Here is a 115343-nt window from a genome sequence, read left to right as displayed (position 1 = left end):
GTCCCAATTTCTCGCCCAGACATGGACCGCTGGGTGTCAGGCATTAGGCATCATGCATGAACACATTCCCGTGGCCACTCCCACTAAGAACGCGCACATCGAATCCTGGCACAGTCGGCGGGAAGCGGAATGTTTGCGGAATCAGGTCTTTCAGACCTTGGCTGAGGCGTATACGGTGACCGCGGAGTGGATCCGCTTTTATAATGAGCGCCGCATGCATGGACGGTTGCAGGATTGGGCTTCTGCCGTGTACTAGAGAATGCCCCATTTTTCGTAGAAATTGAAACTAGCGATCCTGATGGCTCTCTGGTTTACTAGAGAGGTCTGAACCCATCTTGAGGAGGAATCGCTAGTGACTACCAGTATAAAGAAAAAATCGCTTCCCGAACAGTCGGTGACGGTGCCGTGGGTGGACATCCTCCAGGATGCCGAAGACGGATTATTGGCGCTGTCGATCCGGGTCGGATTGCAGGTTTTGCAACAGATGATGGCGGCCGAGGTGGAGCAGTTGGCAGGACCTAAAGGCCGTCATGATCCGCAACGCCAAGCGGTCCGACACGGGACCGAAGTCGGCAGTGTCTTTTTGGGGGATCGCAAAATCTCCGTTCCACACCCCCGGGTGCGGGCCGCTGATGGCTCGGAGGAAATTCCGTTAGACACCTACCATCCATTTCAGGACCCGACGCTGGCGACACAAGCCGTACTGGAACGCATGCTGTATGGCTTAGCGAGCCGCCAACAGCGCCATGCCGATGCAGCCTTTGAAGCCGCGATGGAGCAGCCAGGCCCCAGCAAAAGCACGGTGAGCCGCCGCTTTATCCAAGCCACCCAACAGGCTCTCGACCGCTTCCTCCAGCGCCGATTGGATGACCGGACGTGGGTGGTGATGATCGATGGTTTGCGTGTAGCGGACCATCTGGTGGTAGGCGCCTTAGGGATTGATGCGGACGGTCACAAACGCGTCTTGGGATTGGTCGAAGGGGCGACAGAAAATCATACCGTGGTCATGGCCTTATTGCCAGATCTCATCACCCGCGGCCTGACGGCCGCGCAGGGATTACTCGTGGTTATCGATGGCGCCAAGGCCTTAGCCAAAGCCGTGCACGACGTCTAGGGAGACCAAGTCCTCATCCAACGCTGCCAAATTCACAAGCAACGGAATGTGCTCGACCACCTGCCGAAATCGGCCGAAAATCGGATCCGCCAGCGCTTACGGAAAGCGTATCAAGAACCGGATGCGGACACAGCCGCACAGGCATTAGAAGCACTCGCGAAAGAGCTGGAACGGGACCATCCCGGTGCCGCCGGAAGCCTTCGGGAAGGACTCAACGAAACCTTAACTGTCCATCGATTGGGCCTTCCGGGCCTCTTGCGCCAAACGTTGGCGAACACCAATGCCCTGGAATCCATCAACAGTCAATTGCGGACTCATGCGCAAAATGTCAAACATTGGACCAATGGGCAACAAGTCTTACGGTGGATGGCGTCGGCGAGCTTTTTTATCGAAGACACGTTGACGCGGATCCCCGGCTATCGCGAGATTCCCGTGTTGCAAACGGCCTTAAAAGCCACGTGTTCCAAAACGCCGGAACAAAAAACCGAGCAAATCGGATAAATCACGAGAAAGGATGCGCTAGCGAAATTCCACGAAGCTTGGGACAACCTCGTGTACTATGAACAGTGCCAAACGGGCACCGCGCCAACGATTCACCCGGTGGGGTATTAAGTAGGCAACCCGAGACGGGCCCGTCGCTTCGCTCTTGACCGCAGGTTTTGCATGGGGGCCGAGGGGTCCGAAGCGTTGCGGAGCAGCAGCCAGACGAACTCTGGCCGCCCGGCCATCCGGGCGGTATCCTCGAGGCGGCGTGAAGCGAGGAAGGTCCACCGAATGGATTGTCAATTTCCACCATAACATCGGTATGGTGCGAAATATCATGCGAACAGGACCATTGTCTAGATATTGGGGGTTAAACCGCGCAAGGACCAGTGCTTTAGGCCATTATGTATGAATTGTGGGGTGTTACGCCATGGCCAGTCATTTTTCTGGCAACCGATTCATTGAGGATAAGCGTAACACCGAGGCTGAATCCGCAGGGGGAATCGATCATCATTCGACGAGGTTCCGTTATTTATGGGTTGTCGTCTTGGAGGGGGCGTTGAGGTGAGGTGGGTCTCGCGTGCGTCCAGTGCCGCCGGAGTTTGCGCCGGGCGCGTTGCAACGCGTTGTCCACGGCCTTAACGGGTCGCCCACGGCGGCGGGCGATCTCACGATAGGATAACCCGTCAGCGATATCCCAAACGACCTGCCACTCCCACGCGGTCAACCGTTGCATGCTTGCGTACCAGTGATTCCGTTCCTCCATCTGATCTGCCCATTGCTGGGGATCAGCGAGCGCGTCGGCTGGCAATCGCTGGTGCCCCGTCACTTTCGCTGATTGGGTCTCCGTTTTCGTCCACGGACTATCCAGCCGCAGGGCGTGGCGGTAAAACACCTGTTTGTGCCGGGTGGCCTGGCGCACCGCATCGGCGAGCCGCCGCTGAATGACCCACCGCAGCCAGGCACGTACTGGCACCTGACGGTCTGGCTGATACTGCATCACCGCTTGCCACACGCCGATGCGCGCGATTTGCTTCCCATCCTCCGCGTCGGTGTCGAGACCCGGCCAATAATAAGCGCGCAGCATGCGGTGAACTAACTCATCGGTTGCCGCAAAAATCTGGTCCCACACGGCCTCTTCCCCTGCTTGCGCACGGGCTATCCACTGGTGCCATGTTCCCTCGTCCGGATCCTCTGGTGGTTGTGGCGACGGCCCACCATCCCACGCAGGGTCCAGCGCCGGGAATGACCGCGCCCTGTGGTCTCCCGAGACGTGATCGCTCATACCGACCTCCTCACTGCTCACGCCATTGCGCCCAGCGGGTTACTGCCCACCGCAATCGGAGCTCCCTCAACGTCTCGGGGTGCTGACACCATCGCGCCCCTCCGAATTCCTCGCGGGCGAAGGGGTCGTGCCGATCGCATAGCGGGTAGCCACAAATTCCCAGAGATACGCCACACTGGTCTCCACATCCCACTGATCCGTGGGAATGCGTAATTCGGGCTGTTTCGGTCGTTCGTACGGGGAGGCGAGGCCCGTCATCGCCGGCACCAACCCGGCACGAGCTTTTTGGTAGAGCAATTTGGGATCCCGGCGCTGGCACACCGCCAAGGGACAATCCACATGGACTTCCACAAATTGCCCGGGGGCAAAAAGCTCCCGCACCATGCGTCGGTCCCCTTCTAACGGGGTAATGAAGGCCGCCAGCACGATGAGCCCGGCATCGACGAGAATTTTCGCCACGTGGCCCGCCCGCCGGATATTTTCGTGGCGGTCCGCCACCGAAAAACCTAAATCTGCACACAATCCGGTGCGTAAGACGTCCCCATCTAACACCGTGTGAGCCAGCCCACGAGCCTGCAGTCGCTGCGAGAGCCCGTGCGCTAAGGTCGACTTGCCGCCGCCCGACAAGCCCGTAAACCATACCACAAAGGGACGCGGTGTAGTGGCGGTGAACATGCCATCCCCCCTTCGGTCTGAAAATCTGCGAACCGCGTCCGCGCGTTTCCTTGTATGATACCAAACGGGCCGCACACCGTCCACCATTTTTCGACACCGTTCGTGAACCGGGGGCCGTATGTTATACTGGAGACGTAACCTGTTCCCGGGCGACGACGCCATGGGTCGGTCCTCATGTCGATAGAGAGGGGAGAACGATGCGTCGACCGATTTTTCTGCATGCGGGCATGCGGTCCGGCAGTACTTATGTGTGGACCAAATTTCGGAACTTACCGGGTGTTATGGCGGGAACTTGGAACACACCTCTAAGTACAGTCACTTTCTAGGCGAGCCTTCCGGCCTCATCGGGAGGCTCTATCAGATGCAATAGATTCTTTTAATATTGAGCTTTTAATGAAGATGGCGCACGCATTCAAGGAATCTCGGCACGGTGTGCCACCCTGGATGAATGTTGTGCATAGCGATGGGATTGGTTTTTTTGTTAGACCCGTTCTCTTCCGGGTTTTCCTCCCACCTCGGTGGTTGAACTGGACGACATATCTTTTTGTTTGGCTGTGCTGAAAAACCCATATCCAACTCTGCGTGGAAAAATCATTCCGTGCGCGCAGTGAACTAGTTGCCATGGCGATCCTGTAACCAATCGTGGACCGCATGCACAACGCCTTCAGCAGATGCCGGTTCCCACAGATAATTAATGTGGATCGTGCTGTTTCCATCCGCCTTCAAATCAGTCCACTGCAACCACGCAGGGTCTGTCAACTTTCCCCAACGATTCCTGGTCAGCGGCACCACCCCAGCAACTTGCAGGACTGCAGGGGTCGCGTTGGGATGCGATCCCTCCACGGTCAGTTGCAGGCGATGGAGAACGCCCGTGCCTGGCGGCAGGATTAACCGGATTTGCCGTACCGGAAACATCGTCGTGTAACGTATCGCGGCAGACCACAGCCCGTCCTTGAAATGATGTGGTACCAACAAGGTCCTCGCCAGAAGTGCTGTGCCAGTGCTGCTGACTTCAAGATACGCCAGTGGCACCGTCGGCAGCTGGCGCCCCACGTGCTGGAGCCCGGCATAGACCCATCCGGCATCCGATTGCCATTGCACGCGAGCGGGGCGCAAGCGGTCCGCGAGGTGGCTATCGTTCTCGTACACCCGACTCGCCTGAACCAAAGTTGCATAAGTTGTCGCCACATAGGGTGGCACGTCCGGCGACGATGCCATGTCGGTCCACGATCGCTTGTCATGCCGAAGATTTTCATCGACAAACTCGTTACAATACGTTGATACTAGCCGTGGATCGGGCGGCCACGCCAGGTCTAGCATACGGGCAACGCGCTCCAATATTCCAATCGGATCGGCGAGCCAGTCATCGTAATCGACGATAACGCGACGCGCACCGTGCGTACTTTGCAAGCTGTCCATGACATACCGCATCCAGAGCTGTAATCCCTCTGCGAGCGTCATTCCGTCCCGTCGCTGGAGGGAGTATGCGACGCTTAAGGGATGGCGAATTACCACCACGTAATTAGGCACCACATCCAGGCGGGAAAAAATTCGTTCCCATAACGGGACGAAGAGACAGGTTCGGGGGTCCTTAAATCCCCAAAGGGTGTGTTCCCCGAATCGTTGCCGCACGAGAGCGGTCATGGTCTCTGCCACAGCCTGCACAGACGGTTGGTCGAGCCATTCTGGAGGGAGCGCTGCCCAGTCGTTCCAACGCCGTCCCAACACCGCCAACAGCACCTCATGCCAATAGACCACGTCCGCCCACTCAAAATGCCCTTTGGGATTGTCAGTCGCTAGAGGAAGGAATTCATCATCCCGGCCCCAGTCAACCCCCAACACCCTCAAACCTGCGGCAATGACACTCGTGCCGCTGCGATGCATGCCAAGCACGACGATTGCTCGGCGAATATTTGGAATCATACGCTGCCCACCCCTTTCGGTTGGTTGCTCATCGTGTCGGCCCGTGAAATGCGGCACCACGAACGCTGTCTGGACTTTCTAGACCGTCGCATGGGAATTTTCGACATCATGCCTAATTCGTGAATCCGTTCCAAGAATGTATCACAAATAAAGGACCGGGGTTCCCGACATTTGTCGCCACCGCATAATTTGCTGTTTCCATTCCTCAACGTTTCCAATTCCTGACTGGGGTACCCAAACAATTGAATCATGGGCCAGTAGATCCACATTGTGAAATACCCAACTCAGCATCTCTGGCGCCGAAGAAAATGTTGGGGAAGAGAACATCCGCACAATTGCAGGATTATTCCGCGCAATGTTTTCCATGAGTTCCCGTGTGCCATCCGTTGATCCTCCGTCGATTAGCACTAATCGGTCCTGTAAGGTCCATAGTCCCGCGATAGTCTGAATGGCCTGCCATGCTCGGGGACGATTTTGTTTGGCCCACACAATGTAATTAGTAGGTCGGTCACCGCCCGAGGGTTCACGCGGATCCGCTAATTTCAAGTTAAAAAAACCATTGCTGAGCCATTTTCGATAAAATATTCCTGAGGATACTGGATAACGATCCGAGGTTCGTCCTCGAGTCGCCGTTTCAATATGGATGATTTCGGCAGAGGCTTCATACCATATGCGTAATCCTTTCTGCGCGATCTTCAGACACAGGTCAGTGTCCTCTAAATCATTAGGATAGGTCTCGTCGAATCCGCTGACCGCGAAAAAATCGTCCCGGCGTACCAGAACGCATGCTCCCGTTACTGCTGGGACCGCACAGGATTGCATCAGTTCCGGTGCCTGCGGACTATTTCCCTGTCGTTCCAGAGCCGTTAAGGGACCCCATTCGGTTTGATGAAACCAAACCCCAGCATGCTGCACACTGCCGTTAAGGCGAATCAATTTGGCTCCTATAAGGCCGTTTTGGGGATCCTGAATGGCTCGTAGCATCGGGCCCAACCAGTCCTGCTGAGTAATGGTATCGTTATTCAAAAACACGAGATAGGTACCAGACGTGGCCGATGCGCCTCGGTTACATGCCGAGGCAAAGCCCAAATTAGGCTCGTATTCTACCACCCGCACAGTTTCCCCAAATACGGCTTTGATTTTCGTAGCGGATTCATCCTCAGACCCATCGTCGACGACGATAATTTCGTAATTATACCGAGATAAGAGTGTCTGTTGAAGAGATTGAATACATTGAATAGTGAGCTCGGCGTGGCCATATTGCGGAATCACAATGGAACACAACGGCTTCGCTCGGTGAGTTACCGCTTCTCCAAGATAAGTATAGAATCGTCGTATCCGAGAAGCCTCTTCGTCATTAGCGTGGACCCACGTTGCCACGATCGCGGGAATCTCCGGACCGACGGCCACAATTCCCAAACCGGAACTATGGGAAAACTGGAACGAGGGAAACTGCATTTTAATTTCTTCCCATAGTTTCCTGATACCACCATCCCCAGATTCAGCCGCAATGCCATGCAACAACACAACGCCGCGACCACTCATCTTTGGCATCCACGCGTCGAAATGATGTCGCGCCTCATCGTACGTGTCAGGTCCGTAAATATGTAATAGATCAATTTGGCCATTATCAAAGCACCCTAAGGCTTCATCAAATGTCATACGTAGTAGCGTAGAAAAGGAGCTATAATGCGCCTCGTTATACCATCGCACCTCATAGAAGACGTTATCCCCTCCCGTGTGGCCGTCGTCCGACCAGGTGTCAACCGCATAACAACGCGTAGAATCGTGAAATCGTTCAACTGCCTGACAAAACGCAAAATAAGAATCGCCCTTATTAGTTCCCAATTCCACGAATACGTGGGGTCGAAGCAAAGTACCCAGTGTAAACGCTAATGGAATATGTTCATGCCATGATGTGGAATTCGTGCGTCGCGCGGGCCACATCCATATTCCGTCATACGCGAGAGGGTTAAACGACATGGTATTCCTCCTGTGAAAAATAGTTTCTGACGATAGGCACCGCCGGTAGCATCAACTGGCCTGGAAAATCGGTTCTGCCGAGCCCCGATCTGTCAGGGGTTTCTAAGCGGCAGATTTCGTGACGGACAGCCGCGCGGGACCGCAGCCGATGGTCGTGCATCACCCGCGCCACCGTTTTTTGGCTGATGCATTCTCCCTCCCGCCGTAACACGGCGGGATTTTGGGGCTGCCAGACCGTTCGCTGGACGCGGCAAACACCGTCCGAATCCGTTCGCCCCGCCAAACCCGGGCTTGTGCCCGGATACGGAGGGAACGATGGTGCCACGCCTAAGACCCGCTTCGCGAACGGTGAGGATTTGGCGGTTTAACCCCCAATTTCTAGACACTAGTCCTGTTCGCATGATATTTCACGGGATATCGATGCTATGGTGAAAAATACCAATCCAGTCAGGGGACATTCCTCCGCTTCGCTCGCCGCGTCGAGGATACCGCCCGGCGGGCCGGACGTCCAGAGTCCGCGAGGCCGCTGCTCCGCAGCGCTCTGGACCCCCTCGGCCCCCGGGCAAAAACCGCGGTCAAGAGCGAAGCGACGAGCCCGTCTCGGGCTGGCTTCTTAACACCGCACCGGGTGAATCGTGGGCGCAGTGCCGGTTTGGCACTGCGCATAGTACACGGCAGGAGCCCAATCGTGCAAACTCCCATGCATGCGGCGTTCATTGTAAAAACGGATCCACTCGGCAGTCACCGTATACGCCTCTGCCAAAGTCTGAAAGACCTGATTCCGCCAACATTCTCCTTCGAGCAGACTGTGCCAGGATTCGATGTGGGCATTCTTGTTAGGAGTCGCCACCGGAATGCGTTCGTGAGTTATCCCTAAGACCTGACACCCTGTGGCCCATCGCTGAGCCACAAATTGGGGCCCGTTGTCGGTGCGAATCACCGGAACGTGGGGACCCCAGTCGGCTTGGCGAGCTCGCACGGCGCCTTCCAAGGCGCCTAAGGCTTGAACAGCGGGACCAGTGAGATCCGAGATGATACGCCAGAATGCATCGATCAAAGACATCGATGACACTGCAGAGATAAAAAAACCGATCTTCTCCCGCAATGTATCCGTATTTCAGATCCATTTCCCAGAGTTGATTGGGGCCCGTCACCACCCGATTGGCGGCCAGAACACGGGGCGGTCGGTTGCCGGAGGGCCGCAAGGGTTGTCCTTGTAAGAGATCGGCCGATCGCAAGAGACGATAGACCGTCTTTTTGTTGATGATCAATCCGTGTTCTCGTCGGAGCCATGTCGTCAACTTCCGATATCCATAAGCCTGACCGTCTCCCGCCATGATAAACTCGCTGAGCCATTCCAGGACCTGCCCTTCCGCCACTTTGGTGTCGTTTGCCGTCCACACATAGCCCCGCCGGGGTCGACCTCCCCCGCGTTTCGGCGTCCAGGACGCCGGACGCTGTCTTCGAGCGCGCCATGCGTAATACGTGGCCCGGGCCACTCCCGCCAACTGACAAACGCGGGTAGGCGGGTATCCCTGCTGGATCCACCGATGGGCTACTTCACATCGGTCAGAGAGGCCCGGGGGGCTTTTTTTAGGAGATCATGCAATATCGCAATCTCTAAATCTTTCTCCCCTAATAATTGTTTCAACTGATGATTTTCCGTGGTGGCTTGCTGTAAAGCTTTCTTTAAGGCACGCGCTTCTTCGGGTGTCCCGTGTTTTGTGGCCGTTTGCACCCATTTTTGTACGAGACGAACCGATAATCCATGCCGGCGGGCGACAGCCGCCGCATTCCGGATATCCAGCGCTTCTTGGATGCACTGGGCTTTCAATTCTGGGGTGATGGTTTTCGACTCTCCCATGGGGTTCACATCCTTTCATGATGAAAATGATGTCAGAATTTTCCGCAGCGATAACTGTATGGGATCGTATCGCTTTGCGTAGGAGATGTCTAGAAGCATTTGGGGGCTTAATAGTTGGCCCCTTTGCGTGTTCGAGAAGGGGAAGCGGTGTTCATCCATGAACTGAACGTTGACTTCCGACCATTGGTGACGAGGTGCATCGATTTTTTTCGAATCGCATTTGCCTCTACGAGATCCCTCAGGTGCCGCTGCACATCGCGCAGGGCTTGGTCTTCCGCTTTCCTATCCCCACTACCCACAAAGGGTTCCACCGGGTCGGCTTAATACGCGGCGACTCAGACATACAAGGTCTTACGGGGAATGCCCAGTTCACGCGCCACTTGCGCGCCACTTTTTTGTTGGGTCAACACGAGCTGAACCGCCGGTGCTTTCAATGCCCGATCATATCGATTGGCCATCGTTTTCACCTCGATGGAGAATTATTGGTCCCATTGTATCGAATCTTCTCAGCGCGTATCGGCAAACGCTTTGTCGTTACCGCGTCGAGTCGCTATCGGTCACCCGCTTGTTCCCGTTCATCGCGTCGGTCACTGCTTGAAACAGCTCCCAAAAACCTTGGGCCGTCTGATCCCAATTAAATTGTTGTGCATGCCGAATTGCCCGGGCTTGCAGCATCTCCCGCTGGGCGGGATCCTGATACAACGTCTCAAGAGCCGCATCCATCGCATCGAGATCCGGCAATGCAAAATCGACCATTCGCGCCGTGGTAAAATGCCGCTGGACGGGAACCAGAAGGCCCCCCGGCCCCACAACCTCCGTCGTCGCACTATAATCCTGCGCCACCACGGGCGTGCCACACGCTAACGCTTCGGCATCCGTGAGGCCGAAGCCCTCCGCCATGGACGTCGACACTTTCACATCCGCTGCATTATAAATGAGCGTCAACCACGCTTTGTCGGAACCCACAAACGTATCCCCCGGATTGTGAATCTGAGCATGGCGATCGGTCAGATCATACCGGTGCAGCAACACGGGTAAGTCGCCCCCCTCATCCCGCGGCATGGCATGAATCAGCAAAAACGCCTCCGGATGACGGCGGCGGAAGCGATCAAAGACCCGGACCGTGTCGTAAAAGTTTTTTCGAATGCTGTTGCGGTTCACGGCCGCGATCACAAAGCGGTTGGTCAGGCCCAATATCTCTTTACACGCCGCTTTCGACGTTAAGGCCCGTTTCGTCCCCGGTTGGTCCACATAGATAGGACGTTCAGGGGAGGCGGGATACACCACCTCGTGTTCGACTCCATGCCACAACACCGGCACCTTGAGTCCCGCCTCGTCCTTCAACACCCGGGCCCCATGGTGCGACATCGCCACCACCGCATGCGCCGCCCGCACCGCCTCGAGCCACTCGTGGGGCAAGTGCGTCCCATCCACCGGAGCATAAATCACTGTCGGGACCGGGAACTGTCCCTGCAACACCTTCAATCCCTCCGCCACGGTGTACAGATCCTGCAAAATAAATAACACGTCGGGTGTGAGCTTTTTCAGTAATTCGGGCAATCGGCGCACGCCAAACACGTCAGCGCGATCGTACTTGGTGGCGGGATACAACGCGATGGGCCCGGCCCACGGATCGCCCAAATAGTTGCTGGCTAACGCCGCCAATTGCGCGCCGTGACGTGTCCACCGTGCCGCCAAATTCGCCGTCACCGTTCCATAGCCCGTATTGGCCCCCGCATCCGACCAAATCAAAATCCGCACAAGTCTCACCTCAATCTGTTAATAAAAGAGGGAGGGGTTCCCCTCCCTCCTTCTTTAACGGTAGTCACGTTGCAGATCCAGCCGACGGCGCTTGGCTACCGCCTCATCACTGGGCACGCCTCCAAGGCCGGATCCGCCAGATCAATGGCTGCAGAGCCTTACGACCCCGCCCGACTGTATCCGTCATTCGTGTACGTGACCGGTTGCGCGGGTGCGGCCGTTGCATTCGAATCCGCTTCCCCGATGGAGAAGATGTACCCTTTGGTGGCAGAAAACGCCGTTGTGCCATTCTCGAAGGACGCACTAGCCGTTGCCGACCCTTGGGTGATAACGCTTCCTGATGTGTTATAAAGGGTGATGGTACTTCCGGACACGGTTAGAGACCCCACCGCCGTGCCTCCAGAGGGAATAGCCACTTGAACATCTGCGAGATCGGTCGTCCCGGGCTCATATTCCGCCACTTGGAAGTTGAAGTAATTCGTGGTGCCAGAGGTCGACGCAGGCTGTAGACCACTCCCAAACGCAAGGGTCGCCCCACTTGTCGCTGAGATGCTCCCGCTGCTTACGAGCGTGCCCGGTGCAAAGTTGGCCAGCGTCGTCACCGTCGTGGGTGTCGCCGCGGCTAACGCGCCACTCACGCCCGCGACGCTAAAGAGCGTGGTGCCCGAGGCCACGGAACCCGGCGTGCTTACCGTCCCGGTGGGAATGGCCCCCGAGGTACTCGTGTTTTCGACATACACGGTCCCGACACCCGATGAATTCACGGTAATCGTCGCGGTCGAACCGGGGGTGCCCCCTTCGGTACTCGCCACCTCGACCCCGGACGCGGCGTTCACGGTCACGGTGCCCCCCGCCACGGGAGTGCCGTTCGCATTCAGCGCGGTAAAGTCTACCGCGTGCAACGGCGATGTCGTGGCATTCGCAAATTCTCCATTTAACCAATACCCGACCGTCGTGCTATACCCAGCGGCTGAGGCTCCGGTGGGATCCAACGTAATGGTGCCCAGCCCGGACGGATCCACGCTGACATTCTCGGTCGTCGTCGACGCTAATCCACTCACGTCCGCTGTGCCGCCGCCCACCCGGACGGTTATCGGATACGTCCCGACCGAGGCCGGGGCCGTATACGTGAAGCTCGCTTGCCCCTGACTATTGGTGACGACTTGCGCAGCACTGAGGGTTCCCTCACTGGTCGGCACCGACAAGTACACCGTTTCATTGGGCAGTGCTTGCCCGCTACTGTTCACCGTCGTCACCGTGAAGACTGTGGAGGATCCGGTCCCCAACGTCGTGGTGCCCGTCACCTTCACCGAGGTGGTATCTGGGGCTCCCGTCACGGTCGCATTAGAGGGTCCCACAGTCACCGCACTGGCCGCACTATTGGCTGCCACCACGGTCGCACTCGTTTGTCCGGCCGCGATAGTGACGCTCGTAATGGGGATTCCGGCGGTGTTCTCCCAGGTGATGCCATTAATCGTGGGCAATGTGACCACGTACGCAGCATCGGCCGGGATAATATTGCCCCCGGCATCCACGGGTGACACGGTAAATGACATGGTCGAATCACTCGGAACCGACACCGCGGTTGCACCGCTTTGCGCGAGATCCGTTCCATTGCTGAACAACGCGAAGCCTTGGAGCGCTCCGGCCGTCACCGCCACGTTAGCCACGCCGGACGGTTGCGTCGGCGCACTCAGGTCTTGCACCTTAATCGTGTAATTCCCGACGGTTTGTGGGGTCGCGCCATAGAATGTGATCGGCTGCCCCGCCGTGGTGACATCATATTCGAGGTTGTTGCTACCCGCAACCGGGGTTGCCGTACCGCCGACGAAGTTACTCGCCACGTCTGCGCCGCCAAAGAGTCCTTGCGGCAGGGTCACGCGGAGCACATCGCCGTTAGCCAAATCGCCGTAATTATCCGTCGCCTTAATGGTGAACATCGGGGTGGTCGCATTCCCAGCCGCGGTCCCCGCCGGATACGCGGTGGTTTGACCCGGGGTCACGCTCACATTGGTCGTGGCCAATCCCACTTCCTTAATGGTCCCGGTGGTCTGCGAATGGCCGTTCCACATCGCGGTTACAGTGGCCGTATTGCCCACGCCCGTTGGCAGCGTCAAAGTCACCGACGCTTGCCCGTTTCCGTTGGTCGTCACCGCGAGCGGCGTCGACGCGGAGGTATAGGTCGTGCCGCCATTCAGTTGGCTTCCACTCGGTCCGGTCACATAAAAGTCGACGGTCTGTCCCGCTTGCGCGACATTGTTACCTTCCGCGTCCTGCAATTGAGCCGTCACCGTCGTCGTCGGATTCGACGCCAACACATCGGAGGTCGCCACCGAGGGCGTAATCGTCAGCGCGGCGGCTTGCCCCGGGACCACGATCACATTTTGCGAGGCACTCGCTAATCCCGACGCAGAGACCGTCACGGTGTAGGTGCCCGCCGTGCCAAACGTGGTCGTACTCCCGCCAAAGGGCACCACAAACGTTCCGTTCGTCACGGGAACCGTCCCGGTGGTCACCGTCGATCCACCCATGGTGATGGTGTACTTCACGCTACTTGGGGCGCTCTTCGTGGTGGTAAAGCCGTTAGCATCCTCAACCGTTCCGCTGAGATCCACGGTTTGACTCGTGTTATCCGCACTGATTTGGCCGTTGATGAGGTACGGATTGTTGCTCGGCAAGTTCACGGCTAACTTCGCCGCAGTACCCGGTTCGCCTACCGTCAAGGTAGTGGCCGCGCTATTTAAGGTCGCGCCGCCAGATATCGATCCCGACACCGACAGGGTCACCGGTCCGGAGGCGTAACTGGGCGCATCCAATGTAACAGACCCCTGCCCCCCCGCAAAGGTGAACGTTTGCGATTGCGTGTTTCCCGGGAAGTACGCGTCCCCCGTGACCGTCGCTGTCACCGTGTAGTCTTGGTTCAACGTGACAGGATTGCCCGCTTGGTCAAGAACTTGGATCGGGACGGTAATCGAGCCGCCCGCCGACAAAAGGCTCGATGGCGTGCTCAGCTTGAAGGCCTGGGCCTGAGCAGTACTGTAGTGTACAGTGGTGGAGGCGTTCTGGGTGCTGCCATTGGGGTCGGTCCAGTTCACTTGGATGCTGTCACTGGTTCCCGTTATACTCGTGGGCGCCACAACGGTCAAGGTCGCTTTGCCGTTGACCACATTAAAGGTCTCCACGTTCGTCGAGGTGTCGACGCTGCCACCCTCGATATAGGCGCCGCTTGACGTGGTCACGTAAGGGGTGTAGTTGTGGTTGGCGTCTTTACCATTTCCCGTTCCTTGGAAAGAAATGGTCCCGTTGTAGTTCGCGACCGGGTTCCCGTTCGCATCCACAACCGTCGCGGTGATGGTGTCGGTCGCTTGGCCGTCGGCCACGAGGCTGGACGAAGCTGCCGAGAGTTTCACCGCCGCCGCTTGACCGAAGGCGTCAAATGTGGCTTTGGAGAACTCTGAAAATTGAGCGTCTTGAGGCGCATTAAGGTCTTTAGCAAACAAAACAGCTTTGTAATCACCCGCAACATCTGCAGTTACGGAGAAGTCTGGTGAGGACTGGTAAGGACCGCTTGAGAACCATGTGCCGTCAGGTTTTTGAATCCAGAGCTGGTAAACCGGGTTGGTTAAGTTTTTAGAACTAGCTGTGAAGTTTAAGGTTGTTCCCGGAGCCACATTGGTAAGACTCGGGGCGGTTAAGGTAGCACTGGAGTCCACGTTCACGAACTGATTAGTGTTGGTGGCTTCAGAGTCGACCGGAACGCTTTGCCCTTTATCTTTGGCGTAGACAACAACCTCATAGCTTCCTTGCTCCAAAGGGGGTAACTGGAAGGTATTGTTAGTGCTCCAGTTGGTTCCATGCCAGTTGCCGTGAGGACCTTGATACCAGAACTGGTAAAGCGGAGTACCACTTCCAGTTTGTGTTGCAGTTGCAGTAAATGATACGGGATTGCCGACCGCCACGGTGCCTTGTTCGGAGCTTAAACTTACGCTTACCACAGCGGGAGCGCTAGCTGCAAAGGCACTCGCCGTTGGCAACATGGACAACAAAAACATAGACGAGCCAAGAGCGACTCCACTGGCTTTTTTCGCAATATTTTTAGCCAAGGTTGAAAAACCTCCTCAAAATGAGTCCTGCATTGAAATTCACTTGCATGAAAAGCTTTTTGTTGTTAAATTTCTGTGTCATCCTTCCGGATTACCCGGAGGTTCTTGCTTCGTTCCGGGCATAATCCCGGCCACGTTATCGAGATAATACTCCAGAGCCGCGTTGACTATAGCCACTTGGCTTTGTCCGGTCTCGTAAGACCGACGTAAAAGCCGTTCTTTAAGCTCAGGTGTAAGGCGGACTTGGAATGATACGTAGGCGCGGGACCGTCCATAAAAATTGGCCACAACGTACCACCTCTCACCTCCTGCAACTTTCAGGAATTCCCTGAATATGGTTGCTTTTTTAGACGCGAGGCTCGTCTTCTCCTGCCTACCCGAAAGGCGAACCATTCCATTCACCGATACATTGTGGGTGGTTTCAACCTTTCTACCAATCAATTCGTGGTCAGTTTGGAAAATCCTCTTTTCATTGGGAGATTTTTCTCGAAAAAAGGAGAAATATCCCGATGGAGGAATGATATTCCTGAACCATTCATAATGGTACTCATTACGATGAGTGAGGTCAATAGTGGTATCAACCATTATTCCAACGTTTCTATTGTCTAATTACCCAAAAAAGCGAAAGAAGGCGACAGGAATCGTCCCTTCTTTCGCCATATTTCGTATCAGTTTATGAACAGGTACCAGATATACCGTCGAAATTAATCGTATAAATGGTTCCTGCAGGGCCAGAAATTGGAACAGAAATTGTTTCGGTATTCGTTGTACTGGCACTTTGTACTTTGATACACAGCCCCTGGAATCCCGTTATTGATAGATGCTTGAGCGTTACTGGGAACCACGCTGACACTGAGTCCTTGTGGAATATTCCCTTGCCCATTGCCTAACACGATTGTGAGTGTACCTGATGATATAGATGCCGTGATCGAGGGACTTGATGGCGTTAAAAACGTAACCTCGTTATGAGCCGCTTGGTTTTGCTCGTCCATTACCGCAGATGTCACGCCATCACTTGTGACGGGCGCAACACTCACCTGATAGATTTGGTTATTGAAGTTTAACACGGGGTTTGAGGAATCCAGGGTTAAGGTGACGGTATTCCCCGAGGCGGTGGCATGGGCAATTTGATACATCTGACCCGTGCTCATATCCTCCAGTTGAAATTGCGAACCATTGGCCAAGACAGTATGAGGATTGACCTGACGGCTCATCGTCAACATCAGCGTATTGGGAGTGGTACTGCCACCGATTTCAGCATTCACCAGGGCCATTTGAGCCCCTGTGGAATTTTGCCATTGAATCAGAGTGGTTTGGGGACTTTGTCCAGCGAGGCTTGCCCCCACTTCATCCATTTCGCCCACACTGCCCCCACTTAAAAACACCTGTGCCAATCCTTGTGCATTGGTCACTCCTTGAGTACTACTTAATCCCGCCGTACCTCCAGATGACGGCCACAAGCTAAAGGAGACGGGCTGCCCAACAATGGGATTGCCAAATCTATCCGTCACGATGACATCAATGGGCACCACGGTGCCAATGGCTGACAGCGAAGAAGGAACGTGAAGCGATAAATTCCCGCCATTGGCTGTAAAGTTTACGGTTATGGCTGCTGGGGCAATCCCAGAAATCGGTCCCTGACCCACGTCCTGTTGACCGTCAATCATCAACTCGGGTTGGGTGACTGCAGGAGAAATCGAGAGATCTTGATTCCCTGCCTGATCCGAGGACAAGCGAATAATGCCGACCGGGGAATTCGCCGTATTAGACAGTATGCGTGCATTACCCACACCGCTTTGGGAAAGAGTGAAAGCCATGTTTGATAAGGGAACGGCGTGATTGGATGCGGTGAGCCCTTCAGCCATGATCCCAATCTCGTGCGTACTGCCGACAGCAAAAGACAAAGACGGAATCGCCATCTCATGCCAATGCCAGCTCACAAAGTGAATTTTCGCCGCCGTAAAGGGCACTTGATCGGGTAAATCACTTAAGGCAACTTGCTCGCCGGGACTGCTTGCCTCCACCACGGCCGTCTTCGCATCGGCAGCACTCAAAATGATGGTGGCGACACCTTGGCTGTTGGTCGTCGCCTCTTGTTGAATCACATTCACGCCGCCTTGTACCGACCAATTCACGGGCGCTGCCGGCACCACATTGCCAGCTTCATCTCGCACCGTTGCGCTCAGAACCACCTGTTGACCTGCCAAGGCATATTGCGAGACAAAATTATTGCCCGGAGTGCTAGGCACCCAGCCGACATATGAATAAAGCGTATCACTAGGCCTGGGATTTTGATCTGGGGTGACTTGCGCCACAATTTCGCTCTGACCGACTTGCTGCGAAGACAGGGTCCACGTGCTTTCATGGCTATTCGTGGTCAATAGGAGTGGGGTTAAAGACGCAGGGGAAATAGGCATGGCCACAGAACCTTGAGCAGGAGGACTTAATAACACGTTTTGGTTGGCGCCGTTATTTGTGGTCGGAATCCAGTAATAGGCTTGTGGTTGGCCATTGACCATTTCCTCCAACACGGCATTGCCCACTTCCGGAAATGCTGGCACTTTATACTGGTAACTGACATCCGAGGAAGAGGGCGCACTCTGTCCCAGATATAGGGCGGCCTCTTCGGGCGAAAGACTTTGCCAGGGTCCATAGCTCACCGGAACAGAAGACCACGTGACCGGCAAAGAGGCGGGCAACACTTCACTACCAGGATTTTGCCCAGCATCCACTACCACCGAACCGATACTAACACCTGTTGCCGTGGCCGGATTCACAACCGTTCCTGATTGCAAACGAAATGTCAATTGCCCGCCCACCGGGGATGCCGGAATTTGAATAATCCGGTCATTGAAGTGCACAGGCCCTGTTATGGTTTTAGTCCACTCAGGAGTACTATTGCCTACCTCCGTAAAATCCACCGTAAAAGACGAGCCCGAAGATAATCCCAGCTGCGTGAGTTCAATCTGTGCGGCGTTGAACCCCGGCGCAATGGGAATGACCGGAAATCCTTGGGCAGTGGACGTTTCGGTAACATCAGGGCCGTAAGCGCCCGACTCATAATTTACAGGAATGGTTACCACCCCATTTTGCGGCACCACGGGCAAAAGATATTGGCCACTCATTTGAAAATGGCTCGCTTGCCCAGCAGTCTGCCAGCGAAGATATGCGGTGTTTTGGACCAGAGTATTTCGGTAAATAGGCTCGGTCATAGAAGAATTCGTCCCCGAAACCGTCAAATTTGGCGGGATATAGGCTCCATAAGCAACCGTATTCGTCACTGGATCCACAAGAGGATCTTGCGGAAGGGAAACAGTATAACCCACAAGGGTTATCGCGGAGGCATCTTGGGCGAGCTGAGATGAAGACGGATCCGACGGATTACTCACATAGATATCGGCCAGGGCCTCCCCGTTTTGATTGGTGTAGGCTTCATCATTTAACCCTTGAGCAAAACTGACATGGTCATTGGGATTCGAATCATTGGTTGCCGTAAATAATAGGGGAACATCCGCCACTGGTTGCCCGTCGGCATTACGCACCGTGGCTTCTACCTGCGCGATGTGACCTAACAACAATGCGTTAGGTTGATGGAGTGCTAAAGTCGGATTGGCTAAAGCCGTACTCAGCTGGTAACCTTGCGGCACAACAGGCGCGACCGTTAAGGTTTGATCGGACCACACGGCATCTTGGGCGTCATTGGGAGCCATCAGATCTTTGGCATACACGACAATATGATACGTACCAGGACGTGATGGCGTATACGTCCACGCAGATGATGAACGGTAATTGCCACTGGCACGCCATTCTCCTTGCGGATTTTCGATCCAGTATTGATACACCGTTTGAACGAGATTTTGGGCCGTAGCCTTAAATGTCACCGCATTACCCACAGTGCCTGTGGGCGGTGATGAAAACAAGACGCTACTGTGATGGTTGATAATAAGCGTTTGCGCAAGAGCCCTCTGCCACTGTCCTGATTCTACAGCTGTTCTATCCACGGCATAGACCGTAACAACCTCACTGCTAGAGGACGAGGGTAATGTGAACGTATTCGTGGGTGAATAGTTTTGCACCATGGACCAACCTTGGTTATTCTCCACCCAAAATTGATATTCCACTATTCCGTCTGGATCCTCACCGTACGCAGATATCTTTGTAATCCCATTCAAAGAGGCTTTATGAACGGTTAAAGATTCCACTGTAGGAACAGTTGCCGCGCTCGCAACAGGCGCTAAAATCCCCTCCCCTTCGATCATCAGACTTACCACCACACCCATCAGTCCCCAAAAGCGTCTTGACACTCCCTATCCTCTCCTCATCCTATGAGCTCTCGTCAATCGATAGACCCGACTGACTTCGACACAATTCGACAATAGAGAGGAGAGTCCTCTTTGGAGACCTGATCCAATTTCAGACAAATTAGGAAATTCATCTGGAATTATCCATGTGTGCACAAGAGCCTCTTGAGAAAACACAAAACAAAACCCGGTCTCCTTCCCGTTGGGAAAAAGAGACCGGGGTCGAATCAAACCGTTTTGATGGGGTAATACCCTTTATTTCAACACATCGAGCGTGTTGGTGTTGTCGTCGGTGAAGAAGACGTTCAATTGGCCGTTGTTGTCCATTGCATAGACTCCAAAGAGCGCTGAACCGGCACCGGTTGTGGGGTTCACCGGGGTGTTATCAAGCACTTTTTGTCCCGCCACAAAGGCATTGCCGTTGTTCAAGTCGATTTCTACCAAGTTGTTGTTGCCTTGGTTCACCACCAGCAAGTCTCCGTTCAAGGGATCTAAGGTGATTCCCACCGGGGCATTTAAAGCGCCGCCTTGGTAGATAAGCTGCCCTTGTCCCTGGTTCGGGGTGTTGGGTCCATTCCAGTAGAACGCCCGAATGGAATTGTCCGCGGTATCTGTGACATAAACCATATGGGTGGTGGGATCATAGACCATGCCTTGCGGTCCTTGAACATTATTGGCGGTTGTTCCGGAGTGGGCTAAGCCGCTACCAATTTCAAGGAACTTGGTGTCGGTGTTGAAGTTCGGCGGTGCAAATCCGTACATGGCATCAATGGTACCGTTTAAGGCATTGGTCACCAAGAAGGCCGGATATGTCGCGTTTTGTACAAAAACTTGACCCCATGGTCCATCCAAATTCGAATTGGTTATAATGCTGCCACCATTTTTAAAGGTGGTGCCATTCGGTGCCAACACTTCATCATTGCCATTGGTACCATTGCTTCCGAAGTTTGCAATCCATAACGGCCCTTTGGGACTGACCGCCAAAGCAACTGGTCCATCTGCTGTGCTGGCGAAAGTCTTTACCGCACCCGTCGTGGGATTAATGGCTTCAATGGTGGTACCATCGCCGTTACTTCCCGCTTTATTGGAGAAGTTCGATACGAGTAAGTCGCCGTAATAGGGGTTAGGCGCCGTGGAAGATCCTTTGAAGCTATCGAACGTTAATCCATAGGGATTTTGGTCGCCGTTGGTACTGTCCACCGTACTGGCCACCGGGGCAATGGTATTGAGCTGGCTGATGTTCCCGCCGTAATCTCGCATCGTCACCCACGTTGGTTGATAAGTAACGGATTGAGCCGTTTCGCTACCAGTCGCGGCCGTTAATCCCGATGCCATCAATTGATCGGTGCCGGCTGTGCTCCCCGCCATGACTTGAACCTGACCCATGCCATTTTGAATAGGAACCGTGATGGAACTCACCGGTTTTCCTGACGCATTCATTAAGAGACCTTCGGTATCGGTAACGGTGACACTCCCATTGAAGTTCATTACCTGTTCGCCTTTAGCGTTAAGCACAGTGACCATCACGGGGTCAAGACCACCACTTGATGTGTGCAAGCTGCTAACAGCAGGCGAGAGCATCACCATAGCCGCGGGAGCGGAAACAGATATGGTTTTGGCACTACTCGCTAATGCACCGACGTAACTTGATACCGCGGCAGGCGGTTTCGCAAACGCGACGAATTGATAACTACCATTTTCTGTTAAAGGTAATGTGAAAGTATTCGAGGATTGATAGTTACCACTTGCATGCCAGTTTCCCGTTGGAGTTTTCCACCACAATTGATACACGGCATTTCCAATATTGACCGCGTTAACCGTGACCGTCGCGGTCACCGAGCCTGATGAGGAGGTTGTCGATGTCACATTAAGGGATACCGAAGCATTCACATATAAACTGTCTGGAGTAGTTGGCATCGCCATCGACCAGTCGCGAGCCTGCACCTCGCTTTGGTTGAGAGCATAGGCCACCACTTCATAGGTACCAGCTTTCACATTATTGAGGGTTAAGTGATTTGACGCAGAATAATTTTGTGAAACCATCCATTGTCCAGCAGGAGTCTCCACCCAAAATTGATACTCAGTTGATGCGGTAGCAGAGGGATCTTCGACCGTATAGGTTACTGATTGACCGGCACTGGCTAATTTCGTGCTTGCCATGAGTACTGGGGTACTCGATGCCGCAAATGCTGTCAGCGGAAACAATGCTAATGCTGCCGTTGCGGATGCTAACGCCAGCCCAGAACTTTTTTTCAATGTCATAAAAACGCCTCCCACAATCCATTGACCCATATCATGACGCCTTGAAGACAAAATCATATCTTCTATTAACAAATACGAAATATTTTCCAATACGGATGCACTATTGCTGCAGAAAAATAAAATAAATATTTAGACACTGGTTTTTTGCTCATTTTATCGTTTTTGCTTTTTTATCGCGGTGACCATGGTGAACTGCTATCGCGTCAAAAGAGGACTTTGCGTCATTGTGGCGAATATTTACGGATAACAATTGACGGTTCCTTCAGTGTGTTTCGTGGAATTTCAAGGAGGACATCTTCGTGCTTGCTCATTCGCTACTCATTCTCTTATCGACAGTTGCAGGTTCTCTCACGCCTTCCTCTTCGCCCCCGCTGCCAGTCGTTCACCTGAACAGTCTTAATGCCAAGATGGTCAAACAATTACCGAGAACCAATTTTTACCAAACATCATCGCTCGTGGCCGAAATGCACCACTTAAAAGATTTGTCCCGGCCCAAAACCCTGTTTGTTTTGATTGACAGTCCCAGTAAAATCAAGGCCCTTGAACAATATAGCCAAGCCGTCAGCCAAGTTGGAAGTCCCTTATACCATCATTTTTTGAGTCCTCGTGCGCTGATGAAGCGTTTTGGCCCGTCTCCTACACAGTGGCACGAGGCATTTAAAAGCCTTAAAGCCGCTGGTTGGCATATTCAGCGTGTGCAGGGATTTTTAGTCACGGTGAATGTGCCTGCCCATGTCAATAATCCAGCCATCCCGGTCTCCCCCAATATTTGGAGTGTGAATGGGCTTACGCCTATTCACATTGTCCATCAAATGACCTTGACCAAAGTGCACCTGTTGCCCCACTCCCGTCCCACGGTGACGGCCCATCCAGAAAGTTCAGGGCAAGCAGGATCCCTCAGTGCCTTTCAATTCAACGAGACGCCCACATATCTGCAACAATTTCCTTCGGGTTCCGGGGATCTCATTAGCTTGCTCAGCTGGAATCCAGATATCACCCATGCTATTCCCGCGGGTTTGCCTTTTAACATGTTTGTCGCAGCCCAAAATAGCCAGGGAACTCCGGTAAGCATTACCCATGTGAGTAACATTTCAGCATCCAGCAATGTCGCCATCTATGGCTCAGCAACCGCCTTACCCGCATCGAACGGCAGTCTTTGGCAAATTGAGCTATCAGGTTACACGGCCTCGTCTTCGTCTAGCAGCATTTCGATGACAGTGACATTAAGTGATGGGCAGACAGAAACCATTCAAGGTACCCTTCCACCATTTACCGGAAATGCTTCAGTATTAAACACTTTAACCGGTCCCGAATTGAATACCCTAACTGGCAACGCCGCGTTTAGCCGGGCACAAGGTACACCGTCTCCGGTTGCGCTATATGTTCAAGGACAAATTCCCAGCTTAACTGATCTCAACCAGCTGATGAACCAAGAAAATTTGCCGATGCCACCAGTCCATTTTTATTACGAAGATGGAGCCACTTCCGCCATGACCAGCACGCAAGACTTGCCCGAATCGAATATCGACATTCAAGCCGTGGCGTCCATTGATCCCGGTGCTCCTATTGATGAATATGTCTTTCCAGCCAACGACCCGACGGATCCTTTAGCGTCGTTTCTGAATGATTTAGCAGGGCAATCCACCGCCAAAATTGCCTCCATATCCTACGGCTTCTTTGGAATTGATCCCTCGAGTATTACCCCACTGGTTGATGCCTGTATTGCTGAAGGGATAACCATCGTCAACGCTAGTGGCGACCAAGGCGCTTGGGACAGTGGATCCGATCCAGGACCGGTCGGCATTGATCTGATGGATGCTCAAGCGGGCGTGCTATCTGTTGGAGGCTTAGATCTAGCCTCCCCTGCACAATTTGACCAGTCAGGCAATATGACGTCGGTCAGCCCCCCACCCCTTGCCAAGGCATGGGGAGGAAATTACCTGAATGGATTGCCCACGGCCATTGCTGAGGCCTATACCGCACCCAATGCCGCATCCAGCGGGGGATTCGGAACAAGTCCCATTCCTTCCTGGCAAGCCCCTTTCCTGCCAGCCACTGCCCCAGGCATTGGAGCGCCGGACATTGCCGCGTTAGCTGGCATCCCTGGATTTCTTGGAATTACTGGGGGTCAACAAGTCGCCATGGGTGGCACTAGTTTAGCCGCCCCCTTGACTGCAGGTTGGCTATCATTGCTGGAAAATTTTTCTGGCCAATCAGAAGGCCTCGGCAATATTAATCCATGGCTTTATCATATGGCAGGTACTCATCCCAGCGATTTTACCCAGGCTCAGTGGGGAAGCAACGGGGTGTACCAAGTGAGTTCTTCGCAAGATGGAACATGGAATCCCGTGACGGGGTTGGGACTCCCCAATTGGTACCAGCTCGCCTTATCGCTCTCAACCAATATCGCCACAAAGCTTGTCATTCAAGCGACTCCATCTCATGTCAATATCGGCCAGCCCGTAACCGTCAATGTCACGGCATTAAATGCCAAGGGAGCTGTCACCGGCAACCTTCCCGGTTCCATTGTGATTACCTCAACAGATACCCAGGCAACGCTACCTTCGACCCTCAACTTAAGCGGGGGAACGGGACAATTCTCCGCCGTGTTCAATACACCGGGTACCCAAAGCATCACCGTATCCATTGAAAACAATGGGCAAACCCTCTTTCAGGCGACCACCTCGGTCCAGGTCAGTGATATTAGTCTATCGGTGCCAAGTAATCCTCCAACGTTGAGCTCCGTTGAAATAAAAGCCCTTGGTGGTAGTAGCACCACGGAATACCAGTTCTGGATGCAAAACCCGGCCACATCCCAGTGGACGTCATCAGGTCCCTTTAGTTCGCAGCCTGACTGGATAGTGAAAGAAGTCGTCCCTGGGGTTTATCCGGTTCTTCTTTATGTCAAAACCTCCCAGGGCACCTTGTTGGCAGCAACAGGGCAGGTCCACTTTGTGAATCATAGCTCTACGCCCATGGTGTCGGGTTTGACTGTAAACAGCCCTAACACGCAGTTTGCACAAGGGGCGTCCACCACAATTACGGCAAGCGCTCAAGATCCAGGGGGCGTGGCAGAGTACCAATTTTGGATCCACGGACCCGCTAACCAGTGGAAAATGGTGCAAAATTATTCGCCCAACAATGTGTTGTCGTTAACGCAACTTGCCTCTGGGAGTTATGTCATTGCTGTCTATGCGCTTGACAAAACACAAGTCGCTCAAAGGCTATTCAATGAGGCATACCGGTCTTCCACTGTGATTGACGTGAATAGCCATGCCACACTCAATGCTCCCAACACGGGGGCGGTTCAAAATCCTCTCACCGTCACCGCCGCGTCCTTTGGGATTACTAATCCTGTTTACCAATTTTGGTATGAGACACCAAGCGGGCAATGGGTAGCCAGTGGCAACTACCAGAGTCAAGCCACCTTTACATTCACCCCATCTCAAAGCGGAACTTACCACGTCATCGTATACGCCAAAGATCCTTATGCACCAGCGACGGCAGCTTATGCCGTCACCGCTGAGAGCATGGTCACCATCTCGTAAGGTCATAAATCACGCAACCAAGAAAAGAAGGGCAAGACGGGAGAAAAGAGACAAGTCTATGGAAACACGGTAAATGGGGGAAGCATCGTAACGTGTGGGTAGGAAGAGACAATTACACTCCGCAGGGCTGAGGGTTCCCCACAAGCCTCTGCGGAGTCCATTAGGGCAAAAATATAGGCCGTGGATAATCTGCTCTCTTACCACCAGCTTGATGGCCCTTTCAAAAACCATGAAGCGTGATACTCAATGGATCAGGTGAACATGAGCGGTTTGAATCACATCAATAGTTATTTCCGCGCAGCCTCTTTCGCAAATCGATAGCGCCTGGGATGCTTTCGCTGAAGAAAAATCCCGCCTGCAGTTAATATCATGCCTACGGTAGCGATGGTCACCACACTTCCTAACAGCGGCAAGCCTTGGTCTAGTTCTGCAAAAACTGCAGGCGCCATCATTACCGAAATCATCGTCAGCGTCTTTCCTACGACTTGCCGTTTGCGGAGGGAAAATGACGAATCCGAAGAGCGATTGGATATGATGACAGAAGATGTTAACACCATGCCAAGAAGTGCTAACAGAAATCCATCGAGGATTTCCAAACTAGGCTCTTGATAACCAGTTAATAACAAGACCACGGTGAATACAAATGCCCCTAGCAAGGAAAATAGGGTGAGAGAGGGAAGACGAGAATACCACAGCCGCCCAATGGAAATGGGCGCTATGGATAAAAGCGGCAACACTTTACTAGTCCCCACTCCTAGAACCATAGCGCCCATTTCAGAACCTAAAATCCCAAACCACCATAAGACCAGTTGTCCAGGAATAAGGCGCATCATAAAGGCCAATCCCAGCACTCCAAAAACCACCGTCATCATCTGCCGCCGAAAGAAAATCATGTCCCACCACAGAAAGAGACGAACCAACCCTTGGGGGACGTCCGGGGACCGGTACGTTTTGTTCTGGTATGTCGCCCCTTTCTCTAATGTGGTCAGCGACCCAGCTAAACGTTGTCGTAGTGGCAACAAAGTCATACTGCCAAAAATCACGACCATGCCAAAAAGCCATGCAATGATATGGCTTAGAGGGATGTGCTCGGTGCTGATGCCAACAAGCCACCGCCCGGGCATAAACGCCACATGGGGATCGTGATGAGATAAATAGAGAAATCCCGGGATAATGCATACATAAATTAAGCCCAGTAGACCGCCACCGTTTTTGCGCTTTTTCTCGGGCAAATAGGCAATAACGGCACTGGCAAAACCACTTCCTAGACCGAGGAAAAGAAAAAATACGGTGATAAACAAGACCACAGCCACCAGCAGCCCACCCATAAAGCCGTAGCGTAATCCCAGTAAAATGCCGGTACCCCCCGCCAATATCCCCACATTCAGCCCCGCAACGATAAGCAAACTGACTAAAGCCATGATAACTTTGGCCTGGGGTATAACTGGGGCAATTCCTAAAAGACCTGATGAGCTGCTTAGCATCACTTGAACAAAAGAATTCGTGACTTGAATAATCCCAAATATTGTAAGATAAAGAACTATGGCCGTGATATAGGGAACAATAGGCTGCGAGGTATGTGTACTCAAAAGCACTATGAAAAGGATTTGTAAAGCGACTCCCATCAGCAGGGGAAATAGTCCTTGAAAGGTTAAGAGTTGCCGTTTCATGATAACGAGTTGCCAACGAAGAAGATATCGCGTCATGATCCGGTATCCTCTTCACGAGTTAATCGCAAGAAAAGTTCTTGCAAGGAATCCCCAGCATTGTCCACTAACGCTTGCGGCGAACCTTCGGCAATGAGACGACCTTTGGACAGAATCACCACGGTATCGCAGAGTTCCTGAGCCATGTTCAAAAGATGCGTGGAAATTAAAATCGCATGCCCCGCCTGACAAAATTCGCGAAAGATATGGGACATTTCTGCGGCACTGGCGGGATCTAAACCGACAGTCGGCTCATCCGCCAATAAGACTTGGGGTTCATGGACCAATTGGGCGACTAGTGCCAGTTTTTGCTGCATGCCATGCGAATAATGATCAGCCCGGCGGTGAATAGCCGGTATTAAGTGAAATCGTTCCAATAGGGGCCAGGCTTTTCGCTTAATCTCATCCGAAGAGAACCCATAAAGTCCACCCACAAACTGGACATATTCCCATCCGGTCAATAATGGAAAGATTAAGGGCTGGTCGGCCACATAGCCAAACAGGCGTTTGGCCTCGGTAGGATGCTCGGCTAATGACCACTCTTGATATCTAATGGTTCCCGATGAGGGCTCAAGCAAGCCGGCTAACATTCGGATCGTCGTGCTTTTGCCCGCTCCGTTGGGCCCTAACAGCCCGAGTAACTGTCCGGGTTCGAGGCTCAGATTGATATCATCTACGGCTGTCATCGTACCAAAAGTTCGTGACAAATGGCTAACCTGCAGCAGTGCCGGTGGCAAGGATTGGATAAACCCCTTTCACAATTCATGAAAAGAAAGCACGATCTATTTCATCTAATCGTCGCACAACTCTGTATGATTAATTATATGGGAAATGATTCCTGATAGAAAAATAAATACAGGAAAATCTACGGATACATCCAACCTTTCTACAGCAATGAACATCCCCATCGCCCCTGGGGCCAGCCAGGTGAGAGCTTGACCCTGTAATCAGGCAATTCGTATAATAAACACACAATGACTGTATACCCAAAAGCTAATGGGATATCACTAACACCACTTCTGGCCCGGGAAATCATCAGGGCTTGGTTTCGATTTTTTCCAAAGCGTGCTATAGCGTGGCTTTCGTCCCCCCAAGATGTCTTTGATAGAGAATATCTTGGCCAAATTCCCTATATTTCACCGTCTAACCGGGAATCCTGGGATGTCGTAATCAGCCTAAGCCGTGAGGTGCTCACCGAATTCTCGGAACACCATGCTGTTCCGGTGCGGTTTTTGCTGACCTCATCGCCCAAGGATTTCAACGCTGATGCCGTCATAAACATCACAATCCATTACTCATTTCATTTTGAAGACGTAGCCGATCTGGAAACACCTGGATATGACAGCCATCCCAAAAACCAATCGGTGGGATACCTGTTAGGATGGGGACCAAGGGATTTACTGGCTGAATATTTGCGTGTGCTTCATAGTGCTGAGCATAACATGGCTCGTATTCAGCAAGATCTCGAGATTTTGCTTGCTGAACGCCAGCCCCTGTTGAGCCACCTTGAGGATCAAAAACACACCATCACCCTGTTAACTGAGCAAAACCAGACTTTGCAGCAGGTTCAAAAACAACAGGATGTCCAAATAACTGGATTACAACAAGAAAACAGCATCCTCACGGGACGTCTTGAGGAGTGCCAGCAAGAAAAAGACCGGGCACTAGAAGAAAACCGTCAGTATTCCGATCAAGTCAAATCGCTTTACATGCAGATTGACCATCTACAAAATGATCTGAGGGCAATTCATAATTCTCCTTCGTGGAGACTCTTATCCAAGATTTGGCGGATCATGGCAGCCGTGAAAGGCAACCGGAGGTCCGTATGAATATTTGGATCCTTAGTCCGCGCTATGCCCAAGACATCACCGATGACACGGCCATTTTGACCTGGCAATTGGCCCGCACCCTACAGCAGCAAGGTCATAACGTGAGAGTATTAGCGATTTGCTGTGGCCCGACAGTGACTGGCATGCCAATTTGTGAAAGACCCCGGTTGTCTTCAACGCCATATTTACATAGCACATCCTATTGGTCATGGCATATGGCCCAGGCAATTCTTCATGCCCGGGAAATGGGAACGGGCCCTGACATCATTTATGTTTTGACGGATTGGGGCTTAGGTCATGTGCTGCTTCAACACATGTGGACATTGCATCCTCTCTTGAAAGATATCGAGGTCATCACGATACCGGCCAGGCCGCTACTATTGACGCTCAAGGACAACATTACCTCCCCCTACCGTCTTGATTATTGGTGGGCCACGGAAATGGAGCGTTTTACGCTCCAAGCTTCAAGCACGGTACTCTCCCTATCCTCTGTGATGAATGAGGCTTTAGGCTTATCCCAATCAAATGAGATAGACCCTTCTGACCTACTAGAGCCCGTTATCCCAAAGGATGTGCCGGACACCATTGACCGCCTATTAATCCTCGGACCTATTGAGCCCGCATCACGTTTAGAACTCTGGTTAAGTGCTTTGTTGCCTTTGTGGGAACAAGGCTTTCCCTATAGGTTAGAGGTCATGGGTTCACAACGCCTGTTTAGCCTGACCCAACGGCCTTACCAGGAGTGGCTCGAAAAGAAATTTCCGAAGGCCTTTGCCAACCACTGGGTTAAGATGGTTGAAATGGACGCCAAAAATCCGCTTAACGAGGAACTCTTGGTCTCTTCTTTGTTGTTATATGGAACCTCCTCGCCCGTATTGGCGTGGCCGCTGATATTAGCATCCCAGGCGAGGACGCCCGTTCTGGCCGTTGACTCGCCCCGGTCCCGGGAAATCGTAGGCGACGAGGATGCATTAGTTCCGTCTATTCCCGCCGTAATAAGAGACAGGATGCAAGAAAAAGTCACCCAAACATTTGCTCCCAAAAAACTGGCGCAGCCCACCAGCAAGGCCATTCTATCAGGCATAGCAGCCCCTAAAAGCGCTGTAAAAATGTTTCCTTTTGTACGAGTTAGTGAGCGCGCAAGTCATCAAATGGCGGAGATCACGAAAGATCATGATAATGGCACATTATCTGTCGTCATCCCCTATTATAATTTGGGATTTTTAATATTCGACGCCTTAGACAGCGTCTTTCAATCCCGGCTAATTCCTGATGAAGTCATCGTCGTAGATGACGGCAGCGATACACCAGAAAGTATTGAAGCTCTTCATGGGATTGCCCACCGCTATCCCGTGGTTCAAGTCATTCGCACTCCCAATCGCGGCATCGTTCATGCCCGCAACCTAGGGGTCAAAAAAGCCAGCGGAAACTTTGTGGCCTTACTAGATGCTGATGACCGGTACCACCCTAACTATTTAGCACGCTGCTGCGACATTCTAAAGACCTATCCGAATGTGGCGTTTGTCGGCTCATGGGTTCAGTATTTTGAAGACAGCGAGGGAATTTGGCCAGGATGGAATGCTGAGCCCCCCTATGTGCTATACCATAACACGGTTAACAGCAGTGGCATTGTCATTCGCCGCTGTGCCCTGATCGATGCGGGGTTAAGCCATCAAGACATGGCTTACGGACTTGAAGATTACGAAACGATTGTCCATTTGATTGCCAAGGGATACCGGGGTGTAGTCATTCCCGAGCCGCTGTTCTATTACCGGGTACGCGCGAATTCACGTTCCAAGACTCACCGTCATGATGCCCGCTGGATTTATTTATATGACATTATTCGTGAGCATCATGCTGGCATTTTTGCCCAGTACGCCGAAGACGTCATCGGACTGCTTAATGCCAACGGTCCCCAATACCGGATTAATTCACCATTATGTCCCCCCGAGGATTTTATTTCGGAGCAATTCGAACGAAAAGACATGGAGCCTATTGAGCCTATTGAACCTAATGATCAGTCAGAATTTAGCTGACGTAGGAAAAGATTGAGATCAAAATATTTAGATGATTGATGATTAGAGGAATGATTAGCGACCAGCCTAGAAAATGTCTGACTTGGGTTCGTTATTTCGCCATGTATGTGATGCAGATCCTTGTCCTTGTTCCATCCCCCCTATGTTTCATCCCTAAAAATGCTTGGATAATCTCGGAAACGTGATATGGACCAGACATGAGGCCGGTGAAAATGAACTGAACGGCTATTCATGCCAACCCAAATATCTGGGGACTGGATCGCGACGAAGGTTTTGCAAATCTGCAGCCAGTCTTGCCAATCCTTTATCACTGGTACGATAAAATACGTAATGACCATCCGCAATCCTCTCAACCAGTCCCACCGAATGCAAAAAAGTTAAGTGTCGCGATACCGTCCCAGCACTCAGACGCAGGGCATGACTGATTGCACTCGTCGTTCTCATCGAGCCCACAAGGTGCCGTATAATCAATAAGCGCGTGGGTTCACTGATGGCTTCCAGCAGTGTTTCCATCTGAGCGGGAACGGGCACTGGCATCGCCCAATTGCGCACCGCGAGTGATTGATACGTGATATTCACTTGATGTTCATCGCCATCAACCCATAGATGGGGCCAGCAAAAGACGCTAGGAAAAAACCGGACGATTGTATTGTGCTTAACCAATAACGTAGTTTTCCACGGGACATGCACTTTGACCGTGTCAAGATCACGCTCGAGGCGCAACCGTGGCGACATATTCTGCCACCACAACCCAGGGCTCCCCCGTGCTGAACCCAGGTTCTTGACATCATCTTCCAGGTAGGGATAATTTTCTTCCCAGACAGTCTGAAATTCTCGGTTCCAGAATTCGCGCATAAAATATCCCAGCTGATCGCGCAGCGCTTCAAGATTTCCACGCCATGGCGACCACCAGGATCCCTTCGTTAACAGGGCAACCCGAATCCATTCCGAGTTCCGTGCCATACGTTTGTCAAAATCTTCCGTCCAGCGATTACGGATTCTTTCATAAGTGGACTCGAGGTCCATCACACTAAGACCCATAAAGCGTTCCCATTCATCGTCAAAGTGTGGGGTCAGGTCATCCGCGGAAGGAATGGGAATCAAAGCTTGTAGCCATCCCTGAAAAATGAGGGCATGTTCTTCAAGTTGATCTGTCCAACTTGGGCCCATGCGTTGCCGTGCAGCCAAAATCCACCGTTGAAATATTCCGTGATCCGTGGGACGGGCCAGAACATGCAGTGCCCATGCCACTTCCCGCAAGGGAGAGAGCGCGAAATTCTTCCGTGTGCGTTCCAACACTGCCGCATGAGATTCTGCCATAAAGTGGATATCCACGCTGCAACGTCCTTCTAGTGGGTGCGTCGATTTTGTACTTCGACTATAGCGGTTACCACAAATCTTGACAAGTCGAGGTTTCTTGGTCCTCCTTTCTATCTAGTCAAAAGGTTTCTCTCAACGGAAAGATGGGAATAGGGAATAGAAATTTTTGTGATGGATTAACGCTTTTCCATCTAAAAACAATACCCACATCTTATAGTAACAAGATATTGAATCGTGTTGGTATATTGCGTTGAAGCGCAAACCCATGGCAACGCACCAAAAGCCGTACCTATCTCAAAAATGCGATCAGGATGGATATCCCCACTCACCACCTGGCAAACGTAACTTCACATAAACGACCGAGTCTCTAGGCAGTCCGTCAACACCTGGTTCCTCTTGACGCAAGACCGCTTCGAGATGAAATCCCGCACGCTCGGCAACTTTCCGACTCCTGAGATTGCGAGCATCGCAACGGATCTCAAGGCGCCGTGCAATGAACTCTCCCGCCACCTAACCCTATCGGGTTGAGGTGGGGGTTTCCCGGATCACTCCGCGAAGTTCCTGGTTCTGCGACCTGTGCATGTCCGTCTTTGACGGAGCACGTCTTATGTGAGTCTCCCCAGGCGTGACTTCGGACCGTTCCGGCCCTAGTGTCCGAAAAATCCGCGTCGTTTTACGCGATGTCGTAAGCGGTTCTCCGGACAGGAGTTTCTGAATCCCGCGTTTTTTGATCACGCGGGCGGCATTGTGGTCCGCATTGTCCCTGTGTCCGCAGCGTTGACAGACAAACGCAGCCTGGGAAGGCCGATTGTCCGGGGCAGTGAATGTACACTCAGCACATTCCTGCGAACTGTGTTGGGGCGGAACCGTGATGACGAGTTTGCCTCGGCGCCGTGCTTTATAGCGCGTGAACATGACCACCTGGCCCCATGCCGAGGCGAGAATAGCCCGGTTCAGGCCCGCTTTCGCGGCCCGCCCGTTGGGCAGAAAATGGCCTTGGGCGTCTTTTTTTGCTTTGGGCCGTTTGGTCATCTGCTGGATAGGCAGATTCTCAAAGACGTACAGGTCGTAGGCTGCGTGGACCACAAGCGCGTGACTGGTCTGATGCGCATACTCGTGTCGGACGTTCTTTTCGTACTGGGGGTAGTGAGCCACTTTTCGGTAGGCTTTCTTCTGATTTTGCGATCCTTTTTTTCTGCGGGCAGCCCGTCGTTGCCAGCGTCGGTGCTGCCGCCGCGCTTTCTGGATTCGGGTTTGCTGCACCGGTAGGAGATCAAACACGTGACCGTCGGAGGTCATGAGGGGCTTGGCAATCCCGCGATCTCCGCCGAGCGTGCGCTCGGCGAGTTGGTCAGCAGAGAGGTGCCGTAAATCCTCGGCGATGCGTTCGGTTGCCGCGTCTCCCTCCTTGCCGGGAATCGTGACGGTCAGATCCTCCGCCGCAAACGAGAGCCACCACTGCCCCCCTTCGATGGCAAGATATATCGAAGCCGGCACAGCGTGCGGCCGATGGGCCACATACGGGATGATCCCGACGGGAAATTTGTCGGTACCGACATGCAGGTGATACCCGCACACCGCGCCGGGGGTGTCATCGACTATCGGACGAAAGTCGAACAACTCCGAGGTCAGCCAGACACTTTGTCGCCCGGATTTCCGCTTCATCTTTGGGCGACCACTCAGTTTCTGAAAAAACCGTTGATAGGCTTGTCGCCAGCGCACCGCGCCATTGCGCAACACTGGGGAGGGCACTTGGCGGAGGAATGCGGTCTTTGCCGTAATGAAGCGGCTGTACTGTTGGTCGACAGGAATGTCTTCGCCCACAGTCCCGACCATCCGCCGCTGAAATCGGCGAAAATAGCGATCTTCTTGCACTTTGGCGTTGTAGATGAGGCGTTGACACCCGATCCACTGGAGCAAGATCGGCTCCTGCTCTGGACTCGGATACAGGCGAAACTTATACCCGTTCAGCATGCCCTCACCTCCTTGCGTTGATTCGGACGTCTATTATATCATTAAGCTACTATGAATGACACAGAAATGATGTCTGCCTCACATGCAGTGTACTCTCTTCGGCTACATATCGTCTTCGTGACCAAATATCGAAGGAAGACATTAACGTCAGAACTCCTCGCGGCCTTGCGAGAGGCGTTCGCAGAAATCCTGAACGACTGGCGCTGTACCCTGATTGAGTTCGGGGGGAAGCAGATCATGTCCATTTGCTGGTGGGTATCCATCCTGCGCTGAACCTGTCTACCTTGATTAACAATCTTAAATCCGCCAGTGCGCGGCGGATGCGCAATCGATTTGCCGATCATTTAGCGAAATTCTATTGGAAGCCATACTTCTGGCATCGCGCATATTATGTCGGGAGCGTCGGTGAAGCCTCGCTGGAGACGGTGAAACGTTACGTCGAAGCCCAAGGGACGCAAGAAAAACCCCGCAAGGCGGCCAAGAGGCCGCCGCCCGCTTGACCCCCTCTTGGCTATCGCCTAAGAAGGGAAATGCGCGGGCATTGTGTTCAAATATTCTGAAGCCCATCGTACAAGACCGTGCACAGCTTCTGTCGCCAAGCCCCGGCCAGATTCCGCAGTGCGAATCCAGTAACCGATCTCAAACCGTCTCACGTCCCAATTGATGCGGTGCAGTCCGGTGCTGCCCACAAAACGTCCAGATGCTTTGAGAAACAGATGAAGGCGCAAATCCTCACGGAGGATGAAGTTGACGTGCGCCCGGCGCACATTTTCTTCTACCTCTTCGACCACTGGCAGGTTAATGGCCCACGGCATCCATTTCCTCACTTCGGCGTGAGACTCCACCATGGCCTCATAGACCATGGTGCCATCACCAGGTAACGGACACCGGATGACCAACCGTTCTGTTTCGAATTCATGGGGAAAATCCAGAAGAATCGGATTCATGGCATGACTCCTTTTTACGGGCGATACACCCCTATATCGGGCGAATTCCCGGTAAAATCATCATCCCATTCAGATTACCATGTGGTGTCATCACATAGGCCACAAAGTCGGGATCGTTCGAAAGCAAAAAACTCCTCCGGCCATGTTCTTTCCCATATCGATTTAAGCGAGAAATCCTGCTGCTATGATGTTTGAGCTCGCCTCTTTTCCCGTGCGTATCCACCGAAACCTCTTTACTGGCGTCATCTCATCGCAAAGATTTCTCTTGAGACTTAGTCGCCCAACGTCGGCAAAGCTCCACTAATAGCGCCACCCCATAACCGGTCGCCCCTAAACCGGATTCACTTTCGTTATACGCAAGACCTGCGATATCGACATGGGCCCACGGCACGTTAGCGGCAAAATGACCAATAAACAACCCTGCAGAAATGGTTCCTCCTGCCCGGCCTCCGCTGTTTTTCAAATCGGCAATCCCGCTATGGTTCATCAGGGCATATTCCTGGTCATGTGGCATCTCCCAGACCGGTTCCTCCATATCCTGAGCGGATTCCATCACCACTTTTGCCAATGAGTCGTCATTGCCGATCAAAGTTGCACGGACCCCTCCTAAGGCCACAACATTGGAACCGGTCAACGTTGCCATATCCACAACTAAGGATGCACCGTCCCGGATTGCCATCGTCACCGCATCCGCCAAAACCAGGCGCCCTTCTGCATCTGTCGAAATAATCTCAACGCGTGTATTATCCAGCATCTTGATCACATCGCCAGGGCGATAGGCTGCACCATCTGGTAAATTTTCCGCTAACGGAGCCCATGCTGTAATGTTAACCGGCCACTGGTTCTCCGCAACAACCCGCAAGGCTGCCATGACGGCCGCCGATCCCGCCATGTCGCCTTTCATGCGTCCCATCCCCTCCCGCGCTTTCAACGAAATGCCTCCGCTATCAAACACAATGCCCTTTCCCACCAACGCAAGCCAAGGCCCATCGCCATTGCCTTGATAGTATCCTTTAAGGAGTACAGGAGGTCGTGTGCTCCCTGACCCGACAGCAAGAATTCCTCCGGCCCCTAAATCCTTCAAATCGTCTTGCGTATAAAGATGATAGGAAATGGTATCCGGTGCCCCCTTTTGATATTCCTCGGCTAAATGGTGCGGGGGCTTTTCGTTCGCCGGAGTGTTCACCCATTCCCTAACCCATGACTGCGCCCCGGCAATACGGGTTAAATACCGGATGCGGTCCATCACCTTGGCCTCTGCAACCACGCTCACCCGTTCTACCGTATCCTGTTGGCCTTGATAATGATAAAATCCTTGCTCAAGACCAAAAATCACAGAGGGTAATATCGTCTCATCGAGTCCTCTAATATAAACACCCACCACCGGGGCCCCTTGTTTTTCAGCCAAACGCGCAGCCTCACTATAGGCCCGGTAGCGCTTTTGCCGAACCGGAGGTGTATCAACTACGATGATAGCGCCCTGGGTCCCACAGGTGATCACAGGAGCTCCTTGCGGCAGCACGGGAAGGCTGTTGGCATTTAGACCAAAGAAGATTTGGGCACCGTCCCATAACTCCCGGGGCACAATCCATACGGGGGGTTTTTCAAGTAGATTATCTGTCACAATCCATGTTCTCATGACGATTCTCCTTTTCCAGGTTCAAATGGGTAATAAACGCTTTAGCATAGAGCTTGGCATGGTCACGGCATGCCCAATAAAAGGGAGTTAAATCCCCGGTTTTTTGTCATTGTGAGCGATCATCCTTGACAAGCGGCAATCGCCGCACGGGCCAAAATATCTGTGGCATTAAAAAGAGGGCCAGGAAAGCGGGGATGCGAAATACCGGCAAAGACAACAGAAGTTTCTGTGCAAGCTAACAGCATACCGTCCGTTTCCCGTGCCCACGCTTTTGCCATAGCCTCTTCGAGGCGTTCTCCCCACTGTGGACGGTTGCCCTCGGCTTTAACACCCCTAATCACCGCCATAATTTCGTCTTGAGTTTGTGAATCAGGATACACAGCGGTAATTCCCCGTTGTGCTAGAGCCTGGTCATAGAGTCCCAAGGTACATGTCGGCGTGGTCGCGATGATGCCTACCCGGCGAGAGGATGATCGAGCAATATCCCGGGCTACCAGTTCGATGAGATTTAACACGGAAACCGGTACACTCGTAGCAATCTCCTGGTAATAGGCATGCGTAGTAGTCGAGGGAATCGCCAGAATCTCAGCCCCTGCCGTGATTAACCGCTGTGCTGCCTCAATCAAGCTTGGCAGAGGCGAAGGACCCTGCCCGATCAAATGATCGAGGCGACTTGGAATCGAATTTTCCGCAATTAATACCACGGAAAGATGCTCATGATCGTTCACAGCGGGAGTCAATTCGATAACCCGGCGATAAAAATGAGCCCCTGCCAAAGGGCCAAGACCCGCTAAAATTCCCAACGTTTTTGTCATCCCGGTGTACTCCTTACAGCAATAAAGTTACAAGATGCGTCACCGGGGATGAACAGCCGACGTCTTGGGACACATCCCCGGTACGCATAGATTTTTGAAGAGACTAGTGATATTGAATCCGGGGATCAACCACCGCATACAGAATATCGGCCAAAAGGTTGCCTAATATGGTCAACACACCCACCATCATGACAATTCCTAACAAGATCGGATAGTCCCGCTGTTGGGCCGCGTTCCAGAATAATAAGCCCATACCGGGGTAATCAAAAATAATTTCAATAATCAACGCCCCACTAAAGAGGCTGGGTAAGGACATGCCCACAAGGGTAATGAGCGGCAGCAGGGAATTTTTTAAGGCGTGATGAACCAACACGGCCCGTTCGCTAAGACCCTTGGCTCGTGCGGTGCGAATATAGTCTTGGACGAGCGTCTCGGCCATGGTTGAGCGCATGTAACGACCCCATCCGGCGACCGAACCAATGATCAAGACCGTCGCAGGCAAGACCATATGATCTAGGTAGGAGCCCACGGTCGGATGCGTTAACAAGGGGTTGTAGAGTCCTCCCGAAGGAAACCATCCCAGCGTAATCGAAAAGGTGGACACCATCAGGACTCCCAGCCAAAATGTCGGCATCGCGTACAAGAAGTACAACAGCGCGGTTAAAATGTGGTCTATGACTTGATCGCGATGCACGGCCTGATAAATTCCGACAATCACGGCTAATACATGGGAAATGGCAATGGCTGTCACCACCAGAATGAGGGTACGGGGCAGGTTAGTAAGAATAAGGCTCACGACACTCTGGTGATAGGTGTACGCATAGCCGAGATGGCCTCGCAATAACTGCCCTAACCAAATCACATACTGCATCCACAACGGCTTATTCAGTCCCAATGATCGATTGATCTGGGCAATCAAGGCCGGGGTGGCCTTGTCGCCCAGCATCATCACGGCCGGGCCACCGGGAACCACGTGAATCAGCACAAAACTAATGATCGATAGCAGAAGTAACGTCGGTACAGCCTGCAAGACCCGTTCCAGACTGTATCGCATCATTCGGAACCACCTCCTCGCACTTTTGCATCCATTCGGGTATCCAAAGCCGCCCGAAATGCATCCCCGATAAAACTGATGGACAGTACCGTCCATAACACGGCCAGTCCGGGTGGATAAATCAACCACCAGGTGTGTTGGGGCAAATAGGTCATGGCATCCGCCAGCATAGCGCCCCAATTTGGTGTAGGCGGAGGCAAGCCCATGCCTAAAAAGCTCAAAGAGGCAATAACGAGCACTGAATCGGCCACCATAAATGTCGTCGCCACAATGACCGTGCCTAAAATGTTGGGGAACAAATGGCGCAGGGCAATGTGTCCGAGGCTCCCTCCCATAGCACGCGAGGCTTCGACATAGAGACGATGTTTTAAAGACAAGACTTCTGCCCGCACGAGGCGACTGACACCGTGCCACGAGGTCAGTGCAATCAATACCACCAAAAGCCCGGCACTTGGGGTGACCAAAGAATCCAGAAAGATCAGAAGGAAAAGACCCGGAATGGCACGCAGCAAATCCACCAGCCGCATCATGATCGCATCCAGCCAACCTCCCACATATCCGGCCACCATGCCATAGATAATCCCGATCCCCATGGCTGAAATCGCGGCGGCAAATCCCACTTCCAGGGACATCTGCCCTCCTAACATCAACCGCGCCAGCATGTTTCGTCCGAGATTGTTAGTGCCAAGAGGAAACTCGGCCGATGGCGGCTTTAAGATTGCGGTGAGATGCAGCGTATAAGGATTCGCCCGGTAAATCAAAGGGCCGACAAAGGAGAAGCCGACAAGAATCACGAGCCCGATAATGCCCATCCAGGCCAAGGGATGGTGCCAAAAAATGCGCCGAAACCGAGACGGTCCAGGATGCTCCCATTCCTCTTCTTGCGTTTCGATTGCAACTTCGGAATATGTCACAGACATTGTCAAATCCCTCCTTTCTGTGACGCTTTAAGACGCTTAAGCTTTGGAGCTGATTCCCGCTTACGGACTGATCCACCAATATTGCGGTGAGATAGAATCGGTAAAGTGGTTGGCCGATGACCGCACCCCATGCACATTCTTGGCCACTTCGGATAGTCCTTCTGGTACCGGCATCCAGAGATTAGGCAGGTGTTTTGCGGCAAAGAGTTCGTAGGCATCTAACGCCTTTTGCGATGCTGCAGCAGAGGGTTGCGGGGCATGTGTCGCCGCAATTAAAGTGTTCATCGTCGGGTTGGAATAGCCATAGAAGTTGTAGCCGCCATTTGTTTCATACATTCCTCCGCCTGTTGGGTAACTCCCTCCATAGCTCCACCCAAGACCCGTTTGGATTTCCCATTTGGTCGGTTGATGTTGATATTGCAACATGGTCGCAAAGGGCAAGGGGGTCAACGACACCTTTATGCCTTCCTTCGCCCAGTCTTGTTGCAGAATTTGTACCATAGCGAGCGTCGTACTACTGCCCGCATCATATTCCACGTTGAACTCCAGCTTTTGACCTTTGTTATTCGTCATCACACCATTGACCATATGCCACCCATTTTTCTCCAACAAGTGAATCGCGGCGGGAATGTTGTAGTTATACAGCGGGTGGATGAGCTGTGGCGCCAAGAATGTCTTGGGATGTAAGGGAACGGGACCTGTACCGGGAACGCCCATGCCATTATATAGGGCATCAATAATGGCCTGTTGGTCGATCCCCATTTGCATAGCCTGGCGAACGGGTAATTGCCGAAGGATACTGCCCACGGAAGGACTCCTAAAATTCAAGATGGTCCGCGCAATGCTGTAGCCATAAGACGGGACTAAGGTGTCGTTGGTTAACTCGTTTCTCTTGTCATACATGGACAGGGGAAGATAACCGACTTGGACGGTACCCGTTTGCAGGCCATTGACCTCGGACGTCTCTGAGGTTTCATAAGCCAAGACAAATTTGTTGATGTAAGGCTTATGTCCATCATAATGCGCATTCGGCGTGAAGGTCCAAGATACGTTCTGAATGGCGTTTGTCAAGCGAAATGGCCCGTCCACGACCTTAAAGAAATTGACATTGGTGCCGTTACTAGCTAAATAACTGAGTTCCTGGTCGACATTGTTGGGATAGCGGTTCCAGGCTTGTTCGGGAAGGGGCATAAAATCACTGAGCCCATCATACTCAAACCACATCTGGTTAACGGGCTGTGTCAAGGTAATTTGAAACTCGTGAGAATTTAAAACCCGAAAACTCTTAATCAACTGGGGTACACCGCCTGAGTCGGCTCCCGCATAGGGCCAAGGAGCTGGAGCATTCGGAGCACTGGCGGCCTGAATGAGCTTCCAGGTGAAGGCCACGTCATTGGCCGTAACGGGGGTTCCATCGGACCAGTGCCATTTCGGATTCATTTTCACCGTGTATACGGTGCCGGATTTATTCCAGGTGATCGAGCTCGCTATACTCCGAGAAAAATCAATTTTCCCATTGGGAGCGATGTGGAACAAGCCTTTATACATCAAACTGGCCGCCCACGCATCATATAAACTGTTATAGGCGACAGGCCTCAGCGGAAGATACCAGTTAATAGAGACCAAAGGACCAAGCGCCTGAATAATCGTTCCGCCCTTGACAGGTTTTAATGCTGTGGTCGTGGCCGAAGCCGCAGGGGGACTACTACTCGTTGAAGACGGTGATGACGACGCATTGGTGCTCGATGATCCGCACCCGGCTAACAGCAGTGGGGCAAGCGCCATTACCGTTCCTGCACCCCATAAAGACATGTGACGACGGTTATTTTTCATCCTCAAAAATTCCTCCTCTAGATCAGTTAGATTAATTAGTTTCCTTTTACCCTGATGGGTTCGTTGTCATGGATGCCGTCATGAAAAATGTTTTCTCACTAAGGCAAATTAGCTGGAAACGAAGAACTGTTCAGACGGGGGCCATGAAATTTAAAAGTTTTGGCGATTTGTGTCCCAATATTCTGACTGATCTTGTTATCGCCGGACTTGAATATCCACGGCATCAATCAAGACAGGAGGCAACAAACCCGGGGCCACCGTCATCATTCCTTGGGGAACCCAGTGGCTATCTTGGCCAATGTCTAATAATTGATGGCTTAATGCGTCCAGAGCATTGAGGCTGACCACGACATTTTTGGCACGGCCGGTGATCACGCCGTTTTCCATGACATAGAGCTCACTCGCATTGCCCGCGATATCGCCCCGAATAGGATTAGTTGGCCGCGCACCAATCCACCCCCCTAAAATCAGCAGAAAAGGAAAGCGTGCTCCCCACTCGGCTAATTCCCCCGTTCCTGGAGAGAGGACCAAATTGGCTGGCAGTGCCGCAGGTAGCGTACCTGGAGTTCGCCGAAAGCCCATCCCCTGAGGTTCCTGACCTCGTCGTCTCGCGCTGTCACGGTCGAGAATGAAGTGCTGTAAGATCCCTTTCTCAACTAATGGAGTGCGTTGGGTTACGGTTCCCTCATCATCCCACCGGCCCGTACGCGGGGCACCAGGAATCGTCGGATCGCTAATGAGGGTGAATAACGGCGAAAGAACGGGCTTTCCCGCTTGATCATCCCACGGCGAACTCCCAGCCAAAAGGCTCGGACCGGACAACCGTGTCAAGACGGGGGTTAAAAGATTCATCACCACCGGCGGCAGGAATACGACGGGATAGCGTCCAGGGGTTACAGAACGAATGGGTTGTCCCATCTTAAAACGTTCAACCACCATATCTCCTAACTCGGAAGCCTGGGACAATGCACTCGGCCCAAGGCGCGTCTCACTGATGGCGTGAAAATCTGTATCGGTAACCAGGCGGCCCCCAGCGGATATCGCCCAATATCCCCGGATAAAGGCCACGTGCCCTCCTAACGAATTGCTAAGGTGCGTTTCGATTTCCTCATAGGATATGGACACAGTGGGACGAAACCGCGGATCCACGTCTTCTAGCTTGTGGTATAACGTCTTGGCTGCAGCCATCATGGAGGGCATCAAAGAGGGATCCCATTGAGAACTCACAGGCTCAGATTCGTTTTCCTCCAACACAGGTTCATCCATATAAGTTTCTGGACCAAACGGGGTAGCTGCATAGGCTTCCTCTTTAAGTTGTGCCCAAGGTTGAGTTCTCGAGGTGGCGTACCCCAGCCGACCGTGGTCTATAACACGTACCGCACGAACCTGTTCTGTGCCATGCTGAACGAAAGGATTCTGTCCCCGCTTGATTTCGACAGTCCATGTCGACCGCTTTATTTTCGCGCCGTCTCCTACTTCCCCCGCATTCCACGATAAGGGACCGCCATGGTCTTCTTTCGCTGTCAGCTTGTCTATCATCGTCCCCGACCTCCTACCACACACCGTTCAATCCGCAGAGATGGCGCATGATGACTCACCGGCAACGGCATTTGCCCTGCCTTACCACATCCTCCCCCGCCTTCATAGCGGGTAAAATCATTGCCAATCGCGGTAATTTGCTGAAGTGTACTAAACACATTGCCGGTCAGCACGGCATTTCGGACAGGCCGTGTAATTTTCCCGTCCTCAATGAGATAGGCTTCTGCGGCTAAAAACGTGAAGAGTTCCCCATTGGTCTGTCCCCCATGGGTTCCTTTGGCATAGATGCCTCGCTTGATACCCTGAAAAAGATCCGCAAAGGCCGTATCTCCAGGAGCAATGACGGTATTGCGCATGCGCACAATAGGCGGAAAACGGTAATGCAAAGCCCGCGCATTTCCTGTTGGCCGTTCCCCCAAGTGGGCCGCTGTTTCTCGAGAATGCAACCGACCCACAAGAACTCCGTCTTTAATCAAATCAACATCTTGTGCCGGCACGCCCTCATCGTCAAAAGGCAGATAGCCCCGGCTTCCCATATCCTTGCCCGTGTCATAAATATGGAGATTGGGTGGTCCGAATTTTCGACCCAAGACCATCTGTTCCAACAGTCCTTCGTCTCCCACTTGGCCATCGGCTTCACTCAAGTGGCCAAATGCTTCATGCGCGAAGACCCCGGCAAGATACGGGTCGACCACAACGGTATATTCCCCGCCTTCCACTTCAGGCGCATCCAATAACGCCACCGCTGACCTGGCCGCGTCTTTAATTTGATCGTCCAAATTGCGTAATACCCCGAAATCGTTCGATGATCCAAAAGACACCCCGCGTTGTGCGGTCCCGTTTGAATTCCGCGCCATGACCACGATGTTACCGCCCAGATCCAGTTTCTCTTGCTCGATGGCACTGCCCCGGTTATCGGCAAACCACAAGTGGCGGTACCGGTCAAAATAACGCCCGGTGACAGATTTCACCAAAGGATGCGTTATATGGGCCAGTTCGGCATAACCTAATAAGAGATGAATTTTGTCTTCCAAAGGCACCTTAAGCGGGTTTTCTAAGGTCACCAATCGCTGAACCGAATAGACAGGATCGGCTGGGGCCGGCGAGTCTTGAGATCCCCAGGGGAAACTGGACGAATTTTCCCATTTGGCAAGCAGTTTCGCATCGTTGATATGGCGAGGCAAGTCATCCCATCCGTCAAAATGGACAAATCCTACTGCCCCTTGATGAAATACGCGAACATTGCCCCCTATTTCCACCACATGGGCTTGGTGGCGCACATGATCATTTAACGTCTCGAGATTTGTGGATTCGTTATATTCGAGACGTATTTCGATATAGTCAACATCTTCTTGAGATGCCACCAATGCACGCAGTGAACTCAAAATGCTCTCGTCAAGAGACTCTCGGTCCCACACCAGATGTTCACCCCTTTGATAGTAAGAGTCTTGATTTAATCAATATTAGCGCAAAATTCTCGCTTCGCAATGTCAATGTGTCCAAATTTATCAGGATTGCTTTTTTATCGAATTTTGTTTATGCCAAAGAAAGCTAGCGACAAATATTAGAGATATAGGGACATCTGGTGGCGGAAATGCGAATTAACTGAAACGGTCAGTTATTGCTTATCGTATCGTTGAATACTTGATACAGGATTGGGAGGTTGCCATAGCGCAAAGGGAGCTGACTACCGTATTCTAAGACTCTAGGATCGACAAGCCCTGACTCCATATGATCCCAAAGATTCGGAACAACATTCATAATAGGATGGTAATATTCGTGAGGTGAAGACTACGGACAATGACCGGGATTCGATGGTCGTATCGTTCATTGTTGCGCTGGGGACATGCCAAAAACATTTTGAGATGTTTTGTGCATTTTGGGCAAAGAGAGCTCTTTTGCTCATCAAAAACAGGGCACTCTGCTATTCGATAGAGCACCCTAGTAATTAGCCGAACAATGAAAGTTGATTTCATGGGACAGTGATATTTTCACCACGACAGAAGCTCCGAGACAGTCTGATGATGAGCTCAAAATGATCTGGAAATACTTTGCCAAGTGCTATGGTCCAAGCCCAGATCTTGACTCTCCTAAAATTCCTGTGCGAACCCTGTACGCAAAAATTTAGTCCTTTAAATGGGGCCGTGGCAAATCGCAATACAGGATGCCATGAATTGATCAGTCACCACGTACCGCAATAGGTTCTTTTGTGAATAAAAATTTCTTCATTTCTTTATCGAAATGAGGCATCGTCCGCCGCAACCATTCCATAAGCATGGCGGCATGTTCCATTTCGTCATTCATATTGTGAAGTAGAATTGCTTGAAGTTCCCCATCATCACACGCGGCAGCGCGCTGTGCGTACCAATCGATTGCCTCCAGTTCTTCCATTAAAGAGAGAATCGCCCGATGTTGGTTAAGCACTGCCGAACTGAGAACCTGAGGATCTTCGTGTAAGCCTTCGTGAGCCATAATACGCCTCCCATTTAATTAATATAGAGTCAACCACTCTCACATTGGAATATTTTGTTATTATATCACTAAAATAGTCATCCTATACGTTGTCAGAAGACCTATTAGCCTGGATTGTCAAAATAGTTATGCGAGGAAAACGAAGGGAGAACCCAGAACGAAACCTTTCCGCGATTTGATCCCAACGATCCATTTATGGGGCATTACCTTGCATCTTACAGGTGCACATTCGAGTATCTTGGCAATAGACATCAGTTTTATATTGCTTGGGCTCATTTTGTTTATCGGGATTTCGCAACTATTTGGTCCGCTTCGCTTTCTCCGAGCGCCATTGGTCTTTGTCTTGGCTTGTTTGTTGGCAGTTTGGTTGTGGCCCGCCGCGAGGCAGTTAGGAAGCCATACTCAGAGCAGTCAATTACTCAGTTCTCAAAATTCTTTGCTATGGGCCGATCATTTAAGCGCCATCGCCGCCCAAGGGGTAGACGCAGGACCCCTGAATTATGATCAAGCCAGCAGTTGGTTAGTAACAGCATCAAAAACTCAGCTGCTAGAGCAATGGCACAATACACATGGTGCTATCCCAGTTGCCAATCTAAAGTTTTATGCTTTAACTGATGGTGCGACCTTGATCCAGATTGTGCATCCGCAATATGCCTTGGCTGCCACGCAATGGATTGTGCATCTACCTTCCCAAGATGACCCTACCGTGCTCAACGCTAATACCGCCAACCGTTGGCTAAATCATGCCGTCGAGCACAGTTTATCCACCACCGAAGTGGATGCGTTAGGACTTGCAGCCCTATTACTGATGGCAATTTTGGGTTCCTTACCCCTCACGTTGTTGTCTTTAATTGGCGGGGCATTAGCGACACTATATGCATCCGCATTCATGGTGCTCTTCACTATTCATGGACATTTATCGGAATTCTCCGTAAACATTGTGGAACTCTTAACGTTGGGTTTGAGCATCGATTATAGTGTGTTTTTAAGTTTACGATTTCGTCGTGAGTATTTCATCGCAAACAAGCAAGGATTATCCCCATCAGAAGCTAAACAACAAGCCGACGCCAGAACCCGTCGCCGTGTGTTAGGAGCCATCTCCCTATCCGCTACCGTATTGATTGCGGTTTTGAGCGGTCTGTTATTTCTTCCGCATTCTTTGAGTATTTCTCTTGTAATGAGCGCATGGATTGCTGTGCTCGTCACATATCTGACTATCCGCTGGGTGACATATCCTTTATTAGCGTCATGGCCCGCGCTAATTTCCTGGGCATCATGGAAAACATCCCTTTCCGACGGACTCGATCATGCTTACGAGACTTTACAGGCCATTTTACAAAAAGCTCCTCAAGGGATCCTTCTCGCCTTAATGGCCATCACAATTTTCGCATTAGCCAAACCCTATCCGCCATTTACGCTCACGACGCCGGTCAATTCCCTCGAACTGTTGCCGCAACATAGTGCTCTATATCAAGCCCTAAAACTCACCTCCCCACCACCGAGGAAAAATGTTCAAGATGCTATTGTCATTCAACCCACCAGTTCGTTTAATGCCGTTAGTACTTGGCAGACGATAGCAAATATTACAACACTAGTTTCCCGCAAAGCTCCGCATGATCATTTCTCCAGCCCGACTTCGTTCGCGTCTCCACAAGTTTTGGCAAAAGAGGCTCATAACATTTCTCCAGGATCATCTCCTCTCGCGGGTCTCATAAACTCGAAGCAACATGTCATTCTCATTGCCATCAACGGCCCTTCCCCACTTCCCCGTTCCTCGCTAATTGACGTCTTAAAGGAGCACTTACCCACCCCATGGCAATTTGGCATCAGCGGCGGAAATCATGCCTATACCGCTACTGCCAATACGGGATTGGTCCACGGAATAATCGGCGTGTTGGCTCTGGGAATTTTGGGTACGGTGGTGGCGATGAAGTATCTGACCAAAGGCTGGCTGGCAGGTCTATTAGCCTCAGCGTTTGATTTGACCATTTTGCTAGCCGGTTTGCGTATTGCGCAGCACTGGGCCCTTTTATCACAATCCATTTTACTCTTTCCGATGATTATTGTTGTCGTCAGTCTTCTTATGGCCTTATCCCTCGATTATGAAATACTTCTTGTTCATGATATCGGATCGGAAATCACCAGGTTTTCTATCGGTAAAGCACTTCATGAGACGGGAGGCAGTATTACGGGAGCCGGCATCATTATCGCCACAACATTTTTCACACTGATGATGACGCCCGTACCCTTTTTGCAGTTAACGGGTTTAATTATTGGGGTGAGTCTCTTGGTCGATACACTCATTGTCCGCTCCTTGCTGATTCCCACCACATTGATGCTCATTTATGAACCTTGGCCATCCTTTTCCCCCGAATTTTTTCAGTGGAACAATATCAATCACCTCATTGCCAAGCTTGTGGTGTTTTCCACAGTCATCGTACTCGCGTCCTTATTAGTCGCCAGTATCAGGCACACCACGATTATCCCCCATCCAATTCCCAGTTGGTCTATTCCGCGCACCCATTAAAGATCTGTGAGAAGATTCCCCGCCCCGGTGACGGTTTCTATTTGAGGACCTGTCCAGGCAGTTCATGTCCCTCATTGCCTGTTAAGAAGTTCTCTAATCACGGCCTGATGCGAATGAATAAATGCCGATCCATACCGGTTAACAAATTTGTCCGTATTCAATATCACAGGATACTGCCACAAATATTGCGTTTCTTGAAGACCGCGCGCCGGCGCATTAACGAATCCTAATAATTTGACAAGGCGAGGGCCGAAGACCCAAAGAGGCAGCTTGCGGCCTAAAATCTCCTGGGCAATTTTTTGAAGGCCGAGGCCAGTAATGGGCTCATCTCCGGCCACATGCCAAATTTTTCGGTATGCATCCGGATCCATAACCAGACGATAAAGAGCTTGAGCCCCGTCCCGTGTCGAGATAAATTGATGGGGCAAATGCGGAGGACCAAACCAGCGGAGAAATCGCGGCAAAGGATCTGTGCTAATGTCGTAAAAATCAGGAAAGCGTACAATCATGATGGGTTGTCCTTGCGCCATTAAATCGCGAAGACGATTTTCAATGTCTAGGCGAATCTTCCCTTTAACACTAATGGGGTGACGGACAATGTCTTCTGCAACCCGAGACGATGAAGCGGGCCGTCCATATACATAGATGTTATCAATATATACATAATGGGCTTTTGTGGTTTCTAAGGCCGCCAATGTTGCATCAATCATGGCGGGATAACCACTCCAGTCATCATAGCGCTGATTGCGCGCATCAATGACAATGTCTGCATTTAGAAACAGGGCATGATGACCGGATACATCGTGGGGATCCAAAGACACCCACCGGATTTGGGAATGTACCGGTGATGATTGTTTCACAAAACGGCTGACCGCGGTAAGCACTGAGCTCTGATCATTAAATTCCTGAAGAATTGCTCGACCAATTCGTCCGCTTGCACCCAGCACAACAATATTCATTGGTCAGACTCATCCTTTTGTGACGTGATGACCCTTGCTCGAATCTTTATTGCGACGCTTTTTTGACCCAGCTATTTTTTGTCATCTTCAATAAGCGGGCCTTCACAGGCAGCTTCCGCAGTCTGTGCTTTCCACAATTCATCTTGCATCCGCTGGATTTTCTGCCATTCTTGATAGGAGAGCAAGACCGCAACGTAATGACCATCATCTTCGATGACTAACGGCTGCTTAGCTAACCGTTTAAGAAAATCTGGCCGACGATGCTGCAATTCTTCCACTAGACTCTTAATCGAAATCATAGATTCAAATCCTCCCAAACAATTTGTACTTCCCCTACCTCCATCATCTCACAAAATGTGTTGAGATTATTCTCATAATAGTGTAATGAGTTTTCGTGAACATGTCGTGATTTGGTATCAAAGTGCAAAACCATACCCAATTGGAACCGCACAGTGCGGACCGAGGATCCGATGAAATCTTCCGGAAAAACCGGCACTACGGGTTTGCAAACGATGCAAAAATACGTTCGAGTACCGAAACCCAATGAGAGTCTAATTGCGTTCCCGCCAGCGATTGAATCCGCTCCCATGTTGGTGTATGCCCGGTCACCAATGTCCCTTGGGCATATACATCCGCCACGGCATAAATCGCTGCCGCCGCAGGAATATCGGTGGCCGTGCGCCCCGTTGGAAACCCTTTTCCGTCGGGTTGTTCGTGGTGATAGGCAATCGTGTCCAGCACGTCTTGATTCAAGCCCAACGGTGCCAACAATTGACAACTAAGCCACGGGTGTTGTCGATATTGCTGCCAGGCGGCTGGCGACCGATGCGGGTTGTCCCGCGCGAGAGGATCGATTGCTGTCAGTCCAAAATCTGCAAGACGGCAGGCTGTCGCTAAAGCCCCTCGTTGGTCGGCAGACCACTGTTCATGCTCAGCCAAGGCTTGCGCTGCATGATTCCGAACTTCGGCGATGTAGCTCGCTTGTGGCCACACAATATCCAATGCGAACAAGGTTTCAATCCACTGCACAGCCCGCCGCAAATCCGCGACCAACGCCGTATGGTCGGAAGGAAGCACGACTTCCCGTGGAACAAACTCAACGCTATGGACTCGTCTCCAAGCTTGCCATCGTCCCAATTGCCCATAAAGCGTATGGGCTACATCTTCAAAACGCCGTGCCAGCATAGATTCTCCCAGCGTGTCCGCAGTACGCGCAAAGACGACGCTAAGTCGGGCTAATTCAGCAGGTTCGAGCGTTAGCCAGTGGTCCCACATGATCTGCAAGGCGCGCTGGGCATCAGCTATGCTGGCTAGGACATCCCCCCGGTAAAAAGCCGCCAATGCTCGCTCCACCCATACAGGTCCTTGACGATCGGTACTAGGTGCACACGCCAAAGCCGCCTCAAGATGACGGTTTGCGTCATCCCATTGACGCAAGGCCACATGGCAGACGCCCAAATTGGTATGCCAAAAATAGCCGTATCGATCCTGATCATCCGGCCTCCAGTGTTGCGCCACCGAATTCAGGGTGGCAATGGCCTGACTATAATAATCGTAATCAATTTGGACCGCCGCGAGGTTGAGTCCCAATAACGTGCGAAGGCGCGGGGACACTGTTGTCGCCTCATGCGTGAGACGCCATAATTGGCGATATGCGAGATCAGTTTGGCCAGTTTGCGTCCATATCAGAGCCTGGTGCATGGCAATCCGCAAGCGCCCTTCCGGGTAGCCACTGGGGAGTATTGCCAGCGCCCTTTGAAAAGCATCGGCGGCGTCCTCCCACCGGCCGCGGCGGGCCGCGACCTTGCCGAGATTATCCCAAGCCACGGCCTGTTGGACCGCACCGCTATCCATGGCCACAACCTGCTGCCAAAATTCGCTCGCTGCATCCATCCAGCCGTGGGCAAACCATTGCTCGCCACGGGCCAGGGCCTCATCAGCCGTCATAGCGTGGGACGCTCCCACCGCAAGCGGCAAACCGTGCCCGCCCCGGGGGAGGTTTCGAGCAGCCATGTGGCACCGACCAGTGCCGCACGTTGCGCCATCGTGCTCAGACCATAGTGTCCGGGGTGCATGGCGGAAGGATCAAAGCCCCGACCATTGTCCCGGAGCGTGATGATTAATGCCTCTGAAGTCAATTCGGCGGTCAAGGTTACCTGTGTGGCCTGGGCATGCTTGTGAATATTAGCCAACGCTTCTTGCAGAATTCGAAACACGCCAATCTTGTCATCCGCCGACAGCGGCCATAACGCCTCAGGAATCGTCCATGTCAGCGTACAGGCAATCCCCGTCTCCTCGGTCCATCGACGGACAAGCATGTCTACACCGCCGGCCAATCCGGCCTCATCCAGCACAATCGGCTGCAAATCGTACAACACTTGTCGCAATAAATTGATGGCTTCCCGGAGGCGCTCGTTCATCCGGGCCCATTCCTCGCTGGCTAACTCCGGATCTACAGTCAATAACCGGTTCATCATGCTTAGCCGCATACTTAAGTTGGTGAGTAATTGAACGGGTCCATCATGCAAGTCACGGGCCAAACGCTGTCGTTCATGTTCGATCAGCGTCAACGCGCTAGAGAAGGGGCGACGATCCCCGTTGCCCGTCGACGGGAATCGTCCTGCCCCATACGGGGTCATTCGTTAATCCCACACATACACTACACCGTCATGAGTAAATTTATTGTTCGTACCCGTTGATGACCGGTGGGTTTGACCTTGGGGACTCCCAGGATTTGATTGCGCGTACACTGGTTTTCCCGTCGTCGCTGACCCGCTTCGCACCACGTCGGCATACGTAGGAACAGTACTGCCGAAAATCATGGCGGCCATAATGACCCAACCCCAAATACGCATATGATCCTCTCCTTAACCAGGTATGATGATTGGTAAGTCCTCGCTACAGCATTTCGACCTGTTCCGGATCGCCGTCCACCACGACATGTTGTAAGACACTGCGAATGAAGTGGCGTTGCGTTCCAACCACAATAACCGTGCCGGGATAGAGGTGGTCGACTTCGACGACCCCCGTAGACTCCAGCGTTTGAACCACAGTTTCGGTTCCACGAGGATGACCAAGTTGTCGAGACTGCACGCGGTGGCGAATCCGACAAAATCCTCCGATGATACTGTCGCGAACGCGCAGAACATCTGCCCCGTCGATTTCGCAAGCCTCTGCGGCTGTCATAACGAGCGTTCCCGCTCCCCGCACAATACAATCGCGTAAACGACCCAATTCCGAGGTAGTCGCCTCATTCGGACACGGACCGGGGGTCCAAAGAGCCAATGCTTCGTCCATTCGGACCTGGCATGCCCTCAATTCCGTAAACTCCGTGTATTGCCGTAAGGCGGCTTCCGATGTCAGGCGGGTCAATGTCGCGAGGGTATCGCGGATCATCACGGGCACGTCAACCACCGCGAGCAGTCTATGGGCCAAATCCAATGCAGAGAGCAAATTGGGAAATTTGTCATGGAGTACCTGCACGAGGAGGGCACCATAATGGAGGCGCACCGTTACCGGGGCATGAGCCTGAAGCGCCTGCATCGTGCGGTCAAGACTTGCCACATCCTGAAGGATCTGTTCAATAAGCCCTCGTAAATGGTCCTCCAGGACCGTGGGGCCGATGAACACCTGGCTATGTGTCAGCCGGCCGGAGAGATCCACGCCCTCTTGAGCACGAATAACACAATGGTCGACCGGATCAGTGCTGCGCACCCGTCCTGTGGCCAGAATCGTAGCATGATGCCATGGACCCACAAGAGCAACATCTCCGGTAACCAGTAAAACACCAGGGGTATCCGTCGATTGCGTTAACACCGTTTCTGGGATAACGTCAAGAACGGTCTCGGTGCGGCGAACCCGGCCCGCATGCCGGGCAACGAGATCCCCGGTATCAGTATGCATCACTCCAGTTCCCCATGCATGCACCGGACGGGGTAGCTCTGGTGGAGCAATGGGCGTCCCAAAAACCGTACGCCCCATTTTCCCGGGTTGCGCAGGCAAAATGCGGCCTAGCACTGTGCCAGCAGCCACACGCAGAGGGGATTCGTCCGATGACCCCATTTCCACAGTCCAAGCCACTGGCGCCGGTTCACCCGGTTGCGGCGGAATACCGCGCGCCACCTGCAGGCGTCCGGATTGGCGTTGCTGCAAAAATGCTGCGAGCTCCCCCTCTGGCAGCCGGCCCTCCACAATATGACGCTGGTTCAGCGCGGTCTCAATAGCAGATACGGGAATGTCTTCCGGTTCCCACAGAATCTGTTCGGGGTGAAGCACCAGATGTGGGCAGGGCAAACACGGTTGCAAACGTGCACGCCAGCCGGACGCATAGTGCACAACCACATCGGCCGTTAATGCGTGCTCATCCACCTCCACCGTCCAGGCATGAACGGGACGTTGTTCATGCAGGGTGTACCGAATTTCATCCTGTTCTGTTACCACCTGTAATCCGTCAACGGTCTGTCCATTGACCATTACCGTAATAGGGGCATCTTCGGGAACCTCCAAAACTGCATAGGTTTTCCCTTGCGGTCCCGGGTTTCGCACGCGAATGACACCCTCCGCATCAATCCACACCATTCCCGGATCCCCGGATGGCGCAGGGAGAGCTGGCTCTTGGTAAGCCCCTGCTCGCGGCGCTTTTCGGGGGAGAGCCTTGAGCCATGTCCAGACCGTGCGCCACCCAGACAGGCTCATGGCGTCTCCTCGCTTTCAAAAGGTCGAACCCACGCTGCCCACTCATCCGGTGTGCCTCGCGCAGCAGTCGCTTTCACCGTCCGCAAAACGGTCCGGATTTCGTCCACCGTGACGGGTTTCCCGAGAAAGTGACGGACCCCGGCATCAAACGCTGCTTGGCGTGTCGCCGGATCCGCCATGACCGTAATCATGACAAGGGGAAGTAAGGGCCACTGGGTGTGCAAATGCTGAGCCGTGGTCAGGCCCGACCACCCAGCCATTTGATAATCCAAGAACACCAGATCAACAGGGGTCTGCTGGATCACCGCGGCCGCTTGGGATCCCGAATCAAGGGTCGCGACGACCGTGCCTCCAGCGATGGTTACCATGTGGCGTAAGATATCTCGTGTTTCAGGGGTATCATCCACGATGAGGACACGGGGAGCCCCCGTATCTGATCGGTCATTGTGATCCATTGCCGACTCCCTCCCTTTCGCGTGTGTTCGCCCATTGAAAGCAGCCCTGATCTCCGCGATCGCAACAGACACGCTTCTTTCCGGTCCGGTCAATGACTCGTCTCCACTATCCCGTGCGAATCGGTTGGCCTCATCATCTCGATGATGTGTGGGATATTCGGCATCATGATCGAAACTCCTTTTTTCCATCACCATTTTTTGTCGAACCTCGGCGTCGAAATGTCGATATTAAAAAAGGGTTTCTTCAGATTATCGCGAATGCCTATGATGACGATTCAAGGAAGATATCTCGTTCCAAGGAGGGAACAATGATGATCGAACACGTCAATTGGCGCACCGCTCTCGTCGCGGCCATTGAAGAGAGACAAATTCAGCCCGTTTTTCAACCCATTTGGACCGTCGATGGAACGTTCCTCGGATTTGAAGCGCTGACCCGATTTCCGAATGGTAGTCCGCCGGACCGTGTGTGGGCGTTGGCCGAGGAACAGGGGCTCGTCGAACAATTAGACGCAGTGGCGCTCACCGCCGCAATTCAAGATGCAGCGACACTTCCGGGAAAACTGTTTCTCAACATTGGAGCGCCATACTTGTCGTGGGTCATGCGGTGGAAGCATGGCATCGACCCTGCTCGCATCATCTGGGAAATTACGGAAACATATCCCTTGACAACCGACGCCGTCACCATCGTTGGGCGACTAAAAGACTGTGGCTATGCCTTTGCATTGGACGATGCGGGGACAGGTTATGCTACACCACACCAACTGTATGCTCTGCAACCCCAGGTGGTGAAGCTAAGCCTTAACATGGTGCATCAATGGCACCGCGGACATGTCCAATCGCTCCAATCTTGGGTTCGTGCTGCCCATTCTATTGGCGCGACGGTCGTAGCCGAAGGAGTGGAAGACCGGGCCTGGTTATCAACCTTAGCAGCTGAAGGGGTTGACGCAGTCCAAGGTTATGCCATGGGAAAACCTCAACCTGCCGCCACGTGGCAAGATGCTTCACTGATAGACGTATGAGTGGAATGTGTCTATTTCTGAGGGTCTATCCTGGTACACACCATAGAAGTCAGTAATCAAACGAGAAAATAGCAACTTAAACCATAGGTAACCAATGTGTCAGGCCTCATTCATAGCCATCGGCATCTTTAGGTTCTTTTGCTACATTTGAACAAATGTCTACCCAAAAGATTCGTGACGCGGACCTTACGTACCCGATAATTTTGTGAATCATGTAGGAGGAAAACGTTTAGATGATTCGTCGTATCGTAGAAATCAGCACCTTGGGAATAATCGTCACTAGCCTAGGATTGTTAAGGGAAAAATCAGTAACTGCCTTTGATACCCCAAAAATGCCATACGTGACCTTAACTCCGCAACGCAGTATCGTTCAATCAGGGGCGACTGTGACTTTTCGCGCCAGCGCACAGGACATGCCTGATCCCTTGTACCAATTTTGGGTTGAAAAACCGAACGGAACATGGATAGCAATGCAAAACTATAGTCAGCGTCCCACGTTCACGTTAGGCCCCGTTCAGCAAGGAAACTACCTAGTTCTGGCCGATGTTTTAAGCGCCAATGAAGTTCAAGCTCATCAATGGTCACTAGTACAATCTTCGTCAACTGCCAGTGTGTTTGTTGAAAGTGGTGTCAAGCTCTCGTCTTCGGCATTATCATCTTGGGTAGATCAGCCCATAACGATTCGCGCATCTTCGCAGCATATTTATCATCCGGTATATCAATTTTGGTATTGGAGTCCGAAAGGACAGTGGCGACTTGGGCAACATTACAGTACGGCGAATACATTTACCCTGGTACCGCGGGATGTTGGGACATACAAAATCATTGCGTATGCCAAGTCACCGGCGGCACCTGCCACAATGTACGGTGCCGTCTTCAGTTCACCGCTTAAGATTTCGGTCAGTCTCCCGCAAGGCCCCGCAGGACGAAATGGCACCTCAGTGTTAAGCGGAAGTACCCTTCCCCAAAATACGCTAGGTGTTGTGGGCGATTTTTATCTCGATACAGCTAACGAAACGCTCTATGGTCCTAAGACGGCTCATGGCTGGCCCACGCAAGGAACCAAATTAGTCGGCCCACCCGGCCCGCAAGGGCCCCAGGGACCCAGTGGGCCCGAAGGACCCCAGGGACCAACCGGTCCTCAAGGACCCGCAGGACCGCCAGGACCTACAGCAGGCGCAGCTACACTGTTAACCAACACGGTAGCACTCGGAACATCAGGCACAACGGTCATGTCGGTCACGATCACGCCACAGTTCTCGGGTACCCTCATGATGGAGAGTTCCTTAACAGATAGTGGAGCGGTCGGTGACGCGCTTCAAGGATGGTTTTTGGTCAACGGCCACGGTCTCCCAGCCGCAAAAGGCAGTACTCAACCCTTTCAAGAGTTTATTAATGATATCCCCATCAGTGGGGGATATACTAGTGTGACACCGGTAGGATCGTTTTCTGTCGTAAAAGGACAAACATATACGGTTTCTGTGCAAGCAGCAGGAACAGGAACTTTAACTGCCGGTTCATTGAATGCATGGGTAGTAGGAAACTAACCACGAACACCATCAGCGAAGGGCGTGTCGGGTTGTGGTTCGAGTTTTAAACTAAATGGAAGTTTTACTAAATATGAGGAACAGCACCATACACGCTCCTCGTTGTTCGCAATGTGTGCCGACATTCATACCCCCAACCACTTCACCGTAAGCTGATTCACACAATGGCACACCACCGAGTGATTATTGAAAGCCTGCACGGCGCTGAAGCGATCCCTGCAGCCAATCAAACGATGAGAACGTTAAAATGAGGCCCATCGCAATAACGTATGAGGACCCTTTTTCGCCCGGGTATTTTTTATTGGGATCACGCCCCGCACGGCGTGATCTGTTATTTTTTCGTGGCCATGCTTCCCCCAGTAGTCGAAGGATGAGAGGTAAAGTGGGGATAAACCCAATGATGGGCATGCTCAACCGCGTTTAACCACCATTTAGGCACAGGACCAAGAGGACGTTCAGGAAAACCGTTAGCACGCAGTTCCGCATTAGTCGCCGTTAAAGGATTAAATCCGGGCGACGGGGGTGTTGGGGTAACCACCAACGGACCCCACCGAAAAGACAAGGACGAGGCATTCATTTTAGAGACGGTCACCCATCCTCCTATAGCCAACACCAAACCAAGGCCCAAAAGTCCCGGAACCACCATACGCCGCACGATCCGTCGCCTTCTTTCGTTGCCTCCCAAAAACTTCTTATACACGTAACACGCTTGCCAAAGCTCAAAGGTTACCTGTTCCATCAATTTGGATTGGCAGATCAAAAGTTCCCGTCCCAACTCGTCGAAAATTTCCGGAGCGTCATTAAATAACCGTCACTAATTAAGAGTGGGGAAAATCCGGCCAAATACGACCTGTCCACAGGTTCCCATACTGCGTGATAATGCCAAGAGGGCTCAGAACCAAATCTGCTTGATAGCCACTATTTAACGATTCGTAACGGTAAGTATATGTCCCTATGCTGGTATAACGCTGTCTTAGAATTTCGATGTGCAAATCAGGAAATCGTATCCAAAGTACCGAAATATCTCGGCTTTGTTCCAGCGCTAAATCAAGGCGCCGAATGGCCAACATATTGGTTGAGGGAGTAATACCCAAGTCGACATCATCCAATCCATCACAGTCTGGCAGTAATTGGGAATTGGCAAACCATGGGCCATTTGGATAATGCGTTAAGTGAAGTGTATGTCCTTGACCTTCAGCACCTCGGGAAAAGACTTTCACGAGACGCGTCATACCGTTTTCAAAACATTCTACCTCATAGGAGACCCATAAGGGTTCGGGGTTATCTGCCGTACCCGAGCTGATAATTTGACCCCTTAGACCAAGGACCGGATCATCTTTCACCAGACAATATTCTTTTTGAGCACCATCAAATGACGACCATAATACTGTATACACGTTTTTGCCTTCCTTTGCACTGGCTCCTCAAGGTTCATTGATACTTGCAGGACAGCCCTTACACCCACACCAACGCCATACAAAAAGCTCATTTATCACCAATATTTCGGGCATTTTCCTCTATTATCACAAAAGAGCAACTTTTTGTTGATAGATGTTCGGATGATCCCGTACCATAGATCCAAAATCCCGACAGCGGAGGCCATAAACTGTGGAAGATACCAACAATCAAAAATCGTTTTTTGCCGTACAAGATTTTTACCCCGATGACTTTGCCTGGTGTTACGGCTGTGGCCGCTTAAATGACCATGGCCACCATTTTCGTACTCGGTGGAACAATGAAGAAACTCTCACCGAATATATCCCACTCCCACAACATATCGCGGTTCCCGGTTTTGTCTATGGAGGACTACTAGCCTCTTTAGTGGATTGTCATAGTACGGGATCGGCCGCCTTAGCCTTATACCGCCAAGACGGTCATGAATTAGGAGATGCCGCCCCTGTTCCCCGCTGCGTGACCGCGTCTTTAAAAATTGACTTTGTAAAACCGACCCCGCTCGGGCAACGACTCACGGTCCGCGGCCGCATTGTGGAAATCGGCCGACGTAAAGTCATTGTGCATAGTGATGTCTATGCTGGGGACACGTTGTGTGCCAAAAGCGAAGTGGTTGCGGTTTTGGCTCCGACAACAATGAGACCCCCCATCTAATTGCAGCATTCGGTAACAATATCCAAGACCAGCCCGTCACTCGGTAAGGAAAGGTCTTTTCCCATCATAGCTGATGGCCACGAGGGTTATGTTTTCACAGCAGCCAGAATAAGCCGGTATTTATAAAACTGTCCGTTCCTAAAAATCGTCGCGGGAGGATGATCCGCCAAAAACATCAAGGCCTGGTGCCCTTCGTGAGAATCCGGAGGAATAGGGGCGAGCCATTGTTCGGCCGTCATGATTTCGGCACTAACGTTAAGTGTCACCAGGTCCAAACCCGCTTCGGCAATAAGGTGAGCCCATTCATTAGCCGAACGGGCGGCCTCATGCGACCCATCCCGGTAGCGTTCCAATTGATTAAGCCACTCAATAGCATCTGATGGCGCCGTCATATCGGAAATGCCCAAGTGTCCCCCAGGCTTAAGAACCCGCTTAGCTTCGCGTAAAAAATGGGCCAGATCGGAAAAATGATGGGCGGCCCGTCGACACGTGATCGCATCGAAGGTATCAGGCTCCCATGGTAAATGGTGAACATTGCCTTGGACCCACTGGATAGACAGATGGCTTTGTTGAGCCAAGCTTTCTGCTTCCTCGAGCATTTCTCGAGTCACATCAAGCCCTATCACATGGTGTCCTTGCCGTGCGAGCTCTAAAGCTGTGTGACCGGTTCCACAAGCCGCATCAAGAACCAGACTTTTCGGCGCTAAATGCAATATCTCAATCAGGCGCGCTAAATCCTGTCCCCGGGCATGGGACTCACTGTTCCGGTAGGCCTCATGATATCTCCCAAAGTATTCCTGCACCGATTCATCTGAGGAATTCACCGTTCTCATCTCCCTCCCAATGCTTCATAACGATCAGGCATATCGCCATCGAAGGGGTTTTTTCGGCCATGATGAATGAGTTTTCTGAAATCCCCGCGTTCTTTCATCATACGCGAAATAACAAGACATCCCAATGAAATCTTTAAACCCAAAGTTCAATTCGGCAACCGTCATTCCCTGAACTATCCCCAGTTAAGAGCAAGGGCGCCAAACGCTAAATAAGATAAATGATCCGCTCCGCATTGGAAGTTGATGCGCTGGTCCAAAAGGCCATTCTACTCCCCAAAAAGAGTCAATAAAGTCAGTGGTCCCAGCAGAATAAAATTTGAGACGTTGTCGTAGCATGACATTTCCTTAAGGATAAGGTCTAATATATGCTAGAAGTTGTCAGGAAGAAATTGTTAGGCAGATGCTGGTAGAAAGATATTTTCAGAAAGAATTCATCATGGCTTCTACTTTAGGACTTCACGGGTATCATGATCGACTCTGTGGTCCATGGTTGGAAAGATGCCGTGGAGCCGTACAACGAGAGTATTGGTATAAGAAAGGCAGGGTCCCTTTATATGACCGAACACAAAGCATTACGCCTCATTGTCGTGGAAGATGAAGATTTACTCCGGGATTTGTTGGTCGTATCGCTCGAGAACATCTCCCCGGTGCGCGTCATCGGTGCCTACGCGGATGGGCAAACAGCCACCCAACACTTTTCTCAAGATCAACCCGATGTTGCCCTGCTCGACATTAACTTGGGACCTGGATGGACAGGAGTCGAGACCGCCATGCGCTTTCGTACCTTAAATCCCGATATCGGCATTGTCCTGTTGTCCAATTATGCCCGCCCCGAACTCTTAAGCAGCCTTCCAGAGTCCTCCTTACATGGTTGGTCTTACTTGCTCAAACGCTCAGTACGCGATCTTTCGACACTGACACGGGCCATTGAAGGAGCTGCCGCCGGCTTAATGGTCCTCGATCCCGAACTCGTGAAAATGGCACAAAGCCGCCGCAGTAGTCATTTAAAGGACCTCACACCAAGACAATCGCAAATTTTGGCCCTGGTGGCCCAAGGATACACCAATCTCGCTATCGCCAAAGCTCTGTTTCTCTCCGAAAAGTCCGTAGAAAATCACCTAACCACCATCTATTCCACCTTACATATCGAAAGCAGCAATCCCGAACAACATGCCCGTGTCAAAGCCGTTCTCTTGTTCTTGTCTTCAGATCATGACTCGCCAAGATGGGATTCATAAGATGCCGCGGCAGCATTATCAATGAGAAAACAGGCGGGTGGAATCGTTACACAAATGCTTGTCCCTTCTAACGGCTTCGAGACAATACTGAGAGAACCGCCCCAGTGTTTGGCCCGCATCTTCATCATGCGCATGCCCATCCCTTCTCCCTCATTTTTCCATATTACAAACCCATCGCCATCATCTTGAATCTTCATCCAAAGGCCTTGATCCGGATCATAGTCCAAGAAAATCACCACATGTTGCGCCTTGCCGTGACGAACCACATTATTGAGAGCTTCTTCAACAATGCGGTAAAGACCAAGACGCAAAGACGGGGAAATCCGGTTATCGACGAGCGAGTCGAGTTGCAAAAATCTTGGACTCATTGCCAAACGGACATCCAAGCACAACTCGTAGGAAGATTGCAAAACGCGTAAGGCGGGACCCAGACCCACCCGAATCAAATCCGGATGCAACCGGTGACTTAATTGGCGCACATCATCTTCCCGTAAACGTTGTAATTGTTCTTCGATCACAGCCAGTTCGCTCAAAGACTGTCCAAAGACTTGTTCATAGCGTCTTTTCACATCGGCCACTTGCTTCTCCAATATGAGCAAGCGGCTTTGGACCGGTCCATGCAAGATTTCAGCAATTTCTTGGCGGACGCGTTCCTCCGTGCGCCAAAAAGCCCAAGCATAACGGTTCACGGGCAACCGACCAAGGCGCACGGTATATCCTTTCGTCAATGCCTGTACCAGTTCGACAAAATGACCCGCTTTGTGTACTTGTCCTGCACTCACCGGATCCTTACTTTGATAGAAACTTAGTATGTAGTAAGAGGTCGCCTTTTTCCGGTATCTGATGGCGCAGGCATAAAGATATCCCCGGTGATCCGTAACCGGCCCGTGATACTGCCCCTCTTGCCATAATCCGGTGATGATAGGGTCATGCTGGCTTAACCTGACTTCCTGACCTTTCACCATCTTTTCGGAATGGTGACTTGAAGCCAGTAACCGCGCGAGTCCTTGATTCATATCGGCTTCCCAGAGGGATACGCGCTCAACGTGCACCGCATCGCGCGCGCTATGCACAAGGCTGTTCCAAACATTTGAGGTCATGTTTTCCGACCTCCTCTCTTAGACCGGATCGAGATACAAAATTGTCGCACCGTGGACCGCTAGAAAAATATGGTATCCAGATCCTTCTCGATCATTAATCGCCATTCCTGCCTCATTGCGGAAAAATTGTTCGACGAATTCTCTAGCATTGTGACGAAATCCAACGCCATTTTTGGTTATTTCAACCATTGCTTCCTATCCTATGACGGGATATGACTCATTCTGTCGTCAAAGAACTAAAATGGAAAAAAGGTATTTTGCTATCCCCTCACAAAGTCATAATGTTTGCCTGATGTTTGCGTAAATTTTCGACGAAAAATTCTTGGCGTCTATCGATCGTCTGTGACATAATGACCATATTCATGAGACGCAAAATGAGACTTGACTTTAATCGGTTCTAAAGAAAAGAGGAAAACTGTTGGCAATACCAGGTCTCGTCCTAATCGCAGAACCCCAATTGATGCTACACGATCTGTGGGCGTCTCAACTGAATGCGCTGGGACTGGCTTGGGAATTAGTGGACCCAGTCAAGACGCTCACCAATTCCCAAATCTCTGAAGCCCAGTGGTTATTACTGGATGCGTCTTTCGGGTTAGAACAGGTGCCCGCATGGCTCAGGGCCTATCCTTCACTTCACGTCATTGTGATGAGTTGGGACAAAGAAATCCAAGACTTTCTTCCGTCCCATGACCGCTTGAGCTTCTTAAACAAATCTTCTCTTAAAAATCGTGCCGCACTCACCCAAATCTTTTCTCATACCACCACTTCATCCCTGTAAAGGATGCCCTGAAACCTTTTTGAGCTACCTTGTCCGTTTTCCTCTTCACATTGCACAACCTCTTGGAAGGGAATCTCTTTAAGACACACGATAGATTGCGGATGATGCTTAAAGATTGCGCCGTCCTGTTGTGGTTGGGATGGCATGTTGATCTCTTTGTGACCTGAACCCCTTGATACCTGTTTTGTAGGTCTTAACCGCATGATCCAAAAGACTTGATAGAGTCACCGAAGAACTTCCAGAGACTATTTCGTGTGTGTATATGAAAAGCCGCTGGCAATAAGTTCTTTGTCTATCTCTTTCATTGTAAAAGGATTCACCCACCAGCAGGGAGGATGATTTCAGGGGTGAGAGCGCAGTTCACCTACAAAGGATGATGTGAGTCCCTTTCGCTTTTTTTACACTGGAATCATGTGTAGGAAAGGCGGAACGGCATGACCAGAAAACATTCCTCCACACTAGGGCGCCTCGGATGGTTATCCCTGAGCAAACTGCTTCAAAGCCTGATGAGTTTTGTCGCCATCTCCTATTTAGCTCGGGTCTTAGGTCCCACATCCTTTGGCATATTAGGATTTGCCACCTCCTTGGTATCCTATTTTGTGCTGTTGGGAAGTTTAGGTCTCCCTCTTTTAGCCATGCGCGAAAGCGCGTTAAGTCGGGAGCTGGGGGCGAGCATTGGACAAATGATTCCTGTGATGATGACATTAGCCGTTCTTAGTTATTTGCTTTTACTCGCCCTGCTCCCCGCGTTACATCTTCTGGGAACACAAGAAGTGGTGGTTAAGATTTTAGGATGGCAAATTATCATCAATGCCTTGAGCCTGTCGTGGGCTCTTTCTGCCGCGGGTCTCACCAATATTTCGGCGTGGGCCTATATTACGGGCACGAGTTTTCGTGTGGCCCTGATCATCTTATTCATTCATTCACAAAGAAATCTGACGATTGTACCCTTTCTCACCCTATTTGGTGCAGGCATAACCGTTTTGTGGCAATGGATTGGAGTAAGACAAAGAACCCAGATATTGTGGCAGATGTCTTGGCATAAGACATGGCGTATGATAAAACAAGCGCTACCCCTGAGCGCCTCAAGTGTTATGACCCAAATTTATAATAGCGTGGATACCATTTTGCTCGGTTATTGGATAAATATGCAAACCGTTGGCTATTATAACGCGGCTTACCGGATTCCCTTGTTTCTCGCCAGCTTTACTACGGTTTACAGCCAAATCTTGCTGCCTAGTGCGACCCGTTTGTATGAACAGCATCCTGAGGCTCTCACCAACCGTCTCAGTGAGAGCCTGAGTTATGCGGCCATAGTCGTCATTCCCACCGCGGTAGGCGGCAGTGTCTTGGCAGGTCCCATCATTGCGGCCATCTATCAACATCATTTTCAACCCGCGACCGTCCCCTTCGCGATTTTGCTATGGGCATGGGCCACGGTGTTTACCACCTTGCACTATGGCAATATTCTCATTGCTATCCGGCACGAAAAAGCCTTTGCCCATGGTGTCTTGTGGGGAGCTGTGATCAATCTCACGCTCAATGTGATATTGATTCCCATCTGGGGCCAGATCGGATCGGCCCTGGCGATTTTGTTCACAGAACTGTTTATTCTCGTGTATCTGATGACAAAAATTTTCCGAGTTCTCGGACCCTATTACCCCAATATCTCACGGCTTTTTCGTACCATATTGAGTGCTCTTTTCATGGGCGGGTTTTTGCGGTGGGTTAACCCCTACCGCTCCGTGTTTGTTAGCATCCCTTTGGCGATGATGGTATACGCGCTCATGTTGGTCATGACCAAAGCTCTCACCCGAAAGGATTGGTACACGTTATCTCAACTCGTGAGAAATCACACGCCAAGTCCTCCATCCTCTATGCCGTAATGGCTACGAACCATTAGCTTTTTTAGAAAAACTCAAGGATTCCGGTAGCCAATTGTTCCGCTGTTCCTATACAGCCCATGCCGCTACCATCACCCCTTAAAAAGACCATTGAAAATGGTAATATTGAGAATATCGTCATCGAAAAGGAGTGCTCCTGGTGGACTTGCCTCTATCTCTTGCCTTACTGGATCAGCGAGTCGCGGTGTGGCGCCACTTTAATCCGCTGCCTCCTGATACCCAGCAGTCGATCGACGAAGACATGCGGATTCGCATAACCTATGCCTCCAACGCGATTGAAGGCAATACCCTTACACTGGCCGAAACCCATCTCGTCTTACAAGGATTTACAGTCGGTGGCAAGCCCTTGCGGGATCATTTGGAAGCTATCGATCACGCCGAGGCGTGGGATGCCATGCAGACTTGGGCACGTGGAGATGACCCCATCACCCCATGGCTGTTAAGATCATTGCATGCCGTCGTGATGCGCCGTTCCCGTCCCGATATTGCTGGACAATTTCGTACGGTTCCCGTAGCAATTCACGGCAGCAACTTGGTCCCACCAGATCCCATTCGGGTACCCGAGCTCGTCGAATCTCTTTTTCATAAATGGGATCACACTAAAGGTCATCCCGTTTCAGTGGGCGCCATGATACACGCGCAGCTGATGGCAATCCATCCCTTTGTCGATGGGAACGGTCGAACGGGACGCCTCCTGCTGAATCTTTGGTTATTGCGGCATCACTATCCCCCGGCGTTATTAGAGCCTGATCAGCGTGGAGCCTATTACAGCGCCCTACAAGCAGCCGATATGGGAGATGACCTTCCCATTACGCAGGTCGTGATCCAAAGCATTGAGCGCACGATTGACCTCACGGAACGCATTTTGCACCCTCCAGCGGATCCTCCGTCCGGTTCTTCGTGATAAACAGGTCTTATAATATCTTGCCGGAGATTTCCAACAGTCTCGAGCCTCTTGTTTTTAATCGAGCGGCTGTGTGAGTCGCTCCAACACGGCCGCATAGGCTGCCTGGTTATCAGCAAAAACCACAACCGGCAATCCGAGTCTTTGTATCTCCTCCAAGAAAGGATAGAGAATCGTTTTGTCATAACGCCAGGTCATGCCAAGGCGAAAACGCAAGCTAGCCCAGGTTTCTTTTCCCCATTGGCCTTTGAACTGGCATCCCAATGTTTTTAAGAGGGCTCGAAACAGCACCCGCCAAATTCGCACGATCCTAGGCGTCGTCAAGACAATCGTGATATCCGCCGCTTGAATCCAGTCTCGTCCAATACTTTGGCTGACGGCTTCACAGATCCAACCTTTTTGTTGTTGTAATGCTTTACGGTAGGTGATGCGTTCTAAAAGAGGTAGGGCATCAATAGAGAATGCCCCATTTTTCGTGGAAATTGAAACTAGCGATCCTGATGGCTCTCTGGTTTACTAGAGAGGTCTGATCCATCATAAGGAGGAATCGCTAGTGAGTACCAGTATAAAGAAAAAATCGCTTCCCGAACAGCCGGTGACGGTGCCGTGGGTGGACATCCTCCAGGATGCCGAAGACGGGTTATTGGCGCTGTCGATCCGGGTCGGATTGCAGGTTTTGCAACAGATGATGGCGGCCGAGGTGGAGCAGTTAGCGGGACCTAAAGGCCGTCATGATCCGCAACGCCAAGCGGTCCGACACGGGACCGAAGTCGGGAGCGTCTTTTTGGGGGATCGCAAAATCTCCGTTCCGCACCCCCGGGTGCGGGCCGCTGATGGCTCGGAGGAAATTCCGTTAGACACCTACCATCAGTTTCAGGACCCGACGCTGGCGACACAAGCCGTACTGGAACGCATGCTGTATGGCTTAGCGAGCCGCCAACAGCGCCATGCCGATGCAGCCTTTGAAGCCGCGATGGAGCAGCCAGGCCCCAGCAAAAGCACGGTGAGCCGCCGCTTTATCCAAGCCACCCAACAGGCCCTTGACCGCTTTCTCCAGCGCCGGTTGGATGACCGGACGTGGGTGGTGGTGATGATCGATGGTTTGCGTGTAGCGGACCATCTGGTGGTGGGCGCCTTAGGGATTGATGCGGACGGTCACAAGCGTGTCTTGGGATTGGTCGAAGGGGCGACAGAAAATCATACCGTAGTCATGGCCTTATTGCAGGATCTCATCACTCGCGGCCTGACGGCCGCGCAGGGATTACTCGTGGTCATCGATGGGGCCAAGGCCTTAGCCAAAGCCGTGCACGACGTCTGGGGAGACCAAGTCCTCATCCAACGCTGCCAAATCCACAAGCAACGGAATGTGCTCGACCACCTGCCGAAATCGGCCGAAAATCGGGTCCGCCAGCGCTTACGGAAAGCGTATCAAGAACCGGATGCGGACAGGGCCGCGCAGGCATTAGAAGCGCTCGCGAAAGAGCTCGAACGGGATCATCCCGGCGCCGCTGGGAGTCTCCGGGAAGGACTGGCGGAAACGTTAACCGTCCATCGATTGGGCCTGCCGGGCCTCTTACGCCAAACGTTGGCGAACACCAATGCCATGGAATCCATCAACAGTCAATTTCGGACCCATGCGCAAAATGTCAAACATTGGACCAATGGGCAACAAGTCTTACGCTGGTTGGCGTCGGCGAGCTTTTTTATCGAAGACACGTTGACGCGGATCCCCGGCTATCGCGAGATTCCCGTGTTGCAAACGGCCTTAAAAGCCACGTGTTCCAAAACGCCGGAACAAAAAACCGAGCAAATCGGATAAATCACGAGAAAGGATGCGCTAGCGAAATTCCACGAAGCTTGGGACAACCTCCATCAATATCCTCCCCATCTAAATCATGCCAGGCAATATGAAGAGCATGGGATAGGCGCTCGGCTAAAAATGATTTGCCACTGCCTGGGGCACCAATGAGATAAATCCGGTAATCACTTCCTAGACCTAAAGGAGACGGCATTTTGTTCATGGGCTAATCTTCCTCCTTGTGACGTGTGTGACCGTCGCGTGGCCAGTAACTGGCCATAGGCGTGAAAATACCGGGCCAGCATCACCTCGTCGGCGTACTGGTCCCGGTAAACTTGGCGCCAGTCATAAAGGGGCCCCAGGTCTTGATTCAGCAAGGATACAAGGCCAAGGGCTGCTTGTGTCAGGTCGTTTCGGGGATAACAGAAAACCCAGGGTAAATGTCTGAATCCGGCCATGTCGGGGGCTAAGACCCATGTCAATGTCGTTAACGCTTCCAGCACCACCAAAGGAAAGCCCTCAAAATGTGAGGCAAAGAGGACCACTTGGGCCTGGGCTAAGTAGGGTCTTGGATCATCCACCGCTCCTAGCCAGTGAATCCAGGAATCCTGATAATGCGCCATCAACGCATCTTTTAACTGGCCATCACCGATCATGGTGAGCTCAAGAGGATAGCCTTGTTTTCGTGCGTGATCCACAATCTGAATCACTGCACCCGGATTTTTTTGCGGTTCCATGCGCCCGACAAAAACCACCGCTCCCGTCTTTTTGCGGGGGTAGCACCAAGACCAGGGAATCCCGTTGAGAATCACCTCATCCCCCACCTTGGCCACCTCAGAAGAACAGGCGAATTGATGACCGTCCCACCACTGGTACAAAAAATCAACGCCTTGCCCTAGGAGTTTGTGTCCTGGCCAGTGCACCGAATTATGCAAGGTCCGCACCAGTTGTGCTTCGGGCACCGCCATTTTGGCCGCAAGACTTAAAAGTTCGGGTAATTCCGTATGGGCATGAATCAAATCAGGACGGGTGAGAGCCGCAATGGATCGCATCACCCGCCACTTTGTTCTGAGTGATCCCCCGAGTTCAAACACCAACACCCCTTTCTCTCGCAATTGTTGGCGAAAAGCCGCGCGATTGCGGTGGTTTGTTGCGGCCACATAAACGGATTTTAAGCCTTGCTGACGTCCATATTGGGCGAGTGCCATAGCCACCCGTTCCGCCCCTCCGATCCCTAATGATCCCGCGATTTGCATGATAACCCTTGGCTTATCCATAGATCCCCCTCCAATCCCGGTATCCTTGAGGCACCCCGGATAAAATGAGGGCCTTATGATGAGCCGATTCTTTTTGCCCCAAGACCCTGACCACAGGGCGCTTCCACCTCATTTCCCACAGGTAGCTGCGAAGTGCCTGCTTCAGTCCAGGACCGAACGCCGTGGTTTCATACTTTCTTAATAACGCCCCCCGGCCGCGCGCTAACCCGAGCACCTTCTCATCAGATGGGTGCGGATTGGGCACATGACCATAACACAGCTCGGGATCAAAAAGGATCCGGCACCCTTGTGCCATCGCCCGTAACACCAAATCCGTATCTTCATCGCCGCCAAAATGGGTACCAACCCCCAAATGTTCGTCATAGGGGCCTACTTGATTCCAGACTCGGCGCGCGATCAGGATAAAGCCACTCACGGCCCACAAGTCCCTGGAATCTGTGATAAAGCGGGATGTTGTGGGATACTCCTTTTTGATAGGGTGCCCCTTGTGATCCACCATGCGCCCAAGCCACAGAATATCCTCATCACCCGGGATAATCTGTTGGGTAATCAAGCTGAAGACGCCTGGGATCATCCAGGCATCATCATCGACAAACAAGAGCCAGCGGCCCCTCGCTATCTCAGCAGCCACATTGCGTCCTTTTGATGCTCCTTGCTCATGGGGAGTCGATACGTAATCGACTTGGGGAAGGCGTTTTCTGTACGTTTCAGCAATCGGCTGAATCCGGCTATCGGCATTTTGATCGACAAAAATGATCTCCCAATCCTCAAATCCTAATGAGACCAGCTGGCTTAACGATTCACACAAACGAAGAACGTCGTGGTCACGGCCTTTGGTACTAATGCAGAATGACAAGTGTTTTGACGATGCCATATTAACTCCTCCTCGGAAATGGTTTGCCTGGCGCCATTCTATGGGGTCTTACAACCCGTAAGCCCTTGGGTGAGCGATAATTACGTGGGGGATATAAATTGTGATAAATGCGCTGCAGCTGGGACATCACCTGTTCGGGTAAATAGCCCTGCTCCACGATTTGGCGGTTGTTTTGCCCAATGTTCTGGGCCTTTTCTACCGTCATCTCCCTTAGGAGGTCAGCAAGCTTGTTCACATCCCCAGGTTTGTGCAAAAATGAGCGGGGCACCACCGACGAAATGGCCCCGACGTCGCTCGCAATCACCGCCAATCCGGCATACATGGCCTCTAAAATCACGATGGGAAGGCCCTCCGAATAGGAAGGAAGCACGAGGACATGACTGTGTTGGAACAAGCGCACTTTATCCTCACCTGTCACCACCCCGTGATAATGAATGCGCTCGGCCAAGTGATGGCGGTGAATGATCGCTTGGGCTTTATCCCAGCCCTTATTCATATCGCGGCCTGTCCACAACACATTGCGTTCCTCGTCCAAAATTTCACCAGCCAAGTTGAGTTCCCACTGCTCTTTTGACGGTAGCCGTGAAAGGGCCTCAATCAAATCGACAAGTCCCTTGGCTACCGAGAGGTGGCTCATAAACAAAATCACGAGAGTCCTAGATGACGGCCTTGGCACAGTGCGTAAAGAGGACCAGTGTTTCACCCACTTCATGGGCACAGGATTGACGAGTACTTGTAAGATTTCCCGTTTCACAAAAGGAAACTGTTTAAATAAAGACGAATCAAAAACCAATAAGCAATCGAGTTGGGCCAGGGCCCTGGCAATCAGTTTTTGAAATCGTGACGCCCAGTAAAACCGTAAAAAGTCACCGCCATGAAATTGCCCCACAACCAGGTAGCCAAAGCCCTTGGCCAGGCGAATAAACAATACATCACGCAGGGTACCGGTCGTGGATTGCGATAAAGGAAGATGTACAATGTGACTCTGTTTGCGCTGGGTCCATAGGACCCAGGCAAACAAGCTCGTCTGTCGCAAGACCCGCCATAATGCGGCGATACTCCAGTGGCCTTTCGTGGCATTACTGGGGGAGGAGATATTGACATGAATATACTGGCCAAGGGGTTTATCGGTTTCAAGCAAGGTTTGGGTGACCATTTCCGGTCCTGAATAGGGTGGAGGCAAAGGGCCCACCAAAATGACCTTCATGCTGCCCCCTCCTTTTTGTGAACAGAGTGCCACTGAGGAAAATACCAGGCCAAGCCCATCACACTCCAGACAATCGCCGACATATAGGGGCCTTCGAGCACCACTTCTACCCCGGTGACCACCGCCCAAATGGCTAAGAATGTGCTGATGAGGACCTGATTCGGTCCTAATGGGCGAACTTGGAACAGGCGCTTTAGGCTGTGATAGACAATCATTCCCACCGGGATGATGGCCCAAATGCCGTACCACTGCATCATTTGCAAATAGGAATTGGACAAGGCGACGGTATTTTGGGCAAAGCCTTGAGTGGCATTCCAACCCCCATAACCGAGACTCACCAATTTTTCTGGAATCCAAGGCTGCCCCACCCGAATGGCATAGGGATTGGACAGTATTTGTTTGGCCGCTTCTTCCCAAATGATGAGCCGCCAGCGGTTATTCGCAATTTGACTATAATGCCCATGAAACGTGGTTAAGCTTTTGAGATCTTGAAGGATATGGGCGAGTAAGGGTTGATCAACCAGCCACAGTACCCCAAGTAGCCATAAGCACACGCCGACACTGACCATGGTTTCAAGTTTTAGACGTGCGAGAAATTGACCTTTGACTTTTGGGGCAAGGATGAGGAGCACCATGACCGCAAAGCCAAACCCCACCCAAGGCCCCCTCGCGCCCCAGCGCATGAGACTGACCATATTAAGGATTAAAGCAGGCCATATCATGGCAGGGGGGACATCATGCCATTCCCAAATAAAGAGGGTCAAAATAAGCATGGCGGAAACACTCTCCGCCGTTGAAGGCAGCTGGATAGAAGCGGTGGCTAAATAGACCAAAGGCACCAACCATAAGGCTGTCGCCAAACCCCATTCTACGGTTCTGCGGCTTAACAGCGGCAGGGCTAAGCGGTAAAGGGAATAACTGAGGGGAACAAACCAAATATAGTACAGCTCGGCACTATCACGGATCACCGCCAGCCATCCAAAGCGGGGCCCATTAAATATGAGGCCAATCATCATCACTGCCCCGACCCAAAGAAGCCAGGGGCGCATGGCCCTTGGAATAACCAATTGCCCTTTATACCAGAGCATGACGGTGAGAAGTGCCATGGTCATCTCCGTGACGTAAAAGGGCGGTTTGGGTAAAGCCATATGGGAAAAAGAACGGTTAAATAAAATGGTTAAAGCCATAAACAGGAAAAAAATCAGCATGGGTACTTTCTCCCCATAATGGCTAAACAAAACCAGCACAATCAACAGTCCCAACACGCCAACACTGCCCCAGATAATGAGATGATTTCGACTCACGGCCAAAGCGGCCAAGATGAGGGCAAAGGTGGCCATTTTCAGAGTATTTCCCAGCAAATCCCACGGCTTGTCCATCGCATCTGTCCTCATAAGGCTTCTCCTAAAAGCACGCCACTGACAATATGGGAGACATCGGGAATGAGATATTCTGGAGGCGGTGTCCAGTTGCTCCGAGCGGGCGAAAGAGCCAGGCGCGCTGCCCGGAGAATACTCGAAGACTCGGTCCCCGCCAAAATGTTGCTGCCACATTCTAAGGTCTCAGGCCTTTCCGTGACGTGCCGCAAGGTAATATTGGGCACACGCAAGATCGCACACTCCTCCTGCACCGTACCGCTATCGGTCAGTACCATGCGCGCATCTTGTTCGAGTCGCACAAAATCCCCAAAACTTAAAGGGTCGGTCACGATAATGCCCTCGCGCTGCAATGACAACCCCAGCTCCTGAAGCCTAGCGCGAGTTCTCGGGTGCAAACTTAACACCAAGGGCAATTCCCAAGTATCCACCACTTGAAATAAAGCTGAAATGACCTGGCGTAAAAGCCTAGGATTATCCACGGTTTCGGCCCGGTGGAGAGTCGCCAAAAAATACTGAGAAGGATGTACCCCGAATTCATTTAAGGCATGAGAACCGACGATTAAGGCGTGATAGCACTGCATGACTTCATAGATGGGATTCCCCACCACCACAATTCGTTGCCGTTCGATTCCTTCCTTGACCAGATTCTCTTGACTGCGGTAGGTATAGGGCATGAGGACCCGGCTGACATGATCAATCACCCGGCGGTTCACTTCTTCGGGGACCCGAAGATCATAAGCACGGTTTCCCGCTTCCAAATGATAAACCGGAATCTGGTTGCGGGCTGCCATGAGCGCGGTGAGCCCACTATTGGTATCTCCTAAGATCAACACCCGATCGGGGTTCACGCGGGCCAACGTCTCGCCCATCTGTTCATACATCCTTGCGATTTGGGCATGGGCACTGACCGAACGAATCCCCCAGGATTCGTCGGGAGGGCGGAGTTTTAATTCATCGAAAAATGCACGGCCCAGACCCGGTTCAAAATTCTGCCCGGTAAACACTAAAATCTGGTCAGCATATTCATCGATCTGCCGAATGATACAGCTGAGTCGAATAATTTCGGGCCGCGTTCCCAGAACGGTGAGGATTTTCATGCCAACATGTCATCCAATTCTTTTTCACGCGCCACAAATTCCTGGAGCAAACGTGTTAATTCCTCGACATTCAGTGAGGTGTGTTCCGAGGAATAGGCCCGGGGTAATCCACAAGAACCTAGGTCATCTTCGGTTAATTCCGGCAGCATGGGCCGAATCACGTAATAGTTGCCTCGCTCAATAGTCCGGTATCGTTCTTCTTCTGATACCAAAATTTCATGGATTTTTTCTCCAGGCCGAATCCCGGTAAAGATCATGGGGATATCCTGATCGCCAATCAGCGCCTTGGCCACATCCACAATTTTGGCGGAGGGTACTCGGGGAATATAACACTCACCGGGACCTGCGTGATGGAGCGCTTCAAAGACCACATCTACGGCTTGATCCAGGCTCAGCAAAAAGCGCGTCATATCCGGCGTGGTAATAGTCACAGGACCTCCCCGCATAATCTGGGATTGCAATAACGGCACCACCGATCCCCGTGAGGCCACCACATTCCCGTACCGCACACTAATATAACGCGTGGAACCCGGCAGCAAGTTCGCCTCTGTTAAAATGCGCTCCATAATCCCTTTGGTCATCCCTAAGACATTAACGGGTTTACACGCCTTATCTGTGGAAATGCCCACGACCACTTTCACATCGTGGCCATGTTCATGAACCGCACGAACCAAATTTTTGGTGCCATCCACATTGGTGGCGACCGCTTCCGCAGGAAAATATTCACAAATCGGCACTTGTTTCATCGCAGCCGCATGAATAATGACGTCATGGCCTGGGACGGCCCGTGATAAGGCCCGGTAATCGCGCACATCACCAATGATAAATCGCAAGGGAGGGCGTTCTTCGTGCTGTTCATAAACAATGTCATCGGTGGCTTTAAGGCGCTTGGCATACCAAAGCCGCATATAATGCTGCTTGGCTTCATCCCGCGAAAATATGGTCACATACTGGGGCAGTCCCCAGTCTCCTGCCATGAGTCTGCGCACAATCGCGTGGCCTAATGATCCGGTTCCTCCGGTCACCAGAACCCGGGCTCCTGTTAAATCCTCCATGGTCTCTTCCTCCTTGTTTGTTGATACAGTTCCTCTGAATCAGGTTCATCCGGGCTTGTCAGTAAAACTCAAAAGCATCGCAGGATTTTTTCTGGCATCTGCTGTCAGCAAAACATCTTCGCTGTATGTCCTAAACGGTGAAATCTTGTCTTTGGCTCGGTGTTTTATCGCCATGATGTGAATCACACAAGATCCAATCATTTAGGCCCAGAAGAAAATCCTTGGCTAACGGATAAGAGATGAGCGGGCTAAGTCATAAACCATTTCTTGCCACGGTGGGGGCATAATGCCGGTGGCTTCGAAAAACTTTCTCGGATTCAAGGAACGATTGCAAAAAACGCTGGAATCCGGGATAATGCGAATCTTGAGATTCAGCGTATCGCGAATCAGCACCAGCAAATCATATTTGCTAATCGGTTCCGTGGCGACATGAAAGAGCCCTTCTAAATGGGGATATTGTTCCGCCACGTCCCAGATCAGATTGGCGAGATAGACGGTACTCACACCGGAAAAAATGGACTGGGTAAAGCCATAGACCCGCCCGGGAGCCTGGTGCCGAAACCATTCATAAAGTCCTCGCTTGGTGGACAGTTCCGGTCCCACAATGGATGTCCGTAACGTGAGACAATAGGGACCTAGCACTTCGCCCAAAATTTTAGACTGGCCGTAAGCATCGTGCGCATTGGGGACATCTTTTTCGTGATAAAATCCCCGTTGCCCATCAAACACACAGTCAGAACTGACGTGAATCAATTTGGTCTTCCACTTCAATGCCATAATCTGAAGAGCCCGAGGAAAGAGCGCATTAATGGGCAAGAGCTCGGCCATGTCCTCCCCGCCTGGCGCTTGTTTCACCAGTCCCGCAGCATTCACCATCACATCGGGATGAATCTCGCCTATCCATTCATCAATGACATCACGATGCTTAATAGCATCAACGGGTGTGATCCACTGCACATTGACATGGCTTAGGGCTTCAGCCACAAAGCTGGAGACGGGCTTGGAACGCGATAGGGCCCAGATTTGATAATCGCGGTTAATCGCTTCTTTGAGCAGTTGATGGCCCAACATGCCTGTGGGGCCAAAGATCATGACCCGCATGCGCCAAATGCCTCCTCGAGTAACCAGTCCCGATAATCTTTAAGACCCTCCTCCAGCGAATAGCTCACCTGGTAGCCGAGATCGGTGACAGCCCGGCTGATCCCTGCTAGCGAATGTCTTACATCACCCGGCCGTGGGGGCAAATACCGCACCCTCACCTCTTGATAAAAGATTTGCTCCATCAGCTGGACTAACGTATTGATGCTCACCGCCTGTCCACTGCCAATGTGATAAATTCCGCGGGCATGATCCAGAGTACCGGCCTTCAAAGTGACCTTAACCAGATCGGCAACGTGAATGAAATCGCGGGTCTGTTCCCCGTCCCCAAAAATATTTAAGGGTTCATGACGTAAAATCCGGCGGGCAAAGATGGGAATGACATTGCCATAAGCGTCATAGCGTTGCAAAGGACCGTAGGCATTAAAATACCGCAGCGCCACCGTGGGCAGTTCATAGATTTGCTCATAGACAAGGGCCATAGCTTCCGCCGCCATTTTACTCACCCCATAGGGCGAATCAGGATTTTTAGCGTGTGTCTCGGTGACGGGAAGTTCCGCGGGCTCTCCTAAGATCCCCGCTGACGATGCCAAGACCACTTTTTTGACTCCGGCCATACGAGCCGCTTCCAAAATCCGAATGGTTCCCATGAGGTTAATGTCGGCATCTCCGTAAGGATTATCGATGCTGCGCTGGTTACCGACCGATGCCGCCATGTGATAGATAATGTCCATCCCACAGACAATCTGTGCCAGCAAATCCGCATTGCGGATATCGCCTTCCACGAAGCGGACATCATGTTGCACTTCCTGTAAATTCTCGATATATCCGGAGGACAAGTTATCAATAACACAGACCTCATGTCCTTGTTCCAGCGCCTCACGCACGAGATTGGCACCGATGAATCCTGCCCCTCCAGTCACTAAGACATGCATGGCTTACGCTCCTTTTTTCTCCGAATACGAATTCGCCCGGTGAGAGGATAACGAGGGTAATGGCCAGAAGACCCGGAAGACATGCCAGGCAAAGGACGATGTGGTTTTGACATAACGCCCCGACAACCGACGGGGTTCTTGGATTAAGCGGTATAGCCATTCCATTCCGCTGTTCTGCATCCATTCGGGCGCGCGTTTTTTAATGCCCGCCAAAATATCCATACCACCGCCAATGCCCACCGCCAATACTGAAGGAATCTCTGCGAAGTGACGCGAGAGCCACGCTTGCTCATAAGGTGTCCCCATCCCCAAAATCAGAACCGTAGGCTGGGTCTTCTGGATCGCTTGCAAGGCTTTGTCTTCTTCCTGCACCGAATCGAAGTAACCATGAAAATGACCGACGACCCGAATATGGGCATATTGTTTAGTGAGATGCTCACCGGCTTGTTCAGCAATTCCCGGTTTTCCACCGAGGAGAAACACACTGAGGGGCGTTGTCCACGGTTCCGATAATAAGGCCTCAAGAAAGTTCATCGCCGGAATGCGGGGAACGGGAGCATGGTGAATGACACGACTGGCCCAGGCAATAGGCCAGCCATCAGCGGTAATAAAGGTGGCCTTATCAAATAACGCGGCCACATCAGGAAAATGCGTATAGGCGTACCAATTGGCCACATTGATGGAGGTATACCATTGTTTAACGCCTTGAGCCATATACTCCCGCACATGATCTAACAATTCGGTCAAATCGAAGTCATCGACGGGACATCCTAAAACCCGTTGGCGCACTGTTATCACCTCGCTTGTTACGCATATTCAACTCTTAGCCATTGTTCTGACCGAACTCTTTCATGACGTTCTTCCCTCTTTTTGTCGTCATGGCCTTAGAGTTGTTCCTGATTATTCAAAAAGATCTGGGTCACGACTATCGCCCTTAACGGGTGAAAACCCGATTTCACCCGTTAAGGGCGTAATCCCTTAAGACCGCAAGGATTTCACCCTAGAGGGAGGATTCCTTGTGATCGCACAAGCAGATAGCCTAGAGCTAATCGTTTGTGAAAAATGCGCAATGGCAGAAATGCTCAAACAATTTTGGCTGAAAGAGCAGATGCGAAAGAGACGGGAAAGTGAGGAATATCATGAAGCTATCTCGGCGAATTAAACGTCATATGGGGATCAGTGTCAGTCTTGTCGTCTTAACCAGTAGCATGGCCTTTGGTATCGCGCATTTTGTGCTACACAAGTCTTATACGAGTACCGCCACGTTATTAGTCATTCCCTCGCACAATGCGAATTCTTTAATATCAGCCTTACAGCTGACCCAAACCTACGCGGACTTAGCGACGTCTAACCGGGTGTGGAATACCGCCGCTGAGGCCTTAGCGGACCATATATCCGCCGCCGCACTGGAGTCTCACACCAAAGTCAGCGCGATTACCAATACCGATCTTATCACCATCCAAGCGACCGCTCCCAGTGCCGTGCTGGCTTCAGAAGAAGCCACCCAGGTGGCTTTGGCGACAATGAACGCCGCCACTGAGCTGACCGGATCGTCCGAATTGCAACTTTCCTCACCGGCGGCAATCGCTACGCAACCATCATTTCCCGATATGAAAAAAATAGAACTGCTCGCGTTTCTGTTGTCTGCCATGGGAGCGATTTTTCTCGCCGTGCTCAGGGAGCACTTTGATACCAGTTTGCAAACCGAAGAGGATATTCAACAGTGGCTTCACCTACCGGTTTGGGCAATGATTCCTCGGCTTAAACCGAAGTGGATTAAAAATCATCCAATTATCTTTCCAGAGGATATGGTATCTCACCAATCCCCCTCAATCTCTTTGAAGGAGGCCCGCATCGATGCCAAAAATTCTCTCTCATCCGCGCCCGAACGTCGCCAAAGCCCTTGATCAATATCTCCATCTCAAAGCCCACGTGATGTTTTGGATGCATCAAGAGCCTAAAACCTTGTTGTTGACCAGCGCCGAACGCGAATCCGGGACCACAACTGCCCTCAGTAATCTGGCGGTTCTATTAGCCCATAGCGGCTACCGTGTGCTACTGATCGATGCCTGTTTCAAGCATCCGCAATTACACCGCAACTTTCGGATCTTAAATGTCCAGGGTCTCACGACGATTCTTGCTCAAGGCACACAAAGTACCGGGTGGGATGCCGTGATTATGGACACTCCCATCCCCAATGTCTGGCTCTTACCTAGTGGTCCGTTATCGGCGAATGCCGCGGAATTGTTTGAACCATTGCTAATCAACGAACTTTTCACCGCCTTAAAACGCCGATATGATTTGATTTTGATTGATGCTCCACCGGTTTTAGATTCTGCGGATACCCTCATCCTCTCAGCCCTCGTTGATGGCGTCTTGCTCATCATTCCCTCGGGAACTCATCCCCGGTCCGTACACCTCAAGGCCATTCACGCATTACAACAAGCCCATGCCCCGGTGATTGGGAGTATTCTTACCCAGTTTTCAGAGTAAGACAGATTATCCCTGGCTTTATATGATTGTCATCCGACGTTACGACGTAGCCCGGATACGGTAGAGTCCGGCTTGGGCGCATAAAGACTTCAGCATATAACGCCACATCTTGTCGTCGTAAGTGGCGCCATTGCCCGCTATCCCGTGAATGCGCAAGGACCTCGGAAACGAAGGAATTCTAAAGGGCGCTAGGACTTTGGCATAGGCTTCGCCTAAAATCCAGTCATCACGCTCGGCCTTCTCGTGCACATCGATTAAATACTGGCAATAAAAAGATCGATCCATCTTAAAAAAGCGGGTATCAGCCCATCCTTGTCGCCTAAGTGAACGCCGTGACATTACCACAGGTTGATGCGTTGTTAACGCCTCTAACTGGTCGAAATTTTCCACGATTAATCGCCCTGTCACTTTAAAGAAGCCAGGAGCCCGAGTTAAAATTTGCGAGGTGTAAAGCGCATGACGCATCAATTCCCCTTCACCAAATCCGCGTCCTTTGATGAGTGCGTGATCGTTGCCCGCATAGCTTAAGACTTCAAGCGTCTTATGATGCTTTTCGGCCCAGTGATAAAAGGGGGAAAAATCCGCGTGATAGCCACTATTATCACAAAATACGATTTGCTGCACCTTCGGTCTTTGCAGCCAAAACATCAAAGCATGTTGGTATTGATACCACCTTTCTTCCGGATCAACCATCTTTAAATAAGGTAAGGGAGCGGGTGCAATGGTTGCGGTTAGTAATACGGGCCAGGACACATTCATCTTGGTCTCTACCTTTCTTCCCCCATCGGTCATGCTGTTCTTAACCAGGGCGCCATATGATTGTCATTATTCTTGAGGCTAGCATCATGCCAAGCTCTAAGACCATCACCCATAGAGGATGAAAAAGGGGATGAAATAAGCTGTTGATGTCCCTATGCCCTTCTGGCTTTCCTCTCACCCGGCACGAATACCTAGGAGCTATTCCCGTCCAGATACAGGGAGTAGCCCCTAGGACCATCATGGGTAAACCAACTGGTTTGCCCAGGCCAAAGACGGTTTAATGAGCTTGAGATTTCAAAACGTAGATCAGGAGGTGCGATCTTCGGTGTTCAAAACCTTTATGGTCTCAAGCCAGATGACCCAAAGCGTCATGAGGTTGGCGGTATTCATCTGGTCCATCGCCGTCATGGGCATCTTCGTTCTCGACAGGAATAACCAAGGGTCCTGGATTTCAGGCGTGATGTTCATAGCTCTTATGGGGTACTTCGTTCTCTTGCGCTCCTCACCAATGTCTTCCCGTCTAAAGCGGTGGCATCCTGGCACCCTAATGCTTGGATACCTCAGCATATCGGTGCTCATTCTGTACGAGGCACCTCAGGCCGTTCAAATTCTTTGGATTGTCGTAAGTCTGTTACCTTTATGGCACCGTTTTGCAGTTTATTCCAGCCAATACGCATCGAGGTCACCTTTATGGAGTTTTAGCACGGTCATCGGTTCTTTGTCATTAACCGCATTTTTACACCGGTTAACACATCTCACACCCATACTCATGGCAGGAACGGGCTTGACTTATGGCTTTCTTGTGTTTTACCCTCCCGGCCAGGAAGAAAAATCCGGAAAGTTTCAGATGGAAACATCTCTTCTGACCATACCTCATTCGGACAGGATGAGTCCTTGGCTCATGACCATTGCCTTGGGCTTATTCTTAAAAGAACCCTATATCCCTTGGGTGATGCAGGCCATTTCTTTACCTCTTGTGATCGTGGGCATCTTAGGGTGGCCTTATCCTCCATCGCTTCTTCGCTCCCCATTAGTCGCCTATCTCGCTATTTCGACCATGGGCTTTGTGCTCATTTGGCATGCCGACATAAGGCCATGGCTGCTTCTTCTTCTTTTGGCTGGCACCCTGTGGGCTTTCCTGATGGGATGGGAAGGCAGCGAGAGTCCTTTTTTACGAATCCCAGCTGGCATGAATCTGGCTAGGGTCATCCTCTTAGGCACTTCCTATACCGCGGCTTGGTGGATCAATCCTCGTATTTTGCCCCAGGTCATCTTAACCCTATTATTTATGAGTATCCTTCCGTTATCATGGTCTACAGCCAGGCACCAAGAAGAATCCCCAAAGACGCTGCCTATCTCTTCCCCTTTTTCTCCTTTAGATGATGAAGAAAGAAACGATGAGCATCAACACCGGGCTGAAGAGTGGTTACGTCAATGTTGTTTAACCCCGCAAGAAAAAAAGATTACCCAGTTGCTGCTAGAGGGGTTGTCCAATAAAGAAATTACCCATGAACTCTATATATCGATTAATACTTTAAAGACGCATTTACGCAATATTTACCGCAAAACCGATACCGCCAACCGCAGGGAACTTGTTGCCCGCTATAAACACGGAGGAACGAATCCCCCAACGGTGATAACCTCTTGACCCTCAGCTCTTTGTGACGAGAAAAGGGTGATATGTTCCCTTACCCTTTCAAAAAGGCCTCAAAGACCTGTAACAGATCCCCTTAAAAGATTCTGGGATCCCCTAAGACTTTGGCGCATCCTTCCTGATAAGAGGGTCGGCACACCTCAGCACCCACATTCCCACGTCATGGTGTTGAGAGCTTGCCCAAAATGATGAAAGCAGGGGAGCGAGACTTGCTCTTGAACCCATGCTTAACGGGAATTGGATCATTTGTGACTTCTGCAGGATTTTGAAGAAAAAGGGGACGGACGATGAAACCGCAGCCATTACAGTCCCATCAATCTCGACATAATAAGCGCCGCAGATTGAAACGCTGGTTGCGCCTGGGAATTTTGGTCATGTTTTTGGCAGCCTTAAGCTTTGGTATCGGTGTTCCCCTGTATCAAGCTTCTCAAGGTTACCAGCAACTTCGTATGGCCCAACAGATTATCCGTACCGATCTGAGGCATCACCAGCTGCGCCAATTCCCCCAAGCGCTACGCGACCTTTCAGAGAGCAGCGTGCATCTTAAACGGGCACTGATCTTCACAGCCTATGCCCATTTTCTTCCCTCTGTACAGATACCCTATCAAAATCTTGTCGATCTCCAAATAGCCACACAAAATATCAGCCAAGCGTTATCCGAAATGTCCCCAGCCATTGAGTTAAGCAGCCGGGCCCTTGACTTTCCCTCCCGCCCATCTCAATTTGCGGACAGTCCCAGGCATTTGCATTCCTCACCTCTAGAGTCCATGATTCAGGCAATAAAAATGCTGTCACCCGCTCTGATCCGTTCCCAACCCCACTGGCAACAGGCGGCTACCGCATTAAAACATGTGAACTGGAGCGCATTTGAAGGGATATTGAGCCCACACACTCTATCCCAGCTTAGGTCAACCAGCCATGTTTTTGACCAAGTCGTGGCTGCCATCCCCGTTTTGACCCACTCTAGCCAAGTATTGCAGCAGATTCTTGGCATTCCTCTGTCCCAAACCTATTTAGTGTTATTTCAAAACAGCGGGGAACTGCGACCCACCGGGGGTTTTATCACGGCATATAGTGTGATTACAGTCAAAGATGGGCAGATTCAGATAGGAGCTTCCCATAACATTTATTCGTTACAAAATCAGGTCACTTACCGTCCCTTAGCCCCATCCATCTTACATTATGTCTATACTCAGCACTGGCACCTGCGCGATGCGAATATATCACCTAACCTCCCCACAACCGTAGGCTATATCCAGCGATTTTATTCGTCCATTAAGGGAGCTCCGCATATTAATGGGATGATTTTCGTGAATACCTGGCTCGTCGATGATCTGCTCAAAGTCATGGGACCGCTTCGGTTACCTGCCTACCTCAATGTTTTGTCCTGTTTCCTAACCCTTTCACAATCTTTCAAGGGATTTCGCTTCGGTTCCCTCTCGAACGGTCTTTCATTACCGTGACCACGTTAGCGAACCCTACCATGTCTCACAGGGTCTATGCCCGACCAATCCTTCGTTCAGCTTGACGTGCGGTAGTAATGACGTGGGAGCCGGACTCGTATACGGGGTCATTTCACCGAGTGAAAGCCCAACAGGAGGGAGACGACTTCCCACGCCCGAGACAGAACCGAAGCCCCTCCATCGTTACGCGGCGGTCGACACCTCCCCCAGGGGGAACAGTCGCGCCGCATCATACGCCTGTCCGTGCTTCATGCACGCCCAGGCCACCCGGAGGAGCTTCGTCGCGACCGCCACCATGGCGGCTTTCGGGGCGAGCGGATGCGCCGCCCGTCGGGTGAGCGACTGATACCAGGCCTTCCACTGGGGATCCTTGGCCACCGCGACGCACGCGGCCTGATACAGCACGGCACGCGCGGCGGGACGTCCCCGTTTGGCAATATGCGTTGGGCCTTGGCGGTGTCCCGAGCTGGTTTGGGTGAGATTGAGTCCCGCCATTTTCTGCGCTTGGCGCGCATCGGCGAATCGGGACAAGTCCCCCAACTCGCCCAACACCGTGGCAATGACCTGGGGCCCGAATCCCGGAATGCTGAATAACGGCTGAGCAGGAGTCCAGTCCTCTAAAATGGCGGCTTGCGCGGCTTCAATGGCCGTTTGCGCGGCGAGCGCCGCGCGCCAACTCCGAAGATAGGAGGCGAGTTGGAGACGCGCAGTCGCCCGGCCTACGGGAATCCCAATGGAGTCCACGGCGGCCTGGTGCAAGGCGTGGGCGCGTTTAGCGCCGACGCGATGTGTGGTGGCGGCCTTAAACTGGTCCGCTATCGCATCCACGGACTGCGCTAACACCAAGTCCGGCGTCGGGAGCGTATCCAGCGTCGTCAGCGCCGCTTTCCCATCCCACGCCTTGAAGACCGTGAAGAATTCCGGAAAGTATTGATGGATCCAGCCGGCAATGCGCGCTCGCCATCGCATGACGTCCTGGTGGTGCTGCCGACGCGTCACCGCCAACGTGGCCAGCTGGGCCAGCGCGCCGCCGCGCGGCTCCCACCGGAACCACCGGCCATCATAGACGAGTCGGGCGATAACCCGGGCATCCTTGGCGTCGGTCTTGGTCGGGGTATTGTCATCCAATTCCTTGAGTCGATGGACGTGAGCCGGCTGCACCAGCACCACCTCCGCGCCGTGCGCACGGAGCCAATGGGCCAACCCAACCCAATAGTGCCCGGTGGACTCCATGCCAACGCGGACCTCCTCGGACGGCCGCCGCTCCCACATCGCCTCAAATCCCGCACGGGTATTGGCGAACCGAAAGGCTTTACCGACAGGCCGCCCGTTCGTGTCCAGCCATTGCACATAATGCCAGTCCTTCGCCACGTCGATGCCGCCCACCCCCAGTCCTTGCTTTCTTCCGTCGCTCTGCTCTACACTGTGCTTAGCCATTGAACTGTGCCCCCCTGAATTTGGTTGTTGTTCGCTACTCCAACCCTATCAGAGGGGCCATTCTTTACTCAATCCCTAAATACGCCCCGGACACTTTATTACAGGATTCTCGTATCATCATCTGACCATAACCTGGCAAAATGCCAATATGACCATGGAGACGATTGCCGAGCATTCACATCTCCCCCAGGCGACCCGCAAGGCTTTTATTGGGGTGATGATGCAAGAACTCCTCACTCAAGCTCTCAAAGCACGGGGCAGCGCCCTGGTTCACATTCTGGACACCCTTTATCACGGATTACAGCGCAAATATTTGCTCTTATGGTTTGCGAATACCAAGTCCGAAGAATTAGCCGTTCACTATCACTGGGCGGGACGCATTCGCCCTCATGTGCCTAGTGATTATCTCGAAGTGGTTGATATGAATTTAGGCGGGCATAAAGACAATTTTTTCATGCATGAAGTGGTCGATGTCCGCATTATTCGACAGCACGACCGCTATGTCCAAACGGATACGATCACCTGGTATAACCCCGCTTTAGATAACGGGTGGTTAGTCGTACCCTATCAAGCCTATGTGAGAGTCTATGTTCCCTTGGGATCGCAGCTCATTTCCATTACAGCGGGCAATGGTCCCATTTTTGATTACAATAACCTGACCGTGAACAAGACCGTCTTTGGCCGTCACATCTCCTTACCCGGACGCACATCCCTAAGTCAACCTGCTCGGCGAGGCAGCATGACCTTCACGTACCTCTTGCCAAAGACCTTGCCGATGACCTCTCTATGGATTCAAAAACAACCCGGCATTCGTGTCGAACCCTATCATATCTCCTTTGGCTCCTTTCACCGTTCCGTCACATTGCGTGAAGACACGGAGATCCCTTTAGTTTTAAATGGTACTTAGCGGTAGTTTTGTTAATTACAAGACAACATGAAAACGACCATAAATTGCGTGCGCGGCGTATATACCGTGTTCGCACAGACATGACTCTGTATTAAGGAACAAATTGCTTTCATGTATGATTGACCTTTTGCACCTCGAAATACAGCCATGAATTATCATGACTCTTGGCCACGGTATGTGTTTAATCTACGTTTACATAAATTCAGACCGTTTCCTGCTAATTAAGCGAATACGACTTTTTTTCTTTTCAATAAATCCCGACATAAGCGCTGCGATCCAGGCTCCCCCCACACCACCAACCATACCACCCATTCCTGCTCCCATGATAATATTGCTTAAGAGCATAAAGTTCATCGTTGCCCACGAAGCACTTAAAAACATTAGCCACGTAAAGGTAACAAGTCCCCCTGAAGCGATGGACCCAACCGCACCTCCAACCATTGCACCCATCAAAGCCCACATTGCCCCATGTTGCTTTCTAATTTTGACGATTTCAAGAGGAAAGTTTGTTCGAGGAATCAATTCGTCAACATCTTTGCGCCCCCTATAAAACCCTAGATACGCCCCTACTGCAGAACCGACCATAGACAGTAAAAAAGCTAAGACTCCCGATGTTCCCATCACGAGATCTCCGCTAGCTCCAAGAACACCCCCAATAATTCCTCCCCATGCGCAACCCCATCCCGTGCTTTGATATAGTTGATCCATAATCAATCTCCTTCTTCGATTCTGTGCCATTTCTCCACTATTTATGGAATCTATGAGGAAGGAAAACCAGGAAAATCCTGGTCTTCCATTCCTTATGCTAAGAATAATCAGAAAACCTTGTTGTTTTATTTTTTGTCGAATATCACATCCTCGAAACTGTCGAAATCGGCAGCAATTTGTTCAGTCGATCTTGGGTTGCGGTTTATTATGAAGCGAAACCATGCAGCTCCAACGAGTAGATATCCAATGTAAAAATAAGGAAACAGGTTATATGGCGCAGACGGAACGGGATAGAAACTTCCGACCAAGGGGATCATCATGAACAAAATCGCCCCTACACCTATGACTATATGAAGTGGCTTCAATAAACCTTTACGCGCCAAGTAAGTTGGTGCTGCAATCGAAATGAGAATATAAGCCACGAGAAATCCATAGGTTGCGATTGTGCCCAGATATCCATAAGCATTCATGGCATTAACTCCCAATAAAGCGGTAGGCACCGCAAAGTTGACAATTGATGAGATAGTCACCGCAACATGTGGCGTATTATTGAGAGAATGCGCGAGACCAACGGATTCATGGAATATTCGGTCTCTACCCATTGCAAACATAATGCGAGAGGCTGCATTGACCGATGCTAAAGAACATGAGAAAAAGCTAATCGACGCACCAATACCTATCAATATGCCAAACCAGTTCATATGGTATCTGTTTGCCAAGGCGACCATTGGTGCTGAACTACTAGTGAGAGATGAGAGATTGCCGAATCCTAGCACTTCTATATAGGACATCAACGCAAAGAACACTCCGGCAATAAGGGTGCTCACGATGACCGCTCTGGGAATTGTTCGAAACGGATTGCGGGATTCCTTTCCTAATGTTGCCGCACTTTCAAACCCGACAAACGAAAACACGGCTAAAACCATCGCTAAATCCAAACCAGAGATAGTCACGCCATGTAATGAAAATTGAGCAAGGTCCAATCTAAATCCATTATCTGCTAATACGATAAAACCCAGAATGCTTATCATGCTGACGGAGATAAATTCTAAAACCAGTGCTAGAACTGATGACAGTTTAATATCACGATATGCAAGAAACCAGATAATCAACGCTCCTATGGCGTAAATTATCACAGTCGGCACCTTAATTCCGATTTGGGATAGAACCAGCTCTACAAAGATGCCAAAAGCCAAGAGGGTCGCCATCGCAGTAAATAAATAGGCAGATAGCAAACTCCAACCCGATATAAAACCCGTCGTAGATCCAAGACTTTGGGTGAGATAAGTATACATAGATCCCGCTGAAGCGTAACGTTTAGCAAACATACTAATGTTCAAACCTACCAGGACCAAACCAACCATTGCAACCAAATAGACAAACCATGTACCATTCCCCGCATTGGCGGCTACCAGTGGAATGGCCAAGGCGGGTGTCGCTGTAGGTGCAATATTGGCAATAGATTGGGCCAAGGTTTCAGCAAACGATAGGTGATTGCGCCGCAAATCAATTACGCCATGCGTTTGATGTGAAGAGGCATCACTGTGATATCCCATGAGTGGACCCTACCTTTCATCTAGTTTGTTGATAGGAAGAAGACATTCAGTGGAAGATGGTTATACCAAACAACCGCCTGGGGGTGGAGGCGGAACATCCAGTGCCGGATTGCGATCAAAGAATCCTACGGGTTTAAGATGAAATCCAATATATGCAGCGGGCATGACGGGCCAATCTTCGGGGCGAGGAATGTGGTGATGGCCCATGGTGTACCATACGACAACGTCGGTATTTTCAATCGAACGGTTCGCTTGAGTCCACTCCAATAGGCCATCTCCGCCAATGTGTTGATTGGGATAATTTCCCGCCGCGTACTTTTCATTGGAATCATATGGAGTAGCCCAAAAGTGTTTGGTGATAAATCCTGCACGTTTTAAGATACTTGCATCGGGTTGGGCATATGGAAAACAGTTTTCTCCCGGAACGATTTTATATGCCACAGGTTCACCCAAGCCGTTATGCACTGATGGGTTAACGACTTTCCAATACCGGGCCGACGCTATGTCTATGGTTCTCTGCGCATCCTGTTCAGTTTTCAGCAATGTAGATTGAGCATAAAATGCGTTACCATATGGATTATCGGATCCCAATGGTTCGGATATGGTGTTGACCTCATAGATCGAATTATTTACTCCGTCAATCATCATATCCATACGCACATTAAAGAAATGCTGATGAATGGGCGCGTATACTTGGGGAGCGAGCAATGTACCGTACTTTGGCTTTTCATCGGGCAAACATCCTGCTGTTGAAACAATTCCCGTTAATTTCACTTCAAATTGAATGGTACCATCAAGATAAAAGTACCAGTAAAACCCATATTCGTAATTAGCTACAGTTGAAATGGAAGACACCACAAGACGACGTGAACGCCGTACCTCCACATCTCCAGTACGCCAATCTGTGTGTTTCCAAAGCGTACCGAAATCCTCTTCATGTACACAAACCGCATTAGGAATTGTGACAACATGTCCCCGGCTGTCGGTCATATGCGCATCAAAATATCTGATAACGCCTAAACAATCACATCCCAGCTCTAGGCTGTTAGCCAGCATCCCAATCCCATATTCACCCGCATCGAACGCGTTCTTGGTATACTGTGTAGGACTTGGGTCACCATAGGGAACAACCATTTCAGACAGTGACGCCCTATACATAATAGGACGTATCCGCCCTTGATCTTCATACCCAATCGTATATAAAACAAGACCTTCTCTGGGTGTGAAACCAATACGAAATTGCCATTTTTGCCAACGAATCTCATGACCTGAAATAGTGAAACTCGGTCCTTCGGATTGTACAATATCGAGAGGTTTTAAATCCGTACGTAGTTCCCCAACAGCTTGCGGTGTATAATTTCCATCTAATGGTGCAATCGGAACTACGCCGTAGTCTTCCACGCGTATGACCTTCATCTTGTTAAGATCGACCAGAACCGCTAATCCCTCTATAGGTCTCGCATATCCGTTGTCGTGTGGCGAACTGCGTAACCACGTTAGTGCCCTCGAGAGTCGGAGGGATTGCTCTTCATCCCGACCAAAATTTCCCGCCGACCACGGATCAACCATAACCAAATCAAAATTTGTTATGCCACGTTTCCGTAAGGCGGCTTGAAACTCAGGATTCGCTTTTACGGCAGCTTCACATTCTACAAATTCGTCCAACATGATCGAAGGTTGAACGCCCACAATGCGGTCAAATGTTATCACTTTCTGTTGATGCAGTGATATCACTGCTTCGTAAGTTGTTTCGTCAGCGTTGTCAAGGAGCAAAATCCATGCTTTCCGATCAAAAACATCTCCTTGGTGATAGCGCAAGACTTCATCCTTGGCTGGCTCTTGCAATGTCACAGACACAAACCGTGCCGCCTTAGAAATCTTTTTACTCTCTCGTAATATGGTTACTGCAGCCCTAATCTCTTCTGGGGTTAATGGTTCCAAGGGATGACGAACTAATGGCATTTCTTGAACATCAATACTCATTGGGTATCACTCCTTTAAGTAAAAAGCATAAATATCCAATTCAGCTAACCGTGAAACTTACGCATCATGTAGATAGGCGAATAGTAATAGTAAAGGATTAGTAAGTTAAAGCATCTAAGCTTTCGGGCAAGGTTTGTCCACCATCAATGATCAATGTTTGTCCCGTTATATATCCCGCTTCTTTTGAAGCCAAAAACAAGGTGGCATAGGCAATGTCATCTATGGAACCCAGGCGTTTGAGGGGTATGCTACTTACCATTCTCTCTAGGTAATTGGTTCCAATATCTTGAAGTCCCTCGGTCAGAATGTTCCCAGGTAAAATAGCATTGACAGTAATGTGGTAGGGTGCCAATTCTATGGCAGCACTACGCATAAAACCGAGTTGTGCCGCTTTGCTGGCTCCATAATGAGCCCATCCGGGATATCCTGTGAGGGGGCCGGTAATGGATGAAGTGATAATAACCCGGCCATATTCTGCTCGTTTTAAAAAAGGTAAACACGCTTGAAGGGAGAAAAAGGTACCCTTGGCGTTCGTATTCATCACATGATCCCACTGCTCACTACTCATCTCTTCGATTGTCATACTGGGAAACACACCCGCATTTGCGCATAATACATCAATTCCTCCAAATGACCTGTTTACTTCCTTGGCCATTTGCTCTAGCGAACGACAATTCTTTACATCAGCATAGAACGCCTGAGCGTACCAGCCATTCGATCGGAATTCCTCGGCACAAGCCTCGGCTTGCTCTAAAACGCGACCTATTACTGCGACCTTTGCACCTTGTTGGGCGAAAACGCGAGCAATGCCCTTTCCGATACCCTTGGTAGCGCCAGTAATGACCACCGATTTTCCTACCACAGAAGCCCACACGAGCCAGCCCTCCTTTCATGCAGTTTCTTCAATTTGTAATATTGAATCGATGCCGGAAGATTCCTAAACTAACCACGAGGTCACAATGACAAAGTATTTACAACAAATCGTGTACCAAAGTCTAAGAGGTACTTTTTTGCAAGGATTTCGGTCTCAAGGGTAAAGTCATTGACAACACTGTGAGCGGTTTCACTGTTCTCATGTGTCCCCAACCAAGCTAAGAGTAATAAGCGTCTAAGCATAATAAAGGTAGGAATTTCTTCTTTATCTCTCTCGGGAATCACGCGTAAACTTTCATATCCTGTCAGCCATGCAGCGATCAACGCGGGGATATAAGGCTTATGCTCAATAAAACTGAGTGCAGACGCCAAATCATATAAGAACCAACTATAACCTGAATCGTCGAAATCTAAAACCTTAATTTGTTCTTGGTCGATCAATAAATTCGCTAAGCGAAGATCAGCATGAATTAATCCAAACCGATCTTCTGTTTTGCCGAATTTTTTTAACCTTATGCTAATCGTCTCAACAACGTGTTTAAACAATGACATCTGTGTTGAGGTAATGTCTGGACCATCTTGCCACCGTCCCCATCGAGGATTCTGACCCAACATTGTATCGAAGTCCCATTCAGGACGCGCAATGTCATTTGACTCGACCCACTGCTGAACATGATTGTGCAAGTGGGCTGTGATTTCCCCTAATTTTCGAAAGTAATGAAGAAGACTATTAAAGTTGTTTTCGTCTGGAGGAATCCCATCCAAGAAGGTGAATAGCGTGTAATAGTACGGATCTTGATTTGTCTGATCCGGAATCGATTGGACATAGTCCCCATTATTACCTGCGACCGGTTCCGGAACAATAATCGATGTGTTCTGTCGAATCGCCTTCATCCACTGTAATTCTGCTTCAATTTCAGTCTTCGTATGATAACCAGGACGGCTTAGTCGTAATATCCATCGGTTTTTGGTGGTCGGCTTCTCAACCACAAAGGTGGTATTTTCCGACTTATTCAATAAACGGATGGATGCTCCCGACAAGAACGAATAATTATCGAGAGCGTTTTTAATCACAGAATCCAACGAATTGATCAGCACTTCGGACATAGGTAGATTCCTCCAATACAGGAACACACTGCCTTCCGACGTTACATGACTTGAGCTACTTGGCGTAGACTGGTTTCCACACGTGATAAGAGTTCATCACAATATGCTTGGTCGATGAGTATACCCGGTTTAAACTGCAAAACCCGTTGATCAAGCATGGAATACATCGCCCACACGCCATTCTGATATAAGGCACGCATAATGGGCTTAGCCCCTTGAGGATGGGCAAACACCAGGCCCATAACGAGCCCTAATTGACGGATGTCCACTAATAAATCACTGTACTGACGTCGAATAACCTCAAGTCCATTCCGCAAATATTGCGCCACCCAATGAACGTTTTGCTTAACGGAGTCACGTTGTGTGATTTCCATGACTTTCATAGCAACAAGGCATCCCAATTCGGATCCTCCAAATGTTGACATATGCGCAAATCCATCTTCGGACATCCATTGTCCGACCCGTTCACTAACAACAGTACAGGCAATCGGATAAATACCACCACTTAACCCCTTTGCCGTTACCAGAATGTCCGGTTTAACGCCGTAATGCTCAATTGCCCAAAGTTTTCCGGTACGCAGAAGACCCGTTTGCACCTCATCAGCAATATAAAGTGCTCCGTAACGTTCACATAAGCTTTTCACGGTCGGTAAGTAATTAGGCATCGGAAGAGGAAATCCATAAGTAGCCGGCACTGTTTCAACAATCACAGCAGCCACATCCTCGTTTCGCAATGCAAATTCCATGGCATCCAAGTCGTTAAAAGGAACATGGACAAATTCGTTTGGATCGCCTTCACTTAAAAACAAACGGGAATAACGTTTGTGACCTAACGCTACGGCTAAGCCAGTATGCCCGTGGTAACCATTTTTAATCGAAACAATTTTTCTTTTTTGGGTGGCATATCGAGCAGACTTTAATGCAACATCAATAGCTTCGCTGCCACCAGTAGAATAAATTGAGTACTTTAAGTTGGACGGCGTAGACTTAGCCATTGTTTCTGCAAGCGCAGCACGGGTGAACGATGGAAAATGGTGATTCCCGATATCCAATTCTTGCATCCCATCTATCAAAACCTGGATAATTTCCGGATTGCGATGCCCCAGATTAAAGGTACCGCCATTAAGGTGAACATCCATAAATTCCTTTCCTGTTAAATCGTAAAAATAATATCCTTCTCGTTTACCCATAACCAAACTGATGCCATCGTGTTGCCATTCTATGGTCTTACCGGGGTTCCAGAAGTCCACTGACTGGCGCAATACTCTCTCTTTATCTGCAACATCCGTAATGATCATGAATACCTCCATTTTTTGTTTTTGTTAGATATCCACGATACAACTCACAAAATCTAGTTTTTGTAATGTGGAATTATGTTGTTTTATGTGAGTTTAAAGTGATTGTAAGATAACTATTCCAAAATAGTCAACGCAATCAGTAATCAAACAAATATATTTGTGAGATTATCTAACATTGTTTAGATAGAATGTTACAAAAAAAAATAATCCTCCCGCGATCGCGAAAGGATTCATGTTTAGGTTGTCTTATTAATCATTGCTGTTCAGCCAATAATAATTCAACCCCCTCGGTATGAAGCTTAGATCGCCATTCTCGGGAACAGCGCCAGTCAGATACAATTATGGATACATCCTGCAGTGCACAAATGTGAGCAAAAGTTGTTTGACCCATCTTAGAATGATCAGCTAAAATAATGGTCATTTCGGAACGTTCAATTAAGATTCGAGAGATGTGCGCTTGATTGAGATCAAAATCGGTGATACCGTCCGTCAAGGAAACACCCCCGGCAGAAATTATGGCTTTATTGGCCCTAATTTGTTTAGTAGTCCATTCCGCTAAGGGACCTTGGACGAGTTGCTGTTCACGATTGACTTCTCCCCCGATAAAGATAACATGCCCGTGAAAAATCTCTAAAGTATGAATCATCACGGGTATGGAAGGAGTAATAAGCGTGACATTTTTCTTATCTTCCAAATATCGAATTAATGATAATGGTGTGGTGCCACCACCGATAAAAATCCTATCACCGTCTTCCACTAGCGATGCTGCAGTGCGACTGATTGCTTCTTTTTCCTTCGGATTAATCTGCATTTTTTGTTCAAATGAAGGTTCCTGGATGAGAGAAGTGACTTTAACCGCACCACCATAGACTTTTTTAAGTTTACCTTCTTTTTCTAGACGATCTAAATCACGTCTAATGGTTTCTGATGAAACATTTAAAGCTTGGGCCAACGCCGGAACATGAATGACATCTTCTTTGGAAAGTTTCTCAATAATAATCTTTTTTCGTTCTTCGAATGACACAGACACAGTGATTAACCCCTCAAGCATATATCGTTCTGACATAACACGTTCGAATTGTACGCTCAAAAAATTTCAAATAATATGTATTTACACAGATCAAAAAAATTACTCAAACTCATATTTACATTCACACTTGAATTGTTAAATCGAGTATATCAAATACGAATCAAAATAAATAAAAGCCAATCGCGAAAAAACCCAAATGCTGTCGAATTTTTTATTGCGCACAGGGCCAAGTTTCTTCGTTGTTTTTACGTTTTCGACTAACTGAAACAGAATTGATCTTCTTCATTGATAAAAACAAATAGTATCCAGAAAGACGTTCGAAAAGTTAATGGATGTCATAAGATGATTTTTTTGCGTTTATATATCATAAGTAGAGTCCGATATTGTGTGTAAAAGGGCTTAAAAATTTCAAAGCCATTGCGTTTCCTTGGTAGATTTGAAAGCGAGACAACTCACAAATCTTAGGAGGATGACACAATGGCTCACTATCAGATTACACTGGATGATCAAACAATCCAAGCCCTTATGGGACAAAAAGACAACGCCTTGGCTCTCTTATTACAACAGGTCCTCAATCAGGTGTTGGAAGCGGAAGTGACGGAACATCTTCAGGCCAACCGGTATGAACGGACCGAAGAGCGGCGCGGATATCGTAATGGGTCGCGGAGTCGGCACCTCACGACGCGCGTCGGCACGGTGACGCTAGAGGTCCCGCGGACGCGGGACGGCGAGTTTAGTCCGACGCTCTTTGACCGCTACCAACGGCACGAAAAAGCGCTGGTCTATTAAGCCCCCAAATGCTTCTAGACATCTCCTACGCAAAGCGATACGATCCCATACAGTTATCGCTGCGGAAAATTCTGACATCATTTTCATCATGAAAGGATGTGAACCCCATGGGAGAGTCGAAAACCATCACCCCAGAATTGAAAGCCCAGTGCATCCAAGAAGCGCTGGATATCCGGAATGCGGCGGCTGTCGCCCGCCGGCATGGATTATCGGTTCGTCTCGTACACAAAGGGTGCAAACGGCCACGAAACACGGGACACCCGAAGAAGCGCGTGCCTTAAAGAAAGCTTTACAGCAAGCCACCACGGAAAATCATCAGTTGAAACAATTATTAGGGGAGAAAGATTTAGAGATTGCGATATTGCATGATCTCCTAAAAAAAGCCCCCCGGGCCTCTCTGACCGATGTGAAGTAGCCCATCGGTGGATCCAGCAGGGATACCCGCCTACCCGCGTTTGTCAGTTGGCGGGAGTGGCCCGGGCCACGTATTACGCATGGCGCGCTCGAAGACAGCGTCCGGCGTCCTGGACGCCGAAACGCGGGGGAGGTCGACCCCGGCGAGGCTATCTTTTAAGCCCCTTAAGAAGACGAGACAATCGCGATCTCTCCTGGTAGGATAATTATCAGTTCAGAGGAGAGAGTGTGCACGATGAGTCAAACCTATTCACCGGAATTCAAGCAACAGATTGTTCAAGAAGCTCAAGACACGCAAAATGCGACATTAGTCGCTCGTCGTCATCAGCTGAGTCCATCCATGGTGCGTCGCTGGGTGCGTGAGGCGATGAAGGCGGCCCACCATCCCCACGATCTCATGAGTCTGGTAGACGAAAATGAACGATTAAAGAAATTACTCGGGGAAAAAGATCTGCAGATTGCTATGCTTCAAGATCTGCTGCAAAAAAAGGGGATCCGTCCGTGACAGAATTGTGTGAACACGTGATGGATTGGCATCACCGCGCTCCTCAGGTGCCCCTTCGCCGATGGTGTGCGACGATTCGCCTTTCACGGGCTACCTTTTATGCGTGGCGTCATCGCCAACGCCATCGGGAACCGGATCGGCGCCATCAGGCGCCGGGTCGACCTCCGCGAGGATACAGCGTCACACAAAATGGCCAGAAAATCGCCGATGGCCAGATTATGGACTGGATTACCGATATTCTGACGACGGAAAATGCGGCCTATGGGTATCATAAAATCACATGGGTCTTGCGACGACGCTATCATCTACAGATTAGTTTCAAAAAGGTGTATCGCCTCCTTCGACAGTGGCACTTATTATGGCCTCAGCGAAAACGCCGCATCCGGCATCCGCGCCGGCTGGCGCGGAACCGCATCATTACGGCTCCCAATCAGCTCTGGCAAACGGACATTACCTATGGTACGCCCAGCGAACGACAGTCTCCCCGAGAGGAGACCCAAGTTCCTTGAGCTGGTGTGGAATGCAGGACCAGCGCGAACGCGCTGGAACCTGCCCTCGCCCGGCGACGCGGGCGAGTGAGCCGAAGTGGCGGTGACGTGCGGGACATACGCACGGTGACGTAGTCCACAGGAAACGGGGTTTGCGGCGAAGCCGTTACGCCAAGATGAGCCTCTAGGCTGAGCGGGAGACGGTTGAGGAACACGAACCGATTAACACGCATCTGCAGGTTGAAATGTCACCCCTGCCTACACGGCTTAATAGGCAGGTTCCGGAAGATGAGCGGGGACATGTATGCTCCGCTCATCCACAGTGTGGCCAGATATGTAGGCGGGCCCCACCCGGATCTCTGAGAGCGCGTCGCTAGGCAGAGATATCCGGAGCGACTGGCGGCATGCCAGGATAAAGACTGCGATCGGCAACCTCACTCCCGCATCACGTCCCACCAGTGAACTGGGGAAGGCGGGGTGCGATGCCAAGGGATGGTCCCCCGACGCGCACCCCGTTGACGGAGCCTCCGTAGTAGTCCGAGACCGGGAAAGCCGGTTACATGGCGAAGGGAGGCAGTTTACGTGACATGCTGGGCAAATTACCTGACCGAGAGAGGTGAAGACCTTTGATAATCAGCGAAATGCAAAGCAAGTTAGCGACATGGTCCACCGAGAATCCCACCCGACGGTTTCACCGTCTGCTCCGACTGATAGCCCACCCGACCTGGCTCGCGGAAGCGGCTCGCATCACGCTGGCATCTCGGGGCGCTCATACGCCCGGCATTGATGGCGTCCGCAAACGCCAACTGGAGGCGCACCTGCCCGAGGAACTGGCTCGGATTCGCCAGGAACTCTTGGCGGGCACCTATCAACCCCAACCAGCCCGCCGGGTGTACATTCCCAAGAAAAACGGGAAACGGCGTCCACTCGGGATTCCCACGTTACGCGACCGCATTGTCGAACGCGCCATGCTCATGGCCATGGAACCGATTTGGGAGAGCGATTTTCACCCCGCGTCCTATGGGTTTCGGCCAGAACGCAGTGTCCACCATGCGATTCGCGCCGTCAGACTCCAACTGCTGGGGGATGACGCGCGGGGCGCGACCGCGGGACGTTGGGTCATTGAAGGCGACCTCGCGAGTTACTTTGACACCGTCCATCATCGGCTCCTGCTCAAAGCGGTCCGGCGCCGCGTGGTAGACCGCCGCTTTCTGGCGCTCCTCTGGCGCTTCATCAAGGCCGGACATGTGGAGCATAATCTGTTCCGTGCGGCCCATGAAGGAGTGCCGCAGGGCGGGGTTATTTCGCCGATTCTCTCGAACATCATGTTGAACGAGTTCGACCAGTGGATGCACAGCCAATACCTCAGCCCCAAGGTCCGCAAGGACCGTTGGGCATGGAATGACGGCATACGCCGCCAACGGCCCATTGCGGTGCAAGAACGCCGCGAGTGGAAGCCTGCGGCTTCCTATTGCCGTTACGCTGATGATTTTGTGGTGATCGTCAAAGGAACCAAAGCCCATGCGGAAACGATCCGCGCCGCCTGCCGCGCCTTCCTGGAGGACCAATTGCACCTCACGCTGAATATGGAAAAAACCCATATCACCCACGTGAATGAGGGCTTTGTCTTTCTGGGGCATCGTATCATTCGGAAACGTGGTCCGACCGGGCGCAGGCGTCCGGTGACGACCATTCCTTGGGAGAAATATCGGGGTTTCGCGGCGAAAATAGTGCAACAGCTCTCGACAGACTACAGCCAAAATCCCCTCGATATGGTGGAACATCTCAATCAGCAAATCCGGGGCTGGGCAAACTTTTACCAGTACACGGACTACACGGCGACGATGTTTGGTCGCCTCGACCGGGTCATCTTCTGGAAGCTGGGCCACTGGCTTGCCCGGAAGTATCGGGAAGGATTCCCCGGCCTCATGCAGCGCTATGTGCAGGCACCCAAACCGGGCCAAGCCAAGACCTGGGTGCTACGCGGGCGTAACAGGAGGTTGTCCCAAGCTTCGTGGAATTTCGCTAGCGCATCCTTTCTCGTGATTTATCCGATTTGCTCGGTTTTTTGTTCCGGCGTTTTGGAACACGTGGCTTTTAAGGCCGTTTGCAACACGGGAATCTCGCGATAGCCGGGGATCCGCGTCAACGTGTCTTCGATAAAAAAGCTCGCCGACGCCAACCAGCGTAAGACTTGTTGCCCATTGGTCCAATGTTTGACATTTTGCGCATGGGTCCGAAATTGACTGTTGATGGATTCCATGGCATTGGTGTTCGCCAACGTTTGGCGTAAGAGGCCCGGCAGGCCCAATCGATGGACGGTTAACGTTTCCGCCAGTCCTTCCCGGAGACTCCCGGCGGCGCCGGGATGATCCCGTTCGAGCTCTTTCGCGAGCGCTTCTAATGCCTGCGCGGCCCTGTCCGCATCCGGTTCTTGATACGCTTTCCGTAAGCGCTGGCGGACCCGATTTTCGGCCGATTTCGGCAGGTGGTCGAGCACATTCCGTTGCTTGTGGATTTGGCAGCGTTGGATGAGGACTTGGTCTCCCCAGACGTCGTGCACGGCTTTGGCTAAGGCCTTGGCCCCATCGATGACCACGAGTAATCCCTGCGCGGCCGTCAGGCCGCGAGTGATGAGATCCTGCAATAAGGCCATGACTACGGTATGATTTTCTGTCGCCCCTTCGACCAATCCCAAGACACGCTTGTGACCGTCCGCATCAATCCCTAAGGCGCCCACCACCAGATGGTCCGCTACACGCAAACCATCGATCATCACCACCACCCACGTCCGGTCATCCAACCGGCGCTGGAGAAAGCGGTCAAGGGCCTGTTGGGTGGCTTGGATAAAGCGGCGGCTCACCGTGCTTTTGCTGGGGCCTGGCTGCTCCATCGCGGCTTCAAAGGCTGCATCGGCATGGCGCTGTTGGCGGCTCGCTAAGCCATACAGCATGCGTTCCAGTACGGCTTGTGTCGCCAGCGTCGGGTCCTGAAACTGATGGTAGGTGTCTAACGGAATTCCTCCGAGCCATCAGCGGCCCGCACCCGGGGGTGCGGAACGGAGATTTTGCGATCCCCCAAAAAGACGCTGCCGACTTCGGTCCCGTGTCGGACCGCTTGGCGTTGCGGATCATGACGGCCTTTAGGCCCCGCTAACTGCTCCACCTCGGCCGCCATCATCTGTTGCAAAACCTGCAATCCGACCCGGATCGACAGCGCCAATAACCCGTCTTCGGCATCCTGGAGGATGTCCACCCACGGCACCGTCACCGGCTGTTCGGGAAGCGATTTTTCTTTATACTGGTACTCACTAGCGATTCCTCCTTATGATGGATCAGACCTCTCTAGTAAACCAGAGAGCCATCAGGATCGCTAGTTTCAATTTCCACGAAAAATGGGGCATTCTCCGTAACAGTGAGGGGCACTATGTGACGATAGCCCTCCAACGTCTGGTGACGACCACCAAAGGTCGTTTTCTCTGGCATACGCCGATGGGAAATCCCTATCTGCGTGCACCAGCCAACCCCACTGTCCACTCGCATGAATCCCGCTATGCTGATGTAGCTTTCGCTTTGAGCGACACGTAAATGGAGAGCCGGATGCGCTGAGAGGTGCACGTCCGGTTCGGAGAGGAGAGGCAGGAAAATCGCACGACGACGTCCTGTCTCTTACTCTACTGTATATTGCGGGTGAGGATCGGTTTTTATATCTCCAAGCCATTATCGATGTGTGTGACCGCATGATTATTGCCTACCACATGGGACTCCATTGTCAGGCGACGGATGTTGTGCGAACCCTAAAACACGCGGTGATCCAGCGTCAATCGGAATGGCAGACGCCTCCCGTTCTGCGGACCGACAATGGCCCCCAGTTTATCGCCGAGGCATTCGAAACGGCTTGTGCCACCTATGGTCTGGAACATGAACGCATTCCGGTGGCCACGCCGAATAAAAACGCCTTTATTGAGTCGTGGCATGCTCAGTTGGAGCGCGAGTGTCTCACTCAAGAATTTGCCACATATGGCGAGGCCTATGCGGCCATAACGCGATGGATTGCCTTTTATAACCAAGATCGGCTGCATGGGAGCCTAGAATTTTGGTCCCCGGCGACGATGCGAAAACGGGTCGCGGGAGGGCAAGCGACCTGGATGCCCGTCAGAGTATAGAAGAGCGAGACTTTTGCACTGGGGGACAGGGGCGAGGTGACGCCCTGGCCCTGTCCCCCAGTCCCAGCCCGTAGGGCTGATAGGATGTCCCAATGCGTATCCGCGTGAAAGAGATCGCAAATGTCCAAATTTGGGGGGCGGAATCGCTATGTGTGGACGGCAAACGACACCAAAGTGGCGGAAGGGCAGGTCCTGGAATGGCTCAGCGAGTTTATCATGGCGGGAGACGGTCAGGCTTATGGATATCGGAAGTTGACGACATGGCTCCGACGAGAACACGGATTGATCATCAACAAAAAGACGGTCTATCGTCTCTTGCGATCGGCCGATCTCTTACAAGGACAACCCTTGCGGCCCTCCGGCAACCGCCCGCCCCGTGTTCTGGCCGCCAATCGGGTGGTGACGGGCCCCAATCAACTCTGGGAAATGGATTTGAAATACGGATACATTGCGGGAGAAGATCGGTTTTTTATCTCTGCAGTGTCATCGATGTCTTTGATCGATGCATTCTGGCGTATCATCTCGGATCTCACTGTACCGCTATTCAAGCCTTAGGCGCCTTGGAAGGCGCCGTGCGAGCTCGCCAAGCCGATTGGGGTCCCCACGTTCCGGTGATTCGCACCGACAACGGGCCCCAATTTGTGGCTCAGCGATGGGCCACAGGGTGTCAGGTCTTAGGGATAACTCACGAACGCATTCCGGTGGCGACTCCTAACAAGAATGCCCACATCGAATCCTGGCACAGTCTGCTCGAAGGAGAATGTTGGCGGAATCAGGTCTTTCAGACTTTGGCAGAGGCGTATACGGTGACTGCCGAGTGGATCCGTTTTTACAATGAACGCCGCATGCATGGGAGTTTGCACGATTGGGCTCCTGCCGTGTACTATGCGCAGTGCCAAACCGGCACGCGCCCACGATTCACCCGGTGCGGTGTTAAGAAGCCAGCCCGAGACGGGCTCGTCGCTTCGCTCTTGACCGCGGTTTTTGCCCGGGGGCCGAGGGGGTCCAGAGCGCTGCGGAGCAGCGGCCTCGCGGACTCTGGACGTCCGGCCCGCCGGGCGGTATCCTCGACGCAGCGAGCGAAGCGGAGGAATGTCCCCTGACTGGATTGGTATTTTTCACCATAGCATCGATATCCCGTGAAATATCATGCGAACAGGACTAGTGTCTAGAAATTGGGGGTTAAACCGCCCCGAGTCGCTGCGCCAGCGATTACGCACCACGAACGGTGTCGAGCGCCTCAATGCCGAGATCCGGCGCCGAGAACGGGTGATTCGGATTTTTCCGAACCGGGAGTCGGCGATCCGCCTGGTCGGTGCGCTATTGCTCGAGCAGCATGAGATGTGGACCACCGGCAAGCGGTACCTGAACCTCGAACCGTATTGGCAGGCGAAACGGTCTCAAGCGGCGGCGGATGCGCCGCCGCTTGCGGGACCCGCGGTCGTCGCCTAACGACTCGCAAACCCAGGGAACGCTTTTACACACAAATTAGGACTTGACCTATATCATACGCGGAAGGAGTTTGCGATAGAGTGAGATCAAATACGTGAAATGAGGAATATAAAATGCTAAGCAGAGCTCTCGCCATTTGGCAACAAGCCCTTCAGCAAGCAGGAACGTGGACCGCTATCGTGTGGACAGCTGCCTTTTCCCTTCTTTTATTTCTCGTTTTGGTCCTCATTGGTGCCGGAGGCATATTCGCGCTTATAACCCATCCTGTCTTTATGAATAATTCACCCGCATTGTCCTACAATATGGCACGTTTTGCTGGCAGTTTTCTGATTATTGATCTCATCCTATTAGCTGCGGGACCTTTTCTGACTGCTGCAATTTATGGACTCTATGGGCAAGCGGTTCGCGGCAAGCGTGTGTCTTGGGAGACATTTTGGATAATGGGAAGGCGTTTATATGGACGGGGTTGGGGATTCATTTTATACATGATCTTGTACTTTCTTGCGTTAATGATCTTCGCTGGCATATTTGTTATGCTTTTACACCGTATCGGCGTTATTGTCGTTCTAGTGGGTTTGGTACTTTCAATGCCATGGGTGCTTCGCATGACTGGTGGATTATTTGTCGACCAGCTCCCATGGAGTCAAAGCTTTGCTGCGAGTTTTCGCTCGGCTCATTATGGAAGCTTATTGCTGGGAATTATCTTAACCGGCATTGTCTATATATTCGTCATGGGGCTTGTTTTCTTTATTATCCATAGCCTTGGATTTGTGGGTGGTATATTGATGTTTGTCATCGATTTAGTCTTATCCGTGGCGGGTCCTGTTTGGATACTCTCGCTTTATATGGCCGATCAATCATAGAAAAGAGAGTATGATGAAAATCTATGATGAAGAACAATTTGAGTTCATAAAGAATTGATACGTTACACCAAAATATAAAGCCTGGTCGAGCTGCCAAGATTACTCATTAACTTTGGTTGCCGATATCTTTCAAAAGCACAACCAATATAGAAAACAGCTCACCAGGCTTTTTCTTTTCTACACATTTCTTAAAGAATCGCGGTGTTAACGGCTTTCGAGGGACACAACCCACAACCCATATTATGTGCTCAGTTTCCTATTCCCGAGTAGCGAACGGGGAATTTTTGAAGAATGTTAAATATCCTCTTGAGGCTAATTTGTACATTAGGATCTCCGGTGCGACATTCCGCCTAACGTTAGATGCTTGGAATCGTCATGGGCTTGCTGCCACGACTCCGCTGTGACGTCCATCACTGCCAGTGCCAACGGCATCATATCTGACTCCATCAAACGCAAGAGACTTGCGGCCTGTTTCCTGAACAAAAGCAGATATTCTTTCGATCGTACCGGGACTCACGGATTCCTTAAATGCCTTGATACGGCATGGCCTAAATCTAGAGGGAGATTGTCCGGCACTATGTCTAAACCTGCACCTATTCATTAGAATCTTTTTGAGTTTCAAAAATGGCTTCCAAATTAATATCAGCATATCGCGGCAAGGACGGAAGAGCTCCCTTATGAGAAGCCGCAAGGGCACCAACATGTACTCCTACCTGCGCACTCTGAAACCACGACAATCCTTGCGTAACGGCCCATGCCCACGCGCCATTGAATGCATCTCCAGCCGCTGTAGGATCAACGGCGTTAACTTTAGGCGCTGGAATATGAACAGGTTTCTGGCCACGTTCAGCAAACATCACACCATTTTCTCCTAATGTAACCATTATTAATTTCAATTTGGTATATTTTGAAAACAATATTTCGATTCCTTTACACAAATCGAAATCAGTTAAAGGAGAAAGTCCAATAAGTTGAGCAAACTCCACCAAATTGGGTGTTAAAACAGTGGCGTTTTGTAACATTTCCACATTGATAGCTTCCATTGGAGCAGGATCCAGTACAACAATTCCACCTAATTTATTCATATACTCCATAGCAACAATAGAGGTCGAAGGCAGAATTTCGCCCTGAACCATAAGTATTCGAGCTGAAAAATCCATAGATAATTGGTTCCGGACATGACTGGCAGTCAACATATGATTAGCTCCAGAAACGTGCAAAATGTACTGATTGTCGGGACTGATGACAGGAACAGCATATGACGTTTTCGAAGAATCAATTTCAATCAATCCATTATCGTTGTTCATTTCATCAAGGACGGTCTTCCGAAGAAATTTTCCAAGGATATCATTACCAATAGCTCCAACAAATAAAGGATGGCCTCCTAATCGTGCCACTTGACATGCCTGGTTTAGTCCTTTCCCCCCTGCAAACATCCCACTGTCTTGCACTACAAGGGTCTCTCCAGGCATGGGATCACGAGCAACCCAGACCGGTATATCAACAAGAATACTACCCACAACTATGACATCGTACGCCATCAGTGCACCACCAATCACTAAAGTATAAAATATTACTGCGTTACGTCTAATTCAAAATCTGTAGAATAAGGAGGATAATGCACTCGTCCCAATACAGCAAAACGCGTAGCACCGCTAGCATGAGGAATATTCCCTGATAGATGATGGATTGTGGCAAATCCCAAAGTCGCAAATTTAACGGCTTCATTTGACTTTGCAGGAATCCCAAATTGATCTGAGAGGACAAAATGAATATGTTGAGGAATTTGCTGTTTTAAACTATTGATTACCACATCGTTATATACGCCCCCACCATTGCCAATTAGAAAAGATACTTCATCTAAAAAGGGAACACGGTGTAGCGATTGTAGTATGGCCTGCACTGTGAATTCCGCCATTGTCGCCATCATATCTCGAGGTTCAACAGCAGGAAATTTATCTAGAATCATCTGTAAGTATTTCAAACTAAAATCTTCACGCCATGCGCTTCGAGGTGGATCTCGGCGAAGAAAAGGATGGGTCATCAAAAAATCCAACACAGAGGAATTTACATGACCTGTCGCTGCAATCGTACCATTTTTATCATAAGGTAACCCAAATTTAGTTTGAGCCAATCGGTCCATCAAGATGTTTCCAGGTCCCGTGTCAAATGCCATCATCTTATTTTGATCAGCATGAACGGCATGAATATTAGCGATACCACCAATGTTCAGCGTAACAACAGGCGCAATGTGCCGGTAATGAAAATAATCTAACAATTGTTCTATCGGAGCCCCTGTTCCTCCCACAGCAATATCAGCAGGACGGAATTGGCTAATAGTAGGAATTCCAGTCAACGCAGAGATCACTGCTCCATCACCAATTTGCAACGTGCATCCCAGTCGCCCATCCCGAAACGCTTCTACTGCATTACGGAACTCGGTTCCCACCCACTTTTGCCTCAAAGGTGGCTCTTGGTAAATCGTTTGTCCGTCCACTCCTATCACCGCAACCTCAGACGCAGGAATCGACGCCTTGTGTAATACCGCATTCACAGCCTTAGAAAATACTGCCCCTGCTACAAAATTTAAACGACATAGTTCGTCAATGCGCATGTCTAAATTGATAGCTCGAACTATATCATTATGAACTTGTTCGGGCCACGGTATTTCAGCAGTTGCCTCAACACCCTTTAATCGCGGCCATCCTTCAGCATCAAAGTCCATGTCAATGAGCACACCATCAATACTATCCAGCGAGGAACCGCTATTTAGTCCGACGACCCATGCCATAATTTCCCTCCTAGATTACCAGATTAAATGCAAGCCGGAACAAGACATATCTTGATCCGGCTCTAACGTTTATATCAATTATGGTGTAGTCCTATAAACCCATTGTTGATTTTGCGACAAGTTGTTTTTGTCAATAATAATGTTCTGCAATTCAGTAAATTTCGGAATATTATGCTTGTGTTCAGCTGCTTCAACTGCGTATTGTACCGCCAATTCTCCTTCAATCATCGGCTTTTGGGCAATCACCGCTGATATTAACCCCGATTGAATATCCTGGATTTCTTGCGGTTCCGCATCGTAACCAACAATTTTCACCTTTCCAAGCTTTCCAGCAGAACGCACTCCCACCGCAGCTCCACTCGCGGAAGTATCATCAGTCCCAAATATGCCATTCAAGTTAGGATAACGAAGAATTAAGTCCTGCGCTAATGTTGCCGCCTTGGTATTTTGTTCCTGATCGTACTGAATTCCCACAAATTTTATTCCTGGATACGTTTTAATCTGTTGTTCAAATCCCTGAACTCGAGCGGCATCTGTAGAAATACCAGGCGCAGGACTTAACACCGCAACCGTTCCTTTATAATGGATGAGTTTTGCTAAAATTTTTGCAGCTGCTTCTCCGCCTTGGATATTATTGGAGGTCACACGCGCTGTAAGCAAACTTGTTTGGTCAATCGTGGAATCAGCGGTAATTACGGGAATGCCAGAATTTACTGCATTGCGTATAGGAGGAATCATCGCTTTAGCATCTGTCGGCGCCACTACTAATGCAGATACCCCTCGTGATACCAAAGAATCAACTACAGGAGTTTGCTGGGATGGTGAGTATTGCGAAGCTCCCTCCCAAATTAATTTCACTCCCAGTTTTTTCGCTTCTTTTTGAGCACCGTACTCCATAGATATAAAGAAAGGATCCGTTGAATCCCCCGGAACATAGCCAATAGTGATGGCAGGCTTCGTCGACGATGACGAACCGCTCGCATTAGAATTGTTCGCAGACGCTCCACATCCTGCTAAAGCCGCTGCACCGACAACACCTACCAAGGCCAAGACTGCTACTTGTTTTTTCATAATCAGTACTTTCCCCTTTCTCTGTCACTCTAATAAATTCGTCCACGATGCTGTTGCTGGTCTATAAATACGGCCAGAATAATCACCATCCCAATCGCTACCTGTTGCCAATAAGGTTGCACACCAGCGATAACCAACCCTGTAACTAACACCGCAATCACTAAACCACCAATAAAAGACCCCAATATTTTTCCTCGTCCTCCAAACAAACTGGCTCCGCCAATGACAACAGCTGCGATAGCATTCAATTCATCATTAGCTCCTTCCAATGGTGATCCCGTCATCAAACGAGCAACCACAAGAATTCCCGCCAATCCGGCAATCACGCCGGAAATTACATAAATTTTGAGAAGGTGTTTATTAATATTCACTCCACTTACCCGCGTCCCTTCTTGATTACTTCCCACGGCATAAGTCCTAACACCAAAACGCGTATGAGTTAAAACAAGGCTTGCTCCTACAGCTAGGACGACCGCCACAAGAAATGGCACAGGGAACCATCCCAAAATATAGGTACTACCAATAGCATTCATAGCACTAGGAATATTTGTAACATCTGCACCGTTAGTGATAATAAAAGTCAATCCTGTAGCGATGCCCATGGTACCTAATGTCGCAATAAATGATGTAACGCGAAGTTTAGTAATTACCAAACCATTGACCAACCCAACAACGAAACCGACGACCAGACCTGCCAGAATTCCTAGGGCCATGGAGATTCCTTGGTTTGTTCCATGCATCAACATGGTCTGCATAAGATCCGACGATACCATACCGGAAAGCCCCAAAACGGCCCCAACAGATAGATCAATGCCTCCGGTTAAAATGACGAAGGTTTCGGAAACAGCTAGCAGTAACGTATCGGACGCATACATTGTCGTGCTACGAAAATTTTGTTGACTAAGAAATCCTGGAGCGACAATGCTAAAAACCGCAACAAGTAATGCAAGCACTCCGACCATCCAAGACGAGCCTAGTTTAGTTCGCCAACTTCCCAGTTGGTTGGAAACAGTTCTCACCTCGTCGTCTTTCGATGCAATCATGCGCTCACCTTCGTTCCCGTAATGTAGCCAACTACTTCGTCCATATTGGTGTCTTTGGAATCGAGAACCACACTAATCGATCCCAAATACATCACAGCGATGCGATCCGCGACTTCGAAAACGTGAGGAATTGTGTGTGTAATGTAAAGGACCGAGACACCGCTATTGCGTACTTGCCGGATCAAATCCAAAACCATTGCCACTTCGTGTACACCTAAGTGGTTGGTCGGTTCGTCCAAAATAAGAAGACGACTCCCCCAAACAGCTGATCGAGCCACGGCAACCGCCTGTCGTTGTCCACCCGACAAATCCGCAACTGGCTGCGTTAACGATTTGATGTGAATCTTAAGTTTATTCAGTTCCTTTTCAGCCACTTCTTTCATAGCCCGCTTGTCCAAGGTTCCAAACATACGACCCAGAAGTCCTGGTTTGATAATCTCTCTGCCTAAAAACATGTTTTGCAAGACCGATAAATGCGGAGCGAGCGCAAGGTCTTGATAAACCGTCTCGATACCTAAATTCCGACCGTCCAAAGGTCCTTTTATCGTCACATTTTGGCCATCAAGAAGAATTCGACCCGAAGACGGCTGAACAGCTCCGGAAATCATTTTGACTAATGTCGACTTTCCTGCTCCGTTATCGCCCACAAGGGCCATAACTTCACCCTGTTTAATGGAGAGGTTTGCATTTTTCACGGCTTGGATAGTTCCGTACGACTTAGAAAGGTTTTGCAACTCCAATACCGGAATGGTCGAATTTTGAGATGACACTCTATCACTCCTTTCGGCTCAATCCCGACAAACCAATCTCCCCGGAAATACCGCTTTCTTTGTTTCGGTTACACCTCGTTCGATGCGATCAATTAGTAAACGTGCTGCTTCTTCACCCATGCTCGCAGCTGGTTGATCAATAACAGTAATTGGAGGAATCATGAGTCCTGTCCAAGCTTCGTTATCAACACCAACAACAGTAACGTTACCGGGAAATGCGCCGTGAGCCTCCAAAACTTCGAGAAGGCCCGTCATCATGAGATTGTTACCGCATATTATGGCAGTAGTATGGGGAAGATTGGTCAGCCACCACTTGGCGGCTTCTCGTCCGCCTTCTACAACAGATCCTCCGTTGACGATTAGCGGCTTTAGATTCCGCTTTTCCATGGACTGGATATAACCTTCTAACCGTTCACTTGTTGTCGACAATCCAATACGTCCGGCAACAAACAAAATATCTCGATGACCACGGTTAAATAGATGATCAACCAGTAATTCCGCCGCATGATGATTATCTAGTACAACACTGGAGAGTGACGAGCCATCCCATAACCTGTCAATAAGAACAGTAGGAAAATCTAATGTTTCAATGAGGTCCCGTGCATCTTTATCATTGGGACACGGTGCAACAACCAAGCCATTGAGTCCTTTTTGAATCATCAATTGAATCGCTTGAAACTCGATCGTGGCATCTTCGTTCGTGTTTGCCACCATGACGGAATATCCAAACTGTGATGCAACCCGTTCCAAACCTTGAAAGATCTGGGCATAAAACGGGTCAGAAAAGTCACCCATGATGAGACCAATAGTCTTAAACGATCTAAGGCGCATTCCACGCGCAAATGCCGAAGGTTGAAAGTGCAATTCTTTCATCGCTGCAAAGACTCGCTGTCGTGTACTGTCGGCAACAGGCCGTGTACCATTCATCACATGCGAAACTGTTGCAATGGAGACACCTGCAATTCGCGCTACATCACGTATGGTCGCCACATAATTCCCTCCATATAAACGTTTACACGTAAACCTTTACCGTAAACGTTTCACATATTATTACAATACCTTTAGACGAATAAGTCAATAACTTCAGAAAGTTAATTAATTCACAAAGTATTCTGCATAACACCTGCATATCGAGAACATGCAAAGTATGTCGACAGAAACACTAAACTCCTTCAGTCCACTCATAGACCAAAGGAGTCCTTTTGAGTATATTTCACTACACGCTTCGGGATTATGTGTGAAAAATTTTTTAAACTGCTTTCTTAAACTAATTGGAAGAGTTTCAAGACTCATGCCGTGTTCGTAACCAACATAAAAGGCACGAAAGCCTTTATGCAACAAGCACTTCACATTATTCCGTCAACTTTCTTAAGCCCCGTTGGTACTTATTATTTTCTCGCACAAGACGGCGAATTTCGTTTTCTGCTTCGGCCCATGGATAATCTTTGACAATCGTCATTCGCTCTGCCTCAATCGACCCTTCCGCATGAACCGCCAGCACTAGATGGTAAGCAGCTAATTCGGAGGCCACCAGATCACTGGCGAGATGCATAACAGCCATCCGTTCAAATCCCCCAATTTCGTGTCCGGCAAAAGCTTGTTCAAACCATTCTCCGAATTGAGGATTCTGCCAGTCTTCCCAACTAGGAGCGGTAACCAAAAGACCTCCAGCGATATCTTGAACCCGGTGAAAGGCTTGGTGTAGTCCCGTTGCAAAATGATATTTCGCTAGATTCACTAAGGGAATATTGGGCCGGAAAATCCCAGATGCCACACGTTGTCCTTGTTCGGCGGCATTATCCAAGATAGAGCGGACTGTCATCTCATACAACACCAAATCTCCTAGGGCCATTTGTACATGCCGAGCATGTCGAATCCCATTATATTCGGCCAGTAATGATGCGACGCCCACAAGAGCTTGTAGTAATGGTAATTTATAAGACACTGCGGTAAACCGGTGAAATTCCACGAAGGCTTTGGCAATTGCCCCGGCGGCATCCCATTCACCTGCTAAAAACACCTGATCCCATGGTACAAAGACATCATCGAAAATCGTCACCGTTTCCACCATCTTGTGCTGGGCACTCAAAGGATGTTCCCAGACATCGGTAGCATGTTCTAAATAGGGACTGGCAACTAACGTTAATCCTTGAGCATTAACGGGAACAGCACAACACACAGCATAATCTTGGTCCGCTGCCCGCATTTCTCGGGTCGGCAACACAAGGAGCCAGTTAGCATTAATCGCAACCGATGTGTGTACCTTGGTTCCACGAATCCAAATTCCTTCCGAAGAGCGATTAACAATTCGGACATAAGCATCGGGACTTTTTTGATCCGCAGGTCGTCGACTACGATCGCCTTTTACGTCAGTTTGGGCAACAGCGAGAGCCCAATCGTGATTGCGAGCCTTTGTCCAAAAATTCCTTACTCGTTCGGTATAATGGGTTCCATAGCGTGCATCCACATCAGGAAGCACTTCGAGCAATCCAAATAACGCGTCCGTCCCAATTTCATGAATCAAGGGAACAACCGTTCCTCCAAGCCTCGTTCCTTCGGCAATTAAATCGCGGCGGCGTTTCAGGTCCATAGCGGTTTGGGGGACCGCGTAGTAGCGACTAAAACTGTCATGACCTTCAGACACCACGGCTAAATCTCGATAAGCCGGATCATGGGCCATACGAAAGTCCACAGCGGCATGACGTATAGCCTTCCCTAAAACGGGGTGAGCCGTCACATCTTCAACAAGCTCTCCCCGGTAAAACACACGTCGCCCATCGCGCAGCGACGCATAATACTCCTCTTCACGCTGTAACATGTGAATCCTCCTTCATACCTACTGGTTGGTATGTTTCTTTCAGCAAATTATCGTCTGATGTAGGAACAACCGGAACCCGATGAGAGAATCCGTTCCCCGATTGAAGACAGGTAGCCTTATGAAAAGTTGGATAAATCCTTGTGAAGACCAAAAGAGATTTACGCGGTTAAACCTCCATCAACCACGATGATGCTTCCTGTCATGAAATCTGAAGCTCTTGACGCTAAGAGAACGATAACGCCCTTAAGATCATCATCCGAGCCAAAACGCCCTAAGGGAGTTCGCCGTAAAATTTCTGACCCGTGCTCTTCGAGAATCACTCGGGACATTTTCGTTGGAAAGAACCCGGGAGCTATGGCATTGACAGTAATGCCGTACTTTCCCCATTTCACTGCTAAATCTTTAGTGAGGGTAATGATGGCCCCTTTGCTCGCACTATACCCGATAGCATCGAGTATCTCCGGGTCACTTCCCACAAGTCCCATCACCGAGGCAACATTGATAATCTTGCCTCCTCCCTGCTGACTCATCACGCGAGCCACACGCTGGCTCATCAAAAAGGTCCCAGTCAGATTGGTTTCGATCACCTTGTGCCATGCCGCCAAGGGCATCTCTAATGCACTGGCTCCCCATGTTGCTCCACTGTTATTCACTAGAATGTCAATGCGTCCAAACTGGGCGATAACCGTATTCACCACACGATCAACATCCTCGACTTGGGTGACATCACAAGTTAACGCTAAGGCACGTCGATCATGTTGTTTTATCAACTCGGCCGTTTCTTCGCACGCCTTGAGTTTCCGAGAACATATTGCAACATCTGCTCCCGCTTCGGCCAAGGTTGTAGCCAGAATTCGTCCTAGTCCTCGTCCGCCCCCCGTCACTAAGGCAACTTTGCCATCGCATCGCATCAATTCTCCAACGGTCACTTGTTAACCTCCCTTCTTTCTCGTTCGACCGCTTGCTGTTCTACTTTAGCAATAGAGCTAAGAGGATGATTCACAGATTCCATGCAAAATGAGGCGCGATACCTGTTCAGCAATTTCATCGGGCGACAAAGGACCTTGCGGGTTATACCATGTGTAGATCCAATTACACGTTCCAAAGAGGGATAATGTCACTAACCGGGGTGATTGTTCGGTGCGAAACACCCCAAGATTTTGTCCCCGTTCAATAACCGATTGCATCAAACCCGCGTAATAATCACGGGATTTCTCAATATCATCAAAGGCCTTGGGCGGCAGTCGATGCATTTCTCTAAAGAATATGGTAACTTCCCGTTGATATTGAGCAATCGACCGTATGAGGGCTGTGATCATCGCCTTCAATGTCGTCACGGGATCTTGACCACGGGACATAATCTCTTCGGCGTCCGCGATTTCGGCACTAATAAACTTGCGGTGAATAGCTTCTAGCAAATCCTCTTTAGACTGAAAATAATGATACAGGGCACCTTTTGTCACTCCAGCAAATTCGACGATTTCGGCGACCGATGTGGCGTCATAACCCCGCTCTGCGAAAAGATGCGTTGCCGCCTCGATAAGCCGTTCAGGCACAGAAAGTGCCGAAGTCTCAGTCATGCCAACATGCCTCCAAACTTGTCACGCAAATATCGCCGTAAGAATTTCCCTGTGGGCGTTGTGGGAATTTCATCAACCCATATAATGCGGCGAGGCACTTTATAAGTCGCCAGTCTTTCGCGGGCAAACACGATAAGCTCCTCCTCGGATGGATGAAAACCGTCTTTGACCACGATAAAAGCTGTTACTGCTTCTCCCCGGTAAGAATCGGGTAAGCCAACCACCGAAACTTGTTTAACAGCCGGGTGCAAATAGAGAGCATCTTCCACATCTCTCGGCCAGACTTTGTTGCCTGATGTTATAATGAGGTCTTTCTTCCGGTCAATAATATAGATCCATCCCGCTTCGTCGATTTTAGCGACATCGCCCGTAAAGAACCACCCATCGAGAAAAGCACGGCTGGTCTCTTCCGGTTTTTGCCAATATCCCTGGGTTAGGGACGGCCCCTGCAAGACGAGTTCTCCCACTCGATTCGCTTCTAATACATGATTCCTATCTTCTAAATCTCGAATTTCCGCCCTGATGCCAGGCCCCACCTTGCCCACAGACAACGCGCCCGAGTCGGGATCAACCGGTGCACGCTCGCCCCATGGTGTAATGACAATTCCGTTGGCACTTTCGGTCAGCCCATAAACATTGTAAATATAACATCCCGTTACCTTCTCAAAGCGTTCCACAACCGCGGATGCGACTGGTGCTCCTCCACTATAAGCCTTGGCAAAGTGTGATAAATCGACCTCTTCAATGTGAGAATGGTTTAACAATGCTAAATAAGTGGTAATCGCACCGACAGTAAATGTGCCCCGATGCCTTATTAAGGCTTTTAGTGCCACATCAGCGTCAAATCGGTACAGTAAGACCATCGGCATGCGAACACGAATAGATACGGCCATTCCGGCAACTGCTCCCGTGATATGAAATAAGGGTGCAAAAACCACATTCACATCCTTCTCGTTTAATTGGGCAAGCCTCTCATAAATATGAGCACTGTGTAGTAATTGCTCGTGCGTGTTCATTGCCGCCTTAGAAGGGCCCGTTGTTCCCGATGTATAGGTTAACAGTGCGACATCATCTGGATTTCCAGTAATCCACAGATCATGCGTCCACGGTGTGAATGCCCACAAATCTGTATAGGCAGTCCATGTGGTCGTTTTTAGACCATCTAAGGCGTCTTGAATTCGAGGAAGAAAGTGGGGAGCTTCACCTTCAAAATCCTGCCAGTCAGAGATGCTCACACCAAATCGTCCTGACATCACATCTTCTGGAATTTGAAGCAGACTGGATTCCAAGGCAATAATACCTATAACCCCTGCATCTTCAATTTCTTTACGAATTTCTTCTGCCTTTAACATAATATTTAAGGGAACAACCGTGCCCCCTAAAGCCCAAATCGCAAAGCACACCACAACATAAGCAGGCATATTTTGACACATGACAGCAATACGGTCTTTGGGTTTAACCCCCAAGACTTTGAGACCTCCAGCCACATGTTCAATTTGCTGAACTAACTCATGTAGGGGCCATTGGGTATCATAGTAGTATATTGCGGTTTGTTGAGGATAGAAATTAAACCCATTCAGGAGGGCCTCAATCATTGTTTTGGGAGCCATATCCTTCATGGTCACACTGTCATACCTCCCTACTCCTCGACTGATCCTGCCATCACTGTGTTACCACAAACCATACCAACCGGTCGGTTTGGTCTACAGTAACACAAATTCCCTTAACTATCCAGCACAAATTTCTTTATATAGGGTTTATTCAAATAACTTAGACTTTATAACAGACATCCGCAGTGGCAGTTTGTAATATTATGATGCCGTTCTTTCAAGCTATCAGCGCTTATTCCAACCAATTCACTTGGCGCTCACAAATAGATTTCAACTGTGCTTTTAGCACTTTTCCACTAGCGTTTTTGGGCAAGTGTGTATGAAATAAAAAGGCTTTCGGCACTTTATATCCCGCCAAACGCGCGCGACAGAAATCTCGTAACTCTTCAGCACTCGCTGTCATCTCATCGCGTAACACCACGACCGCGGTAACAGCCTCTATCCAATAGGGATGAGGCAGTCCCAATACCGCGCATTCCAAGACAGCCGGATGAGTATAGAGCACATCTTCAATTTCTCGGCTGGCGATGTTTTCGCCACCGCTCTTTATCATGTCTTTTTTACGGTCTACAACCGTCAGATAACCTTGTGAATCGATAAATCCCACGTCGCCGGTATGATACCAGCCGTATCGAAAAGCCTCATGTGTTCGTTCCGGATTATTATAGTACCCCTGCATGGCATGACTACTTCGCAGCACAATTTCACCCAATTCTCCCCGTTTTACTTCCCTTTCATCATCATCAAGCACGGCCATTTCCACATTAATTCCGGGTTTTCCTACAGATAACGGACGCGTTAATTGCTCTTCAGGAGGAAGACTTGTTGCAAACGGTGCCATCTCCGTCATTCCATACATATTCCAAAAACGAATCCATGGCATTTTAGAACCCAATTCCTTCAATACCTGCGTAGGCATAATAGCGGCTCCATAAACTGCTTTAGTCAATGACCGAAGTCGTTTTGGCTGAAACTGGGGTGAACGCAATAGTCCAATCCAAATTGTAGGCGGAGCGAAAAATTGCGTTACGCGGTAGCGTTCAATGAGGTCTAGTACCCGCGAAGGTTCAGGTTTTTCCGTCAAAACATGCGTAGCCCCTAAATATAAAAACGGTCCAAAAAATGCATTTAACTGAGCACTATGAAACAACGGCAGAGCGTGCAAGACAACATCATCCGATCGAAATTCTCCGGCCATGATTATACTGACGAATTGATCAATGAGATTGCGGTGGGTTAAAATCACTCCTTTAGGGCGGGATTCAGTCCCACTTGTGTAAAGAATTTGTGCAATATAATTGTCATCCACGTCACTCCAATATTCGTCCTCTTGCTCCGCGAAAAGTTGATCCCACGATAACCATCCCGGTGCCGCACCATCCAACAGTGCTTTGAATTGTACAGAATTCTGTTGGGGTAGCGCTGCCTGCACCCGGTCTTTAATTGCCGCATCCGATACCACACCTGAAATCTCTGCATTACGAAAAATGTACATGAACTCGTCTTTGGTGAGTGTCGGATTAACCGGAACAACCACGACCCCCA

The 115343-nt window shown here is 50.7% G+C and carries 97 protein-coding genes and 5 pseudogenes (2 of these 102 cut by a window edge); 32 read left to right on the top strand and 70 right to left on the bottom strand.

Annotated features, from left to right (window positions below):
* Both B8987_RS07040 and B8987_RS07035 read left to right on the top strand, forming a co-directional pair.
* Positions 1-256: the 3' portion of an integrase core domain-containing protein gene (locus B8987_RS07040; protein WP_084661103.1), read on the top strand. It extends 176 nt beyond the left edge of the window; the window shows 256 of its 432 coding nt (coding positions 177-432); its start codon lies off the left edge, out of view; its stop codon occupies positions 254-256.
* A gap of 96 nt (positions 257-352) precedes the next feature.
* Positions 353-1615, top strand: a pseudogene (locus tag B8987_RS07035) (IS256 family transposase).
* Positions 1616-2129: 514 nt separating this feature from the next.
* Here the strand turns inward: B8987_RS07035 and B8987_RS07030 are convergent.
* The 13 genes from B8987_RS07030 to B8987_RS06960 form a co-directional block, all read right to left on the bottom strand.
* Positions 2130-2882, bottom strand: coding sequence for a sigma-70 family RNA polymerase sigma factor (locus B8987_RS07030; protein ID WP_084661102.1), 753 nt, complete (start codon positions 2880-2882; stop codon positions 2130-2132).
* A 66-nt stretch (positions 2883-2948) separates the two neighbouring features.
* Positions 2949-3557: an adenylyl-sulfate kinase gene (cysC, locus tag B8987_RS07025; protein ID WP_242940637.1), complete on the bottom strand. Its 609-nt coding sequence runs from the start codon at positions 3555-3557 to the stop codon at positions 2949-2951.
* Between the two features lie 612 nt (positions 3558-4169).
* Positions 4170-5480, bottom strand: coding sequence for a sulfotransferase family protein (locus B8987_RS07020; protein ID WP_084661101.1), 1311 nt, complete (start codon positions 5478-5480; stop codon positions 4170-4172).
* A gap of 141 nt (positions 5481-5621) precedes the next feature.
* Positions 5622-7463: a glycosyltransferase gene (locus B8987_RS07015; protein WP_084661100.1), complete on the bottom strand. Its 1842-nt coding sequence runs from the start codon at positions 7461-7463 to the stop codon at positions 5622-5624.
* Between the two features lie 613 nt (positions 7464-8076).
* Entirely contained in the window at positions 8077-8313 is a 237-nt protein-coding gene (locus B8987_RS20325) for an integrase core domain-containing protein (RefSeq protein WP_479725450.1), read from the bottom strand.
* The gene (locus B8987_RS20320) at positions 8300-8800 is read right to left on the bottom strand and encodes an IS3 family transposase (protein ID WP_479725451.1); all 501 of its coding nucleotides are present in this window, start codon (positions 8798-8800) and stop codon (positions 8300-8302) included. Before B8987_RS20320 ends, B8987_RS20325 begins: the two co-directional genes overlap by 14 nt.
* A 218-nt stretch (positions 8801-9018) precedes the next feature.
* Positions 9019-9327 carry a transposase gene (locus tag B8987_RS06990; protein ID WP_076005813.1) on the bottom strand — a complete coding sequence of 103 codons (309 nt, stop codon included), beginning with the start codon at positions 9325-9327 and terminating at the stop codon, positions 9019-9021.
* Between the two features lie 335 nt (positions 9328-9662).
* On the bottom strand, positions 9663-9785 hold the full coding sequence (locus B8987_RS19950) for a transposase (RefSeq protein WP_139793482.1): 123 nt from the start codon (positions 9783-9785) through the stop codon (positions 9663-9665).
* A gap of 76 nt (positions 9786-9861) precedes the next feature.
* Complete coding sequence (locus tag B8987_RS06980; protein WP_084661097.1) at positions 9862-11088, bottom strand: glycosyltransferase family 4 protein; 1227 nt, start codon at positions 11086-11088, stop codon at positions 9862-9864.
* Between the two features lie 158 nt (positions 11089-11246).
* Positions 11247-15191, bottom strand: coding sequence for a beta strand repeat-containing protein (locus B8987_RS06975; RefSeq protein ID WP_084661096.1), 3945 nt, complete (start codon positions 15189-15191; stop codon positions 11247-11249).
* A 78-nt stretch (positions 15192-15269) separates the two neighbouring features.
* Complete coding sequence (locus B8987_RS06970; protein ID WP_084661893.1) at positions 15270-15479, bottom strand: hypothetical protein; 210 nt, start codon at positions 15477-15479, stop codon at positions 15270-15272.
* A 416-nt stretch (positions 15480-15895) separates the two neighbouring features.
* A complete protein-coding gene (locus B8987_RS06965) occupies positions 15896-19495 on the bottom strand; it encodes an Ig-like domain-containing protein (RefSeq protein WP_084661095.1) in 3600 nt (1199 codons plus the stop codon).
* 252 nt (positions 19496-19747) lie between these two features.
* Entirely contained in the window at positions 19748-21754 is a 2007-nt protein-coding gene (locus B8987_RS06960) for an NHL repeat-containing protein (protein ID WP_084661094.1), read from the bottom strand.
* Between the two features lie 299 nt (positions 21755-22053).
* Here B8987_RS06960 and B8987_RS06955 point away from each other — a divergent pair, with 299 nt between their 5' ends.
* Entirely contained in the window at positions 22054-25302 is a 3249-nt protein-coding gene (locus B8987_RS06955) for a triple tyrosine motif-containing protein (protein WP_084661093.1), read from the top strand.
* Positions 25303-25589: 287 nt separating this feature from the next.
* On the opposite strand, the gene B8987_RS06950 is transcribed toward B8987_RS06955, so the two are convergent.
* Together B8987_RS06950 and B8987_RS06945 are read right to left on the bottom strand one after the other, a co-directional pair.
* A complete protein-coding gene (locus tag B8987_RS06950; RefSeq protein WP_084661092.1) occupies positions 25590-27008 on the bottom strand; it encodes a hypothetical protein in 1419 nt (472 codons plus the stop codon).
* Positions 27005-27745 carry an ABC transporter ATP-binding protein gene (locus B8987_RS06945; RefSeq protein WP_084661091.1) on the bottom strand — a complete coding sequence of 247 codons (741 nt, stop codon included), beginning with the start codon at positions 27743-27745 and terminating at the stop codon, positions 27005-27007. Before B8987_RS06945 ends, B8987_RS06950 begins: the two co-directional genes overlap by 4 nt.
* 237 nt (positions 27746-27982) lie before the next feature.
* Here B8987_RS06945 and B8987_RS06940 point away from each other — a divergent pair, with 237 nt between their 5' ends.
* Positions 27983-28837: a hypothetical protein gene (locus B8987_RS06940; protein ID WP_139793481.1), complete on the top strand. Its 855-nt coding sequence runs from the start codon at positions 27983-27985 to the stop codon at positions 28835-28837.
* Entirely contained in the window at positions 28834-30873 is a 2040-nt protein-coding gene (locus B8987_RS06935; protein ID WP_084661089.1) for a glycosyltransferase family A protein, read from the top strand. The genes B8987_RS06940 and B8987_RS06935 overlap by 4 nt, the downstream gene beginning before the upstream one ends.
* A gap of 225 nt (positions 30874-31098) precedes the next feature.
* Here B8987_RS06935 and B8987_RS06930 read toward each other — a convergent pair whose 3' ends face one another.
* Both B8987_RS06930 and B8987_RS06925 read right to left on the bottom strand, forming a co-directional pair.
* Positions 31099-32208: an ArsR/SmtB family transcription factor gene (locus B8987_RS06930; RefSeq protein WP_084661088.1), complete on the bottom strand. Its 1110-nt coding sequence runs from the start codon at positions 32206-32208 to the stop codon at positions 31099-31101.
* A gap of 501 nt (positions 32209-32709) precedes the next feature.
* Positions 32710-34167, bottom strand: coding sequence for an RNA-guided endonuclease InsQ/TnpB family protein (locus B8987_RS06925; RefSeq protein ID WP_084661891.1), 1458 nt, complete (start codon positions 34165-34167; stop codon positions 32710-32712).
* Between the two features lie 51 nt (positions 34168-34218).
* On the opposite strand from B8987_RS06925, the pseudogene tnpA reads away from it, so the two are divergent.
* Positions 34219-34667: pseudogene (tnpA, locus tag B8987_RS20225) on the top strand (IS200/IS605 family transposase).
* A gap of 18 nt (positions 34668-34685) precedes the next feature.
* Here tnpA and B8987_RS06915 read toward each other — a convergent pair.
* From B8987_RS06915 to B8987_RS06870, 9 genes are all read right to left on the bottom strand, one after another.
* Positions 34686-35114 carry a GNAT family N-acetyltransferase gene (locus B8987_RS06915; protein ID WP_242940636.1) on the bottom strand — a complete coding sequence of 143 codons (429 nt, stop codon included), beginning with the start codon at positions 35112-35114 and terminating at the stop codon, positions 34686-34688.
* A gap of 247 nt (positions 35115-35361) precedes the next feature.
* Complete coding sequence (locus B8987_RS06905) at positions 35362-36753, bottom strand: leucyl aminopeptidase family protein (RefSeq protein ID WP_084661086.1); 1392 nt, start codon at positions 36751-36753, stop codon at positions 35362-35364.
* A gap of 119 nt (positions 36754-36872) precedes the next feature.
* Complete coding sequence (gene cuyB, locus B8987_RS06900) at positions 36873-37568, bottom strand: cysteate racemase (RefSeq protein WP_084661085.1); 696 nt, start codon at positions 37566-37568, stop codon at positions 36873-36875.
* Between the two features lie 103 nt (positions 37569-37671).
* Positions 37672-38625, bottom strand: coding sequence for an ABC transporter permease (locus tag B8987_RS06895; protein ID WP_028962515.1), 954 nt, complete (start codon positions 38623-38625; stop codon positions 37672-37674).
* Positions 38622-39542, bottom strand: coding sequence for an ABC transporter permease (locus tag B8987_RS06890; protein ID WP_037912864.1), 921 nt, complete (start codon positions 39540-39542; stop codon positions 38622-38624). Before B8987_RS06890 ends, B8987_RS06895 begins: the two co-directional genes overlap by 4 nt.
* 60 nt (positions 39543-39602) lie before the next feature.
* Positions 39603-41375, bottom strand: coding sequence for a peptide ABC transporter substrate-binding protein (locus B8987_RS06885; protein WP_084661084.1), 1773 nt, complete (start codon positions 41373-41375; stop codon positions 39603-39605).
* Between the two features lie 195 nt (positions 41376-41570).
* The gene (locus B8987_RS06880; protein WP_084661083.1) at positions 41571-42914 is read right to left on the bottom strand and encodes a TldD/PmbA family protein; all 1344 of its coding nucleotides are present in this window, start codon (positions 42912-42914) and stop codon (positions 41571-41573) included.
* Positions 42911-44332 carry a TldD/PmbA family protein gene (locus tag B8987_RS06875; RefSeq protein ID WP_084661082.1) on the bottom strand — a complete coding sequence of 474 codons (1422 nt, stop codon included), beginning with the start codon at positions 44330-44332 and terminating at the stop codon, positions 42911-42913. Before B8987_RS06875 ends, B8987_RS06880 begins: the two co-directional genes overlap by 4 nt.
* A 760-nt stretch (positions 44333-45092) precedes the next feature.
* On the bottom strand, positions 45093-45386 hold the full coding sequence (locus tag B8987_RS06870) for a ferritin family protein (RefSeq protein WP_020375354.1): 294 nt from the start codon (positions 45384-45386) through the stop codon (positions 45093-45095).
* Positions 45387-45594: 208 nt separating this feature from the next.
* On the opposite strand from B8987_RS06870, the gene B8987_RS06865 reads away from it, so the two are divergent.
* Positions 45595-47913, top strand: a complete 2319-nt coding sequence (locus tag B8987_RS06865) for an MMPL family transporter (RefSeq protein WP_139793480.1) — start codon at positions 45595-45597, stop codon at positions 47911-47913.
* A 71-nt stretch (positions 47914-47984) separates the two neighbouring features.
* On the opposite strand, the gene B8987_RS06860 is transcribed toward B8987_RS06865, so the two are convergent.
* The 7 genes from B8987_RS06860 to B8987_RS06830 all read right to left on the bottom strand — a co-directional run bounded on the left by B8987_RS06860 (position 47985) and on the right by B8987_RS06830 (position 54022).
* Positions 47985-48872 carry an NAD(P)H-binding protein gene (locus B8987_RS06860; protein WP_084661080.1) on the bottom strand — a complete coding sequence of 296 codons (888 nt, stop codon included), beginning with the start codon at positions 48870-48872 and terminating at the stop codon, positions 47985-47987.
* A gap of 71 nt (positions 48873-48943) precedes the next feature.
* The gene (locus B8987_RS06855) at positions 48944-49171 is read right to left on the bottom strand and encodes a type II toxin-antitoxin system Phd/YefM family antitoxin (RefSeq protein ID WP_084661079.1); all 228 of its coding nucleotides are present in this window, start codon (positions 49169-49171) and stop codon (positions 48944-48946) included.
* A gap of 196 nt (positions 49172-49367) precedes the next feature.
* Complete coding sequence (locus B8987_RS06850; RefSeq protein WP_084661078.1) at positions 49368-50819, bottom strand: tetratricopeptide repeat protein; 1452 nt, start codon at positions 50817-50819, stop codon at positions 49368-49370.
* Positions 50816-51511 carry a sensor histidine kinase gene (locus tag B8987_RS06845; RefSeq protein ID WP_084661077.1) on the bottom strand — a complete coding sequence of 232 codons (696 nt, stop codon included), beginning with the start codon at positions 51509-51511 and terminating at the stop codon, positions 50816-50818. Before B8987_RS06845 ends, B8987_RS06850 begins: the two co-directional genes overlap by 4 nt.
* Positions 51512-51514: 3 nt before the next feature.
* Positions 51515-51727 (bottom strand): hypothetical protein, encoded by a 213-nt coding sequence (locus tag B8987_RS06840; RefSeq protein ID WP_084661076.1) that lies wholly within the window; start codon positions 51725-51727, stop codon positions 51515-51517.
* Positions 51728-51770: 43 nt separating this feature from the next.
* On the bottom strand, positions 51771-53567 hold the full coding sequence (locus tag B8987_RS06835) for a flagellar assembly protein A (RefSeq protein WP_084661075.1): 1797 nt from the start codon (positions 53565-53567) through the stop codon (positions 51771-51773).
* A complete protein-coding gene (locus B8987_RS06830; RefSeq protein WP_176213176.1) occupies positions 53564-54022 on the bottom strand; it encodes a response regulator in 459 nt (152 codons plus the stop codon). Before B8987_RS06830 ends, B8987_RS06835 begins: the two co-directional genes overlap by 4 nt.
* A 308-nt stretch (positions 54023-54330) precedes the next feature.
* On the opposite strand from B8987_RS06830, the gene B8987_RS06825 reads away from it, so the two are divergent.
* Both B8987_RS06825 and B8987_RS19600 read left to right on the top strand, forming a co-directional pair.
* A complete protein-coding gene (locus B8987_RS06825) occupies positions 54331-55041 on the top strand; it encodes an EAL domain-containing protein (RefSeq protein WP_176213175.1) in 711 nt (236 codons plus the stop codon).
* A gap of 233 nt (positions 55042-55274) precedes the next feature.
* Positions 55275-56588, top strand: coding sequence for a hypothetical protein (locus B8987_RS19600; RefSeq protein WP_176213174.1), 1314 nt, complete (start codon positions 55275-55277; stop codon positions 56586-56588).
* 331 nt (positions 56589-56919) lie between these two features.
* Here the strand turns inward: B8987_RS19600 and B8987_RS06810 are convergent, their stop codons facing one another.
* Both B8987_RS06810 and B8987_RS06805 read right to left on the bottom strand, forming a co-directional pair.
* The gene (locus B8987_RS06810; RefSeq protein WP_084661072.1) at positions 56920-57243 is read right to left on the bottom strand and encodes a hypothetical protein; all 324 of its coding nucleotides are present in this window, start codon (positions 57241-57243) and stop codon (positions 56920-56922) included.
* A 163-nt stretch (positions 57244-57406) separates the two neighbouring features.
* A complete protein-coding gene (locus B8987_RS06805; RefSeq protein ID WP_084661071.1) occupies positions 57407-57985 on the bottom strand; it encodes a putative glycolipid-binding domain-containing protein in 579 nt (192 codons plus the stop codon).
* 211 nt (positions 57986-58196) lie between these two features.
* Between B8987_RS06805 and B8987_RS06800 the strand changes: the two genes are divergently transcribed.
* Entirely contained in the window at positions 58197-58694 is a 498-nt protein-coding gene (locus B8987_RS06800) for a PaaI family thioesterase (RefSeq protein WP_084661070.1), read from the top strand.
* 86 nt (positions 58695-58780) lie between these two features.
* On the opposite strand, the gene B8987_RS06795 is transcribed toward B8987_RS06800, so the two are convergent.
* Positions 58781-59518: a class I SAM-dependent methyltransferase gene (locus B8987_RS06795; RefSeq protein ID WP_176213173.1), complete on the bottom strand. Its 738-nt coding sequence runs from the start codon at positions 59516-59518 to the stop codon at positions 58781-58783.
* Positions 59519-60081: 563 nt separating this feature from the next.
* Between B8987_RS06795 and B8987_RS06790 the strand changes: the two genes are divergently transcribed.
* Positions 60082-60765 carry a response regulator transcription factor gene (locus B8987_RS06790; RefSeq protein WP_020375344.1) on the top strand — a complete coding sequence of 228 codons (684 nt, stop codon included), beginning with the start codon at positions 60082-60084 and terminating at the stop codon, positions 60763-60765.
* On the opposite strand, the gene B8987_RS06785 is transcribed toward B8987_RS06790, so the two are convergent.
* Both B8987_RS06785 and B8987_RS19595 read right to left on the bottom strand, forming a co-directional pair.
* Positions 60738-61865, bottom strand: coding sequence for a sensor histidine kinase (locus B8987_RS06785; RefSeq protein ID WP_084661068.1), 1128 nt, complete (start codon positions 61863-61865; stop codon positions 60738-60740). The two genes, B8987_RS06790 and B8987_RS06785, sit on opposite strands and share 28 nt — an antisense overlap.
* An 18-nt stretch (positions 61866-61883) precedes the next feature.
* Positions 61884-62054 carry a hypothetical protein gene (locus B8987_RS19595; RefSeq protein WP_020375342.1) on the bottom strand — a complete coding sequence of 57 codons (171 nt, stop codon included), beginning with the start codon at positions 62052-62054 and terminating at the stop codon, positions 61884-61886.
* Positions 62055-62283: 229 nt separating this feature from the next.
* On the opposite strand from B8987_RS19595, the gene B8987_RS06780 reads away from it, so the two are divergent.
* The 3 genes from B8987_RS06780 to B8987_RS20125 all read left to right on the top strand — a co-directional run bounded on the left by B8987_RS06780 (position 62284) and on the right by B8987_RS20125 (position 65451).
* Complete coding sequence (locus B8987_RS06780; RefSeq protein ID WP_084661067.1) at positions 62284-62643, top strand: hypothetical protein; 360 nt, start codon at positions 62284-62286, stop codon at positions 62641-62643.
* 434 nt (positions 62644-63077) lie between these two features.
* Positions 63078-64529: a flippase gene (locus B8987_RS06775; protein WP_020375340.1), complete on the top strand. Its 1452-nt coding sequence runs from the start codon at positions 63078-63080 to the stop codon at positions 64527-64529.
* 157 nt (positions 64530-64686) lie between these two features.
* Positions 64687-65451 (top strand): Fic family protein, encoded by a 765-nt coding sequence (locus B8987_RS20125; RefSeq protein ID WP_084661066.1) that lies wholly within the window; start codon positions 64687-64689, stop codon positions 65449-65451.
* A 57-nt stretch (positions 65452-65508) separates the two neighbouring features.
* On the opposite strand, the gene B8987_RS06765 is transcribed toward B8987_RS20125, so the two are convergent.
* Complete coding sequence (locus tag B8987_RS06765; RefSeq protein ID WP_084661065.1) at positions 65509-65757, bottom strand: hypothetical protein; 249 nt, start codon at positions 65755-65757, stop codon at positions 65509-65511.
* A 223-nt stretch (positions 65758-65980) separates the two neighbouring features.
* Here B8987_RS06765 and B8987_RS06760 point away from each other — a divergent pair, with 223 nt between their 5' ends.
* Positions 65981-67270: an IS256 family transposase gene (locus B8987_RS06760; protein ID WP_084661064.1), complete on the top strand. Its 1290-nt coding sequence runs from the start codon at positions 65981-65983 to the stop codon at positions 67268-67270.
* 1 nt (position 67271) lies between these two features.
* Here B8987_RS06760 and B8987_RS06755 read toward each other — a convergent pair whose 3' ends face one another.
* The 10 genes from B8987_RS06755 to B8987_RS06710 all read right to left on the bottom strand — a co-directional run bounded on the left by B8987_RS06755 (position 67272) and on the right by B8987_RS06710 (position 76960).
* On the bottom strand, positions 67272-67472 hold the full coding sequence (locus tag B8987_RS06755) for an AAA family ATPase (RefSeq protein WP_084661063.1): 201 nt from the start codon (positions 67470-67472) through the stop codon (positions 67272-67274).
* Positions 67435-68526, bottom strand: coding sequence for a glycosyltransferase (locus B8987_RS06750; RefSeq protein ID WP_084661062.1), 1092 nt, complete (start codon positions 68524-68526; stop codon positions 67435-67437). Before B8987_RS06750 ends, B8987_RS06755 begins: the two co-directional genes overlap by 38 nt.
* Entirely contained in the window at positions 68519-69400 is an 882-nt protein-coding gene (locus B8987_RS06745; protein WP_084661061.1) for a glycosyltransferase family 2 protein, read from the bottom strand. The genes B8987_RS06750 and B8987_RS06745 overlap by 8 nt, the downstream gene beginning before the upstream one ends.
* 1 nt (position 69401) lies before the next feature.
* Positions 69402-70607: a glycosyltransferase family 4 protein gene (locus B8987_RS06740; RefSeq protein ID WP_084661060.1), complete on the bottom strand. Its 1206-nt coding sequence runs from the start codon at positions 70605-70607 to the stop codon at positions 69402-69404.
* Positions 70604-72001, bottom strand: coding sequence for a hypothetical protein (locus B8987_RS06735; RefSeq protein WP_084661059.1), 1398 nt, complete (start codon positions 71999-72001; stop codon positions 70604-70606). The genes B8987_RS06740 and B8987_RS06735 overlap by 4 nt, the downstream gene beginning before the upstream one ends.
* On the bottom strand, positions 71998-73083 hold the full coding sequence (gene wecB / locus B8987_RS06730) for a non-hydrolyzing UDP-N-acetylglucosamine 2-epimerase (protein WP_084661058.1): 1086 nt from the start codon (positions 73081-73083) through the stop codon (positions 71998-72000). The genes B8987_RS06735 and wecB overlap by 4 nt, the downstream gene beginning before the upstream one ends.
* A complete protein-coding gene (locus B8987_RS06725; protein ID WP_084661057.1) occupies positions 73080-74138 on the bottom strand; it encodes a polysaccharide biosynthesis protein in 1059 nt (352 codons plus the stop codon). Before B8987_RS06725 ends, wecB begins: the two co-directional genes overlap by 4 nt.
* Before the next feature lie 225 nt (positions 74139-74363).
* On the bottom strand, positions 74364-75239 hold the full coding sequence (locus tag B8987_RS06720) for a dTDP-4-dehydrorhamnose reductase family protein (RefSeq protein ID WP_084661056.1): 876 nt from the start codon (positions 75237-75239) through the stop codon (positions 74364-74366).
* Positions 75227-76171: a GDP-mannose 4,6-dehydratase gene (locus B8987_RS06715; protein WP_084661055.1), complete on the bottom strand. Its 945-nt coding sequence runs from the start codon at positions 76169-76171 to the stop codon at positions 75227-75229. The genes B8987_RS06720 and B8987_RS06715 overlap by 13 nt, the downstream gene beginning before the upstream one ends.
* A 3-nt stretch (positions 76172-76174) precedes the next feature.
* Positions 76175-76960, bottom strand: coding sequence for a WecB/TagA/CpsF family glycosyltransferase (locus B8987_RS06710; protein WP_084661054.1), 786 nt, complete (start codon positions 76958-76960; stop codon positions 76175-76177).
* A gap of 229 nt (positions 76961-77189) precedes the next feature.
* On the opposite strand from B8987_RS06710, the gene B8987_RS19590 reads away from it, so the two are divergent.
* Genes B8987_RS19590 through B8987_RS06700 form a run of 3 tightly spaced genes read left to right on the top strand, consistent with a single transcriptional unit; the run spans position 77190 to position 78664 of the window.
* A complete protein-coding gene (locus tag B8987_RS19590) occupies positions 77190-77333 on the top strand; it encodes a hypothetical protein (RefSeq protein WP_176213172.1) in 144 nt (47 codons plus the stop codon).
* Positions 77311-78078 carry a YveK family protein gene (locus tag B8987_RS06705; RefSeq protein ID WP_084661053.1) on the top strand — a complete coding sequence of 256 codons (768 nt, stop codon included), beginning with the start codon at positions 77311-77313 and terminating at the stop codon, positions 78076-78078. Before B8987_RS19590 ends, B8987_RS06705 begins: the two co-directional genes overlap by 23 nt.
* On the top strand, positions 78029-78664 hold the full coding sequence (locus B8987_RS06700) for a CpsD/CapB family tyrosine-protein kinase (protein WP_084661052.1): 636 nt from the start codon (positions 78029-78031) through the stop codon (positions 78662-78664). The genes B8987_RS06705 and B8987_RS06700 overlap by 50 nt, the downstream gene beginning before the upstream one ends.
* A gap of 39 nt (positions 78665-78703) precedes the next feature.
* On the opposite strand, the gene B8987_RS06695 is transcribed toward B8987_RS06700, so the two are convergent.
* On the bottom strand, positions 78704-79423 hold the full coding sequence (locus B8987_RS06695; RefSeq protein WP_020375325.1) for a hypothetical protein: 720 nt from the start codon (positions 79421-79423) through the stop codon (positions 78704-78706).
* Between the two features lie 325 nt (positions 79424-79748).
* On the opposite strand from B8987_RS06695, the gene B8987_RS06690 reads away from it, so the two are divergent.
* Complete coding sequence (locus tag B8987_RS06690; RefSeq protein ID WP_176213171.1) at positions 79749-81071, top strand: LuxR C-terminal-related transcriptional regulator; 1323 nt, start codon at positions 79749-79751, stop codon at positions 81069-81071.
* A gap of 293 nt (positions 81072-81364) precedes the next feature.
* The gene (locus B8987_RS06685) at positions 81365-82540 is read left to right on the top strand and encodes a DUF4012 domain-containing protein (RefSeq protein ID WP_084661050.1); all 1176 of its coding nucleotides are present in this window, start codon (positions 81365-81367) and stop codon (positions 82538-82540) included.
* A gap of 183 nt (positions 82541-82723) precedes the next feature.
* On the opposite strand, the gene B8987_RS06680 is transcribed toward B8987_RS06685, so the two are convergent.
* Positions 82724-83977 (bottom strand): IS110 family RNA-guided transposase, encoded by a 1254-nt coding sequence (locus tag B8987_RS06680; protein ID WP_084660932.1) that lies wholly within the window; start codon positions 83975-83977, stop codon positions 82724-82726.
* Between the two features lie 148 nt (positions 83978-84125).
* Between B8987_RS06680 and B8987_RS06675 the strand changes: the two genes are divergently transcribed.
* On the top strand, positions 84126-84884 hold the full coding sequence (locus B8987_RS06675) for a hypothetical protein (protein WP_084661049.1): 759 nt from the start codon (positions 84126-84128) through the stop codon (positions 84882-84884).
* A 192-nt stretch (positions 84885-85076) separates the two neighbouring features.
* Here B8987_RS06675 and B8987_RS06670 read toward each other — a convergent pair whose 3' ends face one another.
* The 7 genes from B8987_RS06670 to B8987_RS06640 all read right to left on the bottom strand — a co-directional run bounded on the left by B8987_RS06670 (position 85077) and on the right by B8987_RS06640 (position 93439).
* A complete protein-coding gene (locus B8987_RS06670; RefSeq protein WP_084661048.1) occupies positions 85077-85592 on the bottom strand; it encodes a hypothetical protein in 516 nt (171 codons plus the stop codon).
* 125 nt (positions 85593-85717) lie between these two features.
* Positions 85718-87148, bottom strand: a complete 1431-nt coding sequence (locus B8987_RS06665; RefSeq protein WP_084661047.1) for an APC family permease — start codon at positions 87146-87148, stop codon at positions 85718-85720.
* Positions 87149-87208: 60 nt separating this feature from the next.
* On the bottom strand, positions 87209-89131 hold the full coding sequence (locus B8987_RS06660) for a primary-amine oxidase (protein WP_084661046.1): 1923 nt from the start codon (positions 89129-89131) through the stop codon (positions 87209-87211).
* A gap of 97 nt (positions 89132-89228) precedes the next feature.
* Entirely contained in the window at positions 89229-90005 is a 777-nt protein-coding gene (gene fabG, locus B8987_RS06655; protein ID WP_084661045.1) for a 3-oxoacyl-ACP reductase FabG, read from the bottom strand.
* 80 nt (positions 90006-90085) lie between these two features.
* On the bottom strand, positions 90086-91111 hold the full coding sequence (locus tag B8987_RS06650) for a phosphotransferase enzyme family protein (protein WP_084661044.1): 1026 nt from the start codon (positions 91109-91111) through the stop codon (positions 90086-90088).
* Between the two features lie 41 nt (positions 91112-91152).
* Positions 91153-92409: a class-III pyridoxal-phosphate-dependent aminotransferase gene (locus B8987_RS06645; RefSeq protein WP_084661043.1), complete on the bottom strand. Its 1257-nt coding sequence runs from the start codon at positions 92407-92409 to the stop codon at positions 91153-91155.
* Positions 92410-92662: 253 nt separating this feature from the next.
* Positions 92663-93439 (bottom strand): DeoR/GlpR family DNA-binding transcription regulator, encoded by a 777-nt coding sequence (locus B8987_RS06640; protein ID WP_084661042.1) that lies wholly within the window; start codon positions 93437-93439, stop codon positions 92663-92665.
* Between the two features lie 477 nt (positions 93440-93916).
* Between B8987_RS06640 and B8987_RS06635 the strand changes: the two are divergent.
* The 5 genes and pseudogenes from B8987_RS06635 to ltrA all read left to right on the top strand — a co-directional run.
* Positions 93917-94222: pseudogene (locus tag B8987_RS06635) on the top strand (transposase); the annotation flags it as partial.
* A gap of 113 nt (positions 94223-94335) precedes the next feature.
* Positions 94336-94509, top strand: a complete 174-nt coding sequence (locus B8987_RS19940; protein ID WP_242940635.1) for a hypothetical protein — start codon at positions 94336-94338, stop codon at positions 94507-94509.
* A 368-nt stretch (positions 94510-94877) separates the two neighbouring features.
* Complete coding sequence (locus tag B8987_RS06625) at positions 94878-95147, top strand: transposase (RefSeq protein ID WP_084661040.1); 270 nt, start codon at positions 94878-94880, stop codon at positions 95145-95147.
* Positions 95144-95656: an IS3 family transposase gene (locus B8987_RS06620; protein WP_242940634.1), complete on the top strand. Its 513-nt coding sequence runs from the start codon at positions 95144-95146 to the stop codon at positions 95654-95656. The genes B8987_RS06625 and B8987_RS06620 overlap by 4 nt, the downstream gene beginning before the upstream one ends.
* A gap of 605 nt (positions 95657-96261) precedes the next feature.
* The gene (gene ltrA, locus B8987_RS06615) at positions 96262-97767 is read left to right on the top strand and encodes a group II intron reverse transcriptase/maturase (protein WP_084661039.1); all 1506 of its coding nucleotides are present in this window, start codon (positions 96262-96264) and stop codon (positions 97765-97767) included.
* On the opposite strand, the pseudogene B8987_RS06610 reads toward ltrA, so the two are convergent.
* Positions 97683-98970 (bottom strand): annotated as a pseudogene (locus B8987_RS06610) (IS256 family transposase). The gene ltrA and the pseudogene B8987_RS06610 sit on opposite strands and share 85 nt — an antisense overlap.
* Positions 98971-99063: 93 nt before the next feature.
* Between B8987_RS06610 and B8987_RS06605 the strand changes: the two are divergent.
* From B8987_RS06605 to B8987_RS06580, 6 genes and pseudogenes are all read left to right on the top strand, one after another.
* Complete coding sequence (locus B8987_RS06605; protein ID WP_207651508.1) at positions 99064-99222, top strand: hypothetical protein; 159 nt, start codon at positions 99064-99066, stop codon at positions 99220-99222.
* Between the two features lie 17 nt (positions 99223-99239).
* Positions 99240-99800: a DDE-type integrase/transposase/recombinase gene (locus B8987_RS06600; RefSeq protein WP_341372085.1), complete on the top strand. Its 561-nt coding sequence runs from the start codon at positions 99240-99242 to the stop codon at positions 99798-99800.
* Positions 99801-99920: 120 nt separating this feature from the next.
* Positions 99921-100355, top strand: a complete 435-nt coding sequence (locus B8987_RS06595; RefSeq protein ID WP_084661037.1) for an IS3 family transposase — start codon at positions 99921-99923, stop codon at positions 100353-100355.
* Complete coding sequence (locus B8987_RS19585; RefSeq protein WP_242940694.1) at positions 100238-100903, top strand: integrase core domain-containing protein; 666 nt, start codon at positions 100238-100240, stop codon at positions 100901-100903. Before B8987_RS06595 ends, B8987_RS19585 begins: the two co-directional genes overlap by 118 nt.
* Positions 100904-100991: 88 nt before the next feature.
* A pseudogene (locus tag B8987_RS06585) lies at positions 100992-101252 on the top strand (transposase); the annotation flags it as partial.
* A 113-nt stretch (positions 101253-101365) separates the two neighbouring features.
* Positions 101366-102115, top strand: a complete 750-nt coding sequence (locus tag B8987_RS06580) for a hypothetical protein (protein WP_084661036.1) — start codon at positions 101366-101368, stop codon at positions 102113-102115.
* A 593-nt stretch (positions 102116-102708) separates the two neighbouring features.
* Here the strand turns inward: B8987_RS06580 and B8987_RS06575 are convergent.
* From B8987_RS06575 to B8987_RS06525, 11 genes are all read right to left on the bottom strand, one after another.
* Complete coding sequence (locus B8987_RS06575) at positions 102709-103656, bottom strand: ribokinase (protein WP_084661035.1); 948 nt, start codon at positions 103654-103656, stop codon at positions 102709-102711.
* Between the two features lie 32 nt (positions 103657-103688).
* Entirely contained in the window at positions 103689-104906 is a 1218-nt protein-coding gene (locus tag B8987_RS06570; RefSeq protein WP_084661034.1) for an anhydro-N-acetylmuramic acid kinase, read from the bottom strand.
* 78 nt (positions 104907-104984) lie between these two features.
* The gene (locus tag B8987_RS06565; protein WP_051350996.1) at positions 104985-105977 is read right to left on the bottom strand and encodes an ABC transporter substrate-binding protein; all 993 of its coding nucleotides are present in this window, start codon (positions 105975-105977) and stop codon (positions 104985-104987) included.
* Positions 105978-106006: 29 nt separating this feature from the next.
* Positions 106007-107020, bottom strand: a complete 1014-nt coding sequence (locus B8987_RS06560; RefSeq protein ID WP_037912259.1) for an ABC transporter permease — start codon at positions 107018-107020, stop codon at positions 106007-106009.
* Complete coding sequence (locus tag B8987_RS06555) at positions 107017-107790, bottom strand: ATP-binding cassette domain-containing protein (protein ID WP_028962123.1); 774 nt, start codon at positions 107788-107790, stop codon at positions 107017-107019. Before B8987_RS06555 ends, B8987_RS06560 begins: the two co-directional genes overlap by 4 nt.
* An 18-nt stretch (positions 107791-107808) precedes the next feature.
* Positions 107809-108780 carry a LacI family DNA-binding transcriptional regulator gene (locus B8987_RS06550; RefSeq protein ID WP_051350997.1) on the bottom strand — a complete coding sequence of 324 codons (972 nt, stop codon included), beginning with the start codon at positions 108778-108780 and terminating at the stop codon, positions 107809-107811.
* Between the two features lie 361 nt (positions 108781-109141).
* Positions 109142-110608 (bottom strand): 4-hydroxyphenylacetate 3-hydroxylase N-terminal domain-containing protein, encoded by a 1467-nt coding sequence (locus B8987_RS06545; protein WP_084661033.1) that lies wholly within the window; start codon positions 110606-110608, stop codon positions 109142-109144.
* 158 nt (positions 110609-110766) lie between these two features.
* Positions 110767-111537, bottom strand: a complete 771-nt coding sequence (locus tag B8987_RS06540; RefSeq protein WP_084661032.1) for an SDR family oxidoreductase — start codon at positions 111535-111537, stop codon at positions 110767-110769.
* 57 nt (positions 111538-111594) lie between these two features.
* A complete protein-coding gene (locus tag B8987_RS06535; RefSeq protein ID WP_084661031.1) occupies positions 111595-112188 on the bottom strand; it encodes a TetR/AcrR family transcriptional regulator in 594 nt (197 codons plus the stop codon).
* Positions 112185-113807: a class I adenylate-forming enzyme family protein gene (locus tag B8987_RS06530; protein WP_242940693.1), complete on the bottom strand. Its 1623-nt coding sequence runs from the start codon at positions 113805-113807 to the stop codon at positions 112185-112187. The genes B8987_RS06535 and B8987_RS06530 overlap by 4 nt, the downstream gene beginning before the upstream one ends.
* A gap of 223 nt (positions 113808-114030) precedes the next feature.
* Positions 114031-115343, bottom strand: partial view of a fatty acyl-CoA synthetase gene (locus B8987_RS06525; RefSeq protein WP_242940632.1) — the 3' portion only. Its footprint extends 265 nt past the window's final position; the window shows 1313 of its 1578 coding nt (coding positions 266-1578); its start codon lies off the right edge, out of view; its stop codon occupies positions 114031-114033.

Origin of the sequence: Sulfobacillus thermosulfidooxidans DSM 9293 (assembly GCF_900176145.1) — a bacterium.
Classification (GTDB): domain Bacteria; phylum Bacillota; class Sulfobacillia; order Sulfobacillales; family Sulfobacillaceae; genus Sulfobacillus; species Sulfobacillus thermosulfidooxidans.
Note: the sequence above shows the minus strand (reverse complement) of the source record. Positions and strands in the feature narration are given on the sequence as shown.

What these genes read in the sequence shown, in the direction of transcription:
- wecB (WP_084661058.1), bottom strand. Translation starts at nt 73,083, where the DNA reads ATGAAAATCCTCACCGTTCTGGGAACGCGGCCCGAAATTATTCGACTC.
- B8987_RS06845 (WP_084661077.1), bottom strand. Translation starts at nt 51,511, where the DNA reads ATGACCCCGTATGGGGCAGGACGATTCCCGTCGACGGGCAACGGGGAT.
- B8987_RS07030 (WP_084661102.1), bottom strand. Translation starts at nt 2,882, where the DNA reads ATGAGCGATCACGTCTCGGGAGACCACAGGGCGCGGTCATTCCCGGCG.
- B8987_RS06530 (WP_242940693.1), bottom strand. Translation starts at nt 113,807, where the DNA reads ATGAAGGATATGGCTCCCAAAACAATGATTGAGGCCCTCCTGAATGGG.
- B8987_RS06840 (WP_084661076.1), bottom strand. Translation starts at nt 51,727, where the DNA reads ATGCGTATTTGGGGTTGGGTCATTATGGCCGCCATGATTTTCGGCAGT.
- B8987_RS06830 (WP_176213176.1), bottom strand. Translation starts at nt 54,022, where the DNA reads ATGGATCACAATGACCGATCAGATACGGGGGCTCCCCGTGTCCTCATC.
- B8987_RS06685 (WP_084661050.1), top strand. Translation starts at nt 81,365, where the DNA reads ATGAAACCGCAGCCATTACAGTCCCATCAATCTCGACATAATAAGCGC.
- B8987_RS06545 (WP_084661033.1), bottom strand. Translation starts at nt 110,608, where the DNA reads ATGTTACAGCGTGAAGAGGAGTATTATGCGTCGCTGCGCGATGGGCGA.
- B8987_RS06665 (WP_084661047.1), bottom strand. Translation starts at nt 87,148, where the DNA reads ATGGGATATCACAGTGATGCCTCTTCACATCAAACGCATGGCGTAATT.
- B8987_RS06825 (WP_176213175.1), top strand. Translation starts at nt 54,331, where the DNA reads ATGATGATCGAACACGTCAATTGGCGCACCGCTCTCGTCGCGGCCATT.
- B8987_RS06695 (WP_020375325.1), bottom strand. Translation starts at nt 79,423, where the DNA reads ATGAATGTGTCCTGGCCCGTATTACTAACCGCAACCATTGCACCCGCT.
- B8987_RS06565 (WP_051350996.1), bottom strand. Translation starts at nt 105,977, where the DNA reads ATGAAAAAACAAGTAGCAGTCTTGGCCTTGGTAGGTGTTGTCGGTGCA.
- B8987_RS06755 (WP_084661063.1), bottom strand. Translation starts at nt 67,472, where the DNA reads ATGAACAAAATGCCGTCTCCTTTAGGTCTAGGAAGTGATTACCGGATT.
- B8987_RS06560 (WP_037912259.1), bottom strand. Translation starts at nt 107,020, where the DNA reads ATGATTGCATCGAAAGACGACGAGGTGAGAACTGTTTCCAACCAACTG.
- B8987_RS06700 (WP_084661052.1), top strand. Translation starts at nt 78,029, where the DNA reads ATGCCAAAAATTCTCTCTCATCCGCGCCCGAACGTCGCCAAAGCCCTT.
- B8987_RS06960 (WP_084661094.1), bottom strand. Translation starts at nt 21,754, where the DNA reads ATGACATTGAAAAAAAGTTCTGGGCTGGCGTTAGCATCCGCAACGGCA.
- B8987_RS06880 (WP_084661083.1), bottom strand. Translation starts at nt 42,914, where the DNA reads ATGATAGACAAGCTGACAGCGAAAGAAGACCATGGCGGTCCCTTATCG.
- B8987_RS06725 (WP_084661057.1), bottom strand. Translation starts at nt 74,138, where the DNA reads ATGGAGGATTTAACAGGAGCCCGGGTTCTGGTGACCGGAGGAACCGGA.
- cysC (WP_242940637.1), bottom strand. Translation starts at nt 3,557, where the DNA reads ATGTTCACCGCCACTACACCGCGTCCCTTTGTGGTATGGTTTACGGGC.
- B8987_RS06905 (WP_084661086.1), bottom strand. Translation starts at nt 36,753, where the DNA reads ATGAGAACATGGATTGTGACAGATAATCTACTTGAAAAACCCCCCGTA.
- B8987_RS06720 (WP_084661056.1), bottom strand. Translation starts at nt 75,239, where the DNA reads ATGCGGGTCATGATCTTTGGCCCCACAGGCATGTTGGGCCATCAACTG.
- B8987_RS06740 (WP_084661060.1), bottom strand. Translation starts at nt 70,607, where the DNA reads ATGAAGGTCATTTTGGTGGGCCCTTTGCCTCCACCCTATTCAGGACCG.
- B8987_RS06680 (WP_084660932.1), bottom strand. Translation starts at nt 83,977, where the DNA reads ATGGCTAAGCACAGTGTAGAGCAGAGCGACGGAAGAAAGCAAGGACTG.
- B8987_RS06870 (WP_020375354.1), bottom strand. Translation starts at nt 45,386, where the DNA reads ATGGCTCACGAAGGCTTACACGAAGATCCTCAGGTTCTCAGTTCGGCA.
- B8987_RS06735 (WP_084661059.1), bottom strand. Translation starts at nt 72,001, where the DNA reads ATGAGGACAGATGCGATGGACAAGCCGTGGGATTTGCTGGGAAATACT.
- B8987_RS06675 (WP_084661049.1), top strand. Translation starts at nt 84,126, where the DNA reads ATGACCATGGAGACGATTGCCGAGCATTCACATCTCCCCCAGGCGACC.
- B8987_RS06950 (WP_084661092.1), bottom strand. Translation starts at nt 27,008, where the DNA reads ATGACGCGATATCTTCTTCGTTGGCAACTCGTTATCATGAAACGGCAA.
- B8987_RS19940 (WP_242940635.1), top strand. Translation starts at nt 94,336, where the DNA reads ATGGGAGAGTCGAAAACCATCACCCCAGAATTGAAAGCCCAGTGCATC.
- B8987_RS06850 (WP_084661078.1), bottom strand. Translation starts at nt 50,819, where the DNA reads ATGACGGCTGATGAGGCCCTGGCCCGTGGCGAGCAATGGTTTGCCCAC.
- B8987_RS06925 (WP_084661891.1), bottom strand. Translation starts at nt 34,167, where the DNA reads ATGCTGAACGGGTATAAGTTTCGCCTGTATCCGAGTCCAGAGCAGGAG.
- B8987_RS06940 (WP_139793481.1), top strand. Translation starts at nt 27,983, where the DNA reads ATGACTGTATACCCAAAAGCTAATGGGATATCACTAACACCACTTCTG.
- B8987_RS06645 (WP_084661043.1), bottom strand. Translation starts at nt 92,409, where the DNA reads ATGATCATTACGGATGTTGCAGATAAAGAGAGAGTATTGCGCCAGTCA.
- B8987_RS06935 (WP_084661089.1), top strand. Translation starts at nt 28,834, where the DNA reads ATGAATATTTGGATCCTTAGTCCGCGCTATGCCCAAGACATCACCGAT.
- B8987_RS06575 (WP_084661035.1), bottom strand. Translation starts at nt 103,656, where the DNA reads ATGGCGTACGATGTCATAGTTGTGGGTAGTATTCTTGTTGATATACCG.
- B8987_RS20320 (WP_479725451.1), bottom strand. Translation starts at nt 8,800, where the DNA reads ATGGCGGGAGACGGTCAGGCTTATGGATATCGGAAGTTGACGACATGG.
- B8987_RS07015 (WP_084661100.1), bottom strand. Translation starts at nt 7,463, where the DNA reads ATGTCGTTTAACCCTCTCGCGTATGACGGAATATGGATGTGGCCCGCG.
- B8987_RS06785 (WP_084661068.1), bottom strand. Translation starts at nt 61,865, where the DNA reads ATGACCTCAAATGTTTGGAACAGCCTTGTGCATAGCGCGCGCGATGCG.
- B8987_RS06915 (WP_242940636.1), bottom strand. Translation starts at nt 35,114, where the DNA reads ATGAATCCGATTCTTCTGGATTTTCCCCATGAATTCGAAACAGAACGG.
- B8987_RS06775 (WP_020375340.1), top strand. Translation starts at nt 63,078, where the DNA reads ATGACCAGAAAACATTCCTCCACACTAGGGCGCCTCGGATGGTTATCC.
- B8987_RS06885 (WP_084661084.1), bottom strand. Translation starts at nt 41,375, where the DNA reads ATGAAAAATAACCGTCGTCACATGTCTTTATGGGGTGCAGGAACGGTA.
- B8987_RS06535 (WP_084661031.1), bottom strand. Translation starts at nt 112,188, where the DNA reads ATGACTGAGACTTCGGCACTTTCTGTGCCTGAACGGCTTATCGAGGCG.
- B8987_RS06595 (WP_084661037.1), top strand. Translation starts at nt 99,921, where the DNA reads ATGTCCAAATTTGGGGGGCGGAATCGCTATGTGTGGACGGCAAACGAC.
- B8987_RS06650 (WP_084661044.1), bottom strand. Translation starts at nt 91,111, where the DNA reads ATGTCCGAAGTGCTGATCAATTCGTTGGATTCTGTGATTAAAAACGCT.
- B8987_RS06895 (WP_028962515.1), bottom strand. Translation starts at nt 38,625, where the DNA reads ATGATGCGATACAGTCTGGAACGGGTCTTGCAGGCTGTACCGACGTTA.
- B8987_RS06790 (WP_020375344.1), top strand. Translation starts at nt 60,082, where the DNA reads ATGACCGAACACAAAGCATTACGCCTCATTGTCGTGGAAGATGAAGAT.
- B8987_RS06890 (WP_037912864.1), bottom strand. Translation starts at nt 39,542, where the DNA reads ATGTCTGTGACATATTCCGAAGTTGCAATCGAAACGCAAGAAGAGGAA.
- B8987_RS06580 (WP_084661036.1), top strand. Translation starts at nt 101,366, where the DNA reads ATGCTAAGCAGAGCTCTCGCCATTTGGCAACAAGCCCTTCAGCAAGCA.
- B8987_RS06855 (WP_084661079.1), bottom strand. Translation starts at nt 49,171, where the DNA reads ATGATTTCGATTAAGAGTCTAGTGGAAGAATTGCAGCATCGTCGGCCA.
- B8987_RS06860 (WP_084661080.1), bottom strand. Translation starts at nt 48,872, where the DNA reads ATGAATATTGTTGTGCTGGGTGCAAGCGGACGAATTGGTCGAGCAATT.
- B8987_RS19950 (WP_139793482.1), bottom strand. Translation starts at nt 9,785, where the DNA reads ATGGCCAATCGATATGATCGGGCATTGAAAGCACCGGCGGTTCAGCTC.
- B8987_RS06705 (WP_084661053.1), top strand. Translation starts at nt 77,311, where the DNA reads ATGAAGCTATCTCGGCGAATTAAACGTCATATGGGGATCAGTGTCAGT.
- B8987_RS06570 (WP_084661034.1), bottom strand. Translation starts at nt 104,906, where the DNA reads ATGGCATGGGTCGTCGGACTAAATAGCGGTTCCTCGCTGGATAGTATT.
- B8987_RS06670 (WP_084661048.1), bottom strand. Translation starts at nt 85,592, where the DNA reads ATGGATCAACTATATCAAAGCACGGGATGGGGTTGCGCATGGGGAGGA.
- B8987_RS06625 (WP_084661040.1), top strand. Translation starts at nt 94,878, where the DNA reads ATGAGTCAAACCTATTCACCGGAATTCAAGCAACAGATTGTTCAAGAA.
- B8987_RS19595 (WP_020375342.1), bottom strand. Translation starts at nt 62,054, where the DNA reads ATGGTTGAAATAACCAAAAATGGCGTTGGATTTCGTCACAATGCTAGA.
- cuyB (WP_084661085.1), bottom strand. Translation starts at nt 37,568, where the DNA reads ATGACAAAAACGTTGGGAATTTTAGCGGGTCTTGGCCCTTTGGCAGGG.
- B8987_RS07020 (WP_084661101.1), bottom strand. Translation starts at nt 5,480, where the DNA reads ATGATTCCAAATATTCGCCGAGCAATCGTCGTGCTTGGCATGCATCGC.
- B8987_RS06750 (WP_084661062.1), bottom strand. Translation starts at nt 68,526, where the DNA reads ATGGATAAGCCAAGGGTTATCATGCAAATCGCGGGATCATTAGGGATC.
- B8987_RS19600 (WP_176213174.1), top strand. Translation starts at nt 55,275, where the DNA reads ATGATTCGTCGTATCGTAGAAATCAGCACCTTGGGAATAATCGTCACT.
- B8987_RS06835 (WP_084661075.1), bottom strand. Translation starts at nt 53,567, where the DNA reads ATGAGCCTGTCTGGGTGGCGCACGGTCTGGACATGGCTCAAGGCTCTC.
- B8987_RS06990 (WP_076005813.1), bottom strand. Translation starts at nt 9,327, where the DNA reads ATGGGAGAGTCGAAAACCATCACCCCAGAATTGAAAGCCCAGTGCATC.
- B8987_RS06715 (WP_084661055.1), bottom strand. Translation starts at nt 76,171, where the DNA reads ATGCATGTCTTAGTGACTGGAGGGGCAGGATTCATCGGTGCCAATCTC.
- B8987_RS06660 (WP_084661046.1), bottom strand. Translation starts at nt 89,131, where the DNA reads ATGAGTATTGATGTTCAAGAAATGCCATTAGTTCGTCATCCCTTGGAA.
- B8987_RS06745 (WP_084661061.1), bottom strand. Translation starts at nt 69,400, where the DNA reads ATGGCATCGTCAAAACACTTGTCATTCTGCATTAGTACCAAAGGCCGT.